Genomic DNA, 115343 nt, shown 5'->3' on the forward strand with positions numbered 1-115343 from the left:
CCCACGCCTGCCTCGCCCGAATCCGCGGGAATGTCGACCACCGCCCTCAACCGCCTCGAAGCACATCTGAAGAGCCGCTACATCGATTCCGGCCGCTTTCCCGGCACCCAGCTCCTGATCTATCGCCGCGGCAAGATCGTGCATTCCAAGGTTCAGGGCTTTGCCGATCTCGAGCGCAAGGTGCCGGTGAAGGACGACACCATCTTCCGCATCTATTCGATGACCAAGCCGATCACCTCGGTCGCCTTCATGATGCTGGTCGAGGAAGGCAAGGTCGCGCTCGACGAGCCGGTCGCCAAATACATTCCGGAATGGAAGAACCTCGGCGTGTTCGTCGCCGGCACCGCGCCCGCCTTCCTGACCCGCCCGCCGAGCCGGCCGATGCTCATCGTCGACCTACTGCGCCACACCTCGGGTCTCACCTACGGCTTCCAGCAGCGCTCCAATGTCGACGCGGCCTATCGCGAAAAGAAGATCGGCGAGGTCATCAAGGCCGGCACGCTCGACAGCATGATCGAGGATCTGGCGAAAATCCCGCTGGAGTTCTCGCCCGGCGAAGCCTGGAATTACTCGGTCTCCACCGACGTGCTCGGCTATCTCGTCGGCAAGATCTCAGGTCAGCCGTTCGAGCAGTTCCTGAAGGAGCGGATCTTCAAGCCGCTCGGCATGAACGATACCGACTTCTTCGTGCCGGCCGACAAGGCGCACCGCTTTGCCGCCTGCTATTCCGCCGACCCGCAGGGCGGCTTCAACCCGCTCGCCGCCGAGCGCAAGGGCACGCTGACGCTGCAGGACGATCCGACCACCAGTTCGTTCCTGTCGCCGCCCTCGCTGGTCTCCGGCGGCGGCGGGCTGTGCTCGACCGCGGCCGACTATCTGACCTTCTGCCGCGCGCTGCTCAACGGCGGCGAGCTCGGCGGCGTCCGGCTGCTCGGCCCGAAGACGCTGAAGCTGATGGCCACCAACCATCTGCCCGGCGGCGTCGACCTGCCGGCGATGTCGCGCTCGATGTTCGCCGAAGCCGCCTATAACGGCATCGGCTTCGGCCTCGGCTTCGCCGTCACCATGCACCCGGCGCAGACCCTGATCGCGGGCAGCCCAGGCGAATTCAACTGGGGCGGCGCCGCGACGACATCGTTCTTCATCGATCCGGCCGAGGAGCTGATCACGATCTTCATGACCCAGGTGCTGCCGTCGAGCGCCTATCCGCTGCGGCGCGAACTGCGCACCATGGTCTACGCCGCGATCACCGAGAGCAATCTCTGACCCGCCACCTTTCCGCGGCGCACAAACCTCGTTTGAGCATGATCCTTCCGGAAAACCGCTTCGCACTTTTCCGGATCATGCTCTGTGCGCCGCGAAATTCTTCCGATTGCTGGTCATTTCCTTTGGCGGACTTTTCCCGCTTCCCCTAAGCTCACCGCAAAACGGGCACCGACCCGGGGACATCGTGCCGAAACTGACATTGCCAGTGCGTCTCGCGCTTCTGGTCGCGGGGACGATGTTGCCGCTGATCGTTTTCGCGGTCGGGATCGTCTTCCACAGTTACCAGCGGGATCGTCAGGCCGCCACGCAGCGCGTGCTGGAGACTGCACTCAGCATCCGCCTGCTGCTCGATGCGGAAATGCAGCGCATGACCGGCGGACTACAGGTGCTGGCGTTGACCAACTCGCTGCGCAACAGCGACTTCGACAACTTTCGCCGCGTCGCGGCCGGCTTTCTCGACCAATACGGCAAGGACGGCGTGGTGCTGGTGGCAGACCGCAGAGGACGCCAGGCGTTCTCCTCGCTGACACCGGACACCGCGAGCCTGCCGCCGCGCAACAATCTCGAGATCGTCGAGAAGGTGTTTGCGACACGGCAGCCGCAATACTCCAACCTGTTCTTCGGCGAGGTGAAGCAGCAACTGATCATCACCGTCGAGGTGCCGGTGATACGCGACGGCGAAGTGCTCTACGACATCTCCTTCAGCCCGCCGATCGAGGTCTTCCAGGCCATGATCGAGCGGCAGCGCCTGAACCAGGACTGGACCATCTCGATCTTCGACGGCGACGGCGTCAACCTCGCCCGCGTGCCGAATCCGCAGGCGACCATCGGGCAGCGCGCCTCGCCGACGTTGTTTGCCGAGATGTTCCGCCGCAGCGAGGCGACACTGCCGACCGTCTCACTCGAAGGCGTCGCGCTGATCACGGGCTTCACCCGATCGCGCGTCACCGGCTGGACCGTCGCCGCGGGGATCGCCGAGAACTCGCTGGTGGCGCCGCTGTGGCGCTCGCTCGCGATCACTAGCGTGATCGGCGGCGTCCTGCTCATGGTCGGCCTCGGCTTTGCGGTGCGGATGGCGACCACGATCGCGCGCGGCGAGATGCTGCACGACCTCCTGATCGAGGAGCTCAACCACCGCGTCAAGAACACGCTGGCGATCCTGCAATCGATCGCCACGCAGACCTTCCGCAGCGCGAGCCGCGCCGAGCGCGAGAAATTCGAGGGACGGCTCGGCGCGCTGGCTGAGGCGCACAATTTGCTCTCGACCGACAAATGGCAGGGCTCCGACCTGCAGGACGTGGTTAGCCGCGTGCTGCGGCCCTATCTGCTGAACAACACCGCCGAGCGGGTCAAGATGTTCGGGCCGCGCGTGCCGCTGTCGCCCCGGCTTGCTCTGGTGCTGTCGATGCTCCTGCACGAGATGGCGACCAACGCGGCCAAATACGGCGCGTTGTCCAATGACACCGGCACGGTGACGCTGGACTGGGAGATCCTTGACGAGAGTCCCGGGCCGAAGCTACGGATGATCTGGACGGAGGCCGGCGGCCCAGAGGTCACAGCGCCGGTCCAGCGCGGCTTCGGCTCCCGGCTGATAGAGCGCAGCGCCCGCGACCAGCTCGGCGGCGAAGCCACGGTCGATTTCCTGCCCCACGGCGTCGTCTACACGGTGACCAGCACCCTCGAAGCCGGCGAATGACCGGGTAAATGGCTCCCAATCCTGCGACATCTTGGCACGCAAGTTGCTAAGATCGGGTGGGATCGGCCGGCAGGAACACCGGCCAAAAACAGGGGGAGTTCATGTCGACCATCGCAGCGGAAGCCACGGTTGCACGCAAGCCGCTCTACACATCGCTGTTCGTGCAGGTGCTCGTTGCGCTGCTGCTCGGCATCATCATCGGCATGGCCGCGCCCGATTTCGCGATCGGGTTGAAGATCTTCAGCGATGCCTTCCTGAAGCTGATCTCGATGATCGTGGCGCCGATCGTGTTCTGCGTGGTGGTGCACGGCATCGCGGGCGCCGGCGACCTCAAGAAGGTCGGACGCGTCGGCGTCAAGGCGCTGGTGTATTTCGAGGCGATGACGACGGTCGCGCTCGTGGTCGGCTTGATCCTGGCCTATCTGTTCGGGCCCGGTCACGGCATGAACATCGATACCTCGACGCTGGATGCCAAGGCGCTCGGCAACTATGCCAGCAACGCGCAGAAGCTGAAGGGCGAAGGCATCGGCAGCTTCCTGCTCAACATCATCCCGACCACCTCGTTCGACGCGCTGTCGCGCAACGACGTGCTGCAGGTCCTGTTCTTCGCCATCATCTTCGGCGTCAGCCTGGCGCTGGTCGGCGGCGAGAAGGGCGAGAAAATCACCTCGTTCATCGACGCGGTCTCGACCGTGCTGTTCCGCGCCATGGGCCTGATCGTGCGCTTCGCGCCGATCGGCGTGCTCGGCGCCGTCGCCTACACGGTCGGCAAATACGGCGTCGGCTCGCTGAAGCAGCTGCTGTCGCTGGTGGCGCTGTTCTACGTCTCGGTCGCGATCTTCGTGCTCGGCGTGCTCGGCGGGGTGATGGCGCTGGCCGGCATCAACATCCTCAAGTTCCTTGGCTACCTGCGCGAGGAGCTGATGATCGTGGTCGCCACCGCGTCTTCCGATGCGGTGCTGCCGCAGGTGATGCGCAAGCTGGAGCATTTCGGCGTCAAGGATTCGGTGGTCGGCCTCGTGATTCCGACCGGCTATTCGTTCAACCTCGATGCGTTCTCGATCTATCTGACGCTGGCGGTCGTCTTCATCGCGCAGGCAACCAACACGCCGCTGTCGTTCGGCGACCTGCTGCTGGTACTCGGCGTGTCGCTGATCACGTCGAAGGGCGCGCACGGCGTGCCCGGCTCGGCGATCGTGATCCTGGCGGCAACACTCAACGCGGTGCCGAGCATCCCGGCGATCGGCCTCGTGCTGGTGCTCTCGGTTGACTGGTTCATCGGCATGGCGCGCGCCGTCGGCAATCTGATCGGCAACTGCGTCGCCACCGTCGTGGTCGCGGCTTGGGAAGGTGACCTGGACCGTGACAAGGCCCGGCGCGTGCTCGAAGGCGCTGACGCGGTCGACGTCACCGCGGGCTGAGCCGTGCGGCAAGGACCGGCAGCGTCCCGCGCATGGCGCGGGGCGCAGGCTTACTTGATGAGCCGCAGATACGGCGGCAACTGCCTGGTCGCCGGTTCCTGAACCGGCTCGTCCGACGCGATCATGTCGCACAGCGCCTTCAACTCGGAATCCGTCACCTTGTGCAGCTCCATCCGAAGCTCGAGGATGGCAAGGGACAGCAGCCGCGCCGTCTCCGTGTTCGCCCGGTCAGTCAGAAATGCCTGACATTCTTCCAGGGTTGCCAGCAGCGCCAGCAACCGTTCTTCCGTATTTGCGACCGGCATATCTTCCACTCCCGAAGCCGCGAGGTAGAGTCGAGGTGTTCCCCTCTTCCGCTTCATTTGGCCTCTCCTGCCAGAGTTCGCCGGCTTTCCGTAGGCGCACAATTGTTCCCGATGATTCAGAACTTTTAGGCAATTGTCCAGCAACATTCCGAAAGCCTGACTTGGACTTACGTCAAACTTTTCGCATTGGCGGCGATTCAGTCAAGCAACCGCGGACCGTCGCCGCGACCTCAGGATGCACTAGCTGGGGTTGCATCCATACTAGGACGCTCGTACAATATTGGCTGCCCGTAGAACTACGGGCGCAGTGCATTGCCGCCCAGTAAGCATGCGCGCAAAATCTGTGTCGATCAAACTCGCGCTAGTTGTGGTTTGGTCAATATTTTGCCAAATGTAGAGGGCGGGGTGTCGACAGACACCTTGGTGCGGTCGACTACAGGTAGTCGACCGATTCGGTACTTGGGTGCTTCCAATGCGCGAGTGCGTTTGGATACCATCCCGCGATCTTCTTGGATTTCGTCGTTCGGACGAACTGACGATCCACTCGAGCTTAACGCGGTACATCATGAACGTGTCCCTGACCCGACCGGGCCAGGGATTCTCGATTTGAAGGACGGGTCACAAGAATGAACAGATCAGCAGCAAAGAAGATGAAGCAGCGCAGCGCCGGCAAGCCGGACATTGAGTTGGGCAAGCGGATTCGTCTGCGCCGTGTCGAGCAGAAGATCTCGCAGGCGGAACTCGGCGACAAGCTGGGCGTCAGCTTCCAGCAGGTTCAGAAGTACGAGAAGGGCGTGAACCGTGTCGGCGCCGCCCGCCTTCAGCAGATCGCGACCGCGCTGGACGTGCCGGTGACCTTCTTCTACGACGGCGACAACAAGGCCCGCGAAGTCGAGAGCCTGCTGTTCCTCGACAGCGCGTTCAGCCTCCGGTTGCTGCGCGCCTACAGCAAGATCAAGGATCAGACCGTGCAGCGCCAACTGGTGTCGCTGATGGAATCGATCGCCGCCAACGAAGACTGAACGGCACAGCACAGGTACGATCGCGACACCGCGAACGCGATCGACCAGGGCGAGCGGATCGACCGCGACCGGTCATTGGGATCGCCACGCGCCGGTCGGACCGGGAAGATATCGAAGCGCTGCCATCGGCGATGGCAGCGCTTTTTCTTTGTCCGTTCGGCGCCGGTAGGTCCGTGCCCCCGGCTTCGGCACAACGAGCGAGCGATCTCCGCGTTGATGTACGCCACAAGGTCGAGCGGCCGCGATGCCGACGATGGCGACCGCCCTGGGCCGGCACGACGGTCACGGTAATGTTCCGACCGCAACCAAAACTTAATCAAGACGCAACGGTCTCGGGATAGATCATCATCTCCGAACGAACGCGCCGCCCCCTCCATTCATGTTGCCGGGGCCGTGCCTTCCGATTTTTCGCGCAAGCGACGCAGTCCGGAGAATCGAGATATGCAAAGAGTGACACTCGTCGTCGTAGCCACGATGCTTGCGGCTCTACCGGCATTCGCCCAAACCACCGGCGCGCTCGGCCCGACTGCGGCAGTCCCGCCTCACCATGCCCTGCCGGCTGCGGCACCGGCGGCCACCCAGCCAGGCCAGGCCAAGCCGGCCACGTCGGCCTCGGTCGCGGAAACGCGATCGGCCGCCGCGCTCGCGCTGTCGCGCGAGCCGACCTACGACCAGGGCAGCGCACAGCGCATTCGCGACGTGGTGAAGCGCTATTCCGATCTCGCCGCCCGCGGCGGTTGGCCCACGATCCCCACGGACGCGAAATTTGCGTTGGGCGTCCAGGGCGCCCATGACGATCTGCTGCGCAACCGTCTGATCATCACCGGTGACCTTGCCGCGGACAAGGCCACCGGCTCCTATGATGAAGTCGTGGCCGACGCGGTGAAGCGCTTCCAGACACGCCACGGGCTCGGGGCGACCGGCTCGGTGACGCCGCGGACGCTGGCTGCACTCAACGTTCCCGTGCAGAAGCGGATCAAGCAGCTCGAGGCCTCGCTGGAGCGGCTTGACCAGATGGATTTCCAGTTTGGGCAGCGCTATGTCGTCGTCAACATTCCCGCCACCTTCGCCGAGGCCGTCGAGGACGACAAGGTCGTGCGACGCTACCGCGTGATCGTCGGCAAGACCGAGAAACCCTCGCCGACGCTGACGTCCGAGATCACCGACGTCATTCTCAATCCGACCTGGACGGTGCCGTCATCGATCACGAAGACGGAGATCGCGGCGCATATGCGCAAGGATCCGGCCTACCTGTCGCGCATGCACATGGACGTGCTCGACGCCCACGACAACCCGATCGATCCGCGTTCGGTCGAGTGGTCGGGCGATCACGCGCCGAATATCACGGTGCGTCAGCAGAGCGGCGCATGGAATGCGCTCGGCGCGGTCAAGATCGACATGCCGAATTCCTATTCGGTCTACATGCACGACACCAATCAGCACAGCCTGTTCAACGACGACTATCGCTTCGATTCGCATGGCTGCTCGCGCGTCGACAATGTCCGCGATCTCGCGGCATGGCTGCTGAAAGACCAGCCGCAGTGGACCCGCGCTGCCATCGATGCCGCGATCGCCACAGGACAGCGCCAGGACGTCCGCATGCTGAAGAAGGTGCCGGTGGCCTGGATCTACCTCACGGCGTGGATGACGAAGGACCGGACCGTCCAGTTCCGCAACGACGTCTACGACCAGGACCGGCAACTCCTCGAAGCCACCGCCGAGGAAGCTGCCTTCTTCAACAAGGCCGCCGAACATCCGCCGACCGCGCAGTAGAGCACTTTTCCGCGAAGCGCCACCAAAGGTCATCACGTATTGTTTGCGCCTCGCCATTCTGTCGCGCGGCGAATTGTCGCCCGCGCACGGAGCGACCTCACAACTCCCGCATTTGCTGCGTTGAACCGGCATCGCCAGAACCGAGTGCACCTGCCTGGCTTTTTTGTCGCAGCAACGAAGTGGCCGCATGGACGTTTTCAGGCTTCAACCAAGGAGATCGATCTCAATGAATATCAAGCTTGCCGTTATTGGACTGGCCGCGCTCGGAAGCGCAGCGTTGATGTCCGGTGCGGCATCGGCGATGCCGAACGGGCTTCCGCAGGCCAGCCACATCGCAGGCGAAACGTCCAATGTCGACAAGGTGCGCCAGGTCTGCGATCGCTGGGGCCGCTGCTACTGGCAGCCGGGCTACGGCTACGGACCGCGCCATCACGGATGGCATCATCGTCCGCACTTTTACCCCCGCCATCATCACGGGCACCGTCATCACGGCGGACATCATGGTGGCGGCCATCACGGCGGCGGACATCACGGCGGACACGGGCGCTAGTCGTCAGCGAGGGGGCTTCGGCCCCCTCACCTTTTCTGCCAGTGCCGGCTACATCCGTCCCGCGCGGCGGACGAGCACGTTCTCGAGGAAGAGATACTCGATGCCGGTGCCGAGGAAGGTGTTGATGGCTTCGCGCGGGGTGTTGACGATCGGCTGCCCCTTCACGTTGAAGCTCGTGTTCAGCACCATTTCGCGGCCGGTCGCCCGGCCGACCGCCCGCAGCAACGCGTGGAATTCCGGATTGTCCCTGACCCCGACCGTCTGCACCCGGGCCGAGCCGTTGACATGCGTGATCGCCGGCAGCGCGGCGCGGTGCTCGGGGCGCACGTCGGCGGTCATGATCATGTAGGGAAGTTCGAGCCCCTTCGGCACCTCGAACCAGTCATGTACCTGCTCGAGGCTGACCGCCGGCGCGAACGGGCGGAAGGCTTCGCGCATCTTGACCATCGCGTTGATGCGGTCGCGCATCTCCGGATGACCGGGATCGGCCAGGATGCTGCGGTGTCCGAGGGCGCGGGGGCCGAACTCCATGCGCCCGCGATACCAGCCGAGCACGCGTCCGGCGGCGATGAGCCTCGCCGCCGCCGCGCAGGTCTCGTCGAGATCCGGAAAGCGCGTGATCTCGATGCGGCCGGCGGTGTCGGCGAGCGCCCTGTCGATCTCGGTTTGCGCGTGCGCGGGGCCGAGGAAGGGCACGGGCATCCGGACGTTCTGGACGCCACTGTCGCGCGATGCCGACCAGAGCGCGGCGCCGAGCGCGGAGCCATCGTCGCCGGCGGCCGGCTGGACGTAGATCTCGTCGAACAGGCCGGACTGCAGCAGGCGGCCGTTGGCGGTGCAGTTGAGCGCGACGCCGCCCGCCATCGCGAGCCTGCGCAGGCCGGTGCTGCGGCCGAAATGGCCGCAGATGTGGAGCATGACCGCGTCGAGGCATTCCTGCAGCGCTGCGGCGACGTCGCGATGGTCGTCGGTGACGTCGCCGTCGGGCGCGCGTGCCGGGATCAGATGCTCTCCGAGATGCCGTCGCGTCGCGCCGTAGGTTTCGCGATCATGGCGCTCGGTATTGAGGCGGAGCAGCGGAATCCTGATCAGGCCGTCGTCGCGCAGCTCCACGGTCCGCTCGAAAAAGCGACGGTGGCGGGCGGGATCGCCGTAGGGAGCGAGGCCCATGATCTTGTATTCGTCGGAGTTGAAATCGAAGCCGAGATGCAGCGTCAGCGTGGAATAGAGGATGCCGATCGAATCCTGGGCGGTGATTTCCGCGAGCTTGTCGATCGCGTTGTCGTGCGCGTGATAGACGGTGACGGCGTGGACCTCGCCCATGCCGTCGAGCACCACAACCAGGCATTCGTCCCAGCCGGAAGTGTAGTAGGCGCTGGCGGCGTGGGACAGATGATGATTGACGTGGTGGACCTTGCCGGCGGGAAATCCGGGTAGGTGCGCATCCACTTGCGAGAGCAGTTTCTCGCGCGAGAACACCTCCCTGTATTGCCGGGCGGAGGTCGGATCCAGCATGAACGCGGCCTTGTAGGGCGCATAGTCGAAGCCGTGAGAGATCACGTCGATGTCGGATGACTTCAGGCCAGCGGTCTTAAGGCAGTAGCTGACAGCGCCGATCGGGAAATCACCGGTGTGTTTCTTGCGGTTGAAGCGCTCTTCGGCGGCACCGGCGACGATCCTGCCGTCGACCACCAGCACCGCAGCGGAATCGTGGCCCTGTGAGATCCGGTACTCGCGCTCCTCCAGGCCCGGCCAGTGCTTCCTCTTGAAGGGGATCGAGCTCTCGAATCCACTGATGCCGATGATTTTTGCCATATTCAACAACCCCTGGACGGATCACGCTCAAGGGAAATTCGAGCAGGTTCCGCAGCATCGTTGCAGAGAAGCCGGGGAAATCAAGGTCCGCAAAAGTCCCGTGCGCCGCCCCGGAATAGTCGATCAGGCATCCGTGCCCATCGCTTGACGGAGTACCACCTTTGCGTCGGGGACCTCCCGAACGCCTATGCTACCGTGACGGGGTTTTCCGCCAAATCACGGCGTTCGTGCGCCTTTCGCATGGAGGTGGACGATGGATGCGCTGTCCGATGTTCGGTTCGAAGTCTTCAGCACCTGCCCGCAATCCAGCGCTGTCCCGGCGGCGGATTATGTCGAACGGGTGCAGGCCGTCGCCCGCTGGAGTGAAGAGGCGGGATGCAAGGGGATCCTGGTCTACACGGAGAATTCCCTGGTCGATCCCTGGCTCGTCTCGCAGGTCATCCTGCAGAGCACCAGGGAGCTCTGTCCACTGGTGGCGGTGCAGCCGGTCTATATGCACCCGTACGGCGTCGCCAAGATGGTGAGTTCGTTCGCGCATATGTACGGACGCCGGCTCTATCTGAACATGGTCGCGGGCGGCTACACGACCGAGCTTGCGGCGCTCGGCGATGCGACGGCGCACGACAAGCGGTACGCGAGGCTCGTCGAATACACCGGCATCATCAAGCTGCTGCTGGAGAACGCCGAGCCGGTGACGCTCGAAGGCGAATTCCATGCCGTCCGCAATCTGAGGATGACGCCAGCGCTGCCGCGGGAGTTGCTGCCCGGCATTTTCGTGTCGGGCTCCTCGGAAGCCGGGCTCGCGGCCGCCAAGGCGTTGGGCGCAACGCCGGTGAAGTATCCCAAGCCGGCCGGCGAGTACGGGCAGGCCGACGCCGACTGCGTCGGCTCGGGCGTGCGCGTCGGCATCATCGCCCGCGCGAGCGCCGAGGAGGCCTGGCGGGTCGCGCACCAACGCTTCCCGACCGACAAGAAGGGGCAGCTGGCGCACAAGCTGGCCATGAAGGTCTCGGACTCGGCGTGGCACAAGCAGATGTCCGATCTCGCGGCCGAGACGGCCGCCCAGGACTCGCCCTATTGGCTGGTGCCGTTCGAAAACTACAAGACTTTCTGTCCGTATTTGGTCGGCGACTACGGGGTCGTCTCCGACGAACTCGCGCGCTACGCCGCGGCCGGCTACGGGACGTTCATCCTGGACATTCCACCCACCCGCGAGGAGCTGGTCCATACGGGCGAGGTCTTCGGACAGGCGCTGACGAAGGCCCGGCGTCTGAAGTCATCAGCACTTCGCGATCCGGCCCGTCAGGGCCTCGCAGGCTAGGCTAGGCAATCGTTCGATGGAGTTGCGCGCGGACGGATCACGGCGGGGATTGTGGACGGGCTTCCTGCGCTCGGCGAAGCTGTTTCCCGACCGTCCGGCCGTCGTCGCGCAGGGCACGACGCTGTCGTATCGAGAGCTGCGCGAGGTCGCCGTTCGCATCGCGGCCTGCATCCAGGCGCACCGCGAGGGGTCGTCGACGCCGCTGACTGCGGTGTTCGCGCATCGCAGCACGTCGGCGTTCGCCGGCGTACTCGGATCGCTTCTGGCCGGAAACGGCTACGTGCCGCTGAACCGCACCTTCCCGGTCGAGCGCACCAGGTCGATGCTCGTCCGTTCGGAGTGCCGATCGATCATCGTCGACGCGGAATCCCTGCCGCAAATGGACGCGCTCATGGCGGACGCGGACCAACCGCTGCTCGTGATCGCGCCCGGTCTCGAGGACCCACGCCCCTATCGCGAACGATGGCCCTTGCACATCATCGTCGGAGCCGCCGATCTCGAAGGCTACGCCGACTGGCGCGAGCCGGACGCGTCCGAGGACGCGATCGCCTATCTGCTGTTCACCTCCGGCAGCACCGGCGTGCCGAAGGGAGTGATGGTCGCCCACCGCAACGTCGCAGCCTATGTCGATCATGTCGCGGAGCGCTTCGACATCACGGAGCTGGACGTCGTCTCGCAGACGTTCGACATGACGTTCGACCTGTCGGCATCCGACATGTTCGTGGCGTGGGAACGCGGCGCCTGCGTGTGCTGCCCCTCGCAGAAGACGCTGATCAATCCGGGGCGGTTCATCCGCGAGCAGGGATTGACGGTCTGGTTCTCGGTGCCCTCGATGGTCGCGCTGATGAAGCAGTCCGGCCTGCTGAAGCCGGGAGGGTTTCCCTCGCTCAGGTTGAGCCTGTTCTGTGGCGAGCCGCTGCCCGTCAGGAGCGTCGAGGCGTGGGCGATGGCCGCGCCGAACAGCGTTGTCGAGAACGTCTATGGACCGACCGAACTGACCATCGCATGCACCGGCTACCGCTGGGATCCGAAGCGGTCGCCGGCCGAAGCGGAGATGGGCATCGTGCCGATCGGCGCGCCGTTCCCGGGAATGAACGTGCTCGTCGTCGACGAACACCTGAACGAGGTCGAGCCGGGCGCGGACGGCGAACTGCTGATGAGCGGTCCGCAGATGTCGCTCGGCTACTGGAAAGATCCCGAGAAGACCGCCGCAGCCTTCGTCGTCCCGCCCGGACGGCAGGAAATGTTCTACCGCACCGGCGACCGCGTGCGCCGGCCCGCCGGCGATGGTCCCCTGACCCATCTCGGCCGCATGGACTCGCAGGTGAAGATCCTCGGCCACAGGGTGGAGCTCGGCGAGGTCGAGGCGGTGGTGCGCGAGGCCTCCGGCGTCGACGGCGTCGTGGCGATCGGCTGGCCCATCACGTCGAGCGGCTATGGCGGCATCGAAGTGCTCATCGAGGGCGGGCCGGTTGATCTCGACCGGCTTCGCGCGGCGGTCGCCGCCCGGCTGCCGGACTACATGGTCCCGAGACGATGGCACGTCCGCAGCCGGCTGCCACGCAACGCCAACGGAAAATACGACCGCAAGGCCATGCCGGCGGTTTTGGGAGACAGCCAATGAGCGGTCCGACCACGGATGACGTCCGCGCCTTCTTCGGAGCCTTCCTCAACCAGAAGCTCCAGGACCGCGGACAGCGTCCGCTGCGCGATCTCCCCGACGACTACGACCTGCTGCTGTCGGGGGCACTCGATTCGCTCGCCTTCGTCGAGATGATGATGGCGGCAGGCGAGCACTTCGACAGGGAGATCGATTTCGAGAACCTCGACCCCGAACAGATGACGCTGATCGGGCCGCTGTGCCAGTTCGTGTCGGAGCAGTTGAGGCCGCATCCGTCATGACATACGCCAAGACCTTCGCTGCCGACGTGCTGCTTCCGTTGCTGAGGGCGCGGCCGGAGCCTGTGGCCGCCCGCGTCGATCCGGACACGCTTGCCAGGCCGCCGTCTCCGGCGAAGCAGCGGGAGGTGCGGTTCTCGGACTTCGAGGCCGTCGCGGATCTGAAGGAGCGCTCCGGGCTGCCGAAGGACAACCCGGAGAATTGGCACCGGCTGTGGCGGCAGAATCCAGTGCTGGCGGCGACCGGGTCGCAGCACGGCATGGGCTGGGTGCTTGAGACCGAGGCAGGCATCGTCGGATACCAGGGCAGCCTGCCGCTGCTCTACCGGCTCGGCGACCGCACGCTGGTTGGCGCGGTCGGCACAGGCCTCGCCATCGATCCGGCCTACCGCGCGCGCGGCATCGGGCTTCTGTCCGCGTTCTTCCGGCAGCCCGGCATCGATCTCGCCATCGTGACGTTCGCGATCGAATCCGCGGTCAAGCTGGCCAAGGCCCTGCACGGACGGACGCTGGCGCAGCCCGACTACGCCAAGGTGCTGTTCTGGGTGCTGGACCCGCCTCGGTTCGCGCAGACGCTGGCGTCGAAGTTCCGCCTTTCGGGCGGAACGGCCGCGATCGCGAGCGCGCTCGGCGCGACGGCGCTGCGGGCCGACATGGGGCTGCGCCGCGGGCCCGGACGATTTCCCGGGACACAGCGCTGCGGATTCGACGTCGCAGAAATCGACGTCAACAACATCGGCGACGAGTTCGAGGACCTGTGGCGGCGCAAGCTCGCCGAGGCGCCGCGGCTGATGGCGGACCGCGGCGCCGCTTCGCTACGTTGGCACTTCACCATCCCCGGCGGTTCGTCGCGGGCCACCGTGCTGTGCTGCCGCCGGGCCGCGCGCCTGGCCGGCTACGCCATCGTGGAGCATTCGACCGACCGCAAGACCGGGCTGCGCCGCGCGATGCTGGCCGACATCCTGGCGGAACAGGACGATCCGGAGACGACCGAGGCGCTGCTCGGGGCGGCCTACGCGAACGCCGTCGCCGCCGGCGACGACTTCTTCGAGGTGGTGGGACTGCCCGCGCACGTGCGGCGGATCCTGATGCGTTGGAGGCCCTATGTCAGGACCTACCCGACCGATCCGCTGGTCTACCGGACGGCGGACGAATCTCTCGGCCGGTTCCTCGCCGACGGGAACGGCTGGTACGCCGGTCCGATGGACGGCGATACGACGCTATTGCCGTAACCGGCCGTCATGGCAGTTCCAGCCGAGCACATCAGCCGCCGAAATAGAGATCATGCGGACATGACGAACGTGCTCGGCATCAGCGGAAGGGAGGTTTACCTTGAAGTACGTCGATATGCTCAAAAGCCAATACGAGGCATTTCCTTACCCCACCAATACGTCGAGCAATGGCGGGTACCGAGAACTTGTCAATCTCGTGAAGCTGCTTCGTTTGGATTGCGGGTACCACCTCCAGGGAAAGCGAATTCTTGATGCAGGCACCGGCACCGGCTTGCGGTTGCTGGAGCTCGCCGCGGCTTTTCCGGACAATGATTATGTCGGGATCGACTATTCAGAGAATTCGATCGCGTGCGCGGAACGCGCAAAGCAAGCATTCCCCGGTGCGCGGGTTTCATTCCGGGTCGGAGATATCATGTCCGAAGATCCGCAAGGAGAACCGTTCGATGTGATCATGTGCATGGGCGTGCTCCATCATCTGCAACGGCCTGCCGAAGCAATCGATCGGCTGTCCCGCATTCTCACCAGCCGTGGCGTGCTGCTTTTTTACGTATACGGAGAATACGGTTCTGGAGAGAGGATGCGCAGGAAGAGGCTGCTCAGTCACCTTCACGGCCAAGACCAATTGGGGCACAAGATCGAGTCTGCGAAACGCCTCGGATTCACGAACTTCCCGTATGGATGGGCGATTCAAGACCCAACGGACGTCGATCCCATGATCGTCGACGCGTATGTCAACCACTACGAAGTCCTGTACACGCTCGAAACCATCGAGAAAATCGTTTCGAACAGTTTTACGGCATGCGTACCTTACGGCTTCACCATGGAGCGAAACGGGCTGTTGGTGGAGTCGAGGCTTGATGCCCGCTTTGCAATGCCGGTCGCACGCACCGATCCGCGAAGCAAACTCAATTCGTCAGCACTCGAAGAGATATACGCCAAACTGCCCAAGCGCCAGCAACTGCTCGTGCTTGAGAATTTGTATGCTCCAGCAGGGTACACGATGCTGGCACACAACGGAGGATTTCTCGAGGAGATCAGCCGGCCCGAGCGGCTGACTTCGAACGCCTGGCAGTGACCGCTTTCACGCCTTTTTCGTAGCGGTTACACACTCCGATCGCCTCGCCTAGAGCGCCGCCAGCACGGCCTTCGCGACATCGCCGGTGCCGTTGCTGCCGCCGAACTCGAACGGCTTGATGCCGCCGGCATAGACCTTGTCGACCGCGCGCTCGATGCTTGCGGCAGCTTCGGCGGCGCTCTCGAGGCCGTGCTTGTCGGCGAGCCAGTCCAGCATCATCGCAGCCGACAGGATCATCGCGGTCGGGTTGGCCTTGCCCTGCCCCATGATGTCGGGCGCCGTGCCATGACACGGCTGAAACACCGCGTAGCGGTCGCCGATGTCAGCCGACGGCGCCATGCCCATGCCGCCGATCAGGCCGGCGGTGAGGTCGGACAGGATGTCGCCGAACATGTTCTCGGTCACCATGACGTCGAAGTCCCAGGGGCGCTTCACCAGCGCAGCCGCTGCCGCGTCGATGTAGAGATGATCAGCCCTGACGTCGGGATGGCGCTGCGCGGTCTCGTCGAAGATGCTCCGGAAGAACGCGAACGCCTTGAACACGTTTGCCTTGTCGACACAGGTCAGCCCGCCGCCGACGCGGCCGCGCGCCTTGCGGCGTTCGGCAAGCCGGTACGAGAACTCGAACAGCCGCTCGGAAGTCCGGCGCGTGATCACCATGGTCTCGCGCGCCTCACTGTCGGTGACGACGCCCTTGCCCATCGAGGCGAACAGGCCCTCGGTCGATTCCCGGATCACGACGAGGTCGATGCCCTTCTGATCGGCGCCGACGATCGTGCTCGGCACGCCCGGGATCAACCGCGCAGGCCGCACGCCGGCATAGAGATCGAAGATCATCCGCAACTCGATCTGCGGCGCGATCTCGGTGTTGTCAGGGTAGCGCACCGACGGCAGACCGCAGGCGCCGAGCAGGATCGCGTCGGCCTCCTCGCACAGCCGGACCGTGCTCTCCGGCATCGACTTGCCGGTCTCCTTGTAATGGCCAGCGCCGGCCGGCGCCTCGGTGAAGCGGAATTTGAGGCCGGACGACGCCTCGATCCTGCGCAGCACTTCGAGCGCCGGCGCCATCACCTCGGGACCGATGCCATCGCCACCGAGAACTGCGATGTGGAGTGCGTCGTTGGCGGACATGGGGGATTTCCTCAAGACATCCGGGAGGGGACCGACCGTCATTGCGAGGAGCGAAGCGACGAAGCAATCCATATCTCGGCAAGCGGAGAGATGGATTGCTTCGCTTCGCTCGCAATGACGAGGATGGCAGTTACGGCGTCAACACTGCGCGTCCGACCAACTGGCCCTTTTGCAGATTGGTCAGCGCCTCGTTCGCCTTTGCCAGCGGCATCGGCGTGACCGGGATCGCCGGGATCTTCTTCGTCCGCACGAGGTCGAGCAGCTCCTGCGTCTCGCGCAGATTGCCGACATAGCTGCCCTGGATAGTGACCGCCTTGATCGGGATCAGCGGCAGCGCCCAGGTCGCGCCGCCGCCGAACAGGCCGACGATCACGAGCTTGCCGCCCTTGGTCAGGCAGTCGAAGCCGAGCTGCGAGGTCTGGGCATTGCCGACCAGGTCGATCGCGGCGCGGATCGGCTGACCGGCCTTCTTGATGAGTTGCTCCAGCGCGTCGGGCGCCTTGCCGTCGACGGTGGCAAGCGCACCGGCGGCCTCGGCCGCCTCGCGCTTCCTGGCGTCGATGTCGACCACGATCGCGCCCTTGCCACCCATCGCCTTCAACAGCGAGAGCGCCATCAGGCCGAGACCGCCGGCGCCGAAGATCACGATCGGCGTGTCGAGATCCTTCTCGACCTTCTTCAGCGCGCTGTAGGTCGTGACGCCCGAACAGGCGTAAGGCGCGGCCGTGACCGGATCGAGCCCGTCGAGGTTGAGCAGGTATTTCGGATGCGGCACCGTCATGTGATCGGCGTAGCCGCCATCGCAATAGACGCCGAGCGCATTCGGCTTGATCGCGCACATGTTCTCATCGCCGCCGAGGCAGGTCGGGCATTTGCCGCAGCCGAGCCACGGATAGGCCAGCGTGACATCGCCGAGTTTGAGGCCGCCCTTGTCGGTGTCCTTCACATCCGGCCCGAAGGCGATGATCTCGCCGACCGTCTCATGGCCCATCGTGCGCGGCAGCGAGACGCCGCGGTCCTTCAGCGACAGCGGCTTGCGGCCATGGCCGAGATCGTAGCCGCCCTCCCAGATGTGCAGATCGCTGTGGCAGACGCCGGCGGCCTTCACCTTGATCAGCACCTGCGTGCCCGACGGCTGCGGCGTCGGCTGATCGACCTCTTTCAAGGGGGCGTTGAAATCGACGACCTGGAAACTCTTCATCACTGTTCTCCCGAAACTTGTTCTTGAGGCGGACCTTGCCACGCCCGCCCGCCCGGGACAAACGTTCAAGACCCCATTTTCGAGCAAGCCGCCATGCAGCTCGCTCGAAGGCCAACGCGCCACTATTCAGAGGCGTGACTAGTCAGATCAGCGGATGATGGCAAGCCGCGAACTGGCCGGGCGCAACCACGCGCAGTTCCGGCACCTCGCTGGCACAGCGCGCATCGGCCCGCGGGCAGCGGGTGCGGAAGCGACAGCCCGACGGCGGCGCGATCGGCGACGGCGGCTCGCCGACCGGCACGCTCTGGGTCGGCCGGACATCCGGATCGGGCACCGGAATCGCTTCGATGAGAAGCGCGGTATAAGGATGCGCCGGCTGTGCAAACAGCTGCTCCGACGGGCCGACCTCGCAGAGCCGCCCAAGATACATCACCGCGACGCGATCCGAGACCGCCTTCACCACCGCAAGGTCGTGGGCGATGAACAGCAGGGTCAGGCCGTAGCGCGCCTTCATCTCCTCCAGCAGATTGAGGATCTGCGCACGGATCGAGACATCGAGCGCGGACACCGGCTCGTCGCAGATCACGAATTCCGGATTGAGCACCAGCGAGCGGGCGATGCAGATGCGCTGGCATTGTCCGCCGGAGAATTCGTGCGGCAGGCGTCCGCTCACCAGCGTGGGGTCGAGGCCGACCGCCGACAGCGCCTCGCTGACGCGCCGCCGGCGTTCCTCGGGATCCTTGACCCCCGCGATCACCAACGGCTCGGCGACGATATCGCCGATCCGCCGCCGCGGATTGAGCGATGCGATCGGGTCCTGAAAGATCAACTGCACGCGGCGGCGCATCTTGCGCAGCGCCTCGCCCTTCAGGGTGGTGAGATCGTGGCCGTCGAACAGCACCTTGCCGGAGACGGCCTGGCGCAATTGCAGCACGGCGCGGCCGAGCGTGGACTTGCCGCAGCCGGATTCGCCGACCAGCCCCAGCGTCTCGCCGCGCGCGATCTCGAGGCTGACATCGGAGACGGCATGGATGGTCTTGCCCCCCACCGAATATTCGACGACGAGGTTTTCCACCTTCATCAGCGGATTGGGTGCAGCCTGCAGCATCATGCGCCGCCTCCCGCCGCGATCGGATGGAAGCAGGCGTAGAGATGCTCCAATGTCTCTGCCGGACTGAGACGCGGCTTCTCCGTGCTGCAGCGCCCGGCGGAATAGCGGCAGCGCGGCGAGAACGAGCAACCCTTCAGCGGCCGGGTCGGATCGGGCGGCCGTCCCGAAATCGCCGGCAGCGGCGTATGCGGCGGCACGTCGAGCTTCGGCAATGCGGCGAGCAGCGCCTCGGTGTAGGGCATCCGCATCTGCTTGAACAAGGCCGGCGTCGGCGCGCGCTCGACGACGCGCCCCGCATACATCACCGCGACCTCGTCGGTGCGGCCGGCGACCACGCCGAGGTCATGCGTGATGATGATCATCGCCATATGACGGCGCTGCTGTTCGCGCGCCAAGAGATCGAGGATCTGCGCCTGGATCGTGACGTCGAGCGCGGTGGTCGGCTCGTCCGCGATCAGGAGCTTCGGTTCGCAGGACAGCGCCACCGCGATCGCGACGCGCTGGCGCATGCCGCCGGAGAGCTGGTGCGGATACTGCGTCAGCCGCTGCTCGGGCGCGGGAATGCCGACCGCCGTCAGCAGCTCGATGCTGCGTTGCCTGGCCTGGGCTAGATCGAGCTCGAGATGTTCCAGGATGGTCTCGATCAGCTGGGTGCCGATCGTCAGCACCGGATTAAGCGAGGTCATGGGATCCTGGAACACGACGGCGAGCGAACGGCCGCGCAGCTTGCGCAATTTCTCCGCCGGCAGCGTCGTGAGATCCTGTCCGTCGAACATCACGCGGCCGGACAGCTTGGCCTTCTTGGGCAGCAGCTGCAGGACGGCCCGCGACAGCATGGTCTTGCCGCAGCCGGATTCGCCGACGATGCCGAGCGTCTTGCCGGCGCCGACGGCGAGATCGACATGATCGACCGCCCGCAGATTGCCCCGCGGCGTCGGCAGGTCGACCACCGCGTCCTCGACCGAAAGCAGCACACCACTCATAGCGCACCCTGCCGGGGGTCGGTCAGCGCGCGCATCGTGTCGCCGATCAGGTTGAACGAGAGCACGGTCAGGAACATCGCAATCGCCGGAATGAAAGCGAGCTGCGGCGCCACCTCGAGGCTTTCACGCCCCTCCCCGATCATGCTGCCCCAGCTCGAGATCGGCGGCGGCACGCCGAGGCCGAGGAAGGACAGCGACCCCTCGACCACGATGGTGACGGCGACGCCGAGCAGGAAGAAGGCGATGAGCGGCAACAGCACGTTGGGCAGCAGCTCGCGCAACAGGATGCGCGCATGGGTAGCGCCGAGCGCCTGCGCCGCGATGACGAATTCACGCCGTGCCAGCGACAGGGTCGAGGCCCGCGCCACCCGCATGAAGGCCGGAATGCCGAGCACGCCGAGGATGCAGGTCAGGTTGAAGATCGACTGGCCGAGATAGGCGGTGACCGCAAGCGCCAGGATCAGCGGCGGGAATGCCAGCAGCACATCCATGCTGCCGACCACGAAGGATTCGAAACGGCCGCGGAAATAGCCGGCGAGCATGCCGAGCGCACCGCCGATGGTGACGCCGATCATGGGTGCGCAAAGGCCGACGATCAGCGAGATGCGTGCGCCATAGATCAGCCGCGACAGCTCGTCCCGGCCGAGGCCGTCGGTGCCGAGCCAATGCTCGGCCGAGACCGGCGCCCGCCGCTCCAGCATGTCCATGTCGGTCGGGCTCGGCAGCGGCAGCAGGTCGGCAAAGATCGCGACCGCGAACACCAGCACCATCCAGCCGATCGCACACCAGAACAGCGTGCCCAGCCGGCGCCTGCGCCGCAGCGGCGTCGCTTCGGTCTCGTCGAGGCTGAGCTCAAGCGTGGCCATGGCGGATCCTCGGGTCGAGCACGGCGTAAAGCAAGTCGACAATGAAGTTCATGATCACGAAGCCTGCGGCGACCAGCAGCACCACGCCCTGCAGGATAATGAGGTCGCGGGTATAGATCGCGCCGACCAGGAGACGGCCGATCCCCGGCAATGCGAAGATCGATTCGACGATCACGGCGCCGCCGATCAGACGGCCGATATTGATGCCGGTGATGGTGACGAGCGTCAGCGACGACGGCTTCAGTGCATGCACGAACAGGATCCGCGACGGCTTCAGGCCTTTCGCCTTGGCGAGCGCGATATAATCCTCCTGCAGCGCTGCGATCATGTCGGAGCGCAGCACGCGCATGATGCCCGGCCATTCCGCAAGCCCGAGCGTCAGCGCCGGCAGCACCATGAAGCGCAGATTGGCGACCGGGTCCTCGGTGAACGGCACGTAGCCGGTCGCCGGCAACAGCCGCAGCTCGACCGCGAACAAATAGATCAGGAGGATCGCGGACAGGAAGGTCGGCACCGACAGCATGCCGAAGGCCGAGCCGGTCATGAAACGGTCGAACGCGGAGCCCGCCTTGGCGGCACAGGCGATTGCCAGCGGCACGCCGATCGCAAGCCCGATCAGCTCGGCGAGGATCATCAGTTCGAACGACACCGGGACGCGCTCGCTGACCGCCTGCCACACGGTCTGCCCGGTGCGGAACGATCGTCCGAAATCACCCTGCAGGATGTGCCACAGCCAGCTGAGATAGCGCAGCCAGATCGGCTGATCGAGCCCCAAGTCGTGACGCAGGGCCGCGACATTCTCAGGCGTCGCCTGGTCGCCGAGGATCACGTAGGCCAGATCGCCGGGCAGCAGCGACGCGATCACGAAGGTCAGGACCGAGACCGCGATCAGCACCGGCACCAGGTACAGGAGCCTGCGCGCAACAAAGAACAGCATAAAAGGCTATTCCTTCCAGGCGTAGGAGACGTCGAGCACTCCGTTGAACATTTTCGGCACGCCCTTCACCTTCACGCTCGAGATCGCGTAGTAGGTGTTCTGGAAGGTCCAGAACCAGATCGCCTCCTTGTTGATCAGGCGGCTGATCGCGCAATAGTCCTCGGTACGCTGGGCGACATCGGCGGTGGTTCGCGCATGCTCCAGCAGCCGATCCAACTCCGGATTGGAGTAGTTCGCCAGCGCCACCGGGCTGCCGGTGTGGAAATTGGCGTACATCTGCGGATCGGGATCGGCGAGATCGACGATGCGCCACGGTGTGAGCTGGAACTGGCGCATGAAGGCGCGCGGCGGAATGGTCGCCTGATCGACCTGCTCGATCTCCATATTGGCGCCGATGCGCTTCCAGAATTGCTGCAGGACCTGACCGCCGGTGCGGCCGCGCGGCGTCGCCGTGACCAGCATCTTGAACTCGACCGGCTTGCCGTAATCCTTGAGCAGCCCCTTGGCCTTTTCGACATCGTAGGGCAACGCGCCGTCATCCTTGCACTTCACCCAGGAACCGTCGCCGTAGGGATTGCTGGCCGGTCGCGCCAGGCCATTGGTAATCGCTTGCGACATCTTGTTGCGGTCGAGCGCCATCACCAGCGCCTGGCGCACGCGCACATCGTCGAACGGCGGGACCTTGGTGTTGAAGGCAGCGACTGCAGCCCCCGAGCCTTCATACGTATGCACGGTTAGACTGGTGTCCTTGCGCGCCTTGATAATGTTGTCGGCGTCGGCCTCGTCGTCCCAGACGATGTCGGCCTCGCCCGATTGCAGCGAGGCGAAGCGCGACTGCGCGTCCGGCAGCGGCTTCAGGATGATGCGGTCGAGATAAGGCTTGCCCTTGTCCCAATAGTCCGGGTTCTTCTCCAGCACCATGCGATCGCCGGCGTTCCAAGATTTCAGGACGTAGGGACCGGTGCCGACCGGGTTGCGATTGTAATCATCGCCCTTGGTCTTCCACGCGGTCGGCGACTGCATCACATTGTTGGAACTCTGGATCGATTGCGTCGCCGGGAAGTTCACCGCCGGGTCGCTGAAATTGTAGCGCACCGTGAGGTCGTCGACAGCGTCCACGCTCTTGATGCTGGTAATGTAGAAGGCGCAGCGGCACTTGTTGGCCGGATCCTTCTGGCGGTCGAAATTCTCCTTCACCGCCTGCGCATTGAACGGCGTGCCGTCGTGGAATTTGACGCCGGGCCGCAGCTTGATGGTCCAGGTCTTGAAGTCCTCAGAATGCTCCCAGGACACCGCGAGCTTCGGCTTCGGCTCGCCCTTCTCGTCGAGTGTCATCAGCGTGTCGAAGATCGAGGCTGCCGCGGTGTTGGCCGATGTATCGTAGACGCCGACCTTGAGCGGGTCGAAACCCGGAATGTCCAGCTCCTGGCCGACGGTGAGCGTACCGCCCTGCTTCTGCGCATGGGCCGGTGCAGCGAACGCCGCTGCACCTAATCCCGCCACAAGAAATATGCGCGCAACTGCGCGCGCGCGCCCGGCCAGCTTCATCGATGCTCCCTCCCGAATGGGCGACGTCCGGTGTTCCGGATCGTCGTACGTCGGGCGGCAGCTTGTCCGGAATCGCCGCGCGCGACAAGAGCGTAAAACGGATGAAAAGCCGCAGGCAGATCACGATGCGATCACGTGGACCCGCATCATGATCTCGTCTAGCTGTTTGAGCACGATCCTTCGGGAGACCGGCATCCCCTTTGCGCCAACGTGGCCCTCCGGGTCCGGATCATGTTCTAGCTGCGCGCCGTCTTTGCCGGTTGCGATGCGAAGCCAGCGATCTGATCGTCGGAGAGCCCTATCTCCTTCAGATAGGACAGTGTGTGCTCGCCGAGCGTCGACATCCGCTTGCGCGCACCGACCGCAGCGCCGGACATCCGGAACGGCAGATTGAGCACCTTGAAGCTGCCGCCGCCGTCCTCGACCTCGGCCAGTGCACCGCGATGGGCGATTTGCGGATCGGCGAGCGCCTCGCGCACGGTGCGATAGGCCGACGACGGCACGCCATATTCATTGAGCGCGGCAAGACAGGCCTGCGTGCTGACCGCCCGCGACCACGCCTCGACGCCCTCCATCAGAACAGCCCAATTCTCCCGCCGATCGGAATATTTTGCGAAGCGCGGATCGGATACCCATTCAGGCCGGCCGATCACCTGCATCAGGTTCTGGAACGTCTTCTCGCTGGCGATCGCCACCATCACGTAGCCGTCGATGGTTTCAATCGGGCCGAACATCGGCCGCTGGGTTTGCTTCACCTCGAATTGCGACCACTGCAACTCGTTCAGGGTCAGGCTTAGCATCGATTCCAGCATCGAGACGTCGATATGCTGGCCCTTGCCGCTGGCACCGCGCTGATAGAGCGCCGCCGAGATTGCGCCGAAAGCGTAGACCCCGGTCAACACGTCGGCGTGATAGATGCCGCAATAATCCGGCCGGCTGCGGCCCGGCTGGTAGGCGAGATGCGCCATCTCGTAGCCCGAGGCGGCATGGATCACCGGCGCATAGGCCGGCAATTCCGCCGACGGGCCGGTTTGGCCGTAGCCGGAGATCGAGCAGAAGATCAGCTTCGGATTGATGTCGCGGATCGAGGCATAGTCGAGCTTGAGCCGCCGCATCACGCCGGGGCGGAAATTCTCCACCAGCACGTCGGCGGTCGCGATCAGCCGCCGCACGGCCTCGACGCCGGCCGGCGACTTCAGGTCGAGCACGAGGCTGTTCTTGCCGATATTGAGCTGGCCGAACGCCGTCGAGCAATGGTTGCGCATCGGCGGCCGCGTCCGCATCGTCTCGCCTTCGGCGGGCTCGATCTTGATCACCTCCGCGCCCATGTCGGCGAGCATCCGCGTGCAATGAGGTCCGGCGATCGTGGTCGAAAAATCGAGCACGCGAAGGCCGTCAAAGCTCCGTGTCAAATTCCCCTCATCGTCAGCGGCTATTGTCGTGGCCAAGGCTTCCTCCAGCTTCGTCGTTTCCATTGTTCGGCGCGGCGTGACCCTAAAGTGAGCCGCCCTGACAGGAAAGCGTCTCGTCCAGACCGGGACCGCGGGCCGTCTTGCATTTTACTCAAAGGCAGATTGGACCCGATCTTGCATAGCCCTGTCACGGGCTGGAACGAGGGCGCTTGTTGAAGGTCTTATTCGTCACGACCGAGATGGACGATTTCGTCCGCGTGGGCGGGCTCGGCGCCGTTTCCGCTGCACTTCCCCGGGCGCTCCGCGCCTGGAGCGACGTCAGGATCATGCTTCCCGGCTATCGGGACGTGGTCGAACAGTTCACTCATATTGAAATCGTTGGACAATGCGAGGCGCTTGCCGAGATGCCGGCGTGCACGCTCGGGCGCGCATCGACCAAGGACGGGCTGCCGGTCTACGTGCTGCTGTGTCCGCAGCTCTACGACCGGCCGGGCAATCCCTATGGCGACGAGTCCGGCCGCGACTGGCCCGACAACGACATCCGCTTCGGCCGCTTTGCCTCCGCCGCTGCCGAACTTGCAGCCGGAACGCTGGACAAGAATTGGGCAGCGGACCTCGTTCACGCCAACGACTGGCAGGCCGCGCTCACACCGGCCTACCTCGCATGGCGCAACGCGCGGATTCCGTCGATCCTGACCATCCACAACCTCGCCTATCAGGGCCTGTTTCCGCGGGACTCGCTGCGGCGGATCGGCGCACCGGAAAGCTCATTCCACATCGACGGGCTGGAGTTCTACGACAAGCTGTCCTTCCTCAAGGGCGGCCTCGTCTACGCCTCGCATCTGACCACGGTCAGCGCGACCTATGCGAGGGAGATCACCACCGCCGAGCTCGGCTGCGGGCTGGAGGGCCTGCTGCGCGTGCGTTCCGACGCCGACCAGCTGACCGGCATCCTCAACGGCATCGACGAGAGCTGGGACCCTCGCCACTGCGCACAGCTCGCGCAGCCGTTCGGCGCCGGCGACTGGAAGGGCAAGCAGGCCAACGCCGACTATGTCCGCCGGCAATTCGGCCTTGCCGTCTCGCGCGGGCCGATCTTCGGCCTGGTTGCGCGGCTCGTGCATCAGAAGGGCGTCGACCTCGTGCTGTCGGCCGCCGACGAGATCATCAGGGACGGCGGACAGATCGTCGTCACCGGCAGCGGTGAGCCGGCGATCGAGGACGCGCTGGTGGCCGCGCATCGGCGCCGTCCCGACGCGATCGGCGTCATCATCGGCTTCAACGACGCGCAGGCGCGCCGGATCTTCGCCGGCAGCGATTTCACCCTGATGCCGTCGCGCTTCGAGCCCTGCGGCCTCAGCCAGATGTATGCGCAGCGCTTCGGCTCGCTGCCGATCGGCCACCAGACCGGCGGGCTCGCGGAGACCATCGCCGACGGCGAGACCGGCTTCCTGTTCGCGCAGCCATCGGCGGAATCCTTCCTCGGCGGCGTCAGACGCGCCTTCGACGCCTATCGCGCCAAGGATCGCCTCAACGCCATGCGCGCCAGCGCGATGGCCAAGTCCTACAGCTGGGACCTGTCGGCCGCCTGCTACGGCGCGCTGTACAGGAGGCTCATCATGCCGCGGGCAGCGGCGTAAGGCGCCCGCCTCGCAGGCTTGTGAAGTCGGTCGTGCTGGCATCCCAGCCGCTTTGTGACAGTCAGCCTGCGCCGCCGAACCCATTTCGTGCGATCATGTCCGCGCCCATGGCCTTCTGCCTGGACGATCGCGCACACATGAAATTGGCAATGATAGACTTTTTGCAAAACCGAATTGCGATGGAGGAACATCATGGACGTCAACGAGGAGCGTCTTAATTCATTCATGGGAAAGATGATTGGCGATGTGGGCGCGGCGATGAACGCCTCGCTGATGCTGCTGGGCGACAAGCTCGGGCTCTACAAGGCTCTCGCGCAGCAAGGACCGATGAATGCGGCGGCCCTGGCCAAGGCGACAGGGACAGCCGGACGTTACGTTCAGGAATGGCTCTCCGCGCAGGCCGCTTCCGGTTACGTCGAGTACGACAGCGCAACCGGAAAGTTCTCGATGCTGCCCGAGCAGGCGCTCGCGCTCGCCGACGAGGAGAGCCCGGTCTTCCTCGGCGCCGTGGGAAGCCTTGTCGGCGCGACATTTCTCGACGAGCCGAAAATTACCGAGGCGTTCAAGACCGGCAAGGGCGTCGGCTGGAACAAGCGCAGCGAGTGCCTGTTCTGCGGCACGGCCCGGTTCTTCCGCACCAGCTACAAGCACTATCTGGTGCAGGAATGGCTGCCGGCGCTCGAGGGCGTCGTCGACAAGCTGAAGAAGGGGGCTGTTGTCGCTGACGTCGGCTGCGGCCACGGCGTCTCGACCCGGTTGATGGCGGAGGCGTTTCCGAAATCAACCTTCTACGGCTTCGACTATCATGACGGCTCGATCCAGGCGGCGCGGATAGCTGCGAAGGGGGCGGGATTGTCGGACCGCGTTCATTTCCAGACGCATTCGGCCAAGGACTTCCCTGCCAACAAGTACGACCTGGTGTGCTTCTTCGATTGCCTGCACGACATGGGCGACCCGGTCGGCGCGCTCAAGCACACCCGCTCCACCCTCGCCGACGACGGCACCTGCCTGCTGATCGAGCCGTTCGCCAACGACCGGCTGGAGGACAACCTCAATCCGATCGGGCGCGTCTATTACGCAGCGTCGACGATGATCTGCACGCCGGCGTCGCTGGACCAGGAGGTCGGGCTTGCACTCGGCGCGCAGGCCGGCGAGACCAGACTGCGCGAAGTGGCGCGCCAGGGTGGCTTCTCACGCTTCCGCCGCGCGGCGGAAACGCCGTTCAACCTGATCCTGGAAGCTCGCCCGTAACCGCGCTCACGCGATCGGACGACGGTCTCACGCCGCCGTCCGACGCTCAGAGTGCTGACTGATCCCGCGGCAGCGCCCTGCTACCAGTCCTGTTGCGATTGCCAGTAGTACTGGCCGCCGCGCCGGCGCGGATTGGCGGATTGAGGATTGCCATAATACGGGGAGCCGTACTGGGTCGGCGCCTGAGGATTGCCGTATTGGGGATAGCCGTATTGGGTACCCGACTGAGGATTCCAGCTGCGCTGAGAGAAGAAGCCGAAACCGTCCCCGTCCCCGCTCGCAACCATGTCGTCGGTTTCCATCGGCCGGGTCGGCTTGCGTGTGATGAAACCGCCCTGGGGCTGGTTGCTCAGCACGGCAACGAACTCGGTGCGGTAGTTGGTCTCGGCGCTCAGCGGCTCGTCCGAGATGATGATCGACGAGCGCGGCACGGCGGTCGGCGCGATGCGATCCAGCACATCCTGCGGGATGGTGACGCGGTCGAGCGCGTTCTTGGCGTTGTCGCCGTCGTCGATCGTCACCTCGGTCCAGCGCAGGCCGGTGTCGTTGCGCGCCATCGCCGTGAAGATATGCGTGCCGATCGGCTGGTCCGGATCGCGAATGGTGACGGGAACCTCGATGCTTGAATCGAACACCTCGCCGCCGTCAGCCCATGGCTTATGGGTGTTGCGCCGGACGTAAAGCTTCTGCGTCGCGCGGCTGATGTAGACAGAGACCGGCTCGAGCGCGAGCTTCGCCTCGGTCGCCGCCTTCTGGGTGTCGGCCTTCTTGGTCTCGGCCGCCTTGGCGGCGTCCTTTGCAGCCGCTGCGGCGTCAAGCTTCGGCTTGGCGTCGCCCTGGGCTGCCTCGAACTGCGTCGTCGCTTCCGCGGCCTTGGAGGCGGCCTTCTGCTTCAAATCCTCGGCGCGCGCCTTGGCCTGGTCGGTCTTGGCATTGGCGAGCGTCTTGTCGGCGAATGCGAGCTCGGCGTCGGCGCGGGTCTTGGCCTTTTCCAGCTTGCGCAATGACGCCGGCGTGAACAGTGCAGCTTCCTTGGTCGCGGCCACGGAGGCCTTCTTGGCCTCGTCGGCAACCTTGGCGGCATCCGCGGCTTCGCGGGACAGTGTCTCGGCGCGCGCCGGAGCAGCCGCGATGGCCTGGGCGTTCGGCACGAACAGCGCCGGATGGGTGAAATCCTCAGGCGCCGGGTCGTTCGGCGCGATGATCACCCGCATCCCGATTCGCGTCCTGTCGAACAGCTTCTCGGCAAAATCATAGGGCATCCGCACGCAGCCGTGCGAGGCCGCGTAGCCGGGCAGCGGGCCACCATGCAGTGCGATGCCGTTCCAGGTGATGCGCTGCATGTTCGGCATCCAGGCATCGTCGTACATGGTCGAGTGATGGTCCTTGTCCTTCTCGACCAGCGCAAAGACGCCGGCCGGCGTCTCGCGTCCCTTGACGCCGCTCGACACCGGCGCGCGGTAGATCCAGCCGTCGGCGTCGTAGAAGGTCACCTTCTGGGCCTTGATCGACACGATCGCCATGATCGGCTCGCCCGCGGCGCGCGGCGCGGTCGCCTCGACCGTTGCCGCAGAACGCTGCTGCTTTGCCGCGACGCCGCCGGTCAATGACGCAAGTGTGACCATCGCCGCGAAGGTCACAAAGGCGGGAGGCCCCCAACGCCGCATCGCTCGGGTGATTTGCGCCGTCGTCGTTCGATTTTCCATGCCATTCCTCGGTCGAAATGCCTGCCCGCGCTGCGTCGATCCCTACCAGATCACGATTTTGGATTGATTAATCCACGGGACTATCGGCTCGTTCCGCCAGCAAATCACTCATATATGACGGCGCATGCATGAGGAAGGGTGCCGGGGCGCCAAACCTGCCTGCGTCATGCCGTCCGCCGCGTCTCCGGCATCACCAGCCAGATCATGAACAGCCCCAGCGCGGCGACGCCGGCCAGGCCCATGAAGGCGGTGCTGCTGCCGAGCTTGTCGCTGACATAGCCGGCCAGCACCGTGCTGAGCGACGCGCCGACACCGACCGCGGTTCCGACGATGCCCTGCGCCAGGTTGAAATGGCCGCTGCCGAACGCCACGTCGGCCACGATCAGCGGCACCATGACGCTGAAGATCGCCGCGGTGATGCCGTCGAAGACCTGCACCATGACCAGCAGATAGGGATCCCGCACCGTTGCGAACAACAGGCCGCGGATCGCGAGCGAGGCAAATGCAAGCAGCAGCAGCGGCCGCCGGCCCCAGGCCTGGGCCTTGCGGCCAACCGACGGCGAGCACAGCGCGACGATCGCCTGCGGCACGATGATGCAGGCGGCGATCAGGACCGGCGCCCATTGGCTCGACCGTGTCGTGACGACGCCCGCCATCAGCGGCAGCATCGCGGCATTGGCCAGTTGGAACAGCAGCATCGCGCCGGCAAAGATCAAAAGCGACCGCTGCCGCACCAGACCGACGATGCTGGTCGCTCGTTTGTCGGGAACCTCGCGCTTCACCTCGCCATGGGCCTGCGCGATGTCGATCTCGCGCTCGCGGATCCGCGCCAGCGACAGCAACGTCGGGATCGCAAGGATGAAGGTCACGAGGAACACCGACCGGCTCGACAAGAAATAGCCGCAGGCGCCCATCAGCGCCGCGGCCGAGCCGCTGCCGAGCGAGGCAAAGCGGGCATTCCGGCCGAGCCGCTCGCCGATCGCCAGCGGCCCGACCAGGCCGAGGCTGATCGCGGCGATCGCCGGACCCAGCACGCAGCTTGCGAGCGCGTGCAGTGTCGCGGCGAGCGTCACCACCGGAAAGATCGGCCAGACCGCGTAGGCCAGCGCGGCGGCGCCGATGGCGGCCACCGCCCAGCCCGCGACGACCCGCTCCGAGCGTGCGGCATCGACGATCGCGCCGCCGGGCACCTGGCCCAAGAGGCCAATGATGCCGCCGATCGAGAGCACGAAGCCGATCTCGACCTGGGTCCATTTCTGCGTCGTCAGATAGACCGCGATGAACGGGCCGAAGCCGGTTTGCACGTCGGCCAGGAAGAAGATGAACCAGTCGAGCCCGCGCTGGCTTTCGCGCGACGGCGTGCGCGGTTCCTCGGGACTGGGCTGACCGGGAACAAGCGGCACAATTTTGGTGCCGCCGGCTGATCGCCCGCCACGATCGTCGCCAACCGTCTCGAAGGCAGAGTCCGGGCGCGCGACCAGCTTTAGCCCCCTAATGTTCGTAATCCCATGGATGAAGACTGCCGGCCGCGCCAAGCACGATCAGCGGCGTATCTTCCTTGTATTCGGGCGCAGCGCTCACCTGCTGCTTGTTGAGGTCCAGCGTGATGCTGTCGCTCTTGCTGGAAACGCCGGCGAAGCGCAGTGCGTTCCAATCGACGACGATCTTGCGGCTGCCGACCCCGAGAAAGCCGCCGAAATCGATCACCGCGGCGCGGACCTTGCCGTCGCGGTCGACGATGACGTCGACGATGCGGCCCATGTCCTCATTGGCGGAACTGCGCACGTCGCGCCCGAGAATGCCGTGCGCATCGCGCGCGCCGATCACGGTCACCGAAGGCGGCGGCGACTGTTCCTTTGACGGTTCCTTGGCCTGCTCCTTCGGTGCAGCGGATGCTGGCGGCGCAGGAGTTGCTGACGGCGCCTGGGCCGCTGGCGTCTTGCCTTCGTCGTCGGCGGCGCGGACACCCGCGCATGTCAGCAGCGCCGCTCCAACCAGCATCACCATGATCCTCGGACGCATATACCTCTCCCCTACCTCTCCCCACGATTTCGCCGCGCGCAGCGTGCGACGACGCTCAATGCGTCAGCACGATCGACACCTGGATCTGGCCGCGCGTGCGCAACACTTCGAGTGACACCTCGTCGCCGTGACGGCGCAGCCGCAAATCGACGCTGGACGCGCCGAGCCTGAGGTCGCGCAGCACCACGTCGTTGAGAAAATCCGGCAGCCGCGGATCGCGCAAGCGGATCTCGCCGCGTGCGGTGTCGAACTCCAGCCCGAGCGCGGCCTCCAGCAGCGTGAACGGCGTCGCGCTCGCCCAGGCCTGCGGCGCGCAGGCCACCGGATAGAGCACCGGGCCGCGCCGGCGCTCGCGTCGGAAGCCGCAGAACAGCTCCGGCAACCGCCGCAGCTCCATATAGCTCGCGGCGTCGAACAGGCCCTTGAACAGATGCGCGACCGAATGCTTCAGGCCGTAGCGGGCAAATCCGAGTGCGATCAGCGCATTGTCATGCGGCCAGATCGAGCCGTCGTGATAGGACATCGGGTTGTAGCGCGCTTCGCCCGCGGCGACGGTGCGGATGCCCCAGCCCGAGAAGAACCTTTGGCTCATCAGGTCGGCGGCAACCCGCCGCGCGCGGTCTTCGCGCACCATGCCGGAAAACAAGGTCTGTCCGGCATTCGACGTGCGCACCTTGCACGGCTGCTTGGCGCCGTCGAGCGCGAGCGCATAGGTGCCAAGCTCCTCGCACCAGAACGCCGCCTCGAACCGCTCACGCAGCCGCTCGGCCTCCGCATCGAGCCTCAAAGCCTTGTCGGCAAACCCGAGCCGCCGCGCCGCTTGCGCGGCAAGCTGCTTGCCGGCGAACACGTAGCCTTGCACTTCCGCGAGCGCGATATTGCCTTCGGCAAGCGTACCGTCGGCGTGGAAGATGGCGTCGAAGGAGTCTTTCCAGCCTTGATTGCGCAGCCCCTCCTCGGTGGCGCGCTGATACTCGACGAACCCATCGCGATCGGGATCGCCCGGACCGTCGATCCATTGCAACCCGGCCTCGACCGCCGGCCACAACTCGCGCAACGTCTCCACGTCGCCGGTGCGCTCCAGATAGAGCCCGGCGAGCAGCACGAACAGCGGGGTCGAATCGACGCTGCCGTAGTAATGCGCGAACGGCACCTCGCGCAGCGCCGCCATCTCGCCGCCGCGCATCTCGTGCAGGATCTTGCCCGGCGCTGCATCGGACAAAGGATCGACCGCCTTGGCCTGGAACAGCGCGAGCCGCTTCAACACGCCCTTCGCGATCCGCGGATCGACCCACAGCATTTGCAGCGCGGTGATCAGCCCGTCGCGGCCGAAGGTCGTCGAATACCAGGGAATGCCGGCATAGGGGTAACGGCCCTGCGGCGTCTCCGTCATCAGCATATTGAGGTCGGCCATCGCCTGGCACAGCACCTCGTTGAAGATGTTGTTCGAGGTCTCGATGCTGGCCGCGCCGGCCGACGAAGTCCGCATCTCGCGGCGATGCGCCAGCAGCCCGCGGAAGAACGGCGCCGGCTTCTGCATGATCGGCTTGTTGCAAGAGACCGCGACGAACAGCGACGTCACCTGCCCCGGCTCGAGGTCGAAATGATAGGTCGCGGCGTTGACCGACAGCCGGGTCGGCCGCGGATCGAAATGCAGCGCGGTGATCCGCGTCTGCTCGTCGAGGCCGCAATATTCCAGCACGACGTCGGTCGGGCCGAGCAGCTTGCTCGAGCCGATGCCACGGCGCGGCCGCCGCTCGCCGCGCACTTCGAACAAATCGGCGAAATCATTGTCGAACAGCAGCGTCAGATCGAAGCTCGCTACGTGTTCGCCGTGGTTCTGCAGGCCGATCCGCTGATAGGCGGTGCCGCGCCACAGGAAGATCGAGCGCACGATGTGCAGCGTGTCCTTCTGCAAGGTCAGACGGCCGTCGCGATAGACGTCGGAATTGGTGAGATCGACCGTCAGCGCCGAATTGTCGTCGCGCATGTTGGAGCCGAGCAGCAGCGGCTGCACGTCCTCCAGCACCATCTCCAGCCGCGCGAGGTACCGCGTGTCGGCGTTGAACAGGCCATCCGGCCCGCCCGCCGAAGCGCCGATATCGCCATGGCTGTCGAGCACGATGAAGGTGTCGTCATGCTTGAGCGAGCGCCGCGGCCGCGCCGCGGGCCCGGTCATCGGAATGTAGAACGGCGATTCGGCGACGTGCTCAGTGATGCGAGCAGTGATGATCTGCGTAACGACGTCAGCTGCCATCTGAACCTCTGGCGACTTGGCTTGGCCCGACTCTCGGCCTGACTGTTGGCTCGAATCCTGGCTCGAACGAACGCACCGGAACGCAAGACCGCGCTTGATGACGCGGGGTCAGGCGGCGCTGGTGGAGAGACGGCCCATCTCGCGCGCGACCAGGTCGCGGTAGGGACCCCTTCCCTTCACGAGGATATCGGGCGGACCGTCCTCGACGATCCGGCCGCCCTGCAGCACGAGCACGCGGTCGAAGCTGCGCAGCGTCGCGAGGCGGTGCGCGATCGCCACCACCGTACGCCCGCGCATCAGCCGCGACAACGCCTCGCGGATCGCCTCCTCGGAGTCCGCATCGAGCGCCGCGGTGGCCTCGTCGAGCAACAGGATCGGCGCGTCCTTCAGGAAGGCGCGCGCGATCGCGATCCGCTGGCGCTGGCCGCCGGAGACCTTGACGCCCCGGTCGCCGACGATGGTGTTCATGCCATCGGGCAAGGTCTCGATGAAGTCGCAGCGCGCGGCGATCGCCGCCCGCCGCACCTCGTCGTCGGTGGCATCGGGCCGGCCGTAACGGATGTTCTCCAGGATCGAGCGGTGGAACAGCGAGATGTCCTGCGGCACCACCGAGATCGCCGCGCGCAAGCTCTGCTGGGTGACGCGCGAGATGTCCTGGCCGTCGACCGTGATGTTGCCCTGCTCGACGTCGTAGAAGCGCTGCAGTAGGGTAAACAGTGTTGACTTGCCGCCGCCGGATTGGCCGACCAGTCCGACACGCTGGCCGGGCTGGATGCGCAGGCTGAAGCGCTCGAACACCTGCAAGCCGCCGGGATAGCGGAACGAGACATTGTTGAAGGCGATCGCCGCGCCGCTTTTCACCAGCACCTCGGCCTCTGGATGATCCTTCAGCTCGTGCGGCTGCAACAGCGTCGCCAGCGCCTCGGTCAGGCGGGCGACATGCTGGGTGACGTCGACCAGCGCAACGGCGAGATCGCGGGTGGCGCTGAGGATCGAGATGCCGAGCGTGCAGACCAGCACGACGTCGCCGGTCGTTGCCGCGCCCTGCTGCCAGAGATTGAGAGCCCAGGCCAGCATCGCGATCGTCAGAATGACGGTCACGCCGGCGTGAACGAGGCGAAGCTTTTCGAGATAGCGCAGGGAACGGCCGCGCGCGACGAGTTCCCGATTGACGGTCGCATCGAAGCGGTCGTGCTCATAGCCGAGGCCGCAGAACGCGCGCACCAGCGGCAGGTTGTTGATGACGTCGACCATTTCGCCGTCCACGGCCGCCGCCCTATTGGCGAAATCGTCATGCAGCGGCCTGCCGGCGGCGGCCATGCGGAACATGGCCACCACCATGGTTCCCGCGATCAGGATCAGCACTGCTGACATTGTCACGCTGACGGTTCCAACCAGGGTGATCGCCGCGAAGGTCGCGATGCAAGGCGGCAACACGTTCCATACGAACATGTTCTCGACGGTGTACACGGCGTTCGACGTCGCCGTAATCCGGCTGGTCAGCATGCCCGGCAGGCGGTCCGTGAAATAGCTCGGCGCGTGGCCGGTGAGATGGCGGAACATGTCGCGGCGAAGGTCGCCGCTGACGCTGACGAAAGTGTAGCTCGCGGTCCAGCTCGCGATCCGCCACAGGAAGTTGTCGGCGGCGATCAGCGACATGAGCAGAGCGAATGCCAGCCATACGCCATTTGCGGCCGACGGCCCTGCCGACAAGGCGTCGACCAGATTCTTCACGCCGTATTGCGTGCCTACTGAGCAGGCAACCGCCGCGACGACGGCCGACAAAATCACAACATGCGACGGAAGCCGCCGGCGCAGATAGCGCAGCACAAAGGGGAACGGGCGATGCGCGTAGCCTGACAGATGGTCCATGACGTCCTGCAAAAGCTGTTGAAGGTGAACGAGAAAATTTTAGTCGAAGCTCTCGTGCACGATGACGCGAAGGGCGGCGGTGGGATTGCTCGATGCAGCCATCACTGCGCGACAATTTTGCAACGCTGGCGTCGGCAAAAACGTGTTGGAGCGAGATGGCATCAGCAAGACCACAGTGTGATGGAAGAAAGAAGCGGCAGATCTCCCACACCTAAGGAACCTCGCACGTGCGAGAACGTTCCCGTCATTGGCATGTCGCTGCCATCAGAGGGCTGAGGGTCCCATCCACATTACCAACAGGAGACGGAGAAATGCGCATCGCGCAGGTTGCCCCGCTGACGGAGGCTGTTCCCCCCAAGCTCTACGGCGGCACCGAACGGGTCGTGCACTGGCTGACCGAAGAACTTGTAACACTTGGACATGACGTGACGTTGTTCGCCAGTGGCGATTCACAGACCTCCGCGAAGCTCGATGCGACCTGGCCGAAGGCACTGCGCCTCGACGGTTCCGTCCGCGACCCCAATGCGCTGCACATGGTGATGCTGGAGCGCGTCCGGCAGAAGGCCGACGACGACGAGTTCGACTTCCTGCATTTCCATCTCGACTACTATCCGTGGTCGGCGTTCTCGCGGCAGCCGACGCCGTTCGTGACCACGCTGCACGGACGGCTCGACCTGCCGGAGCACCAGCCCGTCTTCAACACCTTCTCCAAGATCCCGGTGATCTCGATCTCCAATGCGCAGCGGCGGCCGGTGCCGCAGGCGCACTGGGTGCGCACCATCCATCACGGCCTGCCGGAGAATTTGCTGACGCCGCAACCAGCCAAGCAAACCTATCTCGCCGTGCTCGGCCGCATCGCTCCGGAGAAAGGCGTCGATCGCGCGATCAAGATCGCGACCCGCTGCGGCATTCCGCTGAAGATCGCAGCCAAGGTCGATCGCGCCGACCAGGAATATTACGACGAGTTGATCAAGCCGCTGATCACCAACAATCCGCTGATCGAGTTCATCGGCGAGATCAGCGACCGCGAGAAGCCGGATTTTCTCAGCGGCGCGATCGGGCTGCTGGTTCCAATCGACTGGCCGGAGCCGTTCGGCCTTGTGATGATCGAAGCGATGGCCTGCGGCACGCCCGTCATCGCCTATAACCGCGGCTCGGTGCCGGAGATCATCGAGGATGGCCTGACCGGCTTCATCGTCGAGGACGAGATCAGCGCGATCTCCTCGGTCGGCCGGCTCTCGACGCTCAACCGCGACGCGATCCGCAAGCAGTTCGAGACCCGCTTCACCGCGCGCCGGATGGCGCTCGACTATCTCGCCGCCTATCGCAGCCTGATGGAAGCCAAGCCGCGCTTCAAGCTGGTGGCGAGCGCCGAATAGCCGTTGCAGCGGCCGATCGAATGATCCGGCGGGCCGGCCGGCCCCCCTGTGCCGGTCCGTCGGGTCATTCGATTGTCAATAATACCGTCGTGTTCGGTGGCAACTCCCACGCAGCGAAGCGGCTCACATGCGCGCGTCGCGCGATTGCTGCAACGCACCAGTCGCAACGCGTTTCCCCCGTGACCCCGGCCGATATCGCCTTTGCGATTGCCGAATTACGTGCTCTTATGCGCCCCGCTTGAACAAAAAATAATAAGCGCGCGGACGGAGCAACCGTGCCGCCGTCGCACAGGGGGAACGCCATGACAGGGGACCGCAAGCCGTCGGCCATTAATAATGCGGCGCCGACCAAGGCCTCACGGACAAAGCTGAACCGCCGCGAGTTCCTGATCAAAACCGGCGGCGTGCTCGCGGCCGGCGCATTCGGCGCCGTCCCGCTGCGCGGCTGGGCCGCCGACCCGATCAATATCGGAGCGCTCTATCCGAGCACCGGCAGCATGGCGCAGATCGGCATCGGCTGCGTTGCAGCGGCCAAGCTCGCGGTCGACATGGTCAACGAGGCCGGCGGCATCAAGTCGCTCGGCGGCGCCAAGCTCAACCTCATCGTCTCCGACGTGCAGAGCGACACCACGGTGACGCGCACCGAGACCGACCGGCTCATCACCGGCAACAAGCTGTCGGCGATCCATGGCTGCTACGCCAGCGCGCTGACCTTGATCGCAAGCGAAGTCTGCGAGCGCGCCAGGGTTCCGATCATCACCGGATCGAGCTCCGACCAGCTCAACAAGGGACGCACCTACACTTTCACGCCGTTCGCGCGCGCCTCGCAATTCGCCAAGGCGCAGTTGCAGATGGCCAAGCTGGTCAGCGATCAGGCCAAGATCGCCGTCATCTTCGAGAACACCGCATTCGGCACCTCGACCTCGAACGGGCTGAAGGAGCTGGCGCCCGGCGAAGGCGTCGAGATCGTGATGTTCGAGCCCTACTCGGCCGGCTTCACCGATGCGAGCCCGCTGATCAACAAGGTCAAGGCCTCCGGCGCCAACACGCTGTTCTCGCTGTCCTATCTCAACGACCTCATCCTGATCGTGCGCACGGTGAAGCAGGTCGGGCTCAACATCGCGATCAATGGCGGCTCGGGCGGCTTCGTGATGCCGGACTTCTACAAGAATGTCGGCAAAGCCGCCGAAGGCCTCCAGGGCGTGGCGCACTGGAACCACGACGTCAACGACGATGCGCAGAAGGTCAACGCCGAGTTCAAGAAGCGCACCGGCGAGTTCGCCTTCGAATATGCCGGCGGCCTGGTCGCACAGACCTTCATGCTGGCCGACGCGCTGGAGCGCGCCGCCTCCGCCGATCCCAAGAAGGTGCGCGAAGCGCTCTCGACGCTCGACGTCTCCTCGGGCTACGCGGCGATGGCGCCCGGCGGCAAGGTCAAGTTCGGCCCCGACGGCAAGAACGTTTATGGCCGTCCGGTCGGCGTGCAGTGGCAGAACGCCGATCTCGCCAGCATCTTCCCCAAGGAAGACGCCCGCGCCCCGCTGATGAAGACCTGAACCGCGGTCGCATCGCATGTGGGAGACACTGGCCCAGGCTGTCATCAACGGCCTGCTCATCGGCGGCATCTACGCGCTGGTCAGCATCGGCGTCACGCTGATCTTCGGCGTGGTCAAGATCGTCAATTTCGCCCAAGGCGAGTTCGTGATGATCGGGATGTACATCTCGTTCTTCCTCGCCACGCAGTTCGGCATCGATCCGCTGGTCTCGCTGGTCGTCTCGATGCCGGTGCTGTTCCTTGCCGGCGTCCTGATCCAGCACTTCCTGATCCGCAGGGTGCTCGGGCCGAACGACATGCCGCAGATCTTCCTGACCTTTGCGCTGTCGCTATTGCTGCTCAATCTCTCGCTGATGCTGTTCAGCGCCAACTACCGCACCGTCCATACCTCCTATTCGGATGAAGCGTGGCACATCGGCGGGCTGTACATTCCGGTGGCAAAGTTGATTGCCTTTGCGGTCGCGATGGCGCTCAGCGGGCTGCTCTGGGTGTTCCTGCACACCACCGATCTCGGCCGCGCCATGCGTGCGGCATCGCAGAACCGCGACGTCGCGATGCTGATGGGGATCAATCCCAACCGTGTGTTCGCGGTTGCGTTCGGCACCGCGCTGGCGCTCGCCGGTGCCGCCGGGTCGCTGCTGATGCCGTTCTATTCGGCCTATCCATTCGTCGGCCAGGTGTTCGTGCTGATGGCGTTCGTCGCGGTCGTGATGGGCACGCTCGGCAATGTGATGGGCGCGCTGGTCGCGAGCCTGATGATGGGCGTGGCGGAATCGCTCGGCATCCAGTTCGTCGGCGCCGATTCCGGCCTGATCGTGGTGTTCGCGCTGTTGCTGCTGACGCTTGCCTTCAGGCCGAGCGGGCTCGGCGCCAGGAGGGGCCGCTGATGCAGACCTCCGGCAACATGAAATGGCTGTGGCTCGCGATCGGGGCCGTCCTCATGCTGGCCCTGCCCCAGCTCGTCACCTCCTCGTTCGCGATCGACATCTTCATCCGCATCCTGCTGTTCTCCTTCATCGGCGTCGCCTGGAACCTGATGGGCGGTTATGCCAAGCAGCTGTCGCTCGGGCACGCCGCCTATTTCGGGCTCGGCGCCTACACCTCGACCATCATGCAGGTGAACTACGGCATCTCGCCGTGGATCGGGATGATCGCTGGCGGCGTGGTCGCGATGCTGGCGAGCCTGCCGATCGGCTGGCTGTGCTTTCGCCTGCGCGGTCCCTATTTCACCATCGCCACCATCGCGACCGCCCAGGTGCTGATGCTGATCTTCCTCAAATTCCGCGACTTCGCCTGGGGCGCCGAAGGCACCACAATCCCGAATCTCGGCAGTGCGCCGCTGATGATGCAGTTCGAGGAGAAGTCGTCGTATTACTACGTCGTGCTCGGCCTGCTCGTCGTTGGCCTCTGGATCACACACCAAATCGAGAAATCCCGGATCGGCTACTACCTCGTCGCGATCGGCGAGGATGAGGACGCGGCTGAGGCGGTCGGCGTCAACGCACCGAAGGTCAAGCGCGACATCTACATGATCAGCGCGTTCCTGACCGCGCTCGCTGGCACCTTCTACACCCAGTACATCTACTTCATCGATCCCGCGACCGCGTTCAGCTTCAGCGTCTCGATCGAGGCGGCGCTGGTCTCGATCGTCGGTGGCATCGGCACATTGTGGGGCCCCGTCATCGGCACCGTGCTGCTGGAGACCACCTCGGCGCTGCTGCAAAGCTGGCTCGGCAGCTCGGTCGGCGGCATCCAGCTCACGGTCTACAGCCTGATCCTGATGGCGGTGATCCTGTGGCGTCCGACCGGGCTGATCGGGTTTGCGACCGACGTCTATCACCGCATCATCCGGCGCAAGCCGGCGCGCGCCTGAGGTCGTTGCGATGGCGGAAGCACTGGTCATCAAGGGTCTCAGCAAGCGCTTCGGCGGCCTGCGCGCGGTGCAGGACGTCAGCTTCACGGTGCAGGAGAACGAGACGGTCGCGCTGATCGGGCCGAACGGCGCCGGCAAGACCACGAGCTTTCATTTGATCACCGGATTTCATCGGCCGGACTCCGGCTCGGTGCTCGCCTTCGGCCACGAGGTCGTGGGCTTGCGGCCGCACGACGTCTGCGCGCTCGGCATGGCCCGTACCTTCCAGGTCGCAAAACCGTTCGGCGCGATGACGGTGCTCGCCAATGTGATGACCGGCGCCTTCCTGCGCGACCGCCATGTCGCGGCCGCACGCGACAAGGCGCGCGAGGCGATCGAATTCGTCGGCCTCGGCGCCAGGGAGCAGACGCCGGCGAAGGACCTCACCACCATCGACCAGCGCCGGCTGGAGATGGCCCGCGCCCTGGCCACGCAACCGAGAATCCTGCTGCTCGACGAGGTGATGGCCGGGCTCAACCCGGCCGAGATCGACCAGGCGGTGGCGCTGGTGAAGAAGCTTTCCGCCAGCGGCCTCACCATCGTGATCGTCGAGCACGTGATGCGCGCGATCATGGCGGTGGCCCGTCACATCGTGGTGCTCGACCACGGCCAGAAGATCGCCGAGGGCACGCCGAAGGAGATCGTCGAGAATCCGGAAGTGATCCGCGCCTATCTCGGCTCCTACGTGCATCCGCCGGCGCAGGGCGACGCCCATGCTTGAGCTCTCCCGCGTCAGCGCCAGCTACGGCTCGGTCCCCGCCATCACCGACGTCAGCATCTCCATCGGCGAAGGCGAAGCCGTCGGCCTGCTCGGCGCCAACGGCGCCGGCAAGAGCACGACGCTGCGCGCCGTCTCCGGCCTCGTCAAACTGTTCGGAGGCAAGGTCACTTTCGACGGCGTCGACCTTGCCACGCTGCCGCCCTACCGGATTCCCGAGCTCGGCATCGCGCACGTCCCGGAAGGCCGCCAGGTGTTTCCGGAAATGACCGTGCAGGAAAATCTCGAGATCGGCGCCTATACGCCGAAGGCCAAGGCGGATCGTGCACGTACGATGGAGCTCGTCTACAACATCTTCCCGCGGCTCGCCGACCGCAGGAAGCAGCTCGCCGGCACCATGAGTGGCGGCGAGCAGCAGATGGTCGCGGTCGGCCGCGGGCTGATGCTGAAGCCCCGCCTGCTGATGCTGGACGAACCCTCGCTGGGCCTCGCCCCCGTGATGACCGACGTCACCTTCGAGAAGATCGGCGAGATCCACAAGATGGGCACCGCGATCCTGTTGGTCGAGCAGAATGTCAGCCGCGCGCTGTCACTGGTGCAGCGTGCCTATGTGCTGGAAAGCGGCAACGTGATCATGCAGGGCACGAGTGCCGAGCTCGCGGGCAACAAGCAGGTGCAGGCGGCGTATCTCGGGATTTGAGGCATTCATCCTGAGGAGCCGCGTAGCGGCGTCTCGAAGGATGAATCGGCCACCAGCCGGGCCGTCGACCCTTCGAGACGCGCGCAAGAGCGCGCTCCTCAGGGTGACGGTCGTAGTTCCAGGTGCGTGGCTCTACGTCACCACCGTCCGCTTCGGCTCGACGATCTCGAACATCCGCGGGAATTCGTCCATCAGCATCATCAATTCGCCGAGCCGCAGCGGCTCGCCAGATGCCTTGATCTTGCCGGCGCCGACGGCTTCCGGGAACGTGGTCAGCTTGGCGATGACTTCGTCCAGCACGCTGCGCGCCAGGGTGAAGCTCGCATGCGCGTCGGCTGCCTGCGCGCCCTTGACGTAAGTCAGCGCTGAGTTCTCGAGGTTGAGAACGAAGCTCTCGCCCGTATCGGTAAAGCTCCAGTTCAGCACGATGCGCTTGCCCTCGGCCTTTGGGCCGTTGAGGCGGACGCCGAGCACGTCCCAGAGCTGCTCGGTGCGCAGCGCAGCCAGCGTCTCGCGCGGCATCGGCGAGCGCGGCGGCGTCTTCGGCATGCCCTGCCGCAGCTCCTGCGCCCCGAACAGATAGGCGTTGCGCCAGGTCGAACTCTCGGCGGCATAGCCGAGCTGCTCGAACGTGTCGGCCAGCAATGCGCGGGCCGCCTGGTTGTCAGGCTCGGCGAACACGAGGTGGCTGACGGCCTGCGCCACAAAACGGAATTCACCCTTGGCGAAATCCGCAGCGGCGCGCTTCAGGATCGCGTCGGCACCGCCCATATATTCCACATACTTCTTGCCGGCCTCGACCGGCGGCAAGGAATCGAGATTGACCGGATTGGCGTCGTACCAGCCGAGATATTTCTGGTAGATCGCCTTCACGTTGTGCCTGATGTGGCCGTAATAGCCGCGGCCGTGCCAGGCGCCTTCAAGGCTCTGCGGCAGCCGGATCGTCTCGGCAATCTCGGCCGCGTTGAGGCCGTGGTTCATCAGCCGGATGGTCTGGTCATGCGCGTATTTGTAGAGGTCGCGCTGCTGGCGGATCATGGTGTCGATCCGCTCCCGCCCCCACACCGGCCAATGATGCTGGCCGCACATCGCCTCGGCCTTGCCGCCCCACATCTGCAAGGCCTCGCCGAGATATTTCGACCAGGCCAGCGCATCGCGCACATCGGCGCCGCGGAACGGCAGCAGGTTGTGGAAATTGTGTGTGCAGTTCTCCGCGAGGTTCAGCAGTTTGTAGCGCGGAAGGAAGAAATGCATCTCCGCCGGCGCTTCGCTGTTCGGCGCCATCTGGAATTCGAACTCGACGCCGTCGATCACGCGCTTGTCGCCGGTCGCGATGATCAGATCGGTCGGTCGCAACAGCGCCACACCGCCCGCCGCCATGGTCTTGCCGAGGCCGCAATCGACCTGGCCGCGCACGCCCTTGGCGAGAAACGGCCCGAACTGGTATTGCGCGCGGCGCAGCATCGCAGGACCTGCGATGATGTTCTCGGAGACCGCGTGCTCCATGAAGAAGTTCGGCGCGATGATCGGCACGCCCGCCGCCAGCATGGCGTCGTCGAGCACGCCGCGCGCGCCGCCCCAGTGGTCGGTGTGGGTATGGGTGAAGATCACGGCGGCGACCGGCCGTTTGCCGCGATGCTGGAAGTACAGTTCCATCGCGGCGCGCGCGCCCTCGATCGAGGTCAGGGTGTCGACCACGATGACGCCCTTGTCGCCCTCGATCAGGGTCATGTTGGCGATGTCGAGCCCGCGCACCTGGTAGACGCCCGGCACGACCTCGAACAGGCCGTGATGCATGTTGAGCCGCGATTGCCGCCACAGGCTCGGATCGACGGTCGCAGGCGCCTTCTCCTTGGAGAGGAAGCCGTAAGGCTCGAGGCTCCAGACCACCCTGCCCTGGGCCGAGGTGACGCGCGCGTTCTCGATGGTGCCGAGGAAGCCGCGCGCGGCGTCGTCGAAATCCCTGGTGTCGGCGAACGGCAGCGCCTTCAGCGTCGCCTCGTGCTGCGCGATGACTGGCGCGGATGCCGCCTTCGGAAGTTCATGCGACGTCTCACCTGCGGTTGTCTGGGTCATTACTCAAGCACTCCCTCGTTTGGCGAAGAACAGTCCCGGTCGCGCATTACTCAGCGGAATTGCACGCCTTCGAACTGGCCGCTGCGGCGCCAGCCATCGATGTATTTGAAGTAGGCCAACGCGCCCGCCGGATAGCCGACATTGAGCTTGGCGGCCGGCCCGGGCTCACGGCCCTCATTGTTGTAATAGCCCGGTGTGCAATCGGGCCCGCCGATCATTCGGCCGACCGCGGTCAGCAGCAGCTCGACCCAGCGATTCTCGGCTTCCTTGCTGACTTCGATTTCCTTGAAGCTGTTGTCCTGCGCATGAGCGACCATCAGGGCGATGGTCCGCGCCGCTTCCGTCAGGTTGTGCGGCACGTTGGAAATGAGGTTGGCGCCCTGGGTCGGCTGCACGAAAAACACGTTGGGGAAGCCATGCACGTGGATGCCGTGCTTGGTGCGCATGCCCTTGGCCCAATGCTCCGACAGCTTGAGGCCATCGCGGCCGATTAGATCGAAGCCCGCGCGCCTGCGATATTCCGTGCCCACCTCGAAGCCCGATGCGTAGATGATGCAGTCGAGCTTGTATTCCTTGCCCGCGACGACAATCCCGTTCTCGGTAATCTCTTCGACACCCTTGCCGTCGGTATCCACCAGATGCGTGCCGGGCGTGTTGAAGGCCTGAAGATAGGCGTCGTGGAAACACGGCCGCTTGCAGAGCTGGCCATACCAGGCCTTGAGATTCCTGGCCGTCTCGGGGTCGCCGACGATGCTGTCGACCCGGTTGCGGATCTCCTCCATCTTTTCGAAGTCGGAATCCTCGAAGACCGCCCGCATGTTTTCCACCGTCCGCTGCTCGCGCGGCAGCAGCATCACCTTGGCGCGGATCCGCTTCGACAGGTCGGTCCAGCCGTCCTGCACCAGGTCTTCCTCGGCCGATCCGCCGGCCTGGTTGGCGGTGAAATTCTCCAGCCAGCGTTGTTGCCAGCCCGGCGTTGCGATATCGGCGAACCAGTCCGGATCGATCGGGCCATTGCCGCGCACGTCGACCGACGACGGCGTGCGCTGGAATACGTAGAGCTCCTTGCAGGCGCGCGCGAGGTACGGAATGCATTGCACCGACGTTGCGCCGGTGCCGATGATGCCGACGCGCTTGTCGGCAAGCTTGTCCATCAGCGCGCCCCGGGGATCGCCGCCGGTGTAGTCGTAATCCCAGCGGCTGGTGTGGAACGAGTGGCCCTTGAAGCGCTCGATGCCGGGAATGCCGGGCAGCTTTGGCACATGCAGCGGGCCGGTGCCGATGCCGACATATTGCGCGGTGAAGGCGTCACCCCTGGTGGTGCGGACGATCCAGCGCGATTGCGCCGCGTCCCAGTCGAGGCTCGTCACCTCGGTGTGAAACAGCGCGTTGTCGTAGAGATTGAACTGCCGGCCGATCCGCTGGCAGTGCGCAAGGATTTCGGGCGCATGCGCGTACTTCTCCGTCGGCATGTGGCCGGTCTCTTCGAGCAGCGGCATATAGACCATCGACGCCGTGTCGCACTGCGCGCCGGGATACCGGTTCCAGTACCAGGTGCCGCCGAAATCGCCGCCCTTCTCGACAATGCGGACATCCTTCACCCCGGCCTCGGTCAGCCGGGCCGCGGTGGCGAGCCCGGCAAAGCCGCCGCCGATGAAGGCGAAGGTGACGTGGTCGGTCTTCGGCGCGCGCTCCACCACCGGCGTGTAGGGATCCTCGAGATAATGCGCGAGCTGGCCCTTGATCTGCAGATACTGATCATTGCCGTCGGGACGCAGCCGCTTGTTGCGCTCCTCCTGATATTTCAGGCGCAGCCGCTCCTTGTCGATCGTGGCGGGCTTTGCGTCTCGGGCTTGCTCGGTCATCGTCATCGGAAGGGCGCCTCGTTTCAGGAAAATTTGGTGGACTCTAGCGCCGCTCAGGCGGGATGTGCAGCAAGATAGGGCGAGTTGGCGATCGACCATTCCGGCATCGGCTCCATCCGGAAGATCTGCCGCAGATGCACCTCGTCGGGGCCGTCGCCGATCCGCAGCAGCCGTCCCCACGCCAGCGCCTGGTGGATCGGCGTATCGTCGGAACCGCCCATCGCGCCGAACACCTGCATCGCGCGGTCGGCGATCTTTTGCAGCATCGCGGGCACCGCGACCTTGATCAGCGAGACGTCGCGCCAGGCGCCGTGATGGCCGGCCTGATCGAGCCGCCAGGCGCAGCGCCAGGCGAGCAGCCGCGCCTGCTCCAGCTCGACGCGGGCTTCGGCGATCCAGCGCTGGACGGTATCGTACTGGATCACGGTGCGCCCGAATGCACTGCGCTCCGCAGCGCGCGCCATCATCAACTCGATCAGGAGCTCGCAGAGCCCGATCGAGCGCATGCAATGGTGGATGCGCGCCGGTCCGAGCCGAATCTGCGCGACCTTGAAACCCTCGCCCTCCGCCCCGAGCAGATTCTCCGCCGGCATGCGCACATTGTCGAACTCAAGCTCGCCGATCGGCGCTGTATGATCTTCGCACCCCATCCAGCGCAGCCGCCGCACCAGCCGCACGCCGGGCGCATCCATCGGCACGATGATGCAGGAATGCCGGCGGGTGCGCTCGGCGCCGGCATCGGTCACACCCATCACGATCAGGAAGCTGCAGCGCGGATGCGCGGCGCCGGTGATGAACCATTTGCGGCCGTTGACGATGTAGTGGTCGCCGTCGCGCACCATCCGCGTTGCGATGTTGGTGGCGTCGGACGAGGCGACATCGGGCTCGGTCATGCCGAAGGCGGAACGCGTCTCGGCGTTGAGCAGCGGCGTCAGCCAACGCTTCTTCTGCGCCGGCGTCGCGCAGGCCTGCAACGCGATCATGTTAGGCACGTCGGGCGCCTGGCAGTTGAACACCTCCGGCGCCCAGAACAGCCGCCCCATGATCTCCGCCAGCGGCGCGTAGTCGAGATTGGAGAGACGCGTGCCCGGTTCATCGTCCGCCAGTTCGGGCAGGCCGAGATTCCACAGGCCCGCCGCGCGCGCCTGTTGCTGCAGCTCGGCCATGAACGGCGGCGTGTCGCTGTGCTCGCGGACATGGTCGAGCCAGGCGCGATGGCGCGGCAGCACCGCCTTCTCGAAGAAGGCCAACAGATCTTGCCGCCAGCGCTCCGACCGTTCGGACAGATCGAAATCCATGCCGCCTCCCGTCTTTGGCCGGCAGATAAACCGATATCGAAACGATTTGCAAATTTATTTCGATATATTGACATTTCTACCAATTTGAGACCATTATTTCGTATGGCGGCATTGTCCACTCTCGAATCCCAGGCTGATCCCTCCTTTGCGACCACCCTGGCGCACGGGCTCGATCTGCTGGCGGCCTTCCGCAACCACACCGGCCCGCTCTCGAATGCGGAGCTTGCCGAGCACACCGGCCTGTCGCGGCCGACCGTCTCGCGCCTGACCTACACGCTGGAGCAGCTCGGCTATCTCAGGCGCGACGCCAAGGGCCGCTTCATGCTCGGGCTCGGCGTGCTCGCCGCCGCCTATCCAGTGCTGTCGTCGCTCAAGGTCCGCCAGCTCGCGCGTCCGCTGATGCGCGACTTCGCCGCCTACACCGGCGGCACGGTGTCGATCGCGATGCCGTTCGGGCTCGACTTCATCTATGTCGAAACGCTGCGCACGACGGACGCGGTGCCGCACGTGCCTGACGTCGGCTTTGTCTCCTCGCTGGCGCCGACTGCGGTCGGCCGCGCGCTGCTGTCGCTGTTCACGAAGGACGAACGCGATGCCTATGTCGCGCGTGTGAAGGCCGAGCGCCCCGAGGAGCTCGACTACGTCGAACGGCGCACGCTGCCGGACATCGAGCTCTGCAACGAACGCGGCTTCGCGGTCTCGCTCGGCGAATGGCGACGCGAGATCTTCGGCGTCGCCGCCCCGCTCTATCGCACGCCCGCCGGCGAGTGCCTGTCGGTCAATTGCGGCATCCCCTCGTTCCGCTTCAGCGCCGAGCAGATCGAGCGCGAATGCGGGCCGCGCATGCTCGGGCTCGCCCGCAGCATCCGCTCGCTGGTGGCCAACGACTAGGGCATGATCCGGAAAAGTGTGAAGCGGTTTTCCGAAGAGGTCATGCATTAAAAGTACGCATCGCGCAGACGATGCGGCAGATATGGGGAGGGAGACATGCGCGGCATCGCAACCGCCGTTCGACTGCTCGCGACCATCGCATCCGTCCTGCTGGGTAGCGCCGGCGCCAACGCGCAGGACAATTATCCGAGCCGGCCGATCCACATCATCGTGCCCTACCCTGCCGGTGGCATCGTCGATATCGTCGCGCGCGCGGTGACCGAGCAGGTCGGCCGCGACTGGAAGCAGACCGTCGTGGTGGAGGCGCGCCCAGGCGGCAACAGCAATATCGGCACCGCCGCCGTCGCGCGCAGCGAGCCGGATGGCTACACTTGGGTCGTCACTGGCCCCGCGCTGCTGGTCAACCCGGATCTCTACAAGGATGCCGGCTGGAACGCGGCACGGGATTTCAGGTGCGTCGGCCTCGCGGTCTGGAATCAAAGCGTGGCGCTGGTGCATCCGTCGATGCCGGTGAAGACCATCGGCGAATTCGTCGAGCTCGCGCGCAAGCAGCCCGGACAGTTCAATTTCGGCAATCCCGGCACCGGATCGTCGATCGACCTCAGCGCCCAGAAACTGTTTCAGGCCGCCGGCATCAAGCTGACCAATGTCGGCTACAAGGGCCAGCCGCAGGCGCTGATCGACCTGATGACCAACCTGATGCATTTCGAGATCGTCTCGCTCGAACTCGCGCTGCCGCACATCAAGGCCGGCAACGTCAAGCCGCTGGCGGTGTTCACCGACAAGCGCGTTCCCGACCTGCCCGGACGTCCCGACCATCGCGGAAGCCGGCTTTGCCGAGGCCGCCTACGTTCCCTGGTACGGCATCTATGTGCCGGCCGCGACGCCGGCGCCGCTGCTTGCGAAGATCAATGCGGCGATCAACAAGGCATTGCAGAACCCCGACGTGCAGCGCCAGCTGTCGCTTGCCAATATTCCGGGCAAGCCGATGTCGCTCGATGAACTCGCCGCGCTGATGAAGGCCGATCAGCAGAAGCTGACGACCGTGATCAAGACCTCGGGAATGGCGCTGCAGTAGCTTCTGCTCAGTCGATTCTGTTTAGTCTTGGGACGCCGGCCCATTGTCACGGTAGGCCCACAGGCATTCGCGCGGCAGCGCGATCTGTGCCTCGACGCCGACCTGGTGGCGCGCGGCGGTGCCGAGCTCGATCGCCTCCAGCCGTTTGCCGAACAGCTCGAGGCCGTAGGCGGTCTGCGTGCCCTGGTAGCGCCGGTCGAGCACCTTTGCCGCAAATGTATTGGCGCCAGCGGGCTGGCCGATCGCGATGTTCTCGGGCCGCAGCGCCACCCGCACCTTCTCGTCGGGAGCCAGTGCCTGGCACAGGGCGACCTCTCCTTGCCGGCCGTCGCCGAAATCGACCACGCCATAGCCGCCGTTGCACGCGACCAGCGTGCCGGCGAGCTCGTTGGTCGCGCCGGTGAAATTGGCGACGAACAGATCGGCTGGACGGTTGTAGATCACGTCGGGCGTGTCCATCTGCAACAGCTTGCCGTCGCGCATCACGCCGATCCGGTCGCCGAGCACGACCGCCTCGGCCTGATCGTGGGTGACATAGAGCGCGGTCATCCCGGTCTGCTTGAGGATGACGCGGAGGTCGTCGCGCAGCCGCAGGCGCAATTTGGCATCGAGGTTCGACAGCGGCTCGTCGAGCAGCAAGAGCTGCGGCCGGTACACCATGCTGCGCGCCAGCGCGACGCGCTGCATCTGGCCGCCCGAGAGCGCGACCACGGGCCGGTCGGCATAGTCGGACAATCCGACCAGCGCCAGTGCGTCGTCGACCATGCGGGCGGCATCGGTGCGGCCGACCGTGCGGTGCTTCAACGGATAGATCACGTTCTGCCGCACCGTCATATGCGGCCACACCGCATAGGACTGGAACACCATGCCGAGGTTGCGCGCGCGCGGCGGCACCAGGATGCCGCGCGCCGGTGACGACACCACCTGCCCGGAAATGCTGATCTCGCCATCGGTCGGATGCTCGAGCCCGGCAACGCAGCGCAGCGTCGTGGTCTTGCCGCAGCCGGACGGCCCGAGCAGCACCACGATCTCGCCGGCCGGCACGCCAAAGCTGACGCCGTCGATCGCCGGACGGCCGATCGCAAACTGCTTCCTGAGATCGCTGACCTCGAGCGTTGCCGTCATCGCTGCACCATCAGCCTATTGTCGGTAACCGAACGTCTTGTCCCACTCCGCGACCCACGCCGCGTGCAGCTTCACGTAATCGTCGAACTTCGGGTACCAGAGCTTGACCACCTTGGGATCAAACCCCTCCGGAAAGGCCGGCGGCTCCTTCAGCGAGGTGAGATTGCCGAGCTCCTTGATCATGAAGGTCTGCCCTTCCTTCGACAGGCACCAGTTCAGGAACAGCTTTGCCGCGTTCGGATGGGCAGCCGTCTTCGGAATGCCGCTCGCGTAGGGATTGACCGGCGCGCCTTCGGGCGGAAAGAAAATCTCGATCGGCGCGCCATCCTTCTTCTTTTGATAGATCACGTTGTAGAGCAGCGGCGCAATCGCGATCTCGCCGCGCACCAGCGCATCGGCCGTCGGCGCGCCGGAGGGATACAGCACCGGATGGGTGGCGGCCTGCCTCGCCCAGTAGTCCTCGCCGAGCACCTGGCGCTCGAACATGATCCGGGTCCAGGTGGTGCCGCCGGACTGCGCGAACACCTGCCCGATCAACTTGTCATATTGCGGCTTGGTCAGATCCATCCAGGATTTCGGCGGGTCCTTCACCAGCTCGGTGTTGTAGCCGATCGACCAGGCGATGGTGGCACGCGGCCAGAGCTTCGGCGAGATCAGCGCGTCCTTGCTGTAATCGGCCGCGTTCGGCGGCGCATAGTCCTGGAACAGATCCTCCAGCGGCTGCATCAGCGCGCGATCGGAGTGATCGACGACGTCGGCGATCAGCTTGCCGGCCGCGGCTTCGGTCTTGACGCGGGTGATGAGTTGCCCGCCGGGCGCGCGGACCATCTCGACCGTGATCTCGGGAAAGCGCTTGTTGAACGCCTTGATCACCTGCTGCTCGATCTCGGCAAAATTCGCCGTGTAGAACACGAGCTTGCCTTCGGCCTTCGCGGCCGCGATCAACTCGGCCGAGCCGAACTCCTGCGCCCGCGCGGCCGGCATCAGCGCAAGGGTTGCAGCGCTCGCCAATGCCAGTGTCAAGGCCAGTGTGGTGAAGGTTCGTCTATCCATCGCCAATCCTCCCCTTATTGTTATCCGGTCCGCGCCACGTTGCCCTGCGCCGCCCCACGCGACAGCCAGTTGGCCCCGCCGATCAGGACGCCGAGCAGCACGGTCTGCACCAGGCTGAAGGCCGCGGTCTTGCCGATATTGCCGCCTTCGTAATAGTCGAGCAGCAACACCGACATCACCATCGTGTTGCTGGTATAGAGGAATAGCGACGAGCCGAGCTCGCGGATCGCCAGCACGAACAGCAGCGTCATCGACGCCAGCACGCCCGGCCGCGCCAGCGGCAGCACGATCGTCCTGATGGTGCCGAGCATGCCCCGGCCGCAAACCCAGGCGGCCTCCTCGAGCTCGCGATGGATCTGCAGGAACGAGGTCGACAGCGCCTTCACTGTGTCGGGCATGAAGCGCGCGATGAAGGCGAGCGCGAGAATCCAGATCGTGCCGTAGAGCCCGCCGGGCACGCCGATCCAGGCCCAGAGATAGGCGACGCCGACTACGAGCCCGGGGATCGCGACCGGCAGCGTCGAGATCAGGTCGATGGCGCCGCGTCCGGCGACGCGGGTGCGATGGATCGTGTAGCCGATCGCAAAAGCGAGCGCGCCGCCGACGACAGCGGTGATGACGCCGACCTCGATCGCGTTGTAGATCGACTTCATCGTCAGCGGGTTGTCGAAGATGCTCTCGAAATGCGTCAGCGAATATTGCCGCATGTCGAACAGGCTGGCGGCATCGCGGATGAACATGAACTTGCGGAACGCCGCGACGATCAGCGCCAGCGACGGTAGCACCACTACGATGAGGAGATAGACGATCCCGAGCGCGAAGGTGAGCCAGCGCCATGGCCCCAGATCGAGGCTGCGCGGCCGGAACGCCTTGCCCGCAACGGTCGTGTAGCTGCGCCCGCTGAGCAAATTCTGCTGCAGGTAGACCAATAGCCCCGTGACCATCATCAGGATGATCGCGACGGCGGCCGCGGTGTTGTAGAGCGGCGGCGACCAGTTGGTGAGCTTGAAGATGTAGGTGGTGAGCACGCTTAGATTGGTCGGCGCGCCGAGCACGGCCGGGATGCCGTAGATGCCGAGCATCACGATGAACGACAGCAGCATGCCCGAGACGATCGCCGGCATGATCAGCGGAAACGTCACCGTGAACAGGGTGGCGAACGGGCTGGCGCCGGAGATTTCCGCGGCCTCCTCCAGGCTCGGGTCCATGTTGCGCAGCGCCGACGACGTGAACATGTAGACATAGGGCGCGTAGTAGATTCCGAACACGAACACCAGGCCCCACATCGAATAGAGATCGATGCGCAGGTCGGAGCCCAGCCACTTGAACATCGTGTTGATCAACCCGGTCTTCGGTGAGCCGAGGATCGCCCAGGCCACGCCCGCCACCAGCGGCGGAGCGAACAGCGGCAGGATGCTGGCCGCCGCGATGAAGCCCTTGAACGGCGTGTTGGTGCGAACCACGATCCACGAGAACAGCAGCCCGATCGCAACCGCGATGACCGTGCCGCCGCCACAGGCGATCAGCGTGTTGAGCAGCGCTTCGCCGACATTCGGATTGGCGAGCACGGCGAGGAAATTGGCGATCGACAGATGGCTCAGGCTGAGGCGGATGCCGTCGACCACCGGATTGGTGTCGGTGAGCGCGCCGAGCAGCAGCATCAAGACGGGATAGATGACGAGGAAGCCGAGGATCGCCAGCAGCGCCGCGACCCAGAGGCCGGTGAATGCGCGGCGCCGGGTTCCCTCCCTGGCGCTTCGCATGGCTTCGCTGCGCCAGTCGGTCTGTCCGTGCAATGCGCGCGTCCCCTCTTGCGGCCCGATCTGACGTCGCGCCTGCTTATATGCCAAGCGTAGTCGATCGCGACTGTGACGCAAGCTATCCGAAAGTCGCTCCGGCGCGCTAATGTGACACAGCGCGGTACACGAATTCGATTGATCGCGCTCACGCGCTGCAAGCTGAGTGTCGTCCCTGCGAAAGCAGGGACCCACAACCACTGGGTTGTGCTGTGAGAGTGAGCTGCGGCCCCGGCGTCACGCAACAACGCGCATTTGGGGTGATGGGTCCTGGCATTCGCCAGGACGGCGATGAGGATGGTTCTCGCGCGATACGACGTACTTTATCTCGGTGTCATCGCCCGGCTCGACCGGGCGATCCAGTATTCCAGAGACGCCGGTGCTTGAATCGAGAAGCCGCGGCGTACTGGATCGCCCGGTCAAGCCGGGCGATGACAGTTGAAGTGGGGGCGCAGCTCCGCATTCTCGCGACATGGGTTGCCCGAGCTTTGCTCTTCGTTCCGCCCCTCACCCCGAGCCCGCCCCCACGGCCGCAGCCTGCCGGCGCGTTCCCGGCAAGGCCGCTTCGCATATGCATCATGCAATGGCGCGGCTGGGGAACGGGATGGCGCCGTAGTACATGGCGATCCCGGAGACAATTTCAGGCATGCTCGAGAAGACCCCGATATCAGGCGCGGCAGCGGCGCCGATCACCGATGGATTGCCGGATGGATTGCCCTGGGAAAAGCGGCGCTGGGCGGTGGCCGCGATCTTCACGGCGCTGGCGATGGCCTCGCTCGATACCGCGATCGCCAACATCGCGCTGCCCGCGATCGCAAGCGACCTGCATGTCAGCCCTGCCGAGGTGGTCTGGGTCGTCAACGTCTACCAGATCGCCCTGGTCGCAACGCTGCTGCCGCTCGGCGCGCTCGGCGAAATCGTCGGCCACCAGCGGATCTACATCGGCGGTCTCCTGCTGTTCACATTGGCGTCACTCGGCTGTGCGCTGGCGTGGTCGCTGCCGAGCCTCTTGGTCGCGCGCACCTTGCAGGGGCTTGGCGCCAGCGGCCTGATGAGCGTCAACACCGCGCTGGTCCGCTTCGTCTATCCGAGCCGGATGCTCGGCCGCGGCTTCGGCCACAATGCGCTCGTGGTCGCAAGCGCCATGACGCTGGGGCCGACCGTCGCCTCCGGCATCCTCGCGCTCGGCTCGTGGCCCTGGCTGTTCGCCGTCAACATCCCCTTCGGCATCGTCGCATTGCTGATCGGCATGAAGACGCTGCCGAAGACGCCGCGCGCCACCCACGCCTTCGACTTCGCCGGTGCGGCGCTGGCCTGCGCCTGCCTCGGGCTCTTCATCATCAGCATCGGCAGCGCCGCCCACAAGGCGGCGCCTGCGCTCGTCATCTCGGAGTTCGCCGGCGCCCTCCTGTTCGGCTGGATCCTGACCCGGCGGCATGCCGATCATCCGGCGCCGATGCTGCCGATCGACTTGTTCCGCCGTCCGATCTTCGCGCTGTCGGCCGCGACCGCCGTCTGCTCATTTGCTGTGCAGGGCCTCGCCTTCGTGTCGCTGCCGTTCTACTTCGAGGACGTTCTGCACCGCTCGCAGGTCGAGACCGGCTTCTTCATGACGCCCTGGCCGCTGGTGGTCGCCTTCATGGCGCCGATCGGCGGCCGGCTGTCGGATCGCTATCCGGCCGGCATCCTCGGCGGCATCGGCATGCTGCTGCTGGGCCTCGGCATGGTGCTGCTCGCGACCCTGCCGGCCGAGCCCGGCATCGCCAACATCGTCTGGCGCACCATGATCTGCGGCATCGGTTTCGGCTTCTTCCAGACCCCCAACATGAAGGCGATCATGTCGAGCGCGCCGCCGCATCGCAGCGGCAGCGCCAGCAGCATCGTTGCAACCGCGCGGTTGACCGGACAGACCACCGGCGCCGCGCTGGCCGCGCTCTGCTTCGCACTCGCCGATCGCGAGGGCGCCACCGTTGCGTTGGCGCTGGGTGCGGGATTTGCCGCGCTCGGCAGCGTCATGAGCTTCCTGCGGTTAGCCGTCGCTTCGCCGCAAAAGACATGACAGGCATGTTGCGCGCGCGGGGCGCGGCCAAACACCGCGCCATCAACTTTCTTCCGCACTGCAAACGCGTTTTCTTGATTTGAACCGTTCCAGTTTCAAGGCCAACATCGCGCTGAAGTCCGATCGGAGGATTGGACCATTCAGGGGAAAGCGATGGCAAACCTCAAAATCAACGGCAAGACAATCAATGTGGACGTCGAGGACGACACGCCACTGTTGTGGGCGATTCGCGAGAACGTCGGACTGACGGGGACCAAATATGGCTGCGGCATTGCACAATGCGGCGCCTGCACGGTGCATGTCGACGGCGTCGCGATACGTTCCTGCGGCGTGACGGTGAGCGAGATGGCCGGCAAGGACATCACCACCATCGAGGGTCTCGCGGCGGGCGGCGTGATGCACAAGGTGCAGCTTGCCTGGATCGCGAACGACGTGCCGCAATGCGGCTATTGCCAGAGCGGCATGATCATGGCGGTCGCGGCGCTCTTGAAGGAAAACCCGAAGCCGACCGACGACGACATCAACGACGCCATCACCAATATCTGCCGCTGCGGCACCTTCCAGCAGGTGCGCGAGGCGATCCATGCTGCCGCGAACGCGTGAGGAGGCAGCCATGAACCCACAAGTCAACCAGCACGTCATGCCAAAGCTCTCTTCAAGGCTCAATCGCCGCGCCTTCGTGATCGGCACGGCAACCGCCGGCGCCGGTCTTGCGCTCGGCCTCGATCTGCCGTTCGGCGGCCCCTCCGTGGTGCGCGCCGCGGACGGCGCCCCTGAAGTCAACGCCTGGGTCGTGATCCGGCCCGACGACACCGTGGTGATCCGCATCGCCCGCTCCGAGATGGGTCAGGGCACGCTCACCGGCCTTGCCCAGCTCGTCGCCGAAGAACTGGAATGCGATTGGTCGAAGGTCACGACCGAATTCCCGACGCCCGGCCAGAGCGTCGCCCGCAAGCGCGCCTGGGGCGATTTCTCCACCGGCGGCAGCCGCGGCATCCGCACCTCGCAGGACTATGTCCGCAAGGGCGGCGCCACCGCGCGCGTGATGCTGATCCAGGCCGCGGCGAACGAGTGGAAGGTGCCGGCCACCGAATGCAAGGCCGCCAACAGCGTCATCACCCATACGCCGTCGGGCAAGACCACGACCTACGGCAAGGTTGCGGAAGCGGCTGCCAGGCTCGAGCCGCCGGCCGACGTCAAGCTGAAGGATCCCAAGGACTGGACCATTGCCGGCAAGGGCCTGAAGCGGCTCGACACCGTCGACAAGACCACCGGCAAGATGACTTATGGCATCGACGTCAAGCTGCCGGGCATGCTGAACGCCGCGATCAAGGACTGCCCGGTGTTCGGCGGCAAGCTGAAGAGCTTCGACGAAGCCAAGATCGCCAACATGAAGGGCGTCAAGAAGGTGGTGCCGGTCGGTGACAGCGCCGTCGCCGTCGTTGCCGACACCTGGTGGCACGCCAAGTCCGCGCTCGACAAGCTGCCGATCGTCTGGGACGAAGGCGACAATGCAAAGGTCTCCAGCGAGACGATTGCGAAATGGCTCGCCGAAGGTCTCGACAACGTGCAGCCGGCCTATGTCGGCAACCAGAACGGCGATGCAAAGGCGGCGATCGCCAGTGCCGCCAAGAAGGTGGAGGCGGTCTACAGCTATCCCTACCAGAACCACGCCACGATGGAGCCGATGAACGCCACCGTGCTCTACACGCCTGACAAATGCGAGGTGTGGTGCGGCACGCAGAATGGCGAGGCGGCGTTCGCGGCGGCGCTCGAGGCCTCCGGCCTGCCGGCCGAGAAGGTCGACGTGCACAAGCTGATGCTCGGCGGCGGGTTCGGCCGGCGCGGCATGACCGACTATGTCCGTCAGGCGGTGGCGATCGCCAAGCAGATGCCCGGCACGCCGATCAAGCTGCTGTGGTCGCGCGAAGAGGACATGCAGCACGGCAAGTATCACCCGATCACGCAGTGCAAGCTGACCGGCGCGTTCGATGCCGACAACAATCTGGTCGCGTTGCATTACCGGCTGTCGGGTCAATCCATCCTGTTCTCGGTGCGCCCGGAAGCGCTGCAGAACGGCATGGACCCCGCCGCGTTCCAGGGCGTCGCGCAATCCGGCGAGGCTGCGATCGGCTATTCGGTGCCCAACCTGCTGGTCGAGCATGCGATGCGCAACCCGCACGTCCCGCCGGGCTTCTGGCGCGGCGTCAACGTCAATCACAACGCGATCTACATGGAATGCTTCATGGACGAGCTGGCGCTGGCTGCCGGCCAGGACCCGCTCGAATTCCGCCGCAAGCTGATGGGCAAGAACCCCAAGCATCTCGCGGTGCTCAATGCCGTGGCCGAGAAGATCGGCTGGGGCACGCCGGCGCCGCAGGGCGTCTATCGCGGCATCGCGCAGGTGATGGGCTATGGCAGCTATGTCGCCGGCGCCGCCGAGATCTCGGTGACCGACGGCAGCAAGATCAAGGTGCACCGCATCGTCGCCTCGACCGATCCCGGTTACGTCGTCAACCCGGCGCAGGTGGAGCGGCAGATCGCGGGCTCCTTCGTCTACGGCCTCAGCGCGCTGTTCTACGGCGGTTGCACCGTGAAGGACGGCCGCATCGAGCAGACCAATTTCGACACCTACAACTCGATGCGCATCAACGAAATGCCGAAGGTCGAATCGGTGATGGTGCCGAGCGGCGGGTTCTGGGGCGGCGTCGGCGAGCCGACCATCGGCGTTGCGGCGCCGGCGGTGCTCAACGCCTATTTCGCGGCGACGGGAAAGCGCATCCGCTCTTTCCCGCTGCGCAACCAGAACATCTCGTTCGCCTGATCAAACCAGAAGCGGCGGCCGCACCGGCCGCCGCTTCCTTTTTCCGGATTCTCGTGCATGGCCGTCACGCGTCATCCGACGCGCAGGGATGTAGTCCGTGGCGCCGCTGCCGTCGCAGCGGCGGCCTTGGCGCGTCCGGCGCTGGCGCAAGGTGTACCGCGGATCGCGGTGATCGGTGGTGGCTTCGGCGGCGCGGCCTGCGCACGGGCGCTGCGGCGGCTCGATGCCAAACTCCAGGTCACGCTGATCGAGCCGAACAGAATTTTCACCGCCTGCCCGTTCAGCAACGAGGTGATCGCAGGCCTGCGTGAACTCTCGTCGCAGCAGTTCACCTACGACAAGGTTGCCGCCGACGGCATCACGATCGCCGCGCAGGCGGCCACCAAGGTCGATGCGCAGGCGCGCACCATCACGCTTTCCGATGGCACGACGCTCTCCTATGACCGGCTTGCCCTGGCCCCCGGCATCGACATGCACTTCGACGCCCTCTCCGGCTATGACGAGGCAGCCGCCGAAAAGATGCCGCACGCCTGGAAGGCCGGTGAGCAGACTCTGCTGCTGCGCAAGCAGCTCGAGGCCATGGACGATGGCGGCCTCGTCGTGATCGCGGTCCCCGCCGCTCCGTTGCGCTGCCCGCCGGCGCCCTACGAGCGCGCCAGCCTGATCGCGCATTACCTGAAGGCGAAGAAGCCGCGCTCGAAGATCCTGGTGCTCGACGCCAAGGACAATTACTCGCAGCAAAAACTATTCGAGAAGGCCTGGGCGGAGCTCTACCCCGGCATGATCGAGCGCATCGCGCTGTCGCAAGGCGGCCGCGTGACGTCGGTCGATCCGGCGACGAACGAGATCGTCACCGACTTCGGCAACTACACCGCCGCGGTCGCCAATGTGATCCCGCCGCAGCGAGCCGGCCGCATCGCCGAAATCGCCGGCGCTGCCGACCACACCGGCTGGTGCCCGATCGATCCGGTCAGCTTTGCCTCCAAGCTCGTGCCCAACATCCACGTTATCGGTGACGCCGCGATCGCCGGCGGCATTCCGAAATCCGCCTCCGCCGCGGCGGCGCAAGGCCGGGCCTGTGCCGCGGCGATCGTCAACGCCCTTGCAGGCAAGGCGCCGGAGACGCCGCGGCTCGATGGCGCCTGCTACAACACGGTCGCGCCCGGCTATGCGTTCTCGCTGAAGGGCATCTATCAGCCCAAGGAGGATCAGTACGCCGAGGCCGAGGTGACCACGAGCCCGGTCGACGCGCCGCGCGAGGTGCGCCAGCGCGAGGCCGACCAGGCGCTCGACTGGTTCAGGAGCATTACGGGAGACGCCTTTGGCTAGGCTCGCTCCCACAACGTTGATCGCCGCGGCATTGTTCGCAGCCTGCGCGCCCGCCGGCGCCGAGGAACTGCGGCCCTACACCGTCGTGGGCGATGCGATCCCGGTCTCGCTGACGGGCAGCAAGGGCGACGTGACCCGCGGCCGTGCGCTGATCGTCGAGCGTTCCTCGACTTGCATCCTCTGTCACAGCGGCCCATTTCCCGAGCAGGCATTCCAGGGCGACCTCGCGCCGAACCTCACCGGCAGCGGCAGCCGCTGGTCGGAAGGACAATTGCGGCTCCGGCTGGTCGATGCGTCGCATCTCAATACAGCGACGATCATGCCGTCCTATTATCGCGTCGATGGGCTTACGCGGGTCGGCGCGTCATGGCGCGGCAAGCCGATCCTGTCGGCGGAACAGATCGAGGATATCGTGGCCTATCTTGTGACGCAGAAGAACTAGGACGAAGTGATGGCAAATTCGGAGCACACACGGCGAACGTTCCTGAGCCTCACCGGCGGCGCCGCCGTGCTCGTGATCGTGCGCCCTGCCGACGCAACGCCGGCGATGCTGTCGGCCGCGATCCGCAATGTCATCGGCGAGGCCAATGTCCGCACCGGCAAGGTCAAGCTCGACATCCCGCCGCTGGTCGAGAACGGCAACACGGTGCCGATGACGGTCAGCGTCACCAGCCCGATGACGGCGGACGAGTATGTGAAGAGCATCCACGTCTTCAACGAGAAGAACCCGCAGCCGAACATCGGCAATTTCTATCTCGGGCCGCGCGCCGGACGCGCCCAGATATCGACCCGCATCCGCCTCGCCGACAGCCAGAAGGTGACCGCGATCGCACGGCTGTCCGACGACACGTTCTGGTCGGCAACCGCCGATGTCGTGGTGACGCTCGCCGCCTGCACCGAGGAGGCGATCTGATGCCATCGGCCCTGATCAACGTGCCGGCCAAGGCCAAGCGCGGCAGCGTCATCGAGATCAAGACGCTGATGTCGCACATCATGGAGACCGGCTACCGCCACACCGCGTCGGGCGACGTGGTGCCGCGTGACATCATCACGAGCTTCACGTGCCGCTTCAACGGCGCGGAGATCTTTCGAGCCGATCTTTATCCGGCGATCGCGGCCAATCCGTTCATCACCTTCTTCACCATCGTGACCGAGAGCGGCAAGTTCGAGTTCGAGTGGATCGGCGACAAGGGGTTTTCGGAGACCGCGCAGGCTTCGATCACGGTTGAATGAAGATTGCGGTCTGCATCGCGCTTCTGACGGCGATAGCGGGCGCGGCGCTCGCCGCGGAGATTCCGCTATCCGAGCGCCGCTCCGGCTACAGCTTCATGAGCGCGGACACCAAGGCGATGCAGGACGAGGACACCGCCAACCCCGGCATGCTCTCTGTGCTCGACGGCGAAGCCTTGTGGAAACGCAAGGCGGGCGGCGCGGACAAGGCCTGCGCCGACTGCCACAACGATGCACGCATCAGCATGAAGGGCGTCGCGGCGCACTATCCGGCCTTCGAGAAGGCGCTGGGAAAGCCGGTCGACCTCGAAGGGCGGATCAATCTTTGCCGGACCAACCACCAGCACGCGTCGCCGTTCGCCTATGAAAGCCGCGAGCTGTTGGCGCTATCAGCCTATGTCGCGCAGCAGTCGCGCGGCATGCCGATCGCAGCCAGCGACGATCCGGAGCTCGCGCCATTCGTCGAGAAGGGCCATGCACTGTTCGTGCAGCGGCAGGGCCAGCTCAATCTCGGCTGCACCAGCTGCCACGACGATAACTGGGACAAGAAGCTCGCGGGAAGCACGATCACGCAGGGACAGCCGACCGGTTATCCGCTGTACCGGCTGGAATGGCAGTCACTCGGATCGTTGCAGCGGCGGCTGCGCGCCTGCATCACCGGCATCCGCGCACAGGCCTATGATTATGGTGCGCCCGAGCTGGTCGAGCTCGAGCTCTATCTGATGTCGCGGGCGCGCGGCATGCCGATCGAGACGCCAGCGGTCAGGCCGTGATTGCACACGACGCCATCCACGTCATTGCGAGCGAAGCGAAGCAATCCGTTGCTTCTGGCTGTACCGGAAGATGGATTGCTTCGTCGCTACCGCTCCTCGCAATGACGAACATTTCACGACCCGTCAGGACGAGGAGATAGTAGTTCCAGACGCGACGATTACCGCTCGGCGAATGCCTTCTCGACCACGAACTGGGCGGGCTCGCCGTGATTGCCCTCGACGAAGCCGCGACTGCCGAGCAGCGTGCGGGTGTCGGCGACCAGCGCCGGCGAGCCGCATATCATGACGCGGTCATGCGCGGCATCGAGCGCCGGCAGGCCGATGTCGGCGAACAGCTTGCCCGAGGTGATGAGGTCGGTGATGCGGCCGCGATTGCGGAACGGATCGCGGGTCACGGTCGGGTAATAGATCAGCTGGTCGCGCAGCAGCTCGCCGATCAATTCGTCCTGCGGCAGCTTCTCGGTGATCATCTCGCCATAGGCGAGCTCCTTGACGCGGCGGCAGCCGTGCAGCAGCACGACCTTCTCGAAGCGGTCATAGGTCTCGGGATCCTTGATCACGCTGAGGAACGGCGCGAGGCCGGTGCCGGTACCGATCAGATAGAGGTTGCGGCCGTCCTCGAGGTTGTCGATGACCAGCGTGCCGGTGGCCTTGCGGCTGACGATGATCTCGTCGCCTTCCTTCAGGTGCTGGAGGCGCGAGGTCAGCGGGCCGTCCGGAACCTTGATCGAGAAGAACTCGAGCGTGTCCTCGTAGTTGGCGCTGGCGACGCTGTAGGCCCGCAGCAGCGGCTTCTCGCCGACCTTGAGCCCGATCATGGTGAACTCGCCGTTGCGGAAGCGGAACGACGGATTGCGTGTGGTTGTGAAGGAGAACAGCGTGTCGGTCCAGTGATGAACGCTGAGGACGCTTTCCTGGTTGAAATTGCTCATCGCACCAATCCCTGATTTGTGCTGCGGCGGAAAGGGACTTGAACCCCGTTGACCGGCCGGATCGTTTGTATACGATCATTCGTATACAAACGAATAATCCGGCTTGATCCGAAAGTCAAGCCGGGCTCAAATTCCCGGGCAATTTCGGAAAGAAACGAAGGAAAACACCCATGGCTCACGACGCGCCCCAGGCCACCGGCCCCAGCAAGCTGGTGATCCGCAATATCGGGCTACTGCTGTCGGGAGCCCTGGAACGGCCGATCCTGGATGCCGATACCATCGTCGCCGAGAACGGCAGGATCACAGCGATCGGCCGCTTCAAGGATGTCGACACCGAAGGCGCCACCACGATCGTCGACGCCATGGGAACGACGGTCGCGCCCGGCCTGATCGACAGCCACGTGCATCCCGTCGCCGGCGACTGGACCCCGCGGCAGAACCAGACCAACTGGATCGACAGCTATCTGCATGGCGGCGTCACCACCATGATCTCCGCCGGCGAGGTGCATATGCCCGGCCGGCCGCGCGACGTGGTCGGCGTGAAGGCGATGGCGATCTTCGCGCAGCGCGCGTTCTGGACGCTGCGGCCGGGCGGTGTGAAGGTGCATGCCGGCGCGCCGGTGATCGAATGCGAGATGGTCGAGGACGATTTCAAGGAAATGGCCGCCGCCGGCGTCAAGCTGCTCGGCGAGGTCGGGCTAGGTGGTGTGAAGGACGGGCCGACGGCGCGGAAAATGGTCGGCTGGGCGCGCAAATACGGCATTCAGAGCACGATCCACACCGGCGGTCCTTCGATCCCCGGCTCCGGCCTGATCGACAAGGACGTGGTGCTGGAAGCCGACACCGACGTGGTCGGCCATATCAATGGCGGCCACACCGCGCTGCCCGACGACCAGATCCGCTGCATCTGCGAGGGCTGCAAGCGCGGGCTCGAGCTGGTGCATAACGGCAATGAACGTTCGGCGCTGTTCACGCTGCGCACCGCGCGCGAGATGGGCGATTTGCATCGCGTCATCCTCGGCACCGACGCGCCGGCCGGCTCCGGCGTGCAGCCGCTCGGCATCCTGCGGATGGTCTCGCTGTTGTCCTCGCTCGGCGAGCTGCCCGCCGAGCTGGCGTTCTGCCTTGCCACCGGCAACACCGCGCGGATGCGCGAGCTCGATTGCGGCCTGATCGAGGTCGGCCGCTCCGCCGATTTCGTGCTGATGGACAAGGCGCAGCATTCGCCCGGCAAGAACATCCTGGAGAGCGTTCAGCTCGGCGATCTCCCGGGCATCGGCATGACCATCATCGACGGCATCGTCCGCACCCAGCGCAGCCGCAACACGCCGCCCGCAGGCAAGGTGCCGGAGATCGTGGCGAAGTAGGTTACGATAGACGACCTGTCATCCTGAGGCGCTCGCAAAGCGAGCCTCGAAGGATGCACGGCCACCAGCCGGGCCGTCGACCCTTCGAGACGGTCGCTTCGCGACCTCCTCAGGGTGACGGTGAGAGATTGGTCCGTAGGGGACGGTCAAGCGGCGCGTGCTCAACCTCTTGAAGACGCTGTTGGATCACGAGCACGGCACCGCGCGTCTTTGCCGCGCCGCCTCCGTAACCGAACCTTGTTTCCACCCGTCATCATTGAGGTGTATCGTGCCGCCACGCGAACCTAGCCGGCGGCGCTCGCAAGAGCCACGCGACGATTAAGTTCCTGTCGCATGCCGCCGTGCCGTTGGTCCACACCAGGCAAACAGGAGGCAGCACGATGACGATGAGGCCAGATCCCACGTTTCACGCGTCGCCGAAGCTTGCGATGGAAGCTCCGGCCGAGAACTTCGCCTACACCGTGCTGCTCAGCCCAGACTTTTCCAGGCCCGACGCGCTCGCCGTGATCGACGTCAAGCCGGGCTCGCCGACCTACAGCAAGATCGTCCACACCGTGACGATGCCCAACAAGGGCGACGAGTTTCACCATTTCGGCTGGAACGCGTGTTCGTCGGCATTGTCCCCGCTTGCGGGACATGCCTTCATCGAACGCCGCTATCTCATCGTTCCCGGCATGCGGTCGTCGCGGATCTACATCATCGACACCAAGCCGGATCCGACGCAGGCCAAGATCCACAAGATCATCGAGCCCGAGGAGGTGTTCAGGAAGACCGGCTATTCGCGACCGCATACCATCCACTGCGGCCCGGACGGCATTTACGTCTCGACACTCGGCGGCGGCGGCAAGGACGGCACCGATGGACCGCCCGGCGTCTTCATCATGGACTGCGAGACCTTCGAGGTGCTCGGACGCTGGGAGATCGATCGCGGTCCCCAGACCAAGCATTATGACTTCTGGTGGAACCTGCCGCGCGACTACATGGTGAGCAGCGAATGGGCGCTGCCGCCGCAATTCGAGAACGGGATCGTGCCGGAGGACCTGCTCTCGAACAAATACGGCCATCGCATCCACTTCTGGGATCTGCGCGCGCGCCGCAATGTCCAGACCATTGATCTGGGCGCCAACCACCAAATGGCGCTGGAGGTGCGTCCCGCGCACGATCCGGTTCGCGAACACGGCTTCGTCGGCGTCGTGGTCGATACCACCAACCTCGAAGGATCGATCTGGACCTGGTGGCGCGAGGGCGGCAAGTTTCACATCGAGAAGACGGCGACGATCCCGCCCGAGCCCGCGCCGAAAGACCAGTTGCCGCCGCTGCTGCAGGGATTCGGCGCCGTGCCGCCGCTGGTGACCGACATCGATCTGTCGATGGACGACAAGTTCCTTTACGTGTCCTGCTGGGCGACCGGCGAGATGCGCCAATACGATGTCAGCGATCCGCACAAGCCGAAACTCGCCGGATCGGTCCGCATCGGCGGCATCGTCAGCCGCACGCCGCATCCCAACGGACAGACATTTGCCGGCGGTCCGCAGATGGTCGAGATCAGCCGCGACGGCAAGCGGGTCTACTGGACCAATTCGCTGTACTCGACCTGGGACGACCAGTTCTATCCGCAAGGCATTCCCGGCGCCGAGGTGATGGCGAATGCCAGCCCGGGCGGCGGGCTTGAACTGGCAAAGGACTACTGGGTCAGCCTCCCCGACGGCTATCGCGCGCACCAGATCCGGCTCGACGGCGGCGACTGCTCGACGGATTCGTTCTGCTATCCATCGGCCTGAATGTGAGTGCAGCCGATTGGACACCGGTTTGGCTGTGGCTGGCGGTGATTGCGAGCGGCCTCTACCACGGGGTCAACCCGGGCATGGGCTGGCCGCTCGCGGTTTCGGCGGGGTTGATGCAAAGGAGTTCGCGCGCGCTGCTGGCCGCGCTTGGCCCGCTCGCAATCGGTCATCTGCTGGCGGTGCTGCTCGTGATCCTCCCCTTCGCGCTGCTGATCACCCTCGTCGAATGGCAGCGCACGATCCGGATCGGTGCCAGCCTGCTTGTGATCGCGTTCGGCATCTATCGGCTGATCGACCGGCGCCATCCGCGGGCCTTCGCGCGGATACCACCGACGCAACTCGCTTTGTGGTCGTTCGCGGTGGCGATCGCCCACGGCGCGGCGCTGATGCTGGTGCCGATCTATCTCGGACTATGCCGCGAGGCTGAGCCGGACCAGGGCCACGCGGCGGCGAACTCCTTGATCGACACCAACCTCACCATGGCCGTGCTGGTCTCCATCGTCCATGCCGGCGCGATGATCGCCGTCGGCGGATGCCTGGCGTGGCTGGTCTACCGCTACCTCGGTCTCAAATTCGTGGCCCGGAGCTGGTTCAATCTGGACACGGTTTGGGCCGTCAGCCTGGTGCTGGTCGGCGCCGTCGCGCTGGTGCTTGGTCTTGCGACGTAGTCCGGATGCGACACGGTGGCACTTACTTCATCCTCCCCTGGAGGGGGAGGATCGGTTCGCATGAAATGCGAACCGAGGTGGGGTGAACAGTCTCTCAATACAGATTCTGCCCGTGTGGAGAGATCACCCCACCCCGGCTCGCATCTCGCTTCGCTCGCTGCGATCCGACCCTCCCCCTCCAGGGGAGGGTAAGGTCACCGCAGCCTGCCGAGCAGCGCCATCAGGGTCTCGCGCTCCTTGGCGTCGAGCGGGGCCAGCGTCTCCCTGGAAATCACGAGCGCATTCGGCGCAGCCTTGTCGGCCATCTGCTGACCGGCGCGCGTGAGGCTCACCATCAGCCGGCGACCGTCGTCGGGATCGGGCGAGGTCTCGGTCAGGCCGCGCGCGGTCAGGCGATCGATCACGCCCTTGATGGTCGCAACGTCCATCGAGGTCAGCCGCCCGAGCTGGTTCTGCGAGCACGGCCCGACCTCCGACAATTTCGACAGCGCCGCCCACTGCGTCGGCGTCAGGTTGATGCCGATCTCGCGGGCGAAGATCACGGCGTGGCGCTGCGACACCTGGCGCAGGATGAAGCCGATCTGCTCGTCCAGCACATAACCCGGCTTGGCCGCCTTGACGCTTCGCTTCTGTGCAGCACTCCTCGCCATCATTTCACTCCACCCTTTACAGCGACAGATGCGCGTCGCGGACATCCGGCCGCGCATCGAGTTCCGCCATGGTGCCGCCAAAGCAGATCCGGCCGCGCTCGATGATGTAGGCACGATCCGAGATCAGCCGGGCAAAATGCAGGTTCTGCTCTGACACGACGATGCTGACGCCCTCCTTCTTCATCGCCAGGATCGCATCGACCATCTGCTCGACGATCTTCGGCGACAGCCCTTCAGAGGGCTCGTCGAGCAGCACCAGCGACGGATTGCCCATCAGCGTGCGCGCGATCGTCAGCATCTGCTGCTCGCCGCCGCTCATGCGCCCGCCGGGACGGCCGCGCATCTCGCCGAGATTGGGGAACAGCTTGAACAGTTTGTCGCGATCCCATTGCGGCGCGCCTGCCCGCTTGGGCTGGCGGCCGACCTCGAGATTCTCCTCGACGGTCAGATCGGTGAATATCCGCCGTTCCTCCGGCACATAGCCGAGCCCGCCGCGCACGATCGCATGCGTCGGCAGCTCCGAGACGTCCCTGCCCTCGAACATGACGCGGCCGGAGCGGTTCTCGACCAGGCCGACGATGGAACGGAACGTGGTCGACTTGCCGGCGCCGTTGCGGCCGAGCAATGCGACCACTTCGCCCTCACCGACCTCGAGCGCGATGTCGAACAGGATATGCGCCGGACCGTAGAAGCTGTTGAGGTCCTTCACCGTGAGCTTCATGCCGATGCTCCCTCGCGGTGCCGGGCGTCGTAGAGAAGGCCCTCGCCGAGATAGATCGCCCGCACCTGGGCATTGCCGCGGACCTCTTCGGGCGAGCCTTCGGCGATCAGGCTGCCGCGGTTGAGCACCAGGATGCGGTCGGCGTGCTCGAACACCACATCCATGTCGTGCTCGGTGAAGAGAACGCCGATCGACTGTTCGCGCGCGATCCGCGCCGTCAGCCGCATCAGCTCGACGCGCTCGCGCGGCGCCATGCCGGCGGTCGGCTCGTCCATCAGCAGCAGTTTCGGCTGGTTGGCGAGCGCGATCGCAAGCTCCAGCCGCTTGACGTCGCCATAGGCGAGCTCGCCGCAGGGCCGCTCCGCATAGGCGCCCATGCCGACCAGATCGAGCAGCCGCCCGGCCTCGTCGCGCGCCTGCCGCGCGGTCGAGGCCCACAGGTTGAACAATTGCCCGCCATGCGAGACCAGCGCGACCTGCACATTCTCGCGCACCGTCATGGTCGGGAATGTCGCCGCGATCTGGAAGGTGCGGCCGACGCCCATGCGCCAGATCACGCGCGGCTTCTTGCCGGTGGTCTCCGCGCCCAGCACGCGGATGCGGCCGCTATCGGGAATGTTCTGGCCGTTGAGCATGTCGAAACAGGTGCTCTTGCCCGCGCCGTTCGGCCCGATCAGCGCCAAAATCTCGCCGGCGCGCAATTCGAACGAGACGCCGCGCACGGCATGCACGCCGCCATAGGATTTGGTCAGCCCCTCGACCGACAGCAATGTGGGGACCATGCTCATTCGGCAGTCTCGATGCGGGAGGTGAGCAAGGGCGACGCCGTCGACGACGATTTGCGCCGGCGATGCATCAGCGCTTCCAGCGTGCCGACGATACCCTTGGGGAACGCAACCACGATCAACACGACGAAGCCGCCGAGCACGAGCTTGGAGAGATCGGTCTGGCTGACCAGCCAGATGTTGAGCGCCTTGTAGACGATGGCCCCGACCACCGCGCCCGACACCGTCTCGACGCCGCCGAGCAGCACCATGACCAGCGCATCGACCGACAGCGAGATGCCCATATTGTCCGGGAAGACGCTGCCCTTGAGGTAGGCGAACAGCGCGCCGGCAAGGCCGGCGACCGTGCCCGCGATCACGAAGGCGGTCCACTGGATGCGCTTGCCATTGATGCCGACCGCTTCGCTGCGCAGCGGCGAGTCGCGCGTGGCGCGCAGCGCGAAGCCGAACGGCGAGAACACGATGATGCGGAGGATCACGACCGCGAGCGCGGCGATGCCGAGCGACAGCCAGTAGAAATGCGACGGGCTCGCCGCCCATTTTTCCGGCCAGACCCCGAGAATGCCGTTGTCGCCGCCGGTCACCGATACCCATTGGAACGCGATCGACCAGACGATCTGGGCAAAGGCCAGCGTCAGCATCGCGAAATAGACGCCCGAGAGCTGCACCGCGAAGAAGCCGAACACGGCCGCGCCGAGCAGCCCGAGCAGCGGGCCGAGCAGCAGGCAGGCGATCATCGGCAAGCCGGCCATCTTGGCGAGCAGTGCCACGCCATAGGCGCCAAGGCCGAAATAGGCGGCATGGCCGAACGAGGCGAGCCCGCCGACCGACATCAGGAAGTGCAGGCTGACCGCGAAGATCACAAAGATCGCGATCTCCGAGCCGACGGTGAGCACGTAATTGCCGGCGACGAACGGCAGCGCAGCGGCGACCACGAGCGCCGCGATTGCGGCAAGCCGCTCGTTCATCGTCAGCGGCCGCCACGGGTTGACGGTGAGGCCCGGCGTGCGTCGCGCCGGCGCCTCCGGCTTGCCGAACAGCCCCCACGGACGGACGATCAGCACCACCGCCATCACCAGGAAGACCAGGATGATGGAGATCTTCGGGAAGATCAGGATACCGAAGGCGTTCAGCTCGGACACCAGCACTGCCGCGACGAAGGCGCCGATGATGCTGCCGAGGCCGCCGATCACGACCACGACGAAGACCTCGACGATGACGCGCAGATCCATCGCGTGATTGACCGCATCGCGCGGAATCTGCAGCGCGCCGCCGAGCGCGGCAAGGAAGACGCCGAGCGCGAACACGCTGGTGAACAGCCATTTCTGATTGACGCCGAGCGCTGCGACCATGTCGCGGTCCTGCGTCGCCGCGCGCACCAGGACGCCCCAGCGGGTGCGCTGGAACAACAGCCAGAGCACACCGAGCACGACCGGTCCGAGCACGATCAGGAACAGATCGTAGCTCGGAATGTTCTGGCCGAAGAAATCGATCGCCCCCTTGAAGCCGGGCGCGCGGCGGCCGACCAGATCGTCCGGGCCCCAGATCAGCACCACGAGATCCTCGACCATCAGCGTCAGGCCGAAGGTGGCGAGCAACTGAAACAGCTCGGGCGAATGATAGATCCGGCGCAGCAGCACCATTTCGACCAGCACGCCGATCACGGCAACCGCCAGCGCCGCGACGACGATGCCGCCCCAGAAACCGAACGCGCCGGAAAAGCGCTCGGTCAGCGTGAAGGCGACGTAGGCGCCGAGCATGTAGAACGCGCCATGCGCGAAATTCACGATTCGCGTCACGCCGAAGATGATCGACAGACCCGAAGCGACCAGGAACAGCGACGCCGCGCTGGCAAGACCGGTCAGGAACTGGACGACATAGAAGGCCATGGGCGGTCCGCGTTGGAGTAAGCGCGTCGATCGAGGTCGCCGCGTCGGTCTTGTTCACCTCGCCCCGCTCTTACGGGGAGAGGTCGGATCGCGGAGCGATCCGGGTGAGGGGCTGCCTCCACGAACACGGTTCGCGGAAGGAGCCCCTCACCCCGACCCTCTCCCCGCAAGAGCGGGGCGAGGGAGAAGAAGCCTCAATCCTTCGGCCGCAGCTTCTCGATTTCGGTATCGCTGGGCAGATAGTCCGCGCCCTTGCGATACGCCGTGTCCACCATGATGCCCTTGCCGTCCTTCAGCGCGGTCTTGCCGGTGAAGGCGCCGAGCGTCGACTGGTGATCGATCTTGCGGAAGGTGATCTCGCCGAACGGCGACGGCACCGAGATGCCTTCGGCCGCCGCGATCAGCTTCTCCGGATCGCTTGAGCCGGCCTTCGCGAGGATCGCCGCCGCCGCCTTGATGGTCTGGTAGCCGACGATCGAGCCGAGCCGCGGATAATCGTTGTACTTGGCCTGGTAGGCCTTCAGGAACGCGTCATGCTCCGGCGTCTTGATCGAATACCAGGGATAGCCGGTGACGATCCAACCCTCGGGGGTCTCGTCCTTCAGCGGATCGAGATATTCCGGCTCGCCGGTCAGGAAGCTCACCACCGTGCGGCCCTTGAACAGGCCGCGGGTGTTGCCCTCGCGCACGAGCTTGACGAGGTCGGCACCGAAGGTGACGTTCAGGATCGCCTCGGGGTTCGCGGCGGCAGTCGCCTGCACCACCGGGCCCGCGTCGATCTTGCCCTGCGGCGGCCACTGCTCGTCGACCCACTGGATATCAGGCCGCTTCTCCGACATCAGCTTCTTGAACACCGCGACCGCCGACTGGCCGTATTCATAGTTCGGCGCGATCGTCGCCCAGCGTTTTGCGGGAAGCTTCGCCGCTTCCTCCACCAACATCGCCGCCTGCATGTAGTTGGAGGGACGCAGGCGGAACGTGTAGCGGTTGCCCTTCGACCAGGTGATGGCATCCGTCAAAGGCTCTGCCGCCAGGAAAAACACCTTCTTCTGGTTGGCAAAGTCGCTGACGGCGAGGCCGATATTGGAGAGGAAGGTGCCAGTGAGCATCGCGACGTTTTCGCTCGACACCAGTTCGTTGGCAGCGGTCTGCGCATCCGCCGGCTTGCCGCCGTCATCCTTGGAAATGACGACGAGCTTCTTGCCGTTGATGCCGCCGGCTGCATTGATCTCTTCCACCGCGAGCTGCCAGCCCTTGCGATAGGGCTCGGTGAACGCCGGCAGCAAGGAGTAAGAGTTGATCTCGCCGATCTTGATTTCGCTCTGCGCCAGCGCGTGTGTCGTCATGGCGCTCGTTGCCATGGTCGCGACCGCGATCGCCAGTCCCGCCCCTACGAAATAACCACGCATCCCGTCCTCCAGTTTTTCCTCAAAGAGATTATCGCAATCCGTCTTCGCCCTTGACCTCGTCGACCGTCAGCCCGCCAACACGCGGCAACGGCCGCCCGCTGTCGGTGACCGCTACCGCGACCATGATCTCGTTGGCCCGCGGCGCGTCGTTGATCTGCACCTCCATGCCGTCGAAATGGCTGCGCACGAAGGCGGCGTCCTTGTGCCCGAGCGGAATATCCAGCGTGGTGCCGGGACCCGAGCGCTTCTTCGACGACGGGATCAGCGCCGCGCCTTTGGAAAGCACCTTGCGCACCGGCGCGCCCATCTTCGGATGCAAGATCGCGGCCGCGTGCTCCAGCTCGCCATTTTCGCCGACGGCAGCCGCCTTGCCGTAACTGTGCGCCTTGGCGCCGTCGATACCGAGCGCGGCGACTGCCCGCTTCGAGAGCAATTCGCCGAGTTCCTCGCCAATCGCGATCAGCGGCGACAGATCCTCGACATAGCGGCCGGCAAAGGGATTTTCGATCACCGCGATCGCGGCGGCGCGCCGGGTCGGCGGTGCGATGGTCTTGCCCATCTCCAGATGGGTCTCCTCGACCACGGTGACGATCTTGCGAATGACGGCGCTCATCTTGCCTCGCTCCCGGTCATGCCTGCAGCATGTTGTCTATCGTTCGTCCCTGAAACGTGTGCGACGCCGGCGTCCCGTTCCCAGTTGCACCGACAAGCCGCGTTTCGCCCAGTAGACGCAATGCCGCGCCTTCGATCAATCCCGACGTCAGGAGGTCGCGCGCCCGCGCCGTCCCCGCCTCCAGCGCCCGCTCGATCTCATATTCCGCCAGCGGCCCGATATCGCGCGTCACCAGCCGTGCCCCAAGATCGCTGTCGGGCTGCAGTTCGCTCGCCGGAACGCGCAGGATCGCGGGATGGTCGGGCAGATCGACCGCGTTGGCGATCACGGTCGCCGCGGCATCCGCCTGCGACGCCGTCCGCGCCAGCACGGTGACGGCATCGGCAATCCCGAGCGAGAAGCTGCGGCCATGACGGCCGCTGGTCGCGATGCCGCGGACCGGCATGTCGCTATCGACGGTCATGGTGCGCATCACGCCACGGCTGTCCGGCCGGTCCATCAGGCCGACGGTGAACTGTTCGCCATCGCCGAGATACAGCGCGATGTCGCCGCCATTGTTGACATAGGCGCGGTCGAGCGCTGCCGCCTGCAGCATCGCGCCGAGGATCTCCTCGGCGACCGAGCCCGCGACCGCCGCCATCGGCGTGATGAAACCGTCGGCGGCAAACGGCGCGACCGCCGCATGCATGCGCCGCGCGACCACGCCCTTCAGCGAGCAATGATCGGGATCGGCCGCGCTGCGCAACCCTGCAAGTTCCGCGCAGAGCTCGTCGAGCAAACCGGTGAAGCGCTCCGCCGCCGCCCGATAGGCGGCACTCACGTCCTCGTCCCTGCCTGTGGTCTCGATGACCAGATCAATCGGGCCGTCCTGCAAATGCAGCCGCTTGCCGTCAGGAAGAAGCGCAATTTGCGGAAGCCGCCTCATGCGCGCCGCCCGGGAAGATGAGGCATCGGCCGGACTTCGGCGCTGTCACGCAGCGACGACAGCGGCCGGACAAAATCCATATGGCCGCCGAGCGCCGCATAATCCGACAGCCGCATCGTGAATTCGATCGGCGCCACCAGCGCCGGGGTCGGCACATAGCCGAAGGCGCCGGCCGGCATCTGCGTGACATCGACCATGAAAGTGATGCCGCCGCCGGGCCAGACATAGACCGGCGCGCCGCCGCTGGTCACCCGCGTCAGCGCGTCCTTCACCGAGCGGGTCAGCCGCACCGGATTGTCAGTGACGCCGGCGCGCAGCGATCCGCCCGCGCCGCCCATGAACAGCACGGTGCACAGCGCCGGCTCGCAATTCTCCTGGATGCGCTCGACCGAGAATTTGAGGTCCGCCGGCATCTCGGTCTCCACCGGCTTCAGCGCCTCGTCGAGCACGTAGTAGGACGCATGCTCGCCGGTGGTCGAGACCATCAGCATGGTGAGCCCCGGCCGCGCTTCCTTCGCATTGAAGGGACCCAGGATCGACAGCGGATCGGAGATGTTGGTGCCGCCCCATCCCGTGCCGGGATCGGCGACCTGGAAGTAACGGCCCGGCGTCGAGCGGCGCCCCTTCATCTTGATGCCGGTGTCGGCGATGTCGAGCAGCTTGCCGGCCTGGTGCTCGCTGAGCACCCCGGTGATGTGGTCGTCGACCACAACGACCTCATCGACCTTGCCGTGCCACTGCTTGGCGAACATGCCGATGGTCGCCGAGCCGCAGCCGACCCGCATCCGCTCTTCCGCCATGCCATTGACGATCGGCGGCTTGCCCGCCTGCACCACCACGGTGGCGCCGCCATCAATGGTCAGCTCCACTGCCTTGCAGTTGGAAAGATCCATCAGCGTGTCGCAGGTGACGCGGCCCTCCTTCTTGGAGCCGCCGGTCAGATGATGCACGCCGCCGAGCGAGAGCATCTGCGAGCCATATTCGCTGGTCGTGACATGACCAACCGCCTCGCCATCGGCGCGGACAACAGCGGTTTCCGGACCGAGATAGCGATCGGTGTCGATCTTCAGCTTGACGCCGCAATAGGAGAAAATGCCCTCGGTCACCACGGTGACCATGTCGACGCCGTCGACCTCCGACGACACGATGAAGGGCGCCGGCTTGTAATCCGGATAGGTGGTTCCGGCGCCGATCGCGGTGACGAACAGATCGGGCTGGCGGACGATCTTGCCGTCCCAGTCGCCGCTCGCCTGGAACGGCACCAGCTTGCCGCCGTGCGAAACCGTGCGCTCCAGCACGACATGCGGATCGACCCGCACCAGCGTGCCATCGTGATTGGCATAACGGTCACACGCGCCGGCCGCGCCCGGCTTGATGTAACACATCACCGGACAGGCATCGCAGCGGATCTTGTCGCCGGCGGCGACGGTCATTGTGTCAGCCATCGTGACCAAGCCTGGACTTGTGGTGGCGGTCGATCATACTGCACTTCCGCCTCCCGCCTATATCGTTCGTATACGAATGATCCTGCGCGCGAGCCCCGGACCTGTCAAGCGGCCTTTGCAATCAAACGCTGCCATTCGCTTGCGCACCCTGTTCATAAAGCGTGCACTCGCTGCAGCGCGGCATGCCGCCGCTTGCACGTTTGTATACAAACGTTATCCTCATCGGCGGATTTGACGCTGACGTTGCAGCGCAAACAACAGGGGAGAACCGGGGCGATGCGCCTGACCGTGAATGGCAGGAATCATGATGTCGACGCCGCTCCCGACACCGCATTGCTTTACGTGCTGCGCAACGATCTCGAATTGAACGGACCGAAGTATGGCTGCGGGCTCGGTGAGTGCGGCGCCTGCGCTGTGCTGATCGACGGCGTCGCCGCGCGCGCCTGCGTGATTCCGATCGAAGGCTGCGCCGGGCGCGATATCGTCACGCTCGAAGGTCTCGGCAGCCGCGAGCATCCCGATCCGGTGCAGGATGCCTTCATCCGCGAACAGGCCGCGCAGTGCGGCTATTGCCTCAACGGCATGATCATCACCACCAAGGCGCTGCTCACGCGCAACCCCAATCCGTCGGAGCATGAGGTGCTGGAAGCGCTGCGCTACAATCTCTGCCGCTGCGGCGCGCATATCGAGATCATCCGCGCGGCGATGCGCGCCGCCGGCCATGTGCTCGAGGCGCGCGATTGATGGCCGGTTCGGAGCAACGCATGCGCGGCTCGCTGTCGGTCGTCCGCCCTGCCGTGCTGGGCGCGGAAGGCGCGTTCGAGACCTTCATCACCATCACATCAGACGGTTCGGTCAATGCCTATAACGGCCATGTCGATCTCGGCACCGGCATCCGCACCGCGCTCGGACAGATCGTCGCCGAAGAGCTCGACGTCTCGTTTGCCCGCGTGGTCGTGATCCTCGGCGACACCGCCGTGGTGCCGAACCAGGGCGCGACGATCGCGAGCGAGACCATCCAGATCACGGCCGTTCCGCTGCGCAAGGCCGCGGCGCAGGCGCGACATTTCCTGCTCGCGCGCGCGGCGGAGCGGCTCGAACTGCCTGCTGGCGACCTCACGATCGAGGACGGCCTCGTCCGTGGTCACGACAACCGCAGCGTCAGCTATGGCGAACTGATCGCGGACGAGACCATCCGGCTCGAGCTCGCCGACGACGTTGCGGTCAAGGCGGTGAGCGCCTATTCCGTCGTCGGCAAGTCGGTGCCGCGCGTCGACCTGCCGGCGAAGGCCACCGGCGAGCTGGTCTACGTCCACGATGTGCGCGTGCCCGGCATGCTGCACGGCCGCGTCGTGCGTCCGCCCTATGCCGGCGTCGACGCCGGACCGTTCGTCGGCACCAGCCTGATCGCGGTCGATGAAGCTTCGGTGCGGGACATTCCCGGCCTCGTCGCGGTGGTGCGGATCGGCGACTTCGTCGGCGTCGTCGCCGAGCGCGAGGAGAACGCGATCAAGGCCGCCGCGCAGCTCAAGGTGAGCTGGAAGCCGGGACCTGTTCTGGCCGATCTCGCCGACATCGAGCAGGCGCTGCGCGCCAATCCCTCGACGCCGCGGCAACTGATCGACAGAGGCGACGTCGATGCCGCAATCAAGGCGGCGGCCAAGCCGATGCAGCGGACATATGTCTGGCCCTACCAGATGCACGGCGCGATCGGCCCCTCCTGCGCGGTCGCCGATTGCAGCGAAGGCGCGATCCGCGTTTGGTCCGGCACGCAGAACCCGCACATCCTGCGCGGCGATCTGGCGCTCCTGATCCAGCGGCCGGAATCCGAGATCGACATCGTCAGGATGGAGGCCGCCGGCTGCTACGGCCGCAACTGCGCCGACGACGTCTCGGCCGATGCGCTATTGCTGTCGCGCGCCGTCGGCCGCCCGGTGCGCGTCCAGCTGACCCGCGAGCAGGAACACGCGTGGGAGCCGAAGGGCACCGCGCAGCTGATGGACGTCAATGGCGGCCTCAATGCCGACGGCAGCGTCGCCGGGTACGACTTTGTTACGCGCTATCCTTCCAACGGCGCGCCGACCTTGGCGCTGCTGCTCACTGGGCGGATCGCACCTGAAGCCGCCGTGTTCGAGATGGGCGACCGCACCGCGATCCCGCCCTACGACTACGAGAACATGCGCGTCGTCGCCAACGACATGCCGCCGATCGTGCGCGCCTCATGGCTTCGCGGCGTCTCGGCGCTGCCCAATACGTTCGCGCATGAATCCTATATCGACGAGCTTGCCGCCGAGGCCGAGGTCGATCCGATCGAATACCGGTTGCGCTACCTGAAAGACAAACGCGCGATCGATCTCGTCAACGCGGTTGCCGAGCGCGCCGGCTGGACGCCGCGCCCGGTGCGCGAGGAGCCCGAGGCCGAGGGCGATGTCGTCCGCGGCCGCGGCTTTGCCTATGCGCTCTACGTGCACAGCAAGTTTCCCGGCTACGGCGCGGCATGGTCGGCCTGGATCGCCGACGTCGCCGTCAACAAGGCGACCGGCGATGTCAGCGTGACGCGCGTCGTCGCCGGCCAGGATTCCGGATTGATGATCAATCCGGAGGGCGTGCGGCACCAGATCGAAGGCAACGTCATCCAGTCGACCAGCCGCGCGCTGATGGAGGAGGTCTCCTTCGAGCGCGGCGCGGTGACGGCGCGGGAATGGGGCGCCTATCCCATCATCAAATTCCCCGATCTGCCCGAGATCGATGTGCTGATGCTGCCGCGGCAGGACCAGCCGCCGCTCGGCGTCGGTGAGTCCGCCTCGGTGCCGAGCGCGGCCGCGATCGCCAATGCGATCTATGATGCGACCGGCGTCCGCTTTCGCGAGCCGCCGTTCACGCCGGAGCGCATTCTGAAGGGCTTGCGCGGCGAGCAGCCCGTGGCGCCCGCGCCGCTTGCGCCACCCACGCAGGCGGCCGACCTCAACAGGTGGCAAAATCCGTTTGCGAAACGCGGCGGTGTGCTCGCGGGCATTGCCGCGCTCTGCGCCGCGGCGATCGGCATCGGCGCGGCTGTCTTGCCCTGGCGCGCGATCGCACCGATCGCCCGGCCCGATGCCTCGGTCTATTCCGCCGCGACGATCGCGCGCGGCAAGGAGCTCGCGGCGCTTGGCGCCTGCGCCGTCTGCCATACGTCGGAGCATGGCATCGCGAACGCCGGCGGCCGGCCGCTCGAGACGCCGTTCGGCACGATCTACACGACCAACATCACGCCCGACGTCGACACCGGCATCGGCGCCTGGTCCTATCCCGCGTTCGAGCGCGCGATGCGCGAGGGCATTCATCGCGACGGCCGCCATCTCTACCCGGCGTTTCCGTACACGCATTTTGCCAGGACCAGCGATGCCGACCTGCAGGCGCTCTATGCCTATCTGATGGCGCAGGCGCCGGTGCGCGCCGAGACGCCGAAAAACGCGCTGGCCTTTCCGTTCAATCTGCGGCCACTGCTCGCGGGATGGAATGCGCTGTTCCACCAGCCGCACCCATTCCAGCCCGATCCATCGAAATCGGAGATCTGGAATCGCGGCGCCTATCTGGTCGAGGGTCTCGGCCATTGCAGCGCCTGCCACTCGCCGCGCAATGCGCTCGGCGCCGAGCGGCAAGGCGCCTATCTCGCCGGCGGCTTCGCCGAGGGCTGGGAGGCGCCGGCCCTGACCACGCTATCGAAGGCGCCGATCCCGTGGAGCGAGGACGAGCTCTACGCCTATCTGCGCACCGGCGAGTCCCGTCAGCACGGCGTCGCCGCCGGGCCAATGGCGCCCGTCGTGCAGGAGCTCGCCACCGTGCCCGACCAGGACATCCGCGCGATGGCGGTCTACCTCGCCTCGTTCAACGAGCCCACCGACCGGCTGGCCCACGATGCCCTTGCCGCGAAGCTCGAAGCCGGCACAGTTGTGACCACGGCCGCCTCGACCGGCGCCCGGATCTATCAGGGCGCCTGCGCCGTCTGCCATGAGGTCGGCGGCCCGCCGCTGTTCGGCAGCCGCCCGTCGCTGGCGCTGAACAGCAATTTGCACAGCGACGCCCCCGACAATCTGATCCAGGTGATCCTGCACGGCATCGCCAAGCCGGCCGTGACCGATCTGGGCTACATGCCGGCCTTCAAGGACAGCATGAGCGACGGCCAGATCGCCGAGCTCGCCTCCTTCCTGAGGCGGCAATTTGCCCCGGGCAAGCCGGCCTGGAGCGATGTCGCCACGGCCGTCGGCCGTATCCGGCGGGATATAGCCCGCTGACCTGCCATGTTCCGCCCGAAACCCACTGGGCGGGCGCCGTTCGGCAGGCTACAGTTCCGGCATGGCGGTCACAGATATTGCAACCCGGACCTATAATCACGGCTGGCGGCTCGATCCGATCGTGCGCAGCCTGCTCGACACCGATTTCTACAAGCTGTTGATGATGCAGATGATCCGGGAATGCTACCCGGACACGCAGACGACCTTTTCGGTGATCAACCGCTCGACCCATATCCGGCTTGCCGAGGTCATCGACGAGGGCGAGCTGCGCGCCCAGCTCGACCACGCCCGCACCATCCGCTTCGCCAAGAAGGAACTGATCTGGCTCGCCGGTAACACGTTCTACGGCAAGACCCAGATGTTCTCGCCCGACTTCATCAACTGGCTCTCGACCTTCCGCCTGCCCGAATACGAGCTGCACAAGGTCGACGGCCAGTATGAGCTGCATTTCCACGGGCCCTGGACCCACACCACGATGTGGGAGATCCCGGCGCTCGCGATCCTCAACGAGCTGCGCTCGCGCGCGGCGACCAAGACCTACGGCCGCTTCGCGCTCGACGTGCTCTACGCCCGCGCCAAGGCCAAGCTGTGGGCCAAGGTCGAGCGGCTGCGCAAGCTGGACGGATTGCGGCTGTCCGATTTCGGCACGCGCCGCCGCCACGGCTTCCTGTGGCAGCGCTGGTGCGTCGAGGCGGTGAAGGAAGGCCTCGGCCCGTCCTTCACCGGAACGTCGAACGTGCTGCTCGCGATGGACAACGACCTCGAGGCGATCGGCACCAACGCCCACGAGCTGCCGATGGTGGCCGCGGCACTCGCCGACGACGACCAGGAGCTGCGCTGGGCGCCTTATCGCATCCTCGACCAATGGCGCCACGCCTATGGCGGCAACCTCCTGATCGCGCTGCCCGATGCGTTCGGCACCAAGCCGTTCCTGCGCGATGCGCCGGACTGGGTCGCCGACTGGACCGGTTTTCGTCCCGACAGCGCGCCGCCGATCACCGCCGGCGAAGAGATCATCAAGTGGTGGAAGCAGAAGGGCCGCGACCCCAAGGAGAAGCTGCTGGTGTTCTCCGACGCGATGGATGTCGGCTCGATCGAGGAGACGTTCCATCACTTCAGGGGACGCGTGCGCGTCAGCTTCGGCTGGGGCACCAACCTCACCAACGATTTCGTCGGCTGCGCGCCTGATGGCACCGCCGAGCTCGATCCGATCTCGATCGTGTGCAAGGTGACGTCGGTCGACGGGCGCCCGGCCGTCAAACTCTCCGACAATCCGGAGAAGGCGACCGGCATCCCCACAGAGGTCGAGCGCTATTTGCGCGTGTTCGGCAATGTCGGCCGCGTTCGTACCGCAGTCCACGTCTAAATCAACGCACCGATCACTCCGATCGACTGACCTGACGAGTTTTCGCATGCCCGCACCCAAGCCGCCAGCCTTTGAAACCTTGAGCCTGCACGCCGGCCAGCGCCCCGATCCCGCAACCGGCGCGCGCGCCGTTCCGATCTATCAGACCACATCCTACGTGTTCCAGGACGCCGACCACGCCGCCGCGCTGTTCAACCTGGAACGTGCCGGCCACATCTACACCCGCATCTCGAACCCGACGACTGCGGTTCTGGAGGAGCGTATCGCCGCGCTCGAATGCGGCGTCGGCGCGATCTGCACCGCCAGCGGCATGGCCGCGATGCATCTTGCGATCGCGACGCTGCTCAATGCCGGTGACCACATCGTCGCCTCCGCCTCGCTCTATGGCGGCACCATCAACCTCTTGGCGCACACGTTGCCGCGTTTCGGTATCACCACGACCTTCGTGAAGCCTCGTGCGCTCGACGAATTCCGCGCCGCGATCAAGCCGAACACCCGGCTCGTGATCGGCGAGACCATCGGCAATCCCGGCCTCGAAGTGCTCGATATCCCGGCGGTCGCACAGATCGCGCATAATGCGAAGATTCCGCTGCTGATCGACAACACCTTCGCGACGCCCTATCTGAGCCAGCCGATCGAGCTCGGCGCCGACATCACGATGAACTCGGCGACCAAGTGGCTGGGCGGCCACGGCATCGCGATCGGCGGCGTCATCGTCGATGGCGGCCGGTTCGACTGGCGCGCCTCCGGCAAATTCCCGCAGCTCACCGAGCCCTATGCCGGCTATCACGGCATCGTCTTCGACGAGCAGTTCGGCAAAGCCGCCTTCATCATGCGCGCCCGCACCGAGGGCCTGCGCGATTTCGGCGCCTGCCTGTCGCCGACCAACGCCTTCCAGCTGCTGCAGGGCATCGAGACGCTCGGCGTCCGCATGGACCGCCATGTCAGCAACACCCATGCAGTGCTGGACTTCCTCACCACCAACAAGGCCGTCGACTGGGTGCTGCATCCGTCGCTGGAGACGCATCCGGACTACGCGCTGGCGAAGAAGCTGTTGCCGCGCGGCGCCGGCTCGATCGTCAGCTTCGGCATCAAGGGCGGCCGCGCCGCCGGCAAGAAGTTCATCGAGTCCCTGAAGCTGATCAGCCATCTCGCCAATGTCGGCGACGCCAAGACGCTGGTGATCCATCCCGCCAGCACCACGCACCAGCAGATGGACGCCGATCAGCTCAAGGCCGCCGGCATCGGCGAGGAGTTGGTGCGGCTATCGGTCGGCATCGAAGCCGCTGAGGATATCATCGACGATCTCGGCCAGGCGCTGCGCGCCTCGCAAAGGACTTAAGACCATGCAGCTTTCCGTCAACGGGGCCGATACCTTCATCGCGACCGGCGGCAAGCCGTTCGATCCGCAGCTCGCCACGGTGGTGATGATCCACGGCGCCGGCTTCGACTCTTCGACCTGGGCGCTGCACAGCCGCTGGTTCGCCCATCACGGCTATTCCGTGCTGGCGCCGGATCTCCCCGGCCACGGCCGCTCCGCCGGCAAGCCGCTCGCGACCATCGCCGAGATGGCTGACTGGACCGCCGCGCTGATTACTGCGGCCGGCGCGTCGAAGGCGCGGCTGATCGGTCATTCGATGGGCTCGCTAATCGCGATCGAGACCTCGGCACGGCATCCCGACAAGGTCTCCGGCCTCGCGCTGATCGGCACCGCCGCGACCATGACGGTCGGCCCCGATCTGTTGAAGGCGGCCGAGGCCAATGACGTGGCCGCGATCGACATGGTCTCGATCTGGGGACTCGGCTTCAGGGCCGAGCTCGGCGGCAGCCTCGCGCCCGGCCTCTGGATGCACCAGGGCGCGCAGCGGGTGCTGCAGGAGGCCAAGCCCGGCGTGCTCTACAACGACCTCAACGCCTGCAACGCCTACCAGAACGCGCTCACGGCTGCGGCCGCGGTCAAGGTGCCCGCGACGTTCGTGCTCGGCGAGCGCGACATGATGACCCCCGCCAAGGCCGGCAAGGCGCTCGCCGCCGCGACGCCGAATGCCCGCACCGTGGTGTTGCCAGGCGCCGGCCACATGATGATGGTCGAGCAACCCGACGAGCTACTGGCCGCGCTGCGGTAGCGACGCCGCGAAGCCTTCTCCCGCTGTGGGAAAAGATGGCGCGCAACGAGCGCCCAAAAAATATCGAAAACAACCCCATGCAAAGTAGCAGGGCGGCAGCCGGCACTCGGACAAACAACTTGACGCGTCGGGCAAATCAGCGATATCTTCCATTATTCCGAAATCTCGCGAACGTCTCGCCGCCTGCGCGCGTCCGGCACGCTTGATCAGACGCCCCCTCCGCACGGGAGGCTCTAAGCGCCTCGCGAAGGAGTGGTACGTTCATTTGTGACATGGTCGAGGGGAAAGCCCGCCACTCTAGGTTCGATCGGCACGCAGAAGCCTCCGGGCGCGCTCCTGTAGCGCAAGGGCCGCAGCTACCTGTCTAGCAACGAGAATATCAATCAAAGTGAGATACGTTGAACGAGCCGCAGGGCTACCGGCGAGGAGCGAGATATCCTCAGTAAGCATCGCGTCGAGCAGATTTACCAAGCTATCGAGCGCAGAAGATCTCGAGGCGATGTAGACCGGATGTTCGCCAACGAGGGCGGAGTGAATCCATTCGAGACCACCCAAGCGCAGTCGTTTCCCTGTCGACGAGCTAAGGAATGCGCAAATCGCCGTTATGTTGTCGTCGTCCCTTCTGAGATGCGCGACGGCCCAAGCGTCATACAGCGACTTCAGCTCGAAAACCAGTGTCTGAAAGGCCGGGTTAGCGTTCAGGGTAGACGTTGCATTGCATCCCAACACCTGAGTGAGAATCCTCTGGCCGTAAAACCAAGGATTCCCGTTGCCCCAAGTCGGAGAGCTCAATGCATACTCAATCATCCGACCCCAGCGCGCCACAAATTCTTCGGCGTCAGCCGTAGCCGCCTCGTCGAACCAATACTGAAAGAAAGTGCCGATCGCGTGATGCGCAGGAGCGCCCAACCTGAGAACAGGCTCCCACAGGTCAATCGCAGATTCGATTGGCTCTCGCGAAATACGCTTGGCAAGGTGACTCAGCAGATTATAGCCAAGCTGTGTTGGTCCCGGATCGTCGTCGAGTTCATCGTCCGAACGATGCCGAAGCCAGACTTCAAAGGACCAGAGAGACAGGAGGAGCCGCCGTTCCTCCGCTAGTTCGGCAGCTGTCCCGGTTGGTGATCCGTTCTCACGGTCCGAAAGGGAGAGCCAATAGAAGGCATTTTCTAAGAAAGACCAATCAAGACCGTTCGAACGCCGATCATCGGGCGGAAAATCCCGACGCCAACCCGGCTTGCTATGAGAACGCCTCCAACGAGCACGCTCAAGCCGTTCAACGCGATTCGCGATATTTGCTGCGTCGATCCTCTCCAGAGAAGGTGATGCTCCTTCGATCCGCCAACCCCGAAAGCGACGAAGCCAAGCATCCCAGACGGGAGTTGCGTCTTCATCACCGTATCCCGGTCGGAGGATAGAAAGACCAGCCCAAAGAAGACCAAGGTCAACCAACCGCGGCCATCGCTCCCCAATCCTGCGACGCTGTAGGTACGCCAGCGAGAACAACAGTTTCTCGGCGCCGCTATTGCCGCTGGTCATTAGCTTCATGACAGCAGCATCGGTCTCGATAGATGGGCTTTCCAACCAGTTGTAAAATACTGCGTACGTTAGGAAGGTTAGATTGTCGTGGAGGTCGTACTTGGCGCGCCGAGCCTCTTCGGCAGTTTCAGCGATGCTCGCAAGCTCCCTACGGACGATCTCACTCACTTCCTGCTTGATGTCGGCATGCTCCGAAAGCCAATCGCGGGCCTTTGCTGCGAGGGTGCTCGCGACGGCAATCCTTGCACGAGATTTGAAGTCATCTTCTAGAGAAGATTCGTTATCAATAATCGGCAGGCAAGCGGCGAGTTGTTGGGCCTTGTCGGAATCCAACGGTTCAGTCCGACCTAGAATTCCCAAGCAATGGTCAGGAAGGGCCAAAACGGTCTGAGGGGCGACTTTCGACTGTTGAAATGCAATTATGTCGGCAGCTAAGTCAGTCGGACACCTGAACTCGCGTTTCTTCTCGCCATCAGCCCCGGCAGCGGCGACAACATAGTTTGCGCTGTCGAGCCGCGCTTGCAGAATCCTTTGTTCAAGTGCAGCTTTCTCGTCGCCTGTTGCCGTCCACGTCGCGGCCACTTCTCCGAGGGATTTAGCGAAGCTATCATTTGTGCCAATGAGCTCCACAATGATGCTCGTCATCGTCACCCTATGATGAGCGGCGAAGTGCCAATCCCGGGCAATGTTGAATGCAATCTCGCCGAGTGGAGCAAATTGCATTCCAGCAAAATGGACGTGCAAATCCTCAACAAGGTTCTCGTCAAAGAGATGGAGTGCTTTGTTTGACGCTAGCGGCCTAAGAACATTGAGAAAGAGATCAGGTTTAAGCTTGCCGGCGTTGACCAGCACGGCAAGAACCGCCACCGATTGCGTACCTTGAATGAGCTTCTCTGCGAGTGGCGTAATATCTTCGCCAGCTTCCACTAGCAGTGAGAGCCAGCGCTCAAGCGCGGCCAGACCACTGTTGAGCTGGCCGGCTGAGCTAGCGTTTGACAGGCACCAATCGTAGACACGACTGTTGCCAAAATACTCCTTCTCGCTCCCATCATTCATCCGAAGCTTAATGCTCGGGTAACGCCCTTCGGAGTGTCGTTTAACTTCGTTGATCCATCGGTCCGTACAGAAATTGACAAGCTTTACGAACGTTTCGAGCGCGACGTCGCGGTCAATCTGAAAAAAGGAAAAGAAGGGGCTCTTCCAGTATCCTGTCGGATAGGACAGGCTATCGTATTCAAGTCCTGCGTTCTCCTTAAAGCGCGACGTCCCATACTCTTCTTCAGGCGCGCTCTCGACGATGACCGCCAACAGCAGTTCCGCGGCTGCAGCCGGTCGAACCCTCATCAAAGGGAGAAGGGCCGCTCCATGAGCGCACGTGTTTCGAAAATGTGTGTCAAGGCGGCGTCGAGGCCCCATCGGCCACGGCGGTAACTTTCGCCCCGAAGGAATGTAGGTCGGGAACGACTGCTTTTGCTCATGCCGCGCTCTGTATTGCTCATCTGTGAGCAACCGTTCTTGGTGCTCAGCGGCTTCCCTTTTTCGGTGTTCCGCGACGGCGGCCGCGAGATACGCATCTAAGGGGCGACGTTGGGCCATTTCGAGCGCCCATTCAGAGACCTTATCTGGCAAGTCAGGCGCGGCAGCAAATGCCGCTGAGAAGATCTGCTTGACCGATTCATCTGCGAAGATCGTATTTTTTCTCTGTTCCAGCTGGACCGCACGAGCGGTCGCTACGGCAAGTTCGGCGAACTGCTTGCGAAGCGGAAAAGGGGAACCACCGTACTCTGCTGGAAACGCGCTCAACCAGCGTTCGCATACGCTGCCGACGACGGAGGCGCAAAGACCGGCAATTGCCGCCTGATGGGCGCTTAAGAACCTCGCGAGGCCTCCCCAACGCCCAGGTATGGGCGTCCGAAACTGAGCCTCCAGATAAAGGGAGAATGAAGGCTCAGCATAGAGGACGTCAGCAAGGAGTTTAGACTGGCCGCCGGGGACCGTCGCGACATGGAGGAACCGACGAAGCAAACGGTTGAGCTGCCTGCCATGTCCACCGAGGAGAAGATCGATGCGTTCAGTGAGGAATACTTCAGCATTCGGGTCTAGACACAGGGCATCCAGCAAGACATCGGCCGCAGATGCATTCCCGCTGTTGCTAGCCACGGACTCGAATGCGACGTCCCAGGCGGAGCGGCCGTCCGGCGCCCTTTCGCGGAGGAGAAATCCGCCGAGCATGCGAAGAGCGCCCAACCAAAGCGGATTGCTTGCTAAAGCGGCCCACTGTTCGGTGTCCATCGCAATTGATTTCAGGCTTTGAAATCGAGCCCAGTCAGAGGCCAGGTCATGCTCGAACTCGATCCGGTTGTAACGGTTGCGGCGGAGCGGAAGCTGGGGCGGCTTGCTATCAATAGCCTGGGCATCGCCCGGCTCGAGTTTGCTAACTTCGAAGCTGTGCTCGAAATTGGCTTCGCGAGTGGCAAGGACCATCAAGGTACGCTGGAGGACTACACGGTCGTCCGTCCAGTAGCGCCATAATTGATCCGCAATGGTAATGTGCGACGTAAGCGACGAGGCGTCCCCGTTCTCGAATTGAGTGGCCGCTTGCAGGACCCAAGCCAGGGTCCGGAGATTTGTGAGCGTATAGACGATCTCATCGTGCGCAACCGCCCATTTCAGTTGTGGTGCCGATAGGAGGCCTTGCCGGACCTCATCTGCTGCGAGGAGTCTCACGTCGTAGTACAGCGGCAAGGTGGAGTTGCTAATGCGCTGCAGCTTACCCCGCGACCAAGCATCAACTTGGCCGACGATGATCACGCGCCAACTCGATAGCGAGAGCTTGTTATGTTCAATGAGGGTGCCGACGAGTGACTGCGCCTGAGCTGCAAGCTCGTCGGGGAACCGTTCGGCCGCGTCCAGCACGAGAACGTTTTCGGAAGACGGGCTGTAGCGCAAGACATCTGCTAGAGGCCCGTTGAAGCCAACGGATTGGCGTTTCAGAGGCGAAAGAAGAGTCTCCAAATCATCCAGTCTCAACCAAACTTGTTTCCAGGTAGGATAGCGCTGATCCAGCGTCGATTTTACAAGAGCCGATTTTCCGGTCCCCGATTCACCATACACCACGACAATCGACCCGATCGAGAGGCGGTCGACCAGCGCGTCTGTCCCGGCCTGCCGTTCAAGCGAAGTGCCTGTTGGAAGTGTGGTTTGGACTTGGGCCCTAACATCACTGGTAATCGCATCGAGCGCAGTCCACGGGCGTTCGAAATTGATATGGCCTTTCAGGATGAACGTCTTGGTCAGTTTCGACCAAAGTAGATCTAACTTGATAATGCCGTGAGTTGTGCGCGCCGCTTCAGCCTCGTCGACTAATGCAACCCACAACTGGACCGCTTCGGCCTGCTCACCGCTCACTAGAAGGCGTCGGCATTGACTAATCGCCGCGGCTCGGTTCTCTGAATTTGGAAGGTCGAAGTCGGTTGAGAGAACCTCCAATGTGGAAAGCAGCGCGATCACATCCTGGTCTGATACGGTGGGATCAACAGTCTGGATGGCCGCTTTTGCATTGTCGAAAATCTTGGCGTGAGCCGCTGTCTGCTTTGAACGAGCAAGAGCAAGCGGATTGTCTGGATGAGAAGTCCAGCTTTTGATGTCGGCCCAGAGCGGTTCGAAGGTTTGGTGCTTGCCGCGCGTTGCAAGCATCAGTTTGTCTTTAGCGCGATTGAAAGAGCCTCCTGGCTGAGCGTTCTTCCACTGTTGCCAGCTCGAAAGGACGAAGCTGTTGGGTAAGCCTGTTCCGGTTACCTGTGTATTGCTTTTGCACGAAATGGCTAGTTTATCGGCCGAACGACTGACGGCGATTACATCATCGATCGACCACCCGAGGGCGGCTGTCTGCATGTAAAGTACATCGCCAAGAGCCTCGTCCCCGAGACTGGGGAGTGGCTCACCGGACAGCATCTTAACAAGCAGATAGGCTGCTACCTGGTCCTCGAAAACGAATCCGGGGCCGGCGGTAGATCGCGTCGTTACCGACGGTTTCCGGTTACGGGGTCCAGATTGGTCGGATTCGTTCACCATCGTCCAATATGATATTTACTCTTGCGCGGATTGCCAAGAAGCGTCGCCCAGAGGTAGTAGGCCGAGCTGCAAGGTACGGCGCAAGCTCAATGGAATGTTCGGCGTATAACTGCAAAGGTAGTGTCGGCGACGATAGCGTCGGCGGTATTGCGAGGCTCGATTGCCAGGCTGCTCAAAATTGGGAGATCGCTGCGGCGAGCGCGACAAGATGACCCCGGCCAAGGCCGGCAAGGGCCTCGCTGCGGCGACGCCGAATGCCGAATTGTCGTGCTGCCGGGTGCGGGTCACATGATGATGGTTGAGCAGCCCGACGAGTTGCTGGCGGCGCTGCGGTAGCGGAGCCGCGGGCTCCTCTTCCCTTGTCGGAGAGGGTCGCGCGGACGCGGGCCCGCGCCGGATGAGCGCCGTCAAAAAATCGAAAACAACCCCATGCAAAGTAGCCGGGGGCCGCCGGCCCTCTGACAAGCAACTTGACACGTCGAGCAACTCAGCGATATCTTCTATTATTCCGAAATACCGCAAACGCCCAGTCCGACAGCGTAGGCGTCCGTCGCGAAGAGCGAAATTAGCTTGCGTTGCGTTGAGTCCTTTTGCACTCTCAGCTCAGGAGGCCGATGCATGAAGATGAAGATAATGACCGTCGCGTGCGCTCTCGGAACGGCCCTGGTGCTGTGTAACCTCGGGACCTCCGCTGCTGAGGCCCGGACGCGGAAGGCACAAGTCGTTCATGAACGAACGAGGGTCGTGATCTCGACGCCCGTGATAACGCCGACTCCGTGGGATTATTATATTGTTCCACGATATCGCTATCGCCCTGAAGACGACCGGGTCGATCCATATGGGCCGCCCCTGGTGTCGTCTTGGCGGCTCTATGAGGGGTGGCGGTGGCCGTACTGGTGGTGAACAGCGATCACGCCAAACAGGTCGCATTCCGGGAGAAGTGGTGATCGTTCCCTGACGGACGCGGCGCTGGAGCGTAACGCCGGGACAAGATCGCGCATCGTGATGCTGCGTAGTGACTACGGACCGCTGTGGGTCAAATGCCGCCGTTGGGGGTCCAACCGGGCGGCGTCCGCTCTATAGGCGGCTTCGGGCCAGAGGCGGACCTTCGGAGGGTAGAGATCATTCGTGCTTGAGTGGTGCTACGAATGCCGTAGCTAGTCGCGACCCTCGTAGGTCAGCCAACGTCTTGCCGGCGCTGACGGCTTTGTTAACGACAGCCACTTCCGCACTATGCTGCGCAGCTAAGCTGAAGTGCTGTCTCGAATGTGTGCGTAGCCATTCAACGAAACTCTCAACACTCCGCCACGTCGGGTCGTCTGAAAATCGCTGTGGTGGCCCAAAGCTTTCGTCCTTGTTGGGCCACTGCGGCGGCGTTCGCCCGGTTCGGTTACGGGAGCGGCGGGTTCGAAAGGCTGCGCCTGAGCAAGACCGGCTCCCAGAAGAATCGGGCGGCTTCGGACGTCGCCTCGTGCCGGCAAATTCCGATGTCTTTGAGGTATTCGGCTTTGTGCCTGAGGTCGGCAAGAAGCTCCGCCCTGAAGCGGGCGCGTTGGTACCAGGTGACGAACAGCGCGAGGGGCGCCAAACCGCGCAGATGAAAATCCCTTGTGGGGAGAATAGTGTCGGAGATGCCCATTTGGGACTTCGCCTGGGGCGCATTCGCCGCCTCAGAAAATGCCGTGTGCGTCATCGCTGACTTCCTCCATCGAGCGGCAAAAGACGAAAGAGATCGCGTGATGACCTCTTGACCTTGTCGTGGGCAGCTTCACCCCAATCGAGAACTTGATCGTCCTGTTTGGTCAATGCGATCTCTTGGCTGATGGCCGTCGTGAAGCCGGAATGCAAAGGGATCAGTCAGGGAGCGCTGACGCCCGGCATCGGACCGGTCGGGCGGATCGACACCTTGGCCGGTCGCTGCTGCGCGAAAGCTGCGAAGGCAATCAGAAATGTGCATGCTAGGACGATGAAAGAGACGGGACGCCGTCGCCTCTCCGTCTGGTCGCCCCCGGGCTTCTCAAGCCGGCGCGCGCCCGTTGTTGTGCGCATCGTTGTTCTCCCGATGACGTTACGGGAGAGGATCTGTCTTCCCAGCACCCGTGCCGAATATGGCGCCACGCGAGGCTTCTGAGAACTACCTAGAAAGGTGGTTCGCTGTGCTTTATGTTTGCCCGCGCCGGCTCGGCTTCCTGCACAGGTTGGGAATGACATGCATCTCTCGACCGACCCCACCGATCCGCAAAATCAAGAAGTCTATGCACTCTGGGATCAGCTGGCCGAGTTCTCTGTCGTCGACGGTGACGCCGCGCTGATACACCTGCTGTCCGCGCTGCGTACTATGTTGTCGGCACGCAATGTGCTATGGGGTGCCGTCGTGCGATTGCCTTCGCCGAAGCGGGCGGATCCCTTGCTCGGCTGGCGTCCGCGCCTCGTCAGGGTGCTGGACCCGATACCGGCGGTGGCGGCGTCGGTGCAGAAGCAGTACGACACACTCTGGTCCGACGACGTCGACCTGTCTCAGATCCTTTCTATGTCGGGCGATGAGCCGTTCCGCGTCCGCCTGCTGTTCGAAGCGCTGCCGCCGGAATGGTTCGAGGGCAAGCACTATCGGCGGCACTATCTGGACGTCGGCTTCGCCGACAGCATTTCCGTGCGCATTGCGCTCAATGACGACGTGAGGATTCGTCTGTTCGTGTTTCGCGATGCGCAGGCGCCCCGCTTTACGGCGCAGGACGGCCAGCGTCTGGGCTTCGTCATGCGCGCCTTGAGATGGTTTCACCGAGAACAATTGCTCAGCCACGGGCTGCTCATCGCCAACGCGCCCCTCACACCCGCTGAACGCCGCGTGTTGCTCGCCCTGCTCGACGGGGACACCGAAAGCCGGATCGCGCAGAAGCTCGACCAAAGTCCGAACACCACGCATTTCCACGTCAAATCGATCTACGCCAAGTTCGGCGTGCGCAACCGCCCGTCGCTCTCTGCGCTCTGGCTTGGCAAGCTGCGATAACGAACTGAAGGCGCAGTCCGGCGATGACGCCCTTGAGTTTTAGGATGGCATCCATCGCTGTATACTCAGCCTCCCGAACGTCAGCTAAGGGTCACAACCGGCGAAGCTCACGATGAGCGCAAGATTTCCGCTTCGCCTCCAAGACCCGACATTTTTGCAAGAGCACGACCACTCAGGCGGTCGGAAAGAATTTCCACGCGGCTGCCTGCGGCACGCGTCGGACGGAGTAGCATTGCCGCAGCCCTTCTTCCCTCCTCCCCTTGTGGGAGAAGGTGGCGCGAAGCGCCGGATGAGGGGTTCTCTCCACAGATGAGATCGCGGAGGCAGACCCCTCACCCCGCTTCGCTGCGCGAAGCGACCCTCTCCCACATCCGCCTTCGCCAAGGCTACGGCGGACATGAGGGGAGAGGGTGCATCTCGCGCGCGGATGGGCCCAGGATCACTGCTTCGCAGGCTTCCGCTCGATCGGGTGGATCTCGATCGCGCGGAGGCGGCCGAGGCGGAGTACGTCCAGCGACAGGGTCCGGTCGATCCGGCTGTGATCGAGCGCGCGGATCAGGTCGTCGACGCCGTGGATCTCGACGCCGTCGAGCCTGATGACGACGTCGCCGGGCAACAGGCTGGCGCGCGCTGCCGGGCTGTCCGGCTCGATCTGCATCAGGAGAGCACCCATCTTGTTCTCGACGCCGGCGAGCACCGCATGCCGCCTTGGCACCGGCGCAGTCTGGCCTGCAACGCCGATATAGGCGCGGCGGACATAGCCGTGGCGGATGATCTCCGACAACACGAACTGCGCGGTGTTGCTGGCGACCGCAAAGCAGATGCCCTGCGCGCCGTTGATGATCGCGGTGTTGATCCCGATCACCTCGCCCTTCGAGGACACCAGCGGCCCGCCGGAATTGCCGGGATTGAGCGCGGCGTCGGTCTGGATCACGTCCTCGATGGTGCGCCCGCTGACCGAACGGATCGAGCGGCCGAGCGCCGACACCACGCCGGCGGTTACCGTCGATTCGAAGCCGAGCGGATTGCCGATCGCGACCACCAGCTGGCCGCGCCGCAGTGTCTTCGAGTTGCCGAGCGAAGCGTAAGGCAGGTCGCGCGCGCCATCCGCCCGCAGCAAGGCAAGGTCGGTGTCGGGATCGACGCCGAGCACATGGGCATCGGTGTCAAAGCCCTCGGTGTCGCGCAGGCGGATCTCCTTCGACGATCCGACCACATGGCTGTTGGTCAGCACGAAGCCGTCGGGCGAGATCACGATGCCCGAGCCGAGCCCGCCGCGCTCGCGCGCGTTGCGCACCCTGGGTCCGGTTTCGACGCGGACCACCGCGGGACCGACGCGGTCGGTGACGTCGATCACGGCATTGGAATAGGCGTCGAGCAACGCCCGGTCATCGGTTTGAGCAGCATCAGCCGCCCGCGATGACGGCGTGTCAGCAGCGACATCTGAGGTAAAATCCAGCATGGCGAGAGTCCTTTGGTCACCTCAAATGGTGACCGGTTCCCGCCGCTGCAAGTGGTTACGCCCCCGCCCCGCCCTGCACCTGCCCGATCGGCTAGGTCGCCCGTCGCAGCGTGCCGCCGCGCGCCTTGACCGGGTCGAGCAGCGACCAGTCGCCGTCCGGCAGCACGTGGCCCTTCGGGAACGGCGCGCGCAGCTCGAGGCCGAGCGAGCGCAGCACGCGGTCGTCGCGGTAGTAGCATTGCAGCACGACGCGGACGAGCGTCGCCGCGGCAGCGCCGCCACGGCTACGAAACTCCCGCGCCACCGCATCGCGCCTGGCCTCGTCGAGTTCGGCGAGCGGCTTGCCCGCAAGCTGCGCCAGATGATCCAGCGCCTGCGCGACCAGCGCGGTGTCGCGGCCGAGTGTGGCGAGCATGTCGGCCTGGATCACGGCATCATCAGCCCCCGGTACCTTGTACTCGGCGCTTTCGGGAACGATCATCGCGGCAACGGTGCGCAGATCGGCGCGCTGGGCTGCGGTCAGTTGTTTTGCATCGGACATGTCGGTCTCAGTCGAACAGATTGGCGAGGCGCTGCTTCATCTGGTCGGCGATGTAGAGCGCGAGGGCCTGGATGGTGGAGGTCGGGTTCACGCCACCCGAGGTGACGAAGATGCTGCCGTCGACGATGAAGAGGTTCTTCACGTCGTGCGAGCGGCCCCATTCGTTGACCACCGAGCGCGCGGGATCGGTCCCCATTCGCGCGGTGCCGAGCAGATGCCAACCGCCCCAGGGGATCGGATCGTTGATACAGATGTCGGTGGCGCCGGCGGCCTCGAGGATCTCCCGGCCCCGCGCCAGGCCGTGATCCATCATCTTCCGGCTGTTCGCGCTGATCGTGTAGTCGATCTTCGGCGCCGGGATGCCGTGGCTGTCCTTCAGATCAGGATCGAGCGTGACGCGGTTATGCTCCTCCGGCAGATCCTCGCAGATCGCCGACACCGCGAGACGATGACCGTTGAGCTTGCGGAACACGCGGTGATGATCCCCACCCCAGGGCAGGATGCCCTTCTGCTCGCTCGCGACCGCCTCGAACACCGGCCCGGCGCCGCGGCCGAACTGGATGCCGTAGCCGCGGACGAAGCCGCGCGACAGATCCGTGTCGTAGAATTCCTTGCTCCACAGGCAGGTCGGCGGCGCATGGTTGCTGTCGGTCGGCTCCTTCACGAAGCCGTAGACCTGCGCGTAGGGATGGAACATCAGGTTCTTGCCGACCAGGCCCGACGAGTTGGCGAGGCCATTCGGGAATTTTCCCGACACCGAATTGAGCAGCAGCCGCGGCGTGCCGACGCCGTTGCAAGCGATGATGACGACCTCGGCCGGCTGGAATTGCTCGACGCCGTCCTTGTCGTAATAGACGACGCCCGAGGCCATGCCGTGCTCGTTGGTCAGGACCTCGCGCACCCGGCAATGGGTCTTGACCTCGACCCCAGCGCGGATCGCGTGCGGCCAGTAGGTGATGTCGGTCGAGGCCTTGGCACCCTGGGCACAGGCCGGCGTGCAGTGGCCGAGATTGATGCAGCGCGCCCTGCCCTCGTAGTCCATCGTCGCGACCGTGGTGTCCGACGGCCACCAGTGCCAGCCGAGCTTGTTCATGGCCTTGCCGATCAGCGGGCCTGACAGCCCGAGCGGCTGCTGCGGCATCGGCGGATGGCTGAGCGGCGACAGCGGATCGCCCGACAGGCCCGAGACGCCCATCATGCGATCGTTCTCCTCGAAAAACGGGGTGAGCGCGTCGTAGTCGATCGGCCAGTCGTCGGCGACGCCGTCAAGCGTCCTCACCTTGAAGTCGGAGGGATGCAGCCGCGGCCAATGCGCCGTGTACATCACCGTCGAGCCGCCGACGGCGTTGAAGTTGACGACCTTGATCGGCGAGTTGTCGTCATTGATCGGGTAGTCCTCGGGCCGGCGGCGAACGTTCGGGCTGGATGACCACTCGCCGTAGAATTTCGCCTCCCAGTCGCGCCCGGTGCTCGGATATTCGGCAGGGTTCATCCAGCCGCCCTGATCGAGGCAGAGGATATGCATCTTGGTATCGGCGAGGCTCCAGGCTATCGCGGCGCCGGAGGCGCCGGCGCCGATGATCAGGACGTCAACGGGATCGTTCTTCATTCTTGTTTCCTGGTATGTCCTCTTTCGTCATTGCGAGGAGCGGAGCGACGAAGCAATCCATGCTTCCGCGCATGACGCACGATGGATTGCTTCGCTTCGCTCGCAATGACGGGGGTGATGCGGCTCAATTGACGATTCTCACCGGCAAGCTTCGTATACCGCGGATGAAATTGGAATAGAGCCTTTGCGGCGAGCCCATCAGCTCAAAACGCAGATCGCGCGCCAAAACCTCCTCCCAGAGGATGCGCAATTGCTGCTCGGCGAGGCGGTCGCCGACGCAGCGGTGGACACCGGCGCCGAAGGCGAGATGCTGGCGCGGCTTGGCGCGGTCGATGATGAATTCGTCGGCGCGCTCGATCTTGTCCTCGTCGCGATTGCCGGAGATGTACCACATCACGACCTTGTCGCCCTTCCTGATCCGCTTGCCGGCGAGCTCGACATCGTTGCGCGCGGTGCGGCGCATATGCAGAACCGGCGTGTGGTAGCGGATGGTCTCCGACACCAGGTTCGGGATCAGCTCCGGCCTCCCGCGGACCAGCTCGAACTGCTCGGGATTCTCGCACAGCGCCATCAGCCCGGCGGACATCGAATTGCGCGTGGTGTCGTTGCCGCCGACGATCAGGAGCCCGATCGTGCCGATGAACTCGCGCGGCTCCAGATTCCGCGTCGCTTCAGAATGCGCCAGCATCGAGATCAAATCGAAGGTCGGCGGCGCATCGATCCGCGCGTCCCAAAGCTTGCGGAAATATTCTCCCATCTTGACCAGCTCGATGGTGCGTTCAGCCTCCGAATGCACGACCGCGTCGGGGGACTCGACATTGGCGATCGCGACATCCGACCACCAGGTCAACTTGGCGCGGTCCTCTGCGGGAAAATCGAACAGCGTCGCCAGCATCATGTTGGTGAGGTCGACCGAGACCCGCTCGGCCCAGTCGAAGGTCTCGTTGCGCGGCAGTGCGTCGAGCACGGCCGAGGTACGCTTACGGATCAGCCCATCGAAATTGGCGAGGTTCGACGGCGCCACGATCGGCGCGACCGTGCGGCGCTGCGCGGTGTGGCCGGGCGGATCCATGCGGATGAAGCTCGGCCGCTCCTGCCCCTTCGGCTGGTCAGCGACCTGGATACCGCCGAGCTCGGAGGCCGAGGAATAGTTCTGGTGGTCCAGCTCGACCGCAAAGATGTCGTCGTAGCGCGTCACCGACCAGTACGGGCCGTAGGCGGAGGCCTCGCAATAATGCACGGGATCGTCGCGGCGGAGCTGCGCGAACAGCGGCCGCCAGGTGTCATCCTGATAAAGTCGGGGGTTGCTGACGTCTGTTGACGTCGGCTTGCGCAGCGCCTCTCCCATCGCTTCACTCCCACAGGTTCCGTCGCCGCTTGGCGGGCGATCGTCTTGTCGGGTCGACGATAGAGGAAATCCCGCGGCTGAGTAAAGCCGCGGGGGGACAGTCCGCCGCGCGGAATGCGCGCAGGCCGACGCACCCGGCAAATCGCGATGGCTGCCCCGCTGTTCGATGTTTGTCGGCAGCGGTCAGACCGGTTAGCCTCGCCGGCAATCGATCGATCAGGGAGCGACGACAGGTGGCCGCATTGCGCCAGGACAACAGCCCCGAGAGGACTGCGCTGGACTACGACGTCATCATCATCGGCGCCGGCCTGTCCGGCATGTACCAGCTCTACCGGCTGCGCGAGCTCGGCCTCTCGGCGCGCGTGTTCGAGGCCGGCACCGGCGTCGGCGGCACCTGGTACTGGAACCGGTATCCCGGCGCGCGGTTCGATTCCGAAAGCTATTCCTACGGCTACTCGTTTTCGAAGGAGCTGCTCGAGGAATGGGAATGGTCGGAGCATTTTGCCGGCCAGCCCGAGACCCTGCGCTACTGCAACTATGTCGCCGACAAGTTCGATCTGCGCCGCGACATCCAGTTCGAAAGCCGCGTCACGTCGGCGATCTACCAGGACGACGCGCGGAGCTGGCAGATCACGCTGCAAAGCGGCGCGCGCCATAGCTGCCGATTCCTGATCACCGCGATCGGCCCGTTGTCGACGCCGACCCTGCCGCGCATCGAGGGCCGCGACGATTTCAAGGGCCAGTCGTTCCACACCGCTCGCTGGCCGAAAGAGAAGGTGGATTTTGCCGGCAAGCGCGTCGCCGTGATCGGCACCGGCGCGACCGGCATCCAGACCATCCAGACCATCGCCGGCGAGGTCGGCCACCTCACCGTGTTCCAGCGCACCGCCAACTGGGCGGCACCGTTGCACAACGGCAAGATCGATGCGGAGACGCAAGCCAAGATCAAGGCCGGCTATCCCGAGATCTTTGCGCGCTGCAAGGAGACCTTCGCCTGCTTCGTGCATACGCCTGACCGGCGCGGCGCGTTCGAGGTCAGCGACGCCGAGCGCGAGGCGTTTTACGAGAAGCTCTATGGCGAGCGCGGCTTCGGCATCTGGCAGGGCAACTTCAAGGACATCCTGATCGACCGCAAGGCGAATGCCACCATCAGCGATTTCGTCGCGCGCAAGATCCGCGAGCGCGTGAAGGACCAGGCGGTCGCCGAGAAGCTGATCCCGACCAACCACGGCTTTGGCACGCGGCGGCTGCCGCTCGAGACCTTCTATTACGAGGTCTACAACCGCGACAATGTCGAGCTGGTCGATCTGAAGCAGACGCCGATCGAGCGGATCACGCCCGAGGGTATCCGCACCAGCGACAAGGACTACGCCTTCGACATCATCATCTACGCCACCGGCTTCGATGCCATCACCGGCAGCTTCGACAAGATCGATTTCCGCGGCGCCCACGGCGCGCGGCTGAAGGAGAAGTGGACGCAGGGCCCGGAAACCTATCTCGGGCTGATGGTCGACGGCTTCCCGAACATGATGATGCTGATGGGCCCGCACACCGCGCTCGGCAACATCCCGCGCAGCATCGAATACAGCGTCGACTGGGTCACCGGCCTGCTCCGCTTTGCGAAAGCGAACGGCCTGACCTTCCTCGACGCCACGCCCGAAGGCACGGCCGGCTGGACCGATCACGTCAAGGCGCTCGGCGTCGGGCTTTTGTCCAACGAGGTCGATTCCTGGATGACCGGCATCAACCGCAACGTCGAAGGCAAGCAGACCCGCATCGTCGCCCGCTACAGCGGCAGCGCGCCGGCCTATCGCGCGCGGTGCGATGAGGTCGCGGCACAGGGTTATGCGGAGTTGCGGTTGGGCTAGCGTGCGTATTGAGGCGAAGCGCGAGCCACACCCACCGCCGTCGTCCCGGCGCAGGCCGGGACCCATAACCACAGGGTTGGGTTGTTGAAGGAGGCTGTGGCCCCAGCACCGTGCAACAATGACCAGCGGTGGTTATGGGTCCCGGCTTTCGCCGGGACGACACCGAGTTTGTTGCCCCGTCACCCTACCACGCATCAATACACGGCCGCTTGCGGTGCGTGCGCGGCTCGGGCTTCGGCACTGAGCGGAGGCCGGCCATGATCCAATGCCGGGTGTCGGCGGGATCGATCACCTCGTCGATCTCGAGCACCGAGGCGATCGAGACCGCCTTGCCGTTGGCGTAGAGCTCGGCGACCTTGGTCTGGAAATACTTCTCGCGCTCCACCGGGTCCGCGATCGCCTCCATCTCCTTGCGGAAGCCGAGGCGGACATAGCCCTCGAGGCCCATGCCGCCGAATTCGCCGGTCGGCCACGCCACCGTAAAGAACGAGGCATGGAAGCCGCCGCCGATCATCGATTGCGCCCCCAAGCCATAGCCCTTGCGCAGCACGACGCCGAACAGCGGCACCGTGATGCTGGCACCGGTGACGAACATCCGCGCGACATGGCGAACGATCGCGGTCTTCTCGGCCTCGGGACCGACCATGAAGCCCGGCGTGTCGCACAGCGAGACGATCGGGATGTCGAAGGCATCGCACAGCTGCATGAAGCGCGCGGCCTTGTCGCCGGCCGCGGCGTCGATCGCGCCGCCGAGATGCTTCGGATTGTTGGCGATCAGGCCGAACGGTTTTCCCTCGATGCGGATGAAGGCCGTGATCATGCCGACGCCGAAATCGCGCCGGATCTCCAGCACCGAGCCCTCGTCGGCGATCAGGTCGATCACGTTGCGGATGTCGTAGACCCTCAAGCGATTTTCCGGGATCGCGCGGCGCAGCAGCCGCTGGTCCGGCGCCGTCCAGTGCTGCACCGTGCCCTGGAAGTAGGACAGATACTTCTGCGCAACCGCCGTCGCCTCTTCCTCGTCCTCGACCAGGATGTCGATCACGCCGTTCGGCGACTGGAACGAGACCGGGCCGACCTCGGCGGGATGATAGACGCCGAGCCCGCCGCCCTCGATCATCGCCGGGCCACCCATGCCGATCGAGGCATTCTTGGTGGCGATGATGACGTCACAGACGCCGAGCATCGCGGCGTTGCCGGCAAAGCAATAGCCCGAGACCACACCGACCACAGGCACGAGGCCCGAGAGCTTGGCGAACTGCACGAAGGACGGGCCGTCGAGCCCGGTCATGCCGAGCCGGTCGGTATCGCCGGGCCGGCCGCCGCCGCCCTCGGCATAGAACACCAGCGGCATGCGCCACTGCTCGGCAAGGCCGAGCATGCGGTCGATCTTCTTGTGGTTCATATGCCCTTGCGTGCCGGCGAGCACGGTGTAGTCGTAGGAGATCACCATGCAGCGCGCGCCGTCGGCGCCGAAATCTTTGGCGTTGACGGTGGCGACGCCCGAGATCAACCCGTCGGCCGGCGTGTTCTTGATGAGGTCTTCGACCTTGCGGCGGCGGCGCTGTGCCGCGATCGCGAGCGAGCCGTATTCGACGAACGAGCCTTCATCGACCAGCTGCGCGATGTTCTCGCGCGCGGTGCGCTGGTTGGTCTTGCGGCGGCGCTCGACCGAGGCCGGACGGTTCTCGTCCAGCGTGATCGCCTTGCGCGCGATCAGTTCGCCGAGGTCCGGGCGGATGTGATCGAGATCGATTGCCGCCGCTTCCTCCGCGGCGTGACCATCGACCTCGGCCGGCTCCAGGAACAGGATCGGCTCGCCATGCATCAGGGTGACGCCGGGACCGCCCGCGATCTTCGTCACCCGGCCGCCATGCGGCGCCGTGACGAGATGCTCCATCTTCATCGATTCCAGCACCGCGATCTGCTGGCCAGGACGAACCAGATCACCTTCCGCGACCTCGATCGCCACGATCGTGCCCTGCAACGGCGCCGGCACCGGGAGCGATCCCTCGGGCGCCGCCTCGGTGGCGACGGCCTTGGTCGCGGCCGCCTCGTTCACTTCGATCAATGGTGCGGCGAGATCGCTGGCTACGCCGACCAGCGCCGCCACGTGGGTATCGATGAAGTTGGTGCTGATCTTGTTCCGCCCAAAACTCTGGTGCGCCAGGATCGCGCCGAGGAACGGGATGTTGGTGGCGACGCCGCCGATGCGGAATTCGCGCAAGGTACGCGACGCCTTGTGGACCACATCGGTCCATTTCGGGCTCGGCGAATGCACGATGACTTTTGCCAGCAGCGAGTCGAACGCGGCGCTGGTCCGATAGCCGGAATAGCCGAACGTATCGACGCGGACGCCGGGGCCGGAGGGCAGGTCGAACACGGCCAGCGTGCCGCCGGTCGGCTTCGTCACGCCCTTCTCGTCCATCACCTCCATGTTGACGCGCAGCTGCATGGCATAGCCGCGCGGCAACGGCACGGCCGATTGCGCCAGCCCGAGCGAGGCCAGCGGCGCGCCGGCGGCGACCGCGAGTTGCGACCGCACGAGGTCGATGCCCAGCACCGCCTCGGTGACGGTGTGCTCGACCTGGAGCCGCGGATTGGCCTCGATGAAGGCGAAGGCGCCCTCGCCTTTGCTTTCCTCTGCCTCGTCATCGACCAGGAATTCGAAGGTGCCGAGATTGTCATAGCGCGCGGCTGAGGCGAGCTGCTTTGCCGCCTCGATGATGCGCGCGCGCAGGCTCTCACTTAATGACGGGCTCGGCGCCACCTCGATGAGCTTCTGGTTGCGGCGCTGGATGGTGCATTCGCGTTCCCAGAGATGGCTGATCGCACCATGACGATCGCCGATGATCTGCACCTCGATATGGCGCGCCTTGCGGATCAGCCGCTCGACATAGACGGCGTCATTGCCGAACGCCGCCTTGGCCTCCGACTGGCAGCGCGCGTAGGCTTCATCGAGTTTCGCCAAATCCTCGACCACGCGCATGCCGCGCCCGCCGCCGCCGGCGATCGCCTTGACCATCACGGCGGCATTGGCGCCGAGCGAGGCGAAGAAGGCTTTTGCCTCATCCAGGGTCGTTGCACCGGACGTTCCGGCGATAATCGGCACGCCGCACTTTTTAGCCAGCGCCTTTGCCTTGGCCTTGTCGCCGAACAAATCGAGCGCCTCCGGCGACGGACCGACGAAGATGATCTTCTCCTCGGCGCAGCGCCGCGCCAGCTGGGTGTTCTCGCTGAGGAAACCATAGCCCGGATGCAGCGCGTCGCAGCCCGTGGCCTTCGCTGCCGCGATCACAGCCTCGATGTCGAGATAGGCGCGGGCACCACGGCCGGGGATCTCATGGCTCGCATCGGCGGATCGGACGTGCAGCGAGGCGGCATCGTCGGCGGGATAGATCGCGACCGTCGCGATGCCACTCTCGGCCGCGGCGCGGGCAATGCGGATCGCGATCTCACCGCGGTTGGCAATCAGCAATTTCTTGAACGACATGATCATTTCACCAAAGGCTCTTTTGTTTGAGCATGATCTGATCGGAAAACCGGTACCCACTTTTCCGGATCATGCTCTAGCGATCCTTCATGGTCGGATCGAGCACGACACGCAAGGATTCCCCGAGCGCATTGAACGCCAGGGAGACGACGAGAATGGCAAGGCCCGGCGCATACATCTGCTCCGGGGCGATTTCCATATATTGATAGGCGCGCGCCAGCATGGCGCCCCAGCTCGGGTCCGGCGGCTGGATGCCGAGGCCGAGGAACGACAGGCTGGCCTCGGCCAGGAGCGCCGCGGCGAGCAGCAGCGTCACCTGCACGATCACCGGCTGCAGCGTGTTCGGCAGCACGTGCCGCCACAACACGTGCCAGGTCGGCGCACCGAAGCCTCTGGAGGCATCGACATAGAGCTCCTGCCGCACGATCAGCGTGCGGGCTCGCACGATGCGCGCCAGCGCCGGAAACATCGTGATGCCGATCGCGATCATGCCGTTGGTCAGCCCAATGCCGAGCGCGCCGGTGACCGCGATCGCCAGCACAATCGCGGGGAACGACAGGAAAGTGTCGATGATGCGGCTGATGATGTCGTCGATCCAGCCGCCGAAATAGCCGGCGACGAGGCCGACCGGCAGCCCGATCAGAACCGCGACGCCGACCGCAAGCAGGCTGGCATAAACCGTGGCCGGCGCGCCGTAGATCAGCCGCGAGAAGATGTCGCGGCCGAGGTCGTCGGTGCCGAGCAGATGCAACGGCCCCGGCGGCGCCAGCATGTTGTTGACGTCCTGCGCGGTCGGCGCATAGGGCGCGATCCAGGGCGCGCCGATCGCGACGACGACCAGCACCGCCAGCACCAGGATCGACAACGCGGCGCGCAGGTCGCCGGCGAGCCAGCGCATGAAGCGGCCCAGCCGCGTCGGCCTGGCCGGAGCCTTGAGCGGAGCGAGCGCCGTGTCGGTCATTGCTCGATCCTCGGATCGACCGCGGCACACAGCAGGTCGGTGATCAAATTCACCGCGATCACGACCACCACCATGGTGAACACCACGCCCTGCACGATCGGGAAATCACGCTGGATCGCGCCGCGCACAATCAGGCTGCCGAGGCCCGGAATCGCGAACACCGCCTCGATCACGACGGTCGCCGCCAGCATGCGGTTGACCAGCAGGCTGATGATGGTCAGCAGATTGACGCCGACGTTCTTCAGGCCGTGCTGCCAGAGAATCCGCGACATCGACAGACCCTTGGCGTGCAGCGTGCGGACATATTGCGACGACAGCACCTCCAGCAAGGCGCCGCGCAGCTGGCGCGCGACCTCGGCCATGCCGTAGGCCGCGATCGCGATGGCAGGCAGCAGCGCGTGCCGGATCGCATCGATCGGCGAGGCGCTGAAGGATTTCGCGCCGGTCGCCGGCAGCCAGTTCAGCTTGAGCGAGAACTCCGCCACCAAAATCATCGCGAGCCAGAAACCGGGCACCGCGACACCGAGGGAGGCGATCATGCTGATCAGCTTGTCGACCCAGCCGTTCGGCTTGATCGCGGCGATCACGCCCATCGGAATCCCCGTGACCAGCGCCAGCAGCAGCGCGATCACGACGATCAAGAGCGTGTTCGGAAAGGCGCGACCGATCGAGACCGCGACCCTCTCGCCGGTCAGCAGCGACTGCGAGAGGTCGCCCTGCGCGACATGGCCGAGCCAGCTGCCATATTGCACCAGGAACGGCCGATCGAGGCCGTAGATCTTTCTGATCTCGGTGATCCGTGCGTCGGTCGCGTTGTCGCCCGCCAGGGTCACGGCGATGTCGCCGGGCACCAGCTTGAGCAGCGCAAACACCATGAAGGTCGCGAGCAGGATCACGGGCAGCGCCTGCACCAGGCGGCTGCCGATGACCTTGACTGGTGACCGTCGTGCCATGGTTCAGCCTTCGAGCCAGACGTCGTCGTATTTCGGCTTGCCAAGGAGATTGGGCCGATAGCCCTGTACCTTCTTGTTCATGGCGACCAGCTCGAACTGGAACGCCAGCGGCACGACGAGGGCGTTCTCCATCACCAGGCGCTGCACGGTGGAGAAGGCCTTGCGCCTGACCTCGATATCCTCGGACGCACGCGATTCCTTGATCGCGGCCTCGAGTTCCGGCGGCACCGGGGCGCGGCCGCCATTGTAATAGGCGTCTTTGGTGAACATCAGCGAATAGGTCAGGCTCGGGTCGGGCCGCCCGGTCCAGGCCGACAACAACCCCGCCCCCTTCTTCTCCGGACCGAAGAAGGCAGCAGAGGCTTCCGCGACCGTGCCGTTGACGAAACGCACGTTGATGCCGGCCTTACGCAATTGCTCAATCAGGATCTCCTCGCGCTGCACCGAATCTTGATCTGTGTAACCGCCGATCTCGATCGGGGTGCCCTCCTTGAAGCCAGCCTCGGCGAGCAGCTTGCGGGCCTTGTCGGGATCGTAGGGATAGAGCTTGGCCACGTCGGCATCATAAGCCCAGTGCGACTTCGGCAGGTTCATGTAGGCCGGCTCGGCAAGGCCCGCGAGCGCAGCCTTGGCGAAGGACTCGCGGTCGATCGCAAAGTTCAGCGCCTGGCGGACCTTGACATTGTCGAACGGCGGCCTGGCCCAATTCAGGAAGATCTGGAACACATAGAGCGTCGGGCCGTTCACCACCTTGACACTCGAGGCGCGCTCGATGATCGCCTTCTGCCGCGGCGGCAATTGATAGATCAGATCGTTCTGCCCGGCGGTGACCGAGCGCGCGCCGGTGGTGAGCTCGGGAATGATCGAGAACTCGATCGCGTCGGGAAACGGCCGGTCCGGCTTCCAGTATTTCTCGTTGCGCTTGACCACGATCTTTTCGCCGTCGGCCCAGCTCACGAAGGCGTAGGCGCCAGCGCCGACCGGCTTGCGGGTCACGACGCCGTCCTCGGCCGCCTTCAGCGCCGTCGGCGACACCATCATGCCGGCACGATCGGAGAGAATGCCGGGCAGCGCGGTATCCGGCGTCTTCAACTTCAGTGTCACCTGCTGCGGTCCGGTGACCTCGACCGAGGCGACCGAGAGCAGGTCGGCCTTGATGTTCGACTTCGCATCGCCCCGGTTGCGATCGAGGTTGAACTTGACGGCCTCGGCATCGAGCGGGGTGCCGTCATGGAAGCTGACACCGGCACGGATATTGAGCACCAGCGTATTGGGATCGGTGAACTTCCAGCTTTCGGCGAGCCCCGGCTTCGGCTTCAGCGTCTCGAAATCCCACTCGACCAGCGTGTCGTACATCGTGAACAGGAAGGCGTGGTCGGAGCCGGCGCCGCCGGTCGCCGGATCGAGGCTCGACGGGTTGGCCGGCGCGGAGATCCGCAAGGTGCCGCCCTTCTTCGGCGTGCCTTGCGCAAACGCGCGGCCGCCGAGCGTGGTGCTGGCGAGTGCGCCCGAGATCAGCGCCATGGCCTCGCGTCGTGTCGTCATCGTCATGGCGTCGTCTCCGGTACGTTGGGCAAATAATTCGGGCGGTCGGCGAAATGGCAGGCCACCCAGTGATCGGGTTTCAGCTCGCGCCACTCCGGTACACGCTCGGTGCAGAGCGGCTGCGCGTGCGGGCACCGGGTGCGGAAGCGGCAGCCCGACGGCGGATCGATCGGGCTCGGCACCTCACCCTGCAGCACGATCCGCTGCGCCTCGCGCATTAATGATGGCAGCGGCCGCGGTTCGGCCGAGAGCAGCGCGATGGTGTAGGGGTGCAGCGGGCGCTCGGCGACCTCTTCGGTCGGCCCGAGCTCGACGAACTGGCCGAGATACATCACCGCGACGCGCTCGCTGATATGCGAGACCACGGCAAGGTCGTGGGTGATGAAGACGTAGGTCAGCCCGAGGTCGCGCTGCAGATCGGCAAACAAATTGAGCACGTCGCCGCGGATCGACATGTCGAGCGCGGCCACCACCTCGTCGCAGACGATCAATTTCGGCTTCAACGTCAGCGCGCGGGCGATCACGACGCGCTGCTTCTGGCCGCCGGAAAGCTGGTGCGGATAGCGCTCGCCGAATTCCTGCGGCAGGCCGACCCGCTCAAGCGCTTCCCGGGCTAGCCGCTCGCGTTCGGCGCGGTCGCCGACGCGGGCAAGCTCCAGCGGCTCCAGCACCGAGGCCAGAATGGTCATGCGCGGGTTCAGCGCGGCGTTCGGATCCTGGAAGATGATCTGGTAGTCGCGGCGATGGCTTTGGAATTTTTGGCGCGACAGCGCCGTCGGATCGATGCCATCATGCAGGATGGCACCGGCGCTGGGCTTCAGCAGAAACACCAGCGCGCGGCCGATCGTGGTCTTGCCCGATCCGGATTCGCCGATAATGCCGAACGTCTCGCCGCGGCGGACGTCGAAATTGACGCCATCGACCGCCTTCACGGTGGCGCGCCGGTCCGAGGTCTGGAAGCGGACCTGGAGGTCGCGCACCGAGACGATGGGCTCGCCGCGCTGTTCAGCGGATGCTGCGGTCATTGCGTCGCGACCTTCGCACCAGCCGGCGCATCGGGCGGATGCAGCGCGCCCGGCAAATTGAGCTCGGCAAAGCGCCAGCAGCGCACCTTGCGGCCGCCGCCGGCGTCCTGCAGCTTCTGCTCGGCCTCGCAGCCCTTCGCGGCATGGGCGCAGCGGGCACGGAAGCGGCAGCCCGCCGGCATCTCCGCGATCGACGGCACCCGGCCCGGGATCGACGGCAGCCGACCATGGCGCGGGCTCAGATGCGGCAGCGAGCGTAACAGCCCCGACGTATAGGGATGCAGCGGCCGCACCAGCGCCTCGTCGACGGTGGCGTCCTCGATCACCTCGCCGGCATACATCGTGATCATCCGCGTGCAGGTCTCGGCGACGACGCCGAGATCGTGGGTGATCAGCATCAGCGCGGTCTTCGAGGTCTCGCTGATGTCGCGCAGCAGCTCGAGAATCTGCGCCTGCACGGTGACGTCGAGCGCGGTGGTCGGCTCGTCCGCGATCAGCAGCTGCGGCCCGCAGATCAGGCTCGCCGCGATCATCACGCGCTGGCGCATGCCGCCTGAGAGCTGGTGCGGATAGTCGTCGATCCGCCGCTCCGGCGAGGCGATGCCGACACGGCGGAGCATCTCCAGCGTTTTCGCACGCGCTTCCTCGTAGCTGACATCGGTATGGACGCGCAACGTCTCCGCGATCTGGTGGCCGACGGTGAACACCGGATCGAGCGCGCTCATCGGCTCCTGGAAGATCATCGCGATCCGCTTGCCCCGGATCGCGCGCATCTGCCGCGCACTGCAGGAGGCGAGATCGGTGCCGTCGAACAGGATCTTGCCATCGAGCCCGGCAAAGTTGCCCGGCAACAGCCGCAGGATCGAGAGGCCGGTGATGGTCTTGCCGCAGCCGCTTTCGCCGACAATGCCGACCCGCTCGCCGGGCGCGATGTCGAAATCGATCCGGCGCGTCGCCTGCCAGATGCCCTGCGCGGTCTTGAAACGGATGCCGAGCCCGCGCACAGACAGCAGCGGCCGCGCGCCGTCGCGCGCACCCTCCGCCTTGCGCTGTGCCGGCTGGCCTGCCCCCATCAACCCGCCGCCCGCTTCTTCGCTTCCACCAGCTGCTCCTCCATCAGCATCGCGGTGCCGATAATGCCCTCGCGGGTGAGCTCTTCCAGCTCGGCGTCGGAGAGGCCGAGCATGCCCGACAGGATCTCGCGATTATGCTCGCCGAGCGTCGGCGGCACCGAGCGGATCGCGAATGGCGCATCGCCCTCGCGGAACGGCATCGACGGCTGCGGATGTCTGCCGATGAAAGCGCGATCGACCTGCTGGATAAAGCCGCGGGCGTCGAGCTGCGGGTCCTCAAGGAGATCGATCGGCAGCCGCGCGACGCCGGATGCAACACCCGCCGATTGCAGCGCGGCCATCGCCGCGTCCGGATCGCGTGCCGAGGTCCAGGCCGTGATCGCAGCCTCGATCGCGGTTTCAATGGTGCGGCGGCCCGCGGCCGACTTGAGCGTCTCGTCCGTCGCCCAGTCCTCGCGGCCGAGCAGCCGTGCGAGCCTTGGCCACATCGCGTCATCGGATACCGCGACCACGATCCAGTTGTCATCGCCATCGCAGCGAAAGCAGCCATGCGGCACGAAATCCGGATGGCGGTTGCCGTATTTCGCAGGCTGCTTGCCATCGACCGAATGCGCGACGATCCAGGGCGCGGCGAACGGCATCATGCATTCGATCTGCGCGAGGTCGATGAACTGGCCCTGCCCCGTCATCTTGGCGTGGATCAGCGCGGTCAGCACCGCGGCAGCGCCGTTGAGGCCGCCGACGGCGTCACCGAACGCGGTATGGCTCATGACTGGCGGACCACCGGGATCGCCGACCACGCTGGGCAGGCCGGAGCCCTGCTCCAGGGTCGAGCCGTAGGCGCGGCAGTCGCGATGCACGCTGCCGGCGCCGAATGCCGACATCGACATCATCACGAGCTTCGGATTGATCTTGCTCAGCACCTCGTAGCCGAGACCGAGCTTGGGCAGCACCTCGACCGAATAATTGTCGACCACGAGGTCGGCATCGGCCAGCAGGCGCTTCGCCAGTGCAAGCCCCTTCGGCCGGGTCAGGTCGAGCGTGATGCCGCGCTTGTTGCGGTTCATGATGCAGTAGCGCACCGACTTCTCGTACATCTGCTCCAGCACATAGGCCGGGCGGCGGTCGACGCCGCGCCACCAGTCCGGATACTGGGTCGCCTCGATCTTGATGACGTCGGCGCCGAGATCGGCGAGCGTGCGGGTGCAGATCGGCCCGGCCCAGCCCATCGAGAAATCGACGACGCGGATGCCCTCGAGCGGCAGGCGATGGGTCGGAGCCGGCTTCGGCGCTTGTACGCGCGGCGTGGCCTCGGGCCTCGCCTGCTGCTCGCCGAGATCAGGCACCCGGCCACCGCGGAGTGGTGGCGTTCCCGTTAGCCGCTGCATCGTACCGGCGGAAAAGCCGGTCTCGTCGCCGACCGCAATCGGGACGATGGCTCCGCGGGCGCGCTTCTCTTCATCGGCGATGAGATCCGCGATCTCCGGCACCGGCACGATCGGGATCTTGCGCTTGAGACCCTCGGCAAACCATTCCTGCGCGGTGCGCTGCTTCAGCTTCGGCAGGATCTTGCCTTCGATCTCGGCGACGCGTTGCAGCCGGTCGACGCCCATGACCAATGTCGGATCATCGCGCAGATCGGTGAGATCAAGCATCTCGCAGAACGCGCGCCATTGCGCCGGGGTCACCGTGGTGACGCCGAGCCAGCCTTGTTTGGTTTGGTAGATGCCGACCGGAAAGGTCGGCCAGAACCGGTTGACGCCGATCCGCCGCATGATGTCGCCGCGCTGGAACGCCTCGAACATGATGTATTCGGTGACGGCGATAGAGGCCTCGAACAGGCTGAGATGGTTTTCGCGCCCGCGCCCATCCTGCATGCGGCCGAGCACCGACGAGGCGGCCGCAATGAAGCCCCACAGCCCGCCGAGAATCCCGATCTGGAAATCCGGCGCGTGCATCGGCGGCCCCTGCGCAGGTCCGACCAGCTTCACAAGCCCGGTCAGCGCGCGGATCGTGGAATCGGTCGCGGCGAAATTGGCATAGGGACCGCGGTCGCCGAACCAGGCGAGGTCGAGATGGATCAGGCCGGGATTGTTCCGCTTGATCGCATCGAGATCGAGGCCGGGACAATTGGCCGCATCGATGCCGCGCCCGTCGAGCAGGATGTCGCAGCCGGCAATCAGCTCGCGCAGGCGCAACGTGGCGCCCGCGTCGCTCTCGTCGAGCACGACACTCGACTTGTTGAAATTGAGAAACGCAAACCATGCGCTGTGCCCCTGCGGCGTCAGCGGCGCAGTGCGGCGAAGCGGATCGCCCGCGGGCGGCTCGACTTTCTGCACATCGGCGCCGAAATCAGCGAACAGCCGCGCGCAATAGCTCGTCGCCGCTGCACTTCCGATCTCGACTATCCGCAGATGCGACAACGCACCCATCACGCTTCCTCGCGACAAAATGACCAGCCGATGCCATCGGCTGATTCAGTTTCTTGTTGCGTGAACTTGAAGCCGCGCCGACTGTGTGATGCAAGTGGAATTTTCTTCCGCTTGACGGAATTCACTGGATTGCCGCAGCACTTTGCAACAAGCGTGCGCTGACGGTCTGCCGCCGTGCGGTTGACGCATTGCTCGATCCGCTACTGTGCTCTCTTCAACACCAACAAACGCCGGGCAGGAAACCATGAGCAAATCCACCACCATCAGAAGCGTCGAGACGCTCGCCTGCGATGCCGGCTGGCGGAATTATCATTTCGTCAAGGTGACGACGTCAGACGGGCTGGTCGGCTGGAGCGAATATGACGAGGGCTTTGGCGCGCCCGGTGTGACTGCGGCGATCGAGCGGCTGTCGGCGCGGGTGGTCGGCAAGAACGCGTTCGAGCACGAGCGGATCTACGTCGAGCTGTTCGCCGCGACGCGCCCCGCCGCAGGCGGCGTGGTGGCGCTGGCGCTCGGGGCCATCGAGAACGCGCTGCTCGACGTCAAGGCCAAGGCGCTCGGCGTGCCCTGCTACGATCTGCTCGGCGGCAAGATCCGCGACCGCGTGCGGGTCTATTGGTCGCATTGCGCGACCTGGCGCATCAATCATCCGGATTGGTACAAGCCCGCAATCACCGATCTCGACGGCGTCAAGGCGATCGGGGCCGAGGTGCGCGAGAAGAAATTCTCGGCGATGAAGACCAACATCTTCGTCTATAGCGACGGCAAGCCGCAGGGCTGGCGGCCCGGCTTCGGCTCGCCGTTCCAGCCCGAGATCAATATCGACCGCACTGTGCTGCGCAATCTCTGCATGCATCTGGAGGCGATCCGCGACGGCGCGGGTCCGGATGTCGATCTCCTGCTCGACCTCAACTTCAACGCCAAGACCGAGGGTTATCTGAAGATCCTGCGCGCCATCGAGAAGCTGGACATGTTCTGGGTCGAGATCGATACCTTCAACCCGCAGGCGCTCGGCTACATCCGCCGCCAGAGCCCGCACCCGATCTCGTCCTGCGAGACGCTTTTGGGCCTGCGCGAATTCCTGCCCTATTTCACCGAGCAGGCGATGGATGTCGCGATCATCGACACACCGTGGAACGGGGTCTGGCAGTCGATGAAGATCGCCGCGGCCGCCGAGCATTTCGAGGTCAACGTCGCGCCGCATAATTTCTACGGCCATCTCTGCACCATGATGAACGCGCATTTCTGCGCCGCGGTGCCGAATTTGCGCATCATGGAGACCGACATCGATCGGCTGGCCTGGGACCACGAGTTGTTCACCCACGTGCCGGAGTTCGTCGACGGCCATCTCGTAATCCCCGATCGCCCGGGTTGGGGCACCGAGCCGAACGAGGAAGGCCTGCGCGCCCATCCGCCGAAGAACAAGGGCGGGCTCTTGAATTACGGGCTGAAGAAGTAGCTTTTCGTCGTCCCGGCGAAGGCCGGGACCCATAACCACCGCTGCGTGGTGTAAGAGGGATTATCGCCCCAGCGGAGCAAAACAATTCGCAGTTGGGGTAATGGGTCCCGGCTTTCGCCGGGACGACGAATAACCCAACGATCGCGAGCTCAATTATCCTCCCGCACCGGCGTGAACGCGCTCTCGATCACGTCGCCGATCGGCTGCCAGGCGTTGCCGTCGAACTGCACCAGCCGCATCTGCTTGATCGGGCGGAAATCCTTCGGCCCGGTGTTGATCACGATCCCGGGCAGCGCGATCGGGCTCTGGTAGTCCTTCAGCGAGGCGGCCTGCCGCATGATGTTCTCGCGCGACAGGTCGTCGCCGCATTGGCGCAGCACCTGCATCAGCGTGTCGGCGGCGGCATAGCCGAACACGGCGTAGATGTCGTCCTTGTCGCCGTCGGGATAGTACTTGTCCATGAAGGCGTCCCACGCCTTGATCTGCGGATCGTTCTTCCAGGAGGCATCGCCGGCGTCCTTCAGGAACGAGGTCGAGATCACGCCGAGCGAGTTCTGCAGGCCCGCCGGCCGCAACGCGCTGGCGATCGAGGCCGACGCGTTGTCGAGGATGAACACCGGGTGCCAGTCGAGGTCCGCCGCCACGCGGATCGCGCGCGCCGCGATCGCCGGCGCGCCGTCGAACACCAGGATATCGGCGCCGGAGCCTTTCAGGATTCCGATCTGGTTCTGGATCGCGGTCTCCGAGGCGTCGAAGGCGAGATCGGCGACGATCATGCCCGCGGTGTCGCCGAGCCCTTCCTGCAACCCCTTGAACAGATCGCGGCCGAACTGGTCGTTCTGCCACAGCACCGCGATCTTGCGCGAGGGATAGGCGGCCTGGATGTAATTGGCGTAGATCCGCCCCTCGGCGCGAAAGGTCGGCTGCCAGCCCATCGTCCAAGGAAAGGTTTTCGGATGGGCCCACTCCTCGTCGCCGGAGGCGACGAACAGCTGCGGGATATTCTTCTCGTTGAGGTACTTCCGGACGGCGAGATTGCTCGGCGTGCCGAACGAGCCGAACATCAACAGCACGTCCTGCTTCTCGACGAGATCGCGGGTCTGCTCCATCGCGGCCTTCGGATTGGAGCTGTCATCGACCGAGACGAACCTGACCTTGCGGCCGTTGATGCCGCCATGCTCGTTGATCATGTCGAAATAGGCCGCTTCCGCCCGCCCGATGGTGGCGAACGCCGCGAGCGGCCCGGTGTAGGGCATGACGTTGCCGACACGGATCTCGCTGCCGCTTGCTTCCGGCGCCTGCTGCGCACGCAGCGGCGCCGCCGCGAGCATCGCTGCGAAGGCCAGGGATATCGAAAGCACGGTTTGTCTTTTTGTTTGCATCAACATCGCCACAAACGCCGGCAGCAGCCGGCGCTCCCTCCCAAGGATGGACCTTATCGCCCAAGCCAATGCCGGGAAAATGAAATGTTGATGGCGGAGGCGAACCTCTCTTCACCTCTCCCGTTTGCGGGGGAGGTCGGATTGCATCGAGGATGCAATCCGGGTGGGGGCTCCTTCCACATAATGGTGGTCCGACTCGTGGCGAGACCCCCACCCCAACCCTCCCCCGCAAGCGGGAGAGGGAGCGCAGTTCCCGGATGCCGATTAGCGCAATGTTATGTCGAGCCAGCCCAGCGGGTTGACGGCAACGCGGTCGCCGCTATCGACCAGAACCGTGGTGGTTTCTGCCTCAATGATCGCGGGACCGGCCAGCGTATGCCCGGGCTTGAGATCGTCGAGCGCGTAGACCGGCACCTCGCGCCAGGCGCCGAACCAGGCCTGCCGCTTGCCGCGCGGCGTGCAAGGTGCGGCTGAGGCGGCCTCGCCGACATCGCCGCCGCCGCGCGCGACCTTGCCTACCGCGGCGACACGGGCGTTGACGAACACCACCTCCTGCCCGCGCGAGGCATAGGTGTAGAGTTCCTCGTGGCGGCGATGGAAGCGCTCCTCGATCTGTGCCACGAGGTCCGCGGCGCCGAGATCGAGGTCTCCGAGCGGCACGTCGATCTCGAACACCTGCTCGCCATAACGCATCTCGGCGGAGCGCTCGATCGCGACGTCGCCCTTGAACCAGTCGCGCAAACGGCCGGCGGCCTGCTCCTCCAGCCCGGCGAACAGCGCCCTCACCTCATCGGCGGCGATCCGTCCGGTGCCGTAATGGGTGCGGCTGACCTCGTAGCGCAGATCGCTGGTCAGCATGCCCCAGGCCGACAGCACGGAAGCGACCGTCGGCACGATGATGCGCTTGATCTCGAGCTCGCGGGCGACTTCGGCGGCATGCATGCCGGCGGCGCCGCCGAAGCTGAGCAGCGCGAATTTGCGGGGATCGACACCGCGGCGCAGCGTCATCAGGCGGATGCCGTCGGCCATCTTCAGATTGATCATCTTGTAGATGCCGGCGGCCGCCTCGATCCGCGACAAATCGAGCGCTTCGGCGATCCGGTCGACCGCGGCTTCCGACGCCGCACGATCGAGCGGCCGCGCGCCGCCCATGAAGGCGGCGGCATCGAGATAGCCGAGCACGACATTGGCATCGGTGACGGTGGCAGCCAGGCCGCCATTGCCGTAGCACGCCGGGCCCGGCACCGAGCCCGCGCTCTCCGGCCCGACCCGCAGCGTGCGGCCGCCGTCGACACCGGCAATCGAGCCGCCGCCCGCCGCAATGCTGGCGATGTCGAGGCTGCGCAGCGCGATACGCTGTCCGGCCAGCATGCCGTCGGCGGACAGCGAGGCCTCGCCGTCAGCAATCAGCGAGATGTCGGTCGAGGTGCCGCCCATGTCGAACGGCACGAGATCGGGAATCCCGAGCATCTCGGCGCAGCGACGGCTGCCGGAGATGCCGCCGGCCGGGCCCGACAGCACGGTGCCCGCGGCGAGCCGCGAGGCTTCCTCCACCGGCGCCATGCCGCCATGCGACAGCACGACGAACAGCGAGCCTTTGAAGCCGGCCTCATGCAGGCTGCGCTCCAGATTGGTGAGATAGCGCCGCACCGTCGGCGCGACATAGGCGTTCACGATCGTGGTCGAGACGCGCTCGTATTCCTTGATCTGCGGCAGCACGTCGCTCGAGCGCGACACGCTGACATCGGGCAGCTCCTTCGCCAGCCGCTCGACCGCGGCGAGCTCATGCGCGGGGTTGAGATAGGCGTGCAGGAAGCAGACCGCAATCGAGTTCGCACCGGACCGCTTCACCTCGGCGATGACGTCGCCGAGCGCTGCGGCATCGAGCGCAATCGCTGTGCTGCCGTCGGCCTTCAGCCGTTCGCGCACGCCAAACCGTCGCTCGCGCGGCACCAGCGGCTCGGGCGGCGGCGTGCGCAGATCGTAGCGATCCGGCTTCAGCCCCTCGCGCATCTCGACGACGTCGCGGTGGCCCTCGGTGGTCAGCAGCGCGACCTTGGCGCCCTTGCGTTCCAGCAGCGCATTGGTCGCAACCGTCGTGCCGTGCACCAGACGATCGGTTGCCGCAAGCATCGCCGCGCGCGTGACGCCGAGGCGGCGCGCAAGTTCTTCAAGTCCCGCCATGACGCCGATCGACTGATCGGCCGGCGTGGATGGCGATTTCGCGAAAACGGTGCGCCCGGTTTGATCCGTCGCAACCAGGTCGGTGTAGGTGCCGCCGACGTCAACCCCAATCGTGTACATCGCTGCCCTATACCGCCTTCGAAACCAGACCCTGCGCGACGTCGCGCGCCCGCGCCTCCGCCGTTCGCTTCTCGGATGGACCCCAGCCACCGCCGCCGGAGGAGCGGATCTCCAGGCAATCGCCGGGACGCAACTCGATGCCGACCTCCTTGGTCTTCAACACGCGCGGCGCGCGGCCTTCCGACAAGAGGCGGTAGTGATGCGGCTCGCCGTCCTTGCCGCCGAGCATGCCGCAGGGACCGTGCCGCGCGCCGTCGCCGGCGGTGTTGCCCTTGGCGGGCTTTGCCGTCTCCAGCACCATGTCGAGCGCCACGCCGAGCCCGCCGCGATGCTGGCCATCGCCGCCGGAATCCGGCCGGAACTCGTGCTGGCGGAAATGCAGGGGAAAGCGCACCTCGGCGACTTCGATGCTGCCGAATTTGAGTCCGCCGACCGAATGCCACTCGCCGATCGAGGAATAGCCGTCGCCGCCCGGCGATGCGCCGCCGCCGGGCCGCGCCTGGAACATGTGCCAGATGAAATTGCGTCCGTTGCGCGGATCCTCGCCCTGGATCGCGATGCGAAACCGGCGGCCCCATCCGCCCATCACGCGATCCGGACAGGAAGCCGACATCGCCTTGATGATCGCCTCGACGATCTCATTGGAAGGATGGCTGGTGCACAGCGTCACGGGACGGCCAGGATCGGCCCACACGATGGTGCCCTGCTTCGCCACCACCTTCAGCGGCCGCAGCGCACCGGTGTTCTTCGGAATATCGGCGTCGATCAGATAGGCAAAGGCCATCGCGACCGCGGCCTGCATGTTGGCATGCGACGAATTGACGAAACTCGTCGATTGCGGATCGGAGCCGGTAAGGTCGACCTCGATGTCGCTGCCGGTCTTGGTCACCTTGGCGGCGATCTTGATGTCGGTGCGGCCGTGGCCGTCATCGTCGAGCAGCGCTTCGCCGTAGAACACGCCGTCCTTCCAGGTCGACACCACGGCGCGGGTCTGCTGCTCGGTGGCGTCGAGGATCGCCTCGATCGCGGCCTCGACCGTCTCCGCGCCGAACTCGCTGAACAGTTTTGAGACGCGGCGCTCACCGAGATGCGCGGCACCCAGCATCGCCGCGAGGTCGCCGCGAAATTCCCTGGGGTTGCGGATGTTCAAAGCCAGCAGGTCGAGCAGATCCTCGCGCGGCTTGCCGGCCTCATAAAGCTTGATCGGCGGAATGCGAATGCCTTCCTGATAGATCTCGGTGGCGGCCGGATTGTAGGCGCCATGGGTGGCGCCGCCGATGTCGCTCTGATGCGCGCGCACGATGGTCCAGAGCAATCGCTTGCCGCCGTCGAACACCG

General features: G+C 65.0%; 86 protein-coding genes and 2 pseudogenes (2 of these 88 running past the window's edge). 42 read left to right on the forward strand and 46 right to left on the reverse strand.

All coding sequences use genetic code 11. From position 1 onward, the window contains the following. The 3 genes from AAFG07_RS29605 to AAFG07_RS29615 all read left to right on the forward strand — a co-directional run. Window positions 1–1266 carry the 3' portion of a serine hydrolase domain-containing protein gene (locus tag AAFG07_RS29605; protein ID WP_342723301.1) on the forward strand. The gene continues 9 nt to the left of window position 1, outside the view, so 1266 of the gene's 1275 nt are visible here — the last part of the coding sequence; its start codon lies beyond the left edge, outside the window; it ends in the stop codon at window positions 1264–1266. 184 nt (window positions 1267–1450) lie between these two features. Continuing rightward, window positions 1451–2962 (forward strand): sensor histidine kinase, encoded by a 1512-nt coding sequence (locus AAFG07_RS29610; protein WP_342723302.1) that lies wholly within the window; start codon window positions 1451–1453, stop codon window positions 2960–2962. A 101-nt stretch (window positions 2963–3063) separates the two neighbouring features. Continuing rightward, a complete protein-coding gene (locus tag AAFG07_RS29615) occupies window positions 3064–4383 on the forward strand; it encodes a dicarboxylate/amino acid:cation symporter (protein ID WP_342723303.1) in 1320 nt (439 codons plus the stop codon). Window positions 4384–4433: 50 nt separating this feature from the next. Here AAFG07_RS29615 and AAFG07_RS29620 read toward each other — a convergent pair whose 3' ends face one another. Next, window positions 4434–4745 carry a hypothetical protein gene (locus AAFG07_RS29620; protein WP_143046883.1) on the reverse strand — a complete coding sequence of 104 codons (312 nt, stop codon included), beginning with the start codon at window positions 4743–4745 and terminating at the stop codon, window positions 4434–4436. A gap of 569 nt (window positions 4746–5314) precedes the next feature. Here AAFG07_RS29620 and AAFG07_RS29625 point away from each other — a divergent pair. The 3 genes from AAFG07_RS29625 (at window position 5315) to AAFG07_RS29635 (ending at window position 8033) form a co-directional block, all read left to right on the forward strand. Further along, entirely contained in the window at window positions 5315–5710 is a 396-nt protein-coding gene (locus tag AAFG07_RS29625; RefSeq protein WP_016844123.1) for a helix-turn-helix transcriptional regulator, read from the forward strand. A 441-nt stretch (window positions 5711–6151) separates the two neighbouring features. After that, window positions 6152–7483 (forward strand): L,D-transpeptidase family protein, encoded by a 1332-nt coding sequence (locus tag AAFG07_RS29630; RefSeq protein ID WP_342723304.1) that lies wholly within the window; start codon window positions 6152–6154, stop codon window positions 7481–7483. A 226-nt stretch (window positions 7484–7709) separates the two neighbouring features. Further along, on the forward strand, window positions 7710–8033 hold the full coding sequence (locus AAFG07_RS29635; RefSeq protein ID WP_342723305.1) for a hypothetical protein: 324 nt from the start codon (window positions 7710–7712) through the stop codon (window positions 8031–8033). A gap of 48 nt (window positions 8034–8081) precedes the next feature. On the opposite strand, the gene AAFG07_RS29640 is transcribed toward AAFG07_RS29635, so the two are convergent. Beyond that, window positions 8082–9848 (reverse strand): carbamoyltransferase C-terminal domain-containing protein, encoded by a 1767-nt coding sequence (locus AAFG07_RS29640; protein WP_342723307.1) that lies wholly within the window; start codon window positions 9846–9848, stop codon window positions 8082–8084. 253 nt (window positions 9849–10101) lie between these two features. Here AAFG07_RS29640 and AAFG07_RS29645 point away from each other — a divergent pair, with 253 nt between their 5' ends. The 5 genes from AAFG07_RS29645 to AAFG07_RS29665 all read left to right on the forward strand — a co-directional run bounded on the left by AAFG07_RS29645 (window position 10102) and on the right by AAFG07_RS29665 (window position 15375). Beyond that, window positions 10102–11169, forward strand: coding sequence for an LLM class flavin-dependent oxidoreductase (locus AAFG07_RS29645; RefSeq protein WP_342723308.1), 1068 nt, complete (start codon window positions 10102–10104; stop codon window positions 11167–11169). 16 nt (window positions 11170–11185) lie between these two features. Next, window positions 11186–12793 carry an amino acid adenylation domain-containing protein gene (locus AAFG07_RS29650; protein WP_342723309.1) on the forward strand — a complete coding sequence of 536 codons (1608 nt, stop codon included), beginning with the start codon at window positions 11186–11188 and terminating at the stop codon, window positions 12791–12793. Then, window positions 12790–13071, forward strand: a complete 282-nt coding sequence (locus AAFG07_RS29655; protein WP_342723310.1) for an acyl carrier protein — start codon at window positions 12790–12792, stop codon at window positions 13069–13071. The genes AAFG07_RS29650 and AAFG07_RS29655 overlap by 4 nt, the downstream gene beginning before the upstream one ends. Continuing rightward, complete coding sequence (locus tag AAFG07_RS29660) at window positions 13068–14300, forward strand: GNAT family N-acetyltransferase (RefSeq protein ID WP_342723311.1); 1233 nt, start codon at window positions 13068–13070, stop codon at window positions 14298–14300. The genes AAFG07_RS29655 and AAFG07_RS29660 overlap by 4 nt, the downstream gene beginning before the upstream one ends. 100 nt (window positions 14301–14400) lie before the next feature. Further along, on the forward strand, window positions 14401–15375 hold the full coding sequence (locus AAFG07_RS29665; RefSeq protein WP_342723313.1) for a class I SAM-dependent methyltransferase: 975 nt from the start codon (window positions 14401–14403) through the stop codon (window positions 15373–15375). Window positions 15376–15423: 48 nt separating this feature from the next. Here AAFG07_RS29665 and AAFG07_RS29670 read toward each other — a convergent pair whose 3' ends face one another. From AAFG07_RS29670 to AAFG07_RS29705, 8 genes are all read right to left on the reverse strand, one after another. Next, complete coding sequence (locus AAFG07_RS29670) at window positions 15424–16506, reverse strand: isocitrate/isopropylmalate dehydrogenase family protein (RefSeq protein ID WP_342723314.1); 1083 nt, start codon at window positions 16504–16506, stop codon at window positions 15424–15426. A 130-nt stretch (window positions 16507–16636) separates the two neighbouring features. Beyond that, window positions 16637–17707, reverse strand: coding sequence for an alcohol dehydrogenase (locus AAFG07_RS29675; RefSeq protein ID WP_342723315.1), 1071 nt, complete (start codon window positions 17705–17707; stop codon window positions 16637–16639). Between the two features lie 142 nt (window positions 17708–17849). Further along, window positions 17850–18818, reverse strand: coding sequence for an oligopeptide/dipeptide ABC transporter ATP-binding protein (locus AAFG07_RS29680; protein ID WP_342723316.1), 969 nt, complete (start codon window positions 18816–18818; stop codon window positions 17850–17852). After that, window positions 18815–19801 carry an ABC transporter ATP-binding protein gene (locus AAFG07_RS29685; RefSeq protein WP_342723317.1) on the reverse strand — a complete coding sequence of 329 codons (987 nt, stop codon included), beginning with the start codon at window positions 19799–19801 and terminating at the stop codon, window positions 18815–18817. The genes AAFG07_RS29680 and AAFG07_RS29685 overlap by 4 nt, the downstream gene beginning before the upstream one ends. After that, window positions 19798–20667 carry an ABC transporter permease gene (locus AAFG07_RS29690; RefSeq protein ID WP_342723318.1) on the reverse strand — a complete coding sequence of 290 codons (870 nt, stop codon included), beginning with the start codon at window positions 20665–20667 and terminating at the stop codon, window positions 19798–19800. The genes AAFG07_RS29685 and AAFG07_RS29690 overlap by 4 nt, the downstream gene beginning before the upstream one ends. Continuing rightward, window positions 20654–21604 carry an ABC transporter permease gene (locus AAFG07_RS29695; protein ID WP_212311301.1) on the reverse strand — a complete coding sequence of 317 codons (951 nt, stop codon included), beginning with the start codon at window positions 21602–21604 and terminating at the stop codon, window positions 20654–20656. The genes AAFG07_RS29690 and AAFG07_RS29695 overlap by 14 nt, the downstream gene beginning before the upstream one ends. Window positions 21605–21610: 6 nt before the next feature. Continuing rightward, window positions 21611–23152, reverse strand: a complete 1542-nt coding sequence (locus tag AAFG07_RS29700) for an ABC transporter substrate-binding protein (protein WP_342723319.1) — start codon at window positions 23150–23152, stop codon at window positions 21611–21613. Window positions 23153–23388: 236 nt separating this feature from the next. Next, window positions 23389–24627 carry a CoA transferase gene (locus AAFG07_RS29705; protein WP_342723320.1) on the reverse strand — a complete coding sequence of 413 codons (1239 nt, stop codon included), beginning with the start codon at window positions 24625–24627 and terminating at the stop codon, window positions 23389–23391. A 149-nt stretch (window positions 24628–24776) separates the two neighbouring features. Between AAFG07_RS29705 and glgA the strand changes: the two genes are divergently transcribed. Both glgA and AAFG07_RS29715 read left to right on the forward strand, forming a co-directional pair. Next, complete coding sequence (glgA, locus tag AAFG07_RS29710) at window positions 24777–26204, forward strand: glycogen synthase GlgA (protein WP_342723321.1); 1428 nt, start codon at window positions 24777–24779, stop codon at window positions 26202–26204. 192 nt (window positions 26205–26396) lie between these two features. Further along, window positions 26397–27455 carry a class I SAM-dependent methyltransferase gene (locus AAFG07_RS29715; RefSeq protein ID WP_342723322.1) on the forward strand — a complete coding sequence of 353 codons (1059 nt, stop codon included), beginning with the start codon at window positions 26397–26399 and terminating at the stop codon, window positions 27453–27455. An 80-nt stretch (window positions 27456–27535) separates the two neighbouring features. Here AAFG07_RS29715 and AAFG07_RS29720 read toward each other — a convergent pair whose 3' ends face one another. The 5 genes from AAFG07_RS29720 to AAFG07_RS29740 form a co-directional block, all read right to left on the reverse strand. Beyond that, complete coding sequence (locus AAFG07_RS29720) at window positions 27536–29080, reverse strand: L,D-transpeptidase (protein WP_342729276.1); 1545 nt, start codon at window positions 29078–29080, stop codon at window positions 27536–27538. Between the two features lie 245 nt (window positions 29081–29325). After that, window positions 29326–30564, reverse strand: coding sequence for an MFS transporter (locus AAFG07_RS29725; RefSeq protein WP_342723323.1), 1239 nt, complete (start codon window positions 30562–30564; stop codon window positions 29326–29328). Between the two features lie 88 nt (window positions 30565–30652). Beyond that, window positions 30653–31183: a PRC-barrel domain-containing protein gene (locus tag AAFG07_RS29730; RefSeq protein ID WP_342723324.1), complete on the reverse strand. Its 531-nt coding sequence runs from the start codon at window positions 31181–31183 to the stop codon at window positions 30653–30655. Window positions 31184–31238: 55 nt separating this feature from the next. Further along, a complete protein-coding gene (locus AAFG07_RS29735) occupies window positions 31239–33440 on the reverse strand; it encodes an amylo-alpha-1,6-glucosidase (RefSeq protein WP_342723325.1) in 2202 nt (733 codons plus the stop codon). Between the two features lie 108 nt (window positions 33441–33548). Then, window positions 33549–35312: an ABC transporter ATP-binding protein gene (locus AAFG07_RS29740; protein ID WP_342723326.1), complete on the reverse strand. Its 1764-nt coding sequence runs from the start codon at window positions 35310–35312 to the stop codon at window positions 33549–33551. Between the two features lie 311 nt (window positions 35313–35623). Here AAFG07_RS29740 and AAFG07_RS29745 point away from each other — a divergent pair, with 311 nt between their 5' ends. From AAFG07_RS29745 to AAFG07_RS29770, 6 genes are all read left to right on the forward strand, one after another. Next, window positions 35624–36691 (forward strand): glycosyltransferase family 4 protein, encoded by a 1068-nt coding sequence (locus tag AAFG07_RS29745; protein WP_342723327.1) that lies wholly within the window; start codon window positions 35624–35626, stop codon window positions 36689–36691. Between the two features lie 302 nt (window positions 36692–36993). After that, window positions 36994–38247: an ABC transporter substrate-binding protein gene (locus AAFG07_RS29750; RefSeq protein WP_342723328.1), complete on the forward strand. Its 1254-nt coding sequence runs from the start codon at window positions 36994–36996 to the stop codon at window positions 38245–38247. 16 nt (window positions 38248–38263) lie between these two features. Continuing rightward, the gene (locus AAFG07_RS29755; protein WP_092124918.1) at window positions 38264–39133 is read left to right on the forward strand and encodes a branched-chain amino acid ABC transporter permease; all 870 of its coding nucleotides are present in this window, start codon (window positions 38264–38266) and stop codon (window positions 39131–39133) included. Further along, window positions 39133–40119, forward strand: a complete 987-nt coding sequence (locus AAFG07_RS29760; RefSeq protein WP_342723329.1) for a branched-chain amino acid ABC transporter permease — start codon at window positions 39133–39135, stop codon at window positions 40117–40119. The genes AAFG07_RS29755 and AAFG07_RS29760 overlap by 1 nt, the downstream gene beginning before the upstream one ends. A 10-nt stretch (window positions 40120–40129) precedes the next feature. Continuing rightward, the gene (locus tag AAFG07_RS29765; RefSeq protein ID WP_342723330.1) at window positions 40130–40879 is read left to right on the forward strand and encodes an ABC transporter ATP-binding protein; all 750 of its coding nucleotides are present in this window, start codon (window positions 40130–40132) and stop codon (window positions 40877–40879) included. Then, window positions 40872–41576: an ABC transporter ATP-binding protein gene (locus AAFG07_RS29770; protein WP_342723331.1), complete on the forward strand. Its 705-nt coding sequence runs from the start codon at window positions 40872–40874 to the stop codon at window positions 41574–41576. The genes AAFG07_RS29765 and AAFG07_RS29770 overlap by 8 nt, the downstream gene beginning before the upstream one ends. A gap of 132 nt (window positions 41577–41708) precedes the next feature. On the opposite strand, the gene AAFG07_RS29775 is transcribed toward AAFG07_RS29770, so the two are convergent. From AAFG07_RS29775 to AAFG07_RS29785, 3 genes are read right to left on the reverse strand one after another with little or no spacing between them, the layout of a single operon-like run. Continuing rightward, a complete protein-coding gene (locus AAFG07_RS29775) occupies window positions 41709–43652 on the reverse strand; it encodes an alkyl sulfatase dimerization domain-containing protein (RefSeq protein ID WP_342723332.1) in 1944 nt (647 codons plus the stop codon). A 50-nt stretch (window positions 43653–43702) separates the two neighbouring features. Further along, the gene (locus AAFG07_RS29780; protein WP_342723333.1) at window positions 43703–45523 is read right to left on the reverse strand and encodes an NAD(P)/FAD-dependent oxidoreductase; all 1821 of its coding nucleotides are present in this window, start codon (window positions 45521–45523) and stop codon (window positions 43703–43705) included. A 47-nt stretch (window positions 45524–45570) separates the two neighbouring features. Next, a complete protein-coding gene (locus tag AAFG07_RS29785) occupies window positions 45571–46815 on the reverse strand; it encodes an acyl-CoA dehydrogenase family protein (RefSeq protein WP_342723334.1) in 1245 nt (414 codons plus the stop codon). A 111-nt stretch (window positions 46816–46926) separates the two neighbouring features. Here AAFG07_RS29785 and AAFG07_RS29790 point away from each other — a divergent pair, with 111 nt between their 5' ends. From AAFG07_RS29790 to AAFG07_RS29800, 3 genes and pseudogenes are all read left to right on the forward strand, one after another. Then, the gene (locus tag AAFG07_RS29790) at window positions 46927–47706 is read left to right on the forward strand and encodes an IclR family transcriptional regulator (protein WP_342723335.1); all 780 of its coding nucleotides are present in this window, start codon (window positions 46927–46929) and stop codon (window positions 47704–47706) included. A 96-nt stretch (window positions 47707–47802) separates the two neighbouring features. Beyond that, window positions 47803–48441, forward strand: a pseudogene (locus AAFG07_RS29795) (tripartite tricarboxylate transporter substrate-binding protein); the annotation flags it as partial. A gap of 82 nt (window positions 48442–48523) precedes the next feature. Beyond that, window positions 48524–48784 carry a tripartite tricarboxylate transporter substrate-binding protein gene (locus tag AAFG07_RS29800; protein ID WP_342729277.1) on the forward strand — a complete coding sequence of 87 codons (261 nt, stop codon included), beginning with the start codon at window positions 48524–48526 and terminating at the stop codon, window positions 48782–48784. Window positions 48785–48805: 21 nt separating this feature from the next. Here AAFG07_RS29800 and AAFG07_RS29805 read toward each other — a convergent pair whose 3' ends face one another. From AAFG07_RS29805 to AAFG07_RS29815, 3 genes are read right to left on the reverse strand one after another with little or no spacing between them, the layout of a single operon-like run. Beyond that, a complete protein-coding gene (locus AAFG07_RS29805) occupies window positions 48806–49909 on the reverse strand; it encodes an ABC transporter ATP-binding protein (protein WP_342723336.1) in 1104 nt (367 codons plus the stop codon). Between the two features lie 15 nt (window positions 49910–49924). Continuing rightward, window positions 49925–50962 carry an extracellular solute-binding protein gene (locus AAFG07_RS29810; protein WP_342723337.1) on the reverse strand — a complete coding sequence of 346 codons (1038 nt, stop codon included), beginning with the start codon at window positions 50960–50962 and terminating at the stop codon, window positions 49925–49927. A gap of 20 nt (window positions 50963–50982) precedes the next feature. Further along, on the reverse strand, window positions 50983–52758 hold the full coding sequence (locus tag AAFG07_RS29815) for an iron ABC transporter permease (protein ID WP_342723338.1): 1776 nt from the start codon (window positions 52756–52758) through the stop codon (window positions 50983–50985). A 646-nt stretch (window positions 52759–53404) separates the two neighbouring features. Here AAFG07_RS29815 and AAFG07_RS29820 point away from each other — a divergent pair. The 8 genes from AAFG07_RS29820 (at window position 53405) to soxA (ending at window position 60973) form a co-directional block, all read left to right on the forward strand. Beyond that, a complete protein-coding gene (locus tag AAFG07_RS29820; RefSeq protein WP_342723339.1) occupies window positions 53405–54817 on the forward strand; it encodes an MFS transporter in 1413 nt (470 codons plus the stop codon). Window positions 54818–54970: 153 nt separating this feature from the next. Continuing rightward, entirely contained in the window at window positions 54971–55420 is a 450-nt protein-coding gene (locus tag AAFG07_RS29825; RefSeq protein ID WP_342723340.1) for a (2Fe-2S)-binding protein, read from the forward strand. A gap of 10 nt (window positions 55421–55430) precedes the next feature. Continuing rightward, window positions 55431–57641: a molybdopterin cofactor-binding domain-containing protein gene (locus AAFG07_RS29830; protein ID WP_342723341.1), complete on the forward strand. Its 2211-nt coding sequence runs from the start codon at window positions 55431–55433 to the stop codon at window positions 57639–57641. A gap of 57 nt (window positions 57642–57698) precedes the next feature. After that, window positions 57699–58970: an NAD(P)/FAD-dependent oxidoreductase gene (locus AAFG07_RS29835; RefSeq protein WP_342723342.1), complete on the forward strand. Its 1272-nt coding sequence runs from the start codon at window positions 57699–57701 to the stop codon at window positions 58968–58970. A gap of 16 nt (window positions 58971–58986) precedes the next feature. After that, window positions 58987–59412, forward strand: coding sequence for a sulfur oxidation c-type cytochrome SoxX (gene soxX / locus AAFG07_RS29840; protein ID WP_342729278.1), 426 nt, complete (start codon window positions 58987–58989; stop codon window positions 59410–59412). A 9-nt stretch (window positions 59413–59421) separates the two neighbouring features. After that, entirely contained in the window at window positions 59422–59883 is a 462-nt protein-coding gene (locus AAFG07_RS29845) for a SoxY-related AACIE arm protein (protein WP_342723343.1), read from the forward strand. After that, window positions 59883–60203, forward strand: a complete 321-nt coding sequence (soxZ, locus tag AAFG07_RS29850; RefSeq protein WP_342723344.1) for a thiosulfate oxidation carrier complex protein SoxZ — start codon at window positions 59883–59885, stop codon at window positions 60201–60203. The genes AAFG07_RS29845 and soxZ overlap by 1 nt, the downstream gene beginning before the upstream one ends. Further along, window positions 60200–60973 carry a sulfur oxidation c-type cytochrome SoxA gene (gene soxA / locus AAFG07_RS29855; RefSeq protein WP_342723345.1) on the forward strand — a complete coding sequence of 258 codons (774 nt, stop codon included), beginning with the start codon at window positions 60200–60202 and terminating at the stop codon, window positions 60971–60973. The genes soxZ and soxA overlap by 4 nt, the downstream gene beginning before the upstream one ends. Window positions 60974–61131: 158 nt before the next feature. On the opposite strand, the gene AAFG07_RS29860 is transcribed toward soxA, so the two are convergent. Beyond that, window positions 61132–61905 (reverse strand): ferredoxin--NADP reductase, encoded by a 774-nt coding sequence (locus AAFG07_RS29860; RefSeq protein WP_342723346.1) that lies wholly within the window; start codon window positions 61903–61905, stop codon window positions 61132–61134. Between the two features lie 170 nt (window positions 61906–62075). On the opposite strand from AAFG07_RS29860, the gene AAFG07_RS29865 reads away from it, so the two are divergent. The 3 genes from AAFG07_RS29865 (at window position 62076) to AAFG07_RS29875 (ending at window position 65724) form a co-directional block, all read left to right on the forward strand. Then, window positions 62076–63272: an amidohydrolase family protein gene (locus AAFG07_RS29865; RefSeq protein WP_342723347.1), complete on the forward strand. Its 1197-nt coding sequence runs from the start codon at window positions 62076–62078 to the stop codon at window positions 63270–63272. Between the two features lie 380 nt (window positions 63273–63652). Then, on the forward strand, window positions 63653–65053 hold the full coding sequence (locus AAFG07_RS29870; protein WP_342723348.1) for a selenium-binding protein SBP56-related protein: 1401 nt from the start codon (window positions 63653–63655) through the stop codon (window positions 65051–65053). Window positions 65054–65055: 2 nt separating this feature from the next. Next, on the forward strand, window positions 65056–65724 hold the full coding sequence (locus AAFG07_RS29875; RefSeq protein ID WP_342723349.1) for a hypothetical protein: 669 nt from the start codon (window positions 65056–65058) through the stop codon (window positions 65722–65724). 194 nt (window positions 65725–65918) lie between these two features. Here AAFG07_RS29875 and AAFG07_RS29880 read toward each other — a convergent pair whose 3' ends face one another. The 8 genes from AAFG07_RS29880 to AAFG07_RS29915 all read right to left on the reverse strand — a co-directional run bounded on the left by AAFG07_RS29880 (window position 65919) and on the right by AAFG07_RS29915 (window position 74161). Beyond that, on the reverse strand, window positions 65919–66374 hold the full coding sequence (locus AAFG07_RS29880; protein WP_092124899.1) for a MarR family winged helix-turn-helix transcriptional regulator: 456 nt from the start codon (window positions 66372–66374) through the stop codon (window positions 65919–65921). A 16-nt stretch (window positions 66375–66390) separates the two neighbouring features. Further along, window positions 66391–67095: an ABC transporter ATP-binding protein gene (locus AAFG07_RS29885; protein ID WP_176532805.1), complete on the reverse strand. Its 705-nt coding sequence runs from the start codon at window positions 67093–67095 to the stop codon at window positions 66391–66393. After that, window positions 67092–67883 (reverse strand): ABC transporter ATP-binding protein, encoded by a 792-nt coding sequence (locus AAFG07_RS29890; protein WP_092124897.1) that lies wholly within the window; start codon window positions 67881–67883, stop codon window positions 67092–67094. Before AAFG07_RS29890 ends, AAFG07_RS29885 begins: the two co-directional genes overlap by 4 nt. Beyond that, the gene (locus AAFG07_RS29895) at window positions 67880–69769 is read right to left on the reverse strand and encodes an ABC transporter permease (protein WP_342723350.1); all 1890 of its coding nucleotides are present in this window, start codon (window positions 69767–69769) and stop codon (window positions 67880–67882) included. Before AAFG07_RS29895 ends, AAFG07_RS29890 begins: the two co-directional genes overlap by 4 nt. Window positions 69770–69963: 194 nt before the next feature. Then, window positions 69964–71130, reverse strand: coding sequence for an ABC transporter substrate-binding protein (locus AAFG07_RS29900; protein WP_342729279.1), 1167 nt, complete (start codon window positions 71128–71130; stop codon window positions 69964–69966). Window positions 71131–71206: 76 nt separating this feature from the next. Further along, window positions 71207–71791, reverse strand: coding sequence for an amino acid synthesis family protein (locus tag AAFG07_RS29905; RefSeq protein WP_029078203.1), 585 nt, complete (start codon window positions 71789–71791; stop codon window positions 71207–71209). Between the two features lie 16 nt (window positions 71792–71807). Then, on the reverse strand, window positions 71808–72716 hold the full coding sequence (locus AAFG07_RS29910) for a UPF0280 family protein (protein WP_342723351.1): 909 nt from the start codon (window positions 72714–72716) through the stop codon (window positions 71808–71810). Further along, window positions 72713–74161, reverse strand: coding sequence for a 6-hydroxynicotinate reductase (locus tag AAFG07_RS29915; protein ID WP_342723352.1), 1449 nt, complete (start codon window positions 74159–74161; stop codon window positions 72713–72715). The genes AAFG07_RS29910 and AAFG07_RS29915 overlap by 4 nt, the downstream gene beginning before the upstream one ends. A 276-nt stretch (window positions 74162–74437) precedes the next feature. On the opposite strand from AAFG07_RS29915, the gene AAFG07_RS29920 reads away from it, so the two are divergent. The 5 genes from AAFG07_RS29920 (at window position 74438) to AAFG07_RS29940 (ending at window position 81930) form a co-directional block, all read left to right on the forward strand. Then, complete coding sequence (locus tag AAFG07_RS29920; RefSeq protein WP_342723353.1) at window positions 74438–74905, forward strand: (2Fe-2S)-binding protein; 468 nt, start codon at window positions 74438–74440, stop codon at window positions 74903–74905. Between the two features lie 20 nt (window positions 74906–74925). Continuing rightward, window positions 74926–78438: a molybdopterin cofactor-binding domain-containing protein gene (locus AAFG07_RS29925; RefSeq protein WP_342723354.1), complete on the forward strand. Its 3513-nt coding sequence runs from the start codon at window positions 74926–74928 to the stop codon at window positions 78436–78438. A gap of 61 nt (window positions 78439–78499) precedes the next feature. Next, the gene (pncB, locus tag AAFG07_RS29930; RefSeq protein ID WP_342723355.1) at window positions 78500–79804 is read left to right on the forward strand and encodes a nicotinate phosphoribosyltransferase; all 1305 of its coding nucleotides are present in this window, start codon (window positions 78500–78502) and stop codon (window positions 79802–79804) included. 46 nt (window positions 79805–79850) lie between these two features. Beyond that, a complete protein-coding gene (locus AAFG07_RS29935; RefSeq protein WP_342723356.1) occupies window positions 79851–81146 on the forward strand; it encodes an O-acetylhomoserine aminocarboxypropyltransferase in 1296 nt (431 codons plus the stop codon). Between the two features lie 4 nt (window positions 81147–81150). Then, window positions 81151–81930, forward strand: coding sequence for an alpha/beta hydrolase (locus AAFG07_RS29940; RefSeq protein ID WP_342723357.1), 780 nt, complete (start codon window positions 81151–81153; stop codon window positions 81928–81930). Window positions 81931–82227: 297 nt separating this feature from the next. Here AAFG07_RS29940 and AAFG07_RS29945 read toward each other — a convergent pair whose 3' ends face one another. After that, complete coding sequence (locus AAFG07_RS29945) at window positions 82228–87363, reverse strand: hypothetical protein (RefSeq protein WP_342723358.1); 5136 nt, start codon at window positions 87361–87363, stop codon at window positions 82228–82230. A gap of 373 nt (window positions 87364–87736) precedes the next feature. On the opposite strand from AAFG07_RS29945, the pseudogene AAFG07_RS29950 reads away from it, so the two are divergent. After that, window positions 87737–87879, forward strand: a pseudogene (locus tag AAFG07_RS29950) (alpha/beta hydrolase); the annotation flags it as partial. A 1054-nt stretch (window positions 87880–88933) separates the two neighbouring features. Here AAFG07_RS29950 and AAFG07_RS29955 read toward each other — a convergent pair. After that, window positions 88934–89236: a hypothetical protein gene (locus tag AAFG07_RS29955; RefSeq protein WP_342723359.1), complete on the reverse strand. Its 303-nt coding sequence runs from the start codon at window positions 89234–89236 to the stop codon at window positions 88934–88936. Between the two features lie 516 nt (window positions 89237–89752). Here AAFG07_RS29955 and AAFG07_RS29960 point away from each other — a divergent pair. Further along, complete coding sequence (locus tag AAFG07_RS29960) at window positions 89753–90550, forward strand: helix-turn-helix transcriptional regulator (protein ID WP_342723360.1); 798 nt, start codon at window positions 89753–89755, stop codon at window positions 90548–90550. A 439-nt stretch (window positions 90551–90989) separates the two neighbouring features. Here the strand turns inward: AAFG07_RS29960 and AAFG07_RS29965 are convergent, their stop codons facing one another. The 4 genes from AAFG07_RS29965 to AAFG07_RS29980 all read right to left on the reverse strand — a co-directional run bounded on the left by AAFG07_RS29965 (window position 90990) and on the right by AAFG07_RS29980 (window position 95510). Beyond that, entirely contained in the window at window positions 90990–92012 is a 1023-nt protein-coding gene (locus AAFG07_RS29965; protein WP_342723361.1) for a trypsin-like peptidase domain-containing protein, read from the reverse strand. Between the two features lie 91 nt (window positions 92013–92103). Continuing rightward, complete coding sequence (locus AAFG07_RS29970) at window positions 92104–92553, reverse strand: hypothetical protein (protein WP_342723362.1); 450 nt, start codon at window positions 92551–92553, stop codon at window positions 92104–92106. Between the two features lie 7 nt (window positions 92554–92560). Next, window positions 92561–94162, reverse strand: a complete 1602-nt coding sequence (locus AAFG07_RS29975) for a GMC family oxidoreductase (RefSeq protein ID WP_342723363.1) — start codon at window positions 94160–94162, stop codon at window positions 92561–92563. A 124-nt stretch (window positions 94163–94286) separates the two neighbouring features. Next, the gene (locus AAFG07_RS29980; protein ID WP_342723364.1) at window positions 94287–95510 is read right to left on the reverse strand and encodes a cytochrome P450; all 1224 of its coding nucleotides are present in this window, start codon (window positions 95508–95510) and stop codon (window positions 94287–94289) included. Window positions 95511–95743: 233 nt separating this feature from the next. Between AAFG07_RS29980 and AAFG07_RS29985 the strand changes: the two genes are divergently transcribed. Next, complete coding sequence (locus tag AAFG07_RS29985) at window positions 95744–97378, forward strand: NAD(P)/FAD-dependent oxidoreductase (protein ID WP_342723365.1); 1635 nt, start codon at window positions 95744–95746, stop codon at window positions 97376–97378. A gap of 184 nt (window positions 97379–97562) precedes the next feature. On the opposite strand, the gene AAFG07_RS29990 is transcribed toward AAFG07_RS29985, so the two are convergent. The 7 genes from AAFG07_RS29990 to AAFG07_RS30020 form a co-directional block, all read right to left on the reverse strand. Then, entirely contained in the window at window positions 97563–100871 is a 3309-nt protein-coding gene (locus tag AAFG07_RS29990; RefSeq protein ID WP_342723366.1) for a carboxyl transferase domain-containing protein, read from the reverse strand. A gap of 76 nt (window positions 100872–100947) precedes the next feature. Then, the gene (locus tag AAFG07_RS29995; RefSeq protein ID WP_342723367.1) at window positions 100948–101832 is read right to left on the reverse strand and encodes an ABC transporter permease; all 885 of its coding nucleotides are present in this window, start codon (window positions 101830–101832) and stop codon (window positions 100948–100950) included. Further along, a complete protein-coding gene (locus tag AAFG07_RS30000; RefSeq protein ID WP_342723368.1) occupies window positions 101829–102785 on the reverse strand; it encodes an ABC transporter permease in 957 nt (318 codons plus the stop codon). The genes AAFG07_RS29995 and AAFG07_RS30000 overlap by 4 nt, the downstream gene beginning before the upstream one ends. A 3-nt stretch (window positions 102786–102788) precedes the next feature. Next, complete coding sequence (locus AAFG07_RS30005) at window positions 102789–104336, reverse strand: ABC transporter substrate-binding protein (protein ID WP_342723369.1); 1548 nt, start codon at window positions 104334–104336, stop codon at window positions 102789–102791. After that, the gene (locus AAFG07_RS30010) at window positions 104333–105355 is read right to left on the reverse strand and encodes an ABC transporter ATP-binding protein (protein WP_342723370.1); all 1023 of its coding nucleotides are present in this window, start codon (window positions 105353–105355) and stop codon (window positions 104333–104335) included. The genes AAFG07_RS30005 and AAFG07_RS30010 overlap by 4 nt, the downstream gene beginning before the upstream one ends. Further along, window positions 105352–106428: an ABC transporter ATP-binding protein gene (locus AAFG07_RS30015; protein ID WP_342723371.1), complete on the reverse strand. Its 1077-nt coding sequence runs from the start codon at window positions 106426–106428 to the stop codon at window positions 105352–105354. Before AAFG07_RS30015 ends, AAFG07_RS30010 begins: the two co-directional genes overlap by 4 nt. Then, window positions 106428–108860: a CoA transferase gene (locus AAFG07_RS30020; protein WP_342723372.1), complete on the reverse strand. Its 2433-nt coding sequence runs from the start codon at window positions 108858–108860 to the stop codon at window positions 106428–106430. The genes AAFG07_RS30015 and AAFG07_RS30020 overlap by 1 nt, the downstream gene beginning before the upstream one ends. A gap of 244 nt (window positions 108861–109104) precedes the next feature. Between AAFG07_RS30020 and AAFG07_RS30025 the strand changes: the two genes are divergently transcribed. Then, window positions 109105–110319 carry a mandelate racemase/muconate lactonizing enzyme family protein gene (locus AAFG07_RS30025; RefSeq protein ID WP_342723373.1) on the forward strand — a complete coding sequence of 405 codons (1215 nt, stop codon included), beginning with the start codon at window positions 109105–109107 and terminating at the stop codon, window positions 110317–110319. Between the two features lie 149 nt (window positions 110320–110468). Here AAFG07_RS30025 and AAFG07_RS30030 read toward each other — a convergent pair whose 3' ends face one another. The 3 genes from AAFG07_RS30030 to AAFG07_RS30040 all read right to left on the reverse strand — a co-directional run. Continuing rightward, window positions 110469–111701: an ABC transporter substrate-binding protein gene (locus AAFG07_RS30030; protein WP_342723374.1), complete on the reverse strand. Its 1233-nt coding sequence runs from the start codon at window positions 111699–111701 to the stop codon at window positions 110469–110471. Between the two features lie 264 nt (window positions 111702–111965). Beyond that, the gene (locus AAFG07_RS30035) at window positions 111966–114005 is read right to left on the reverse strand and encodes a hydantoinase/oxoprolinase family protein (RefSeq protein ID WP_342723375.1); all 2040 of its coding nucleotides are present in this window, start codon (window positions 114003–114005) and stop codon (window positions 111966–111968) included. A gap of 7 nt (window positions 114006–114012) precedes the next feature. After that, a protein-coding gene (locus tag AAFG07_RS30040) for a hydantoinase B/oxoprolinase family protein (RefSeq protein ID WP_342723376.1) crosses the window boundary here: on the reverse strand, window positions 114013–115343 show its 3' portion. It continues 322 nt past the right edge of the window; 1331 of the gene's 1653 nt are visible here — the last part of the coding sequence; its start codon lies beyond the right edge, outside the window — the gene reads right to left on this strand; its stop codon occupies window positions 114013–114015.

The sequence above is a fragment of the Bradyrhizobium sp. B097 genome (genome assembly GCF_038957035.1).
Lineage (GTDB): Bacteria > Pseudomonadota > Alphaproteobacteria > Rhizobiales > Xanthobacteraceae > Bradyrhizobium.

Bases quoted from the DNA above. Each gene is read 5' to 3' on its own strand.
- AAFG07_RS30020 (WP_342723372.1), bottom strand. From the start codon at position 108,860: ATGGGTGCGTTGTCGCATCTGCGGATAGTCGAGATCGGAAGTGCAGCG.
- AAFG07_RS29765 (WP_342723330.1), top strand. From the start codon at position 40,130: ATGGCGGAAGCACTGGTCATCAAGGGTCTCAGCAAGCGCTTCGGCGGC.
- AAFG07_RS29970 (WP_342723362.1), bottom strand. From the start codon at position 92,553: ATGTCCGATGCAAAACAACTGACCGCAGCCCAGCGCGCCGATCTGCGC.
- AAFG07_RS29770 (WP_342723331.1), top strand. From the start codon at position 40,872: ATGCTTGAGCTCTCCCGCGTCAGCGCCAGCTACGGCTCGGTCCCCGCC.
- soxZ (WP_342723344.1), top strand. From the start codon at position 59,883: ATGCCATCGGCCCTGATCAACGTGCCGGCCAAGGCCAAGCGCGGCAGC.
- AAFG07_RS29635 (WP_342723305.1), top strand. From the start codon at position 7,710: ATGAATATCAAGCTTGCCGTTATTGGACTGGCCGCGCTCGGAAGCGCA.
- AAFG07_RS30025 (WP_342723373.1), top strand. From the start codon at position 109,105: ATGAGCAAATCCACCACCATCAGAAGCGTCGAGACGCTCGCCTGCGAT.
- AAFG07_RS30030 (WP_342723374.1), bottom strand. From the start codon at position 111,701: ATGCAAACAAAAAGACAAACCGTGCTTTCGATATCCCTGGCCTTCGCA.
- AAFG07_RS29615 (WP_342723303.1), top strand. From the start codon at position 3,064: ATGTCGACCATCGCAGCGGAAGCCACGGTTGCACGCAAGCCGCTCTAC.
- AAFG07_RS29890 (WP_092124897.1), bottom strand. From the start codon at position 67,883: ATGAGCATGGTCCCCACATTGCTGTCGGTCGAGGGGCTGACCAAATCC.
- AAFG07_RS29735 (WP_342723325.1), bottom strand. From the start codon at position 33,440: ATGGCAGCTGACGTCGTTACGCAGATCATCACTGCTCGCATCACTGAG.
- AAFG07_RS29955 (WP_342723359.1), bottom strand. From the start codon at position 89,236: ATGACGCACACGGCATTTTCTGAGGCGGCGAATGCGCCCCAGGCGAAG.
- AAFG07_RS29620 (WP_143046883.1), bottom strand. From the start codon at position 4,745: ATGAAGCGGAAGAGGGGAACACCTCGACTCTACCTCGCGGCTTCGGGA.
- AAFG07_RS29945 (WP_342723358.1), bottom strand. From the start codon at position 87,363: ATGCAGACAGCCGCCCTCGGGTGGTCGATCGATGATGTAATCGCCGTC.
- AAFG07_RS29835 (WP_342723342.1), top strand. From the start codon at position 57,699: ATGGCCGTCACGCGTCATCCGACGCGCAGGGATGTAGTCCGTGGCGCC.
- AAFG07_RS29960 (WP_342723360.1), top strand. From the start codon at position 89,753: ATGCATCTCTCGACCGACCCCACCGATCCGCAAAATCAAGAAGTCTAT.
- AAFG07_RS29805 (WP_342723336.1), bottom strand. From the start codon at position 49,909: ATGACGGCAACGCTCGAGGTCAGCGATCTCAGGAAGCAGTTTGCGATC.
- AAFG07_RS29830 (WP_342723341.1), top strand. From the start codon at position 55,431: ATGAACCCACAAGTCAACCAGCACGTCATGCCAAAGCTCTCTTCAAGG.
- AAFG07_RS29640 (WP_342723307.1), bottom strand. From the start codon at position 9,848: ATGGCAAAAATCATCGGCATCAGTGGATTCGAGAGCTCGATCCCCTTC.
- AAFG07_RS29965 (WP_342723361.1), bottom strand. From the start codon at position 92,012: ATGCTGGATTTTACCTCAGATGTCGCTGCTGACACGCCGTCATCGCGG.
- AAFG07_RS29935 (WP_342723356.1), top strand. From the start codon at position 79,851: ATGCCCGCACCCAAGCCGCCAGCCTTTGAAACCTTGAGCCTGCACGCC.
- AAFG07_RS29995 (WP_342723367.1), bottom strand. From the start codon at position 101,832: ATGACCGACACGGCGCTCGCTCCGCTCAAGGCTCCGGCCAGGCCGACG.
- AAFG07_RS29670 (WP_342723314.1), bottom strand. From the start codon at position 16,506: ATGTCCGCCAACGACGCACTCCACATCGCAGTTCTCGGTGGCGATGGC.
- AAFG07_RS29760 (WP_342723329.1), top strand. From the start codon at position 39,133: ATGCAGACCTCCGGCAACATGAAATGGCTGTGGCTCGCGATCGGGGCC.
- AAFG07_RS29690 (WP_342723318.1), bottom strand. From the start codon at position 20,667: ATGGCCACGCTTGAGCTCAGCCTCGACGAGACCGAAGCGACGCCGCTG.
- AAFG07_RS29785 (WP_342723334.1), bottom strand. From the start codon at position 46,815: ATGGATTTCGATCTGTCCGAACGGTCGGAGCGCTGGCGGCAAGATCTG.
- AAFG07_RS29745 (WP_342723327.1), top strand. From the start codon at position 35,624: ATGCGCATCGCGCAGGTTGCCCCGCTGACGGAGGCTGTTCCCCCCAAG.
- AAFG07_RS29820 (WP_342723339.1), top strand. From the start codon at position 53,405: ATGCTCGAGAAGACCCCGATATCAGGCGCGGCAGCGGCGCCGATCACC.
- AAFG07_RS29650 (WP_342723309.1), top strand. From the start codon at position 11,186: ATGGAGTTGCGCGCGGACGGATCACGGCGGGGATTGTGGACGGGCTTC.
- AAFG07_RS29915 (WP_342723352.1), bottom strand. From the start codon at position 74,161: ATGGCTGACACAATGACCGTCGCCGCCGGCGACAAGATCCGCTGCGAT.
- AAFG07_RS29910 (WP_342723351.1), bottom strand. From the start codon at position 72,716: ATGAGGCGGCTTCCGCAAATTGCGCTTCTTCCTGACGGCAAGCGGCTG.
- AAFG07_RS29860 (WP_342723346.1), bottom strand. From the start codon at position 61,905: ATGAGCAATTTCAACCAGGAAAGCGTCCTCAGCGTTCATCACTGGACC.
- AAFG07_RS29845 (WP_342723343.1), top strand. From the start codon at position 59,422: ATGGCAAATTCGGAGCACACACGGCGAACGTTCCTGAGCCTCACCGGC.
- AAFG07_RS29625 (WP_016844123.1), top strand. From the start codon at position 5,315: ATGAACAGATCAGCAGCAAAGAAGATGAAGCAGCGCAGCGCCGGCAAG.
- AAFG07_RS29695 (WP_212311301.1), bottom strand. From the start codon at position 21,604: ATGCTGTTCTTTGTTGCGCGCAGGCTCCTGTACCTGGTGCCGGTGCTG.
- AAFG07_RS30005 (WP_342723369.1), bottom strand. From the start codon at position 104,336: ATGACGATGACGACACGACGCGAGGCCATGGCGCTGATCTCGGGCGCA.
- AAFG07_RS29680 (WP_342723316.1), bottom strand. From the start codon at position 18,818: ATGATGCTGCAGGCTGCACCCAATCCGCTGATGAAGGTGGAAAACCTC.
- AAFG07_RS29645 (WP_342723308.1), top strand. From the start codon at position 10,102: ATGGATGCGCTGTCCGATGTTCGGTTCGAAGTCTTCAGCACCTGCCCG.
- AAFG07_RS29920 (WP_342723353.1), top strand. From the start codon at position 74,438: ATGCGCCTGACCGTGAATGGCAGGAATCATGATGTCGACGCCGCTCCC.
- AAFG07_RS29895 (WP_342723350.1), bottom strand. From the start codon at position 69,769: ATGGCCTTCTATGTCGTCCAGTTCCTGACCGGTCTTGCCAGCGCGGCG.
- AAFG07_RS29755 (WP_092124918.1), top strand. From the start codon at position 38,264: ATGTGGGAGACACTGGCCCAGGCTGTCATCAACGGCCTGCTCATCGGC.
- AAFG07_RS29990 (WP_342723366.1), bottom strand. From the start codon at position 100,871: ATGTCGTTCAAGAAATTGCTGATTGCCAACCGCGGTGAGATCGCGATC.
- AAFG07_RS30000 (WP_342723368.1), bottom strand. From the start codon at position 102,785: ATGGCACGACGGTCACCAGTCAAGGTCATCGGCAGCCGCCTGGTGCAG.
- AAFG07_RS29775 (WP_342723332.1), bottom strand. From the start codon at position 43,652: ATGACCCAGACAACCGCAGGTGAGACGTCGCATGAACTTCCGAAGGCG.
- AAFG07_RS29870 (WP_342723348.1), top strand. From the start codon at position 63,653: ATGACGATGAGGCCAGATCCCACGTTTCACGCGTCGCCGAAGCTTGCG.
- AAFG07_RS29740 (WP_342723326.1), bottom strand. From the start codon at position 35,312: ATGGACCATCTGTCAGGCTACGCGCATCGCCCGTTCCCCTTTGTGCTG.
- AAFG07_RS29630 (WP_342723304.1), top strand. From the start codon at position 6,152: ATGCAAAGAGTGACACTCGTCGTCGTAGCCACGATGCTTGCGGCTCTA.
- AAFG07_RS29705 (WP_342723320.1), bottom strand. From the start codon at position 24,627: ATGGAAACGACGAAGCTGGAGGAAGCCTTGGCCACGACAATAGCCGCT.
- AAFG07_RS29825 (WP_342723340.1), top strand. From the start codon at position 54,971: ATGGCAAACCTCAAAATCAACGGCAAGACAATCAATGTGGACGTCGAG.
- AAFG07_RS30035 (WP_342723375.1), bottom strand. From the start codon at position 114,005: ATGTACACGATTGGGGTTGACGTCGGCGGCACCTACACCGACCTGGTT.
- AAFG07_RS29675 (WP_342723315.1), bottom strand. From the start codon at position 17,707: ATGAAGAGTTTCCAGGTCGTCGATTTCAACGCCCCCTTGAAAGAGGTC.
- AAFG07_RS29720 (WP_342729276.1), bottom strand. From the start codon at position 29,080: ATGGTCACACTTGCGTCATTGACCGGCGGCGTCGCGGCAAAGCAGCAG.
- AAFG07_RS29880 (WP_092124899.1), bottom strand. From the start codon at position 66,374: ATGGCGAGGAGTGCTGCACAGAAGCGAAGCGTCAAGGCGGCCAAGCCG.
- AAFG07_RS29730 (WP_342723324.1), bottom strand. From the start codon at position 31,183: ATGCGTCCGAGGATCATGGTGATGCTGGTTGGAGCGGCGCTGCTGACA.
- AAFG07_RS29780 (WP_342723333.1), bottom strand. From the start codon at position 45,523: ATGACGATGACCGAGCAAGCCCGAGACGCAAAGCCCGCCACGATCGAC.
- AAFG07_RS29925 (WP_342723354.1), top strand. From the start codon at position 74,926: ATGCGCGGCTCGCTGTCGGTCGTCCGCCCTGCCGTGCTGGGCGCGGAA.
- AAFG07_RS29885 (WP_176532805.1), bottom strand. From the start codon at position 67,095: ATGAAGCTCACGGTGAAGGACCTCAACAGCTTCTACGGTCCGGCGCAT.
- AAFG07_RS29865 (WP_342723347.1), top strand. From the start codon at position 62,076: ATGGCTCACGACGCGCCCCAGGCCACCGGCCCCAGCAAGCTGGTGATC.
- AAFG07_RS30015 (WP_342723371.1), bottom strand. From the start codon at position 106,428: ATGGGGGCAGGCCAGCCGGCACAGCGCAAGGCGGAGGGTGCGCGCGAC.
- AAFG07_RS29660 (WP_342723311.1), top strand. From the start codon at position 13,068: ATGACATACGCCAAGACCTTCGCTGCCGACGTGCTGCTTCCGTTGCTG.
- soxA (WP_342723345.1), top strand. From the start codon at position 60,200: ATGAAGATTGCGGTCTGCATCGCGCTTCTGACGGCGATAGCGGGCGCG.
- AAFG07_RS29685 (WP_342723317.1), bottom strand. From the start codon at position 19,801: ATGAGTGGTGTGCTGCTTTCGGTCGAGGACGCGGTGGTCGACCTGCCG.
- pncB (WP_342723355.1), top strand. From the start codon at position 78,500: ATGGCGGTCACAGATATTGCAACCCGGACCTATAATCACGGCTGGCGG.
- AAFG07_RS29700 (WP_342723319.1), bottom strand. From the start codon at position 23,152: ATGAAGCTGGCCGGGCGCGCGCGCGCAGTTGCGCGCATATTTCTTGTG.
- AAFG07_RS29655 (WP_342723310.1), top strand. From the start codon at position 12,790: ATGAGCGGTCCGACCACGGATGACGTCCGCGCCTTCTTCGGAGCCTTC.
- AAFG07_RS29750 (WP_342723328.1), top strand. From the start codon at position 36,994: ATGACAGGGGACCGCAAGCCGTCGGCCATTAATAATGCGGCGCCGACC.
- AAFG07_RS30010 (WP_342723370.1), bottom strand. From the start codon at position 105,355: ATGACCGCAGCATCCGCTGAACAGCGCGGCGAGCCCATCGTCTCGGTG.
- AAFG07_RS29975 (WP_342723363.1), bottom strand. From the start codon at position 94,162: ATGAAGAACGATCCCGTTGACGTCCTGATCATCGGCGCCGGCGCCTCC.
- AAFG07_RS29810 (WP_342723337.1), bottom strand. From the start codon at position 50,962: ATGGATAGACGAACCTTCACCACACTGGCCTTGACACTGGCATTGGCG.
- AAFG07_RS29980 (WP_342723364.1), bottom strand. From the start codon at position 95,510: ATGGGAGAGGCGCTGCGCAAGCCGACGTCAACAGACGTCAGCAACCCC.
- AAFG07_RS29900 (WP_342729279.1), bottom strand. From the start codon at position 71,130: ATGGCAACGAGCGCCATGACGACACACGCGCTGGCGCAGAGCGAAATC.
- AAFG07_RS29905 (WP_029078203.1), bottom strand. From the start codon at position 71,791: ATGAGCGCCGTCATTCGCAAGATCGTCACCGTGGTCGAGGAGACCCAT.
- AAFG07_RS29940 (WP_342723357.1), top strand. From the start codon at position 81,151: ATGCAGCTTTCCGTCAACGGGGCCGATACCTTCATCGCGACCGGCGGC.
- AAFG07_RS29715 (WP_342723322.1), top strand. From the start codon at position 26,397: ATGGACGTCAACGAGGAGCGTCTTAATTCATTCATGGGAAAGATGATT.